Annotated in this window: 88 protein-coding genes, 7 tRNA genes, 3 pseudogenes and 1 riboswitch (1 of these 99 running past the window's edge); of the genes and pseudogenes, 35 read left to right on the top strand and 63 right to left on the bottom strand. The window is 38.2% G+C overall.

What is annotated here, in order from left to right; all coding sequences use genetic code 11:
• Nucleotides 1-240: 240 nt before the first annotated feature.
• Nucleotides 241-1,986, bottom strand: coding sequence for a DUF6600 domain-containing protein (locus tag O0931_RS14340; protein WP_269416254.1), 1,746 nt, complete (start codon nucleotides 1,984-1,986; stop codon nucleotides 241-243).
• A gap of 280 nt (nucleotides 1,987-2,266) precedes the next feature.
• On the opposite strand from O0931_RS14340, the gene O0931_RS14335 reads away from it, so the two are divergent.
• Nucleotides 2,267-2,968: an SAM-dependent methyltransferase gene (locus O0931_RS14335; RefSeq protein ID WP_269416253.1), complete on the top strand. Its 702-nt coding sequence runs from the start codon at nucleotides 2,267-2,269 to the stop codon at nucleotides 2,966-2,968.
• Nucleotides 2,969-2,989: 21 nt separating this feature from the next.
• Here O0931_RS14335 and nadD read toward each other — a convergent pair whose 3' ends face one another.
• The 9 genes from nadD to O0931_RS14290 all read right to left on the bottom strand — a co-directional run bounded on the left by nadD (nucleotide 2,990) and on the right by O0931_RS14290 (nucleotide 12,602).
• Nucleotides 2,990-3,583: a nicotinate (nicotinamide) nucleotide adenylyltransferase gene (gene nadD / locus O0931_RS14330; RefSeq protein ID WP_269416252.1), complete on the bottom strand. Its 594-nt coding sequence runs from the start codon at nucleotides 3,581-3,583 to the stop codon at nucleotides 2,990-2,992.
• Between the two features lie 88 nt (nucleotides 3,584-3,671).
• Nucleotides 3,672-4,040 (bottom strand): four helix bundle protein, encoded by a 369-nt coding sequence (locus tag O0931_RS14325; RefSeq protein WP_269416251.1) that lies wholly within the window; start codon nucleotides 4,038-4,040, stop codon nucleotides 3,672-3,674.
• A 103-nt stretch (nucleotides 4,041-4,143) separates the two neighbouring features.
• Nucleotides 4,144-4,713 (bottom strand): guanylate kinase, encoded by a 570-nt coding sequence (gene gmk / locus O0931_RS14320; protein ID WP_269416250.1) that lies wholly within the window; start codon nucleotides 4,711-4,713, stop codon nucleotides 4,144-4,146.
• A 69-nt stretch (nucleotides 4,714-4,782) separates the two neighbouring features.
• Nucleotides 4,783-5,646, bottom strand: a complete 864-nt coding sequence (locus O0931_RS14315) for a YicC/YloC family endoribonuclease (RefSeq protein WP_269416249.1) — start codon at nucleotides 5,644-5,646, stop codon at nucleotides 4,783-4,785.
• A gap of 98 nt (nucleotides 5,647-5,744) precedes the next feature.
• Nucleotides 5,745-6,602: a cupin-like domain-containing protein gene (locus O0931_RS14310; RefSeq protein ID WP_269416248.1), complete on the bottom strand. Its 858-nt coding sequence runs from the start codon at nucleotides 6,600-6,602 to the stop codon at nucleotides 5,745-5,747.
• A gap of 122 nt (nucleotides 6,603-6,724) precedes the next feature.
• A complete protein-coding gene (thrC, locus tag O0931_RS14305; protein ID WP_269416247.1) occupies nucleotides 6,725-8,035 on the bottom strand; it encodes a threonine synthase in 1,311 nt (436 codons plus the stop codon).
• A gap of 68 nt (nucleotides 8,036-8,103) precedes the next feature.
• Nucleotides 8,104-9,036, bottom strand: a complete 933-nt coding sequence (locus tag O0931_RS14300) for a homoserine kinase (protein WP_269416246.1) — start codon at nucleotides 9,034-9,036, stop codon at nucleotides 8,104-8,106.
• A gap of 101 nt (nucleotides 9,037-9,137) precedes the next feature.
• Nucleotides 9,138-11,588: a bifunctional aspartate kinase/homoserine dehydrogenase I gene (thrA, locus tag O0931_RS14295; RefSeq protein WP_269416245.1), complete on the bottom strand. Its 2,451-nt coding sequence runs from the start codon at nucleotides 11,586-11,588 to the stop codon at nucleotides 9,138-9,140.
• A 780-nt stretch (nucleotides 11,589-12,368) separates the two neighbouring features.
• Nucleotides 12,369-12,602, bottom strand: coding sequence for a hypothetical protein (locus O0931_RS14290; RefSeq protein WP_269416244.1), 234 nt, complete (start codon nucleotides 12,600-12,602; stop codon nucleotides 12,369-12,371).
• A gap of 120 nt (nucleotides 12,603-12,722) precedes the next feature.
• Between O0931_RS14290 and O0931_RS14285 the strand changes: the two genes are divergently transcribed.
• The gene (locus O0931_RS14285) at nucleotides 12,723-13,073 is read left to right on the top strand and encodes a TonB-dependent receptor plug domain-containing protein (RefSeq protein ID WP_269416243.1); all 351 of its coding nucleotides are present in this window, start codon (nucleotides 12,723-12,725) and stop codon (nucleotides 13,071-13,073) included.
• Between the two features lie 2 nt (nucleotides 13,074-13,075).
• Here the strand turns inward: O0931_RS14285 and O0931_RS14280 are convergent, their stop codons facing one another.
• A complete protein-coding gene (locus O0931_RS14280) occupies nucleotides 13,076-13,525 on the bottom strand; it encodes a GyrI-like domain-containing protein (protein WP_269416242.1) in 450 nt (149 codons plus the stop codon).
• A gap of 202 nt (nucleotides 13,526-13,727) precedes the next feature.
• Here O0931_RS14280 and O0931_RS14275 point away from each other — a divergent pair, with 202 nt between their 5' ends.
• Nucleotides 13,728-14,486: a M57 family metalloprotease gene (locus O0931_RS14275; RefSeq protein WP_269416241.1), complete on the top strand. Its 759-nt coding sequence runs from the start codon at nucleotides 13,728-13,730 to the stop codon at nucleotides 14,484-14,486.
• A 109-nt stretch (nucleotides 14,487-14,595) separates the two neighbouring features.
• Here the strand turns inward: O0931_RS14275 and O0931_RS14270 are convergent, their stop codons facing one another.
• The 5 genes from O0931_RS14270 to O0931_RS14250 all read right to left on the bottom strand — a co-directional run bounded on the left by O0931_RS14270 (nucleotide 14,596) and on the right by O0931_RS14250 (nucleotide 21,859).
• Complete coding sequence (locus O0931_RS14270; RefSeq protein WP_269416240.1) at nucleotides 14,596-15,957, bottom strand: alkaline phosphatase family protein; 1,362 nt, start codon at nucleotides 15,955-15,957, stop codon at nucleotides 14,596-14,598.
• Nucleotides 15,958-15,969: 12 nt separating this feature from the next.
• Complete coding sequence (locus O0931_RS14265) at nucleotides 15,970-19,146, bottom strand: TonB-dependent receptor (protein ID WP_269416239.1); 3,177 nt, start codon at nucleotides 19,144-19,146, stop codon at nucleotides 15,970-15,972.
• Nucleotides 19,147-19,496: 350 nt separating this feature from the next.
• Nucleotides 19,497-19,581, bottom strand: a tRNA-Ser gene (locus O0931_RS14260).
• 278 nt (nucleotides 19,582-19,859) lie between these two features.
• Nucleotides 19,860-21,290: a pyruvate kinase gene (pyk, locus tag O0931_RS14255; RefSeq protein ID WP_269416238.1), complete on the bottom strand. Its 1,431-nt coding sequence runs from the start codon at nucleotides 21,288-21,290 to the stop codon at nucleotides 19,860-19,862.
• Nucleotides 21,291-21,439: 149 nt separating this feature from the next.
• On the bottom strand, nucleotides 21,440-21,859 hold the full coding sequence (locus tag O0931_RS14250; protein WP_269416237.1) for an IPExxxVDY family protein: 420 nt from the start codon (nucleotides 21,857-21,859) through the stop codon (nucleotides 21,440-21,442).
• Nucleotides 21,860-22,016: 157 nt separating this feature from the next.
• Here O0931_RS14250 and O0931_RS14245 point away from each other — a divergent pair, with 157 nt between their 5' ends.
• From O0931_RS14245 to rnc, 3 genes are all read left to right on the top strand, one after another.
• Nucleotides 22,017-22,253: an acyl carrier protein gene (locus O0931_RS14245; RefSeq protein ID WP_008508386.1), complete on the top strand. Its 237-nt coding sequence runs from the start codon at nucleotides 22,017-22,019 to the stop codon at nucleotides 22,251-22,253.
• Nucleotides 22,254-22,274: 21 nt separating this feature from the next.
• Nucleotides 22,275-23,528, top strand: coding sequence for a beta-ketoacyl-ACP synthase II (gene fabF, locus O0931_RS14240; RefSeq protein ID WP_269416236.1), 1,254 nt, complete (start codon nucleotides 22,275-22,277; stop codon nucleotides 23,526-23,528).
• 92 nt (nucleotides 23,529-23,620) lie between these two features.
• Nucleotides 23,621-24,349 (top strand): ribonuclease III, encoded by a 729-nt coding sequence (gene rnc / locus O0931_RS14235; protein WP_269416235.1) that lies wholly within the window; start codon nucleotides 23,621-23,623, stop codon nucleotides 24,347-24,349.
• A gap of 211 nt (nucleotides 24,350-24,560) precedes the next feature.
• Here rnc and O0931_RS14230 read toward each other — a convergent pair whose 3' ends face one another.
• The 12 genes and pseudogenes from O0931_RS14230 to murQ all read right to left on the bottom strand — a co-directional run bounded on the left by O0931_RS14230 (nucleotide 24,561) and on the right by murQ (nucleotide 36,086).
• Complete coding sequence (locus O0931_RS14230; protein ID WP_269416234.1) at nucleotides 24,561-25,274, bottom strand: peptidase associated/transthyretin-like domain-containing protein; 714 nt, start codon at nucleotides 25,272-25,274, stop codon at nucleotides 24,561-24,563.
• Between the two features lie 194 nt (nucleotides 25,275-25,468).
• A complete protein-coding gene (locus O0931_RS14225; protein WP_269416233.1) occupies nucleotides 25,469-25,888 on the bottom strand; it encodes a tail fiber domain-containing protein in 420 nt (139 codons plus the stop codon).
• 78 nt (nucleotides 25,889-25,966) lie between these two features.
• Nucleotides 25,967-26,275 carry a hypothetical protein gene (locus O0931_RS14220; RefSeq protein ID WP_269416232.1) on the bottom strand — a complete coding sequence of 103 codons (309 nt, stop codon included), beginning with the start codon at nucleotides 26,273-26,275 and terminating at the stop codon, nucleotides 25,967-25,969.
• A gap of 46 nt (nucleotides 26,276-26,321) precedes the next feature.
• Nucleotides 26,322-27,713, bottom strand: a complete 1,392-nt coding sequence (locus tag O0931_RS14215; RefSeq protein ID WP_269416231.1) for a pyridoxal phosphate-dependent decarboxylase family protein — start codon at nucleotides 27,711-27,713, stop codon at nucleotides 26,322-26,324.
• Nucleotides 27,714-27,806: 93 nt separating this feature from the next.
• Entirely contained in the window at nucleotides 27,807-28,760 is a 954-nt protein-coding gene (gene metF, locus O0931_RS14210; RefSeq protein WP_269416230.1) for a methylenetetrahydrofolate reductase [NAD(P)H], read from the bottom strand.
• A 59-nt stretch (nucleotides 28,761-28,819) separates the two neighbouring features.
• Entirely contained in the window at nucleotides 28,820-29,194 is a 375-nt protein-coding gene (locus tag O0931_RS14205; protein WP_269416229.1) for a four helix bundle protein, read from the bottom strand.
• A 74-nt stretch (nucleotides 29,195-29,268) separates the two neighbouring features.
• Nucleotides 29,269-32,970: a methionine synthase gene (gene metH, locus O0931_RS14200; protein ID WP_269416228.1), complete on the bottom strand. Its 3,702-nt coding sequence runs from the start codon at nucleotides 32,968-32,970 to the stop codon at nucleotides 29,269-29,271.
• A gap of 171 nt (nucleotides 32,971-33,141) precedes the next feature.
• Nucleotides 33,142-33,246: riboswitch (SAM riboswitch) on the bottom strand.
• Between the two features lie 115 nt (nucleotides 33,247-33,361).
• A complete protein-coding gene (locus O0931_RS14195) occupies nucleotides 33,362-34,117 on the bottom strand; it encodes a Bax inhibitor-1/YccA family protein (RefSeq protein ID WP_269416227.1) in 756 nt (251 codons plus the stop codon).
• Nucleotides 34,118-34,141: 24 nt separating this feature from the next.
• Nucleotides 34,142-34,357 (bottom strand): DUF2442 domain-containing protein, encoded by a 216-nt coding sequence (locus O0931_RS14190; protein ID WP_269416226.1) that lies wholly within the window; start codon nucleotides 34,355-34,357, stop codon nucleotides 34,142-34,144.
• Nucleotides 34,347-34,567, bottom strand: a pseudogene (locus O0931_RS20170) (DUF4160 domain-containing protein). Before O0931_RS20170 ends, O0931_RS14190 begins: the two are co-directional and overlap by 11 nt.
• A 35-nt stretch (nucleotides 34,568-34,602) precedes the next feature.
• A complete protein-coding gene (locus O0931_RS14185; protein WP_269416225.1) occupies nucleotides 34,603-35,169 on the bottom strand; it encodes a hypothetical protein in 567 nt (188 codons plus the stop codon).
• A gap of 101 nt (nucleotides 35,170-35,270) precedes the next feature.
• A complete protein-coding gene (murQ, locus tag O0931_RS14180) occupies nucleotides 35,271-36,086 on the bottom strand; it encodes an N-acetylmuramic acid 6-phosphate etherase (RefSeq protein ID WP_269416224.1) in 816 nt (271 codons plus the stop codon).
• Nucleotides 36,087-36,263: 177 nt separating this feature from the next.
• Between murQ and O0931_RS14175 the strand changes: the two genes are divergently transcribed.
• Complete coding sequence (locus O0931_RS14175) at nucleotides 36,264-37,871, top strand: S41 family peptidase (RefSeq protein ID WP_269416223.1); 1,608 nt, start codon at nucleotides 36,264-36,266, stop codon at nucleotides 37,869-37,871.
• A gap of 113 nt (nucleotides 37,872-37,984) precedes the next feature.
• Nucleotides 37,985-38,491 carry a GNAT family N-acetyltransferase gene (locus tag O0931_RS14170; RefSeq protein ID WP_269416222.1) on the top strand — a complete coding sequence of 169 codons (507 nt, stop codon included), beginning with the start codon at nucleotides 37,985-37,987 and terminating at the stop codon, nucleotides 38,489-38,491.
• A gap of 1 nt (nucleotide 38,492) precedes the next feature.
• Here the strand turns inward: O0931_RS14170 and O0931_RS14165 are convergent, their stop codons facing one another.
• The 4 genes from O0931_RS14165 to era all read right to left on the bottom strand — a co-directional run bounded on the left by O0931_RS14165 (nucleotide 38,493) and on the right by era (nucleotide 42,167).
• On the bottom strand, nucleotides 38,493-39,002 hold the full coding sequence (locus O0931_RS14165; RefSeq protein ID WP_269416221.1) for a GNAT family N-acetyltransferase: 510 nt from the start codon (nucleotides 39,000-39,002) through the stop codon (nucleotides 38,493-38,495).
• A gap of 268 nt (nucleotides 39,003-39,270) precedes the next feature.
• Nucleotides 39,271-40,572, bottom strand: a complete 1,302-nt coding sequence (der, locus tag O0931_RS14160; protein WP_269416220.1) for a ribosome biogenesis GTPase Der — start codon at nucleotides 40,570-40,572, stop codon at nucleotides 39,271-39,273.
• A gap of 157 nt (nucleotides 40,573-40,729) precedes the next feature.
• Nucleotides 40,730-41,236 (bottom strand): TlpA family protein disulfide reductase, encoded by a 507-nt coding sequence (locus O0931_RS14155; protein ID WP_269416219.1) that lies wholly within the window; start codon nucleotides 41,234-41,236, stop codon nucleotides 40,730-40,732.
• Nucleotides 41,237-41,270: 34 nt separating this feature from the next.
• On the bottom strand, nucleotides 41,271-42,167 hold the full coding sequence (gene era / locus O0931_RS14150; RefSeq protein WP_269416218.1) for a GTPase Era: 897 nt from the start codon (nucleotides 42,165-42,167) through the stop codon (nucleotides 41,271-41,273).
• A gap of 114 nt (nucleotides 42,168-42,281) precedes the next feature.
• Here era and O0931_RS14145 point away from each other — a divergent pair.
• The 5 genes and pseudogenes from O0931_RS14145 to O0931_RS20210 all read left to right on the top strand — a co-directional run.
• Nucleotides 42,282-42,354 (top strand) — tRNA-Met (locus O0931_RS14145).
• Between the two features lie 58 nt (nucleotides 42,355-42,412).
• Nucleotides 42,413-42,484, top strand: a tRNA-Glu gene (locus tag O0931_RS14140).
• 79 nt (nucleotides 42,485-42,563) lie between these two features.
• A tRNA-Met gene (locus tag O0931_RS14135) sits at nucleotides 42,564-42,636 on the top strand.
• Between the two features lie 65 nt (nucleotides 42,637-42,701).
• A tRNA-Glu gene (locus tag O0931_RS14130) sits at nucleotides 42,702-42,773 on the top strand.
• A gap of 272 nt (nucleotides 42,774-43,045) precedes the next feature.
• Nucleotides 43,046-43,192: pseudogene (locus tag O0931_RS20210) on the top strand (hypothetical protein); the annotation flags it as partial.
• Nucleotides 43,193-43,654: 462 nt separating this feature from the next.
• On the opposite strand, the gene O0931_RS14125 reads toward O0931_RS20210, so the two are convergent.
• From O0931_RS14125 to O0931_RS14105, 5 genes are all read right to left on the bottom strand, one after another.
• The gene (locus O0931_RS14125) at nucleotides 43,655-44,941 is read right to left on the bottom strand and encodes an HlyD family secretion protein (protein WP_269416217.1); all 1,287 of its coding nucleotides are present in this window, start codon (nucleotides 44,939-44,941) and stop codon (nucleotides 43,655-43,657) included.
• 11 nt (nucleotides 44,942-44,952) lie between these two features.
• The gene (locus O0931_RS14120) at nucleotides 44,953-47,139 is read right to left on the bottom strand and encodes a peptidase domain-containing ABC transporter (RefSeq protein WP_269416216.1); all 2,187 of its coding nucleotides are present in this window, start codon (nucleotides 47,137-47,139) and stop codon (nucleotides 44,953-44,955) included.
• Nucleotides 47,140-47,301: 162 nt separating this feature from the next.
• The gene (locus O0931_RS14115) at nucleotides 47,302-48,312 is read right to left on the bottom strand and encodes a hypothetical protein (RefSeq protein ID WP_269416215.1); all 1,011 of its coding nucleotides are present in this window, start codon (nucleotides 48,310-48,312) and stop codon (nucleotides 47,302-47,304) included.
• Between the two features lie 73 nt (nucleotides 48,313-48,385).
• Entirely contained in the window at nucleotides 48,386-48,628 is a 243-nt protein-coding gene (locus O0931_RS14110) for a hypothetical protein (protein WP_269416214.1), read from the bottom strand.
• Nucleotides 48,629-48,804: 176 nt separating this feature from the next.
• Complete coding sequence (locus tag O0931_RS14105; RefSeq protein WP_269416213.1) at nucleotides 48,805-50,304, bottom strand: vitamin K epoxide reductase family protein; 1,500 nt, start codon at nucleotides 50,302-50,304, stop codon at nucleotides 48,805-48,807.
• 683 nt (nucleotides 50,305-50,987) lie between these two features.
• Here O0931_RS14105 and O0931_RS14100 point away from each other — a divergent pair.
• The 4 genes from O0931_RS14100 to O0931_RS14085 are packed head-to-tail and all read left to right on the top strand — an operon-like array spanning nucleotide 50,988 to nucleotide 54,486.
• A complete protein-coding gene (locus O0931_RS14100; protein ID WP_269416212.1) occupies nucleotides 50,988-51,170 on the top strand; it encodes a hypothetical protein in 183 nt (60 codons plus the stop codon).
• Between the two features lie 35 nt (nucleotides 51,171-51,205).
• Nucleotides 51,206-52,624 carry a S41 family peptidase gene (locus O0931_RS14095; protein WP_269416211.1) on the top strand — a complete coding sequence of 473 codons (1,419 nt, stop codon included), beginning with the start codon at nucleotides 51,206-51,208 and terminating at the stop codon, nucleotides 52,622-52,624.
• 6 nt (nucleotides 52,625-52,630) lie between these two features.
• Entirely contained in the window at nucleotides 52,631-53,764 is a 1,134-nt protein-coding gene (locus O0931_RS14090; protein ID WP_269416210.1) for a sensor histidine kinase, read from the top strand.
• Nucleotides 53,761-54,486 carry a LytR/AlgR family response regulator transcription factor gene (locus O0931_RS14085; protein WP_269416209.1) on the top strand — a complete coding sequence of 242 codons (726 nt, stop codon included), beginning with the start codon at nucleotides 53,761-53,763 and terminating at the stop codon, nucleotides 54,484-54,486. Before O0931_RS14090 ends, O0931_RS14085 begins: the two co-directional genes overlap by 4 nt.
• Before the next feature lie 423 nt (nucleotides 54,487-54,909).
• Here O0931_RS14085 and O0931_RS14080 read toward each other — a convergent pair whose 3' ends face one another.
• Nucleotides 54,910-55,293 (bottom strand): TetR-like C-terminal domain-containing protein, encoded by a 384-nt coding sequence (locus O0931_RS14080; protein ID WP_269416208.1) that lies wholly within the window; start codon nucleotides 55,291-55,293, stop codon nucleotides 54,910-54,912.
• Between the two features lie 37 nt (nucleotides 55,294-55,330).
• On the opposite strand from O0931_RS14080, the gene O0931_RS14075 reads away from it, so the two are divergent.
• The 8 genes and pseudogenes from O0931_RS14075 to O0931_RS14045 all read left to right on the top strand — a co-directional run bounded on the left by O0931_RS14075 (nucleotide 55,331) and on the right by O0931_RS14045 (nucleotide 61,103).
• Entirely contained in the window at nucleotides 55,331-55,609 is a 279-nt protein-coding gene (locus tag O0931_RS14075) for a DUF2147 domain-containing protein (RefSeq protein WP_331283631.1), read from the top strand.
• Between the two features lie 160 nt (nucleotides 55,610-55,769).
• Nucleotides 55,770-56,249 carry a hypothetical protein gene (locus tag O0931_RS14070; RefSeq protein ID WP_269416207.1) on the top strand — a complete coding sequence of 160 codons (480 nt, stop codon included), beginning with the start codon at nucleotides 55,770-55,772 and terminating at the stop codon, nucleotides 56,247-56,249.
• An 82-nt stretch (nucleotides 56,250-56,331) separates the two neighbouring features.
• Nucleotides 56,332-56,733, top strand: a complete 402-nt coding sequence (locus O0931_RS14065; protein ID WP_269416206.1) for a GMC family oxidoreductase N-terminal domain-containing protein — start codon at nucleotides 56,332-56,334, stop codon at nucleotides 56,731-56,733.
• A gap of 18 nt (nucleotides 56,734-56,751) precedes the next feature.
• A pseudogene (locus O0931_RS20165) lies at nucleotides 56,752-57,024 on the top strand (hypothetical protein); the annotation flags it as partial.
• A gap of 33 nt (nucleotides 57,025-57,057) precedes the next feature.
• Entirely contained in the window at nucleotides 57,058-57,255 is a 198-nt protein-coding gene (locus O0931_RS20160; protein ID WP_428982695.1) for a GMC oxidoreductase, read from the top strand.
• A 106-nt stretch (nucleotides 57,256-57,361) separates the two neighbouring features.
• Nucleotides 57,362-59,503: a S9 family peptidase gene (locus O0931_RS14055; RefSeq protein WP_269416204.1), complete on the top strand. Its 2,142-nt coding sequence runs from the start codon at nucleotides 57,362-57,364 to the stop codon at nucleotides 59,501-59,503.
• A 134-nt stretch (nucleotides 59,504-59,637) separates the two neighbouring features.
• Complete coding sequence (locus O0931_RS14050; RefSeq protein WP_269416203.1) at nucleotides 59,638-60,390, top strand: hypothetical protein; 753 nt, start codon at nucleotides 59,638-59,640, stop codon at nucleotides 60,388-60,390.
• 35 nt (nucleotides 60,391-60,425) lie between these two features.
• The gene (locus O0931_RS14045; RefSeq protein ID WP_269416202.1) at nucleotides 60,426-61,103 is read left to right on the top strand and encodes a Rossmann-fold NAD(P)-binding domain-containing protein; all 678 of its coding nucleotides are present in this window, start codon (nucleotides 60,426-60,428) and stop codon (nucleotides 61,101-61,103) included.
• A 77-nt stretch (nucleotides 61,104-61,180) separates the two neighbouring features.
• Here O0931_RS14045 and O0931_RS14040 read toward each other — a convergent pair whose 3' ends face one another.
• Nucleotides 61,181-61,360 carry a hypothetical protein gene (locus O0931_RS14040; protein WP_269416201.1) on the bottom strand — a complete coding sequence of 60 codons (180 nt, stop codon included), beginning with the start codon at nucleotides 61,358-61,360 and terminating at the stop codon, nucleotides 61,181-61,183.
• Between the two features lie 253 nt (nucleotides 61,361-61,613).
• On the opposite strand from O0931_RS14040, the gene O0931_RS14035 reads away from it, so the two are divergent.
• Complete coding sequence (locus O0931_RS14035; RefSeq protein ID WP_269416200.1) at nucleotides 61,614-63,905, top strand: Tex family protein; 2,292 nt, start codon at nucleotides 61,614-61,616, stop codon at nucleotides 63,903-63,905.
• Nucleotides 63,906-64,011: 106 nt separating this feature from the next.
• On the opposite strand, the gene O0931_RS14030 is transcribed toward O0931_RS14035, so the two are convergent.
• The gene (locus O0931_RS14030) at nucleotides 64,012-65,091 is read right to left on the bottom strand and encodes a mechanosensitive ion channel family protein (RefSeq protein WP_269416199.1); all 1,080 of its coding nucleotides are present in this window, start codon (nucleotides 65,089-65,091) and stop codon (nucleotides 64,012-64,014) included.
• Between the two features lie 122 nt (nucleotides 65,092-65,213).
• On the opposite strand from O0931_RS14030, the gene O0931_RS14025 reads away from it, so the two are divergent.
• The 8 genes from O0931_RS14025 to frr all read left to right on the top strand — a co-directional run bounded on the left by O0931_RS14025 (nucleotide 65,214) and on the right by frr (nucleotide 71,410).
• Complete coding sequence (locus tag O0931_RS14025; protein ID WP_269416198.1) at nucleotides 65,214-65,753, top strand: ORF6N domain-containing protein; 540 nt, start codon at nucleotides 65,214-65,216, stop codon at nucleotides 65,751-65,753.
• A 394-nt stretch (nucleotides 65,754-66,147) separates the two neighbouring features.
• Nucleotides 66,148-66,591 carry a 50S ribosomal protein L13 gene (rplM, locus tag O0931_RS14020; protein WP_029287677.1) on the top strand — a complete coding sequence of 148 codons (444 nt, stop codon included), beginning with the start codon at nucleotides 66,148-66,150 and terminating at the stop codon, nucleotides 66,589-66,591.
• 3 nt (nucleotides 66,592-66,594) lie between these two features.
• Nucleotides 66,595-66,981: a 30S ribosomal protein S9 gene (rpsI, locus tag O0931_RS14015; protein ID WP_269416197.1), complete on the top strand. Its 387-nt coding sequence runs from the start codon at nucleotides 66,595-66,597 to the stop codon at nucleotides 66,979-66,981.
• An 18-nt stretch (nucleotides 66,982-66,999) separates the two neighbouring features.
• Nucleotides 67,000-67,860: a 30S ribosomal protein S2 gene (gene rpsB / locus O0931_RS14010; RefSeq protein ID WP_269416196.1), complete on the top strand. Its 861-nt coding sequence runs from the start codon at nucleotides 67,000-67,002 to the stop codon at nucleotides 67,858-67,860.
• 106 nt (nucleotides 67,861-67,966) lie between these two features.
• Nucleotides 67,967-68,812, top strand: a complete 846-nt coding sequence (gene tsf / locus O0931_RS14005) for a translation elongation factor Ts (RefSeq protein WP_269416195.1) — start codon at nucleotides 67,967-67,969, stop codon at nucleotides 68,810-68,812.
• 129 nt (nucleotides 68,813-68,941) lie between these two features.
• Nucleotides 68,942-70,036, top strand: a complete 1,095-nt coding sequence (gene nagA / locus O0931_RS14000) for an N-acetylglucosamine-6-phosphate deacetylase (protein WP_269416194.1) — start codon at nucleotides 68,942-68,944, stop codon at nucleotides 70,034-70,036.
• Between the two features lie 64 nt (nucleotides 70,037-70,100).
• A complete protein-coding gene (gene pyrH / locus O0931_RS13995; protein WP_269416193.1) occupies nucleotides 70,101-70,805 on the top strand; it encodes a UMP kinase in 705 nt (234 codons plus the stop codon).
• A 41-nt stretch (nucleotides 70,806-70,846) separates the two neighbouring features.
• The gene (frr, locus tag O0931_RS13990; protein WP_269416192.1) at nucleotides 70,847-71,410 is read left to right on the top strand and encodes a ribosome recycling factor; all 564 of its coding nucleotides are present in this window, start codon (nucleotides 70,847-70,849) and stop codon (nucleotides 71,408-71,410) included.
• Between the two features lie 145 nt (nucleotides 71,411-71,555).
• On the opposite strand, the gene O0931_RS13985 is transcribed toward frr, so the two are convergent.
• Nucleotides 71,556-71,699 (bottom strand) — tRNA-Asp (locus tag O0931_RS13985).
• Between the two features lie 70 nt (nucleotides 71,700-71,769).
• Nucleotides 71,770-71,880 (bottom strand) — tRNA-Asp (locus O0931_RS13980).
• 156 nt (nucleotides 71,881-72,036) lie between these two features.
• Here O0931_RS13980 and O0931_RS13975 point away from each other — a divergent pair.
• Entirely contained in the window at nucleotides 72,037-72,513 is a 477-nt protein-coding gene (locus tag O0931_RS13975) for an Lrp/AsnC ligand binding domain-containing protein (protein WP_056087275.1), read from the top strand.
• A 166-nt stretch (nucleotides 72,514-72,679) separates the two neighbouring features.
• On the opposite strand, the gene feoB is transcribed toward O0931_RS13975, so the two are convergent.
• From feoB to O0931_RS13870, 21 genes are all read right to left on the bottom strand, one after another.
• On the bottom strand, nucleotides 72,680-74,794 hold the full coding sequence (gene feoB, locus O0931_RS13970) for a ferrous iron transport protein B (RefSeq protein ID WP_269416191.1): 2,115 nt from the start codon (nucleotides 74,792-74,794) through the stop codon (nucleotides 72,680-72,682).
• A gap of 5 nt (nucleotides 74,795-74,799) precedes the next feature.
• Nucleotides 74,800-75,015, bottom strand: coding sequence for a FeoA family protein (locus O0931_RS13965; protein ID WP_269416190.1), 216 nt, complete (start codon nucleotides 75,013-75,015; stop codon nucleotides 74,800-74,802).
• An 83-nt stretch (nucleotides 75,016-75,098) separates the two neighbouring features.
• A complete protein-coding gene (locus O0931_RS13960; RefSeq protein WP_269416189.1) occupies nucleotides 75,099-77,861 on the bottom strand; it encodes an outer membrane beta-barrel family protein in 2,763 nt (920 codons plus the stop codon).
• Between the two features lie 150 nt (nucleotides 77,862-78,011).
• Nucleotides 78,012-80,825: an outer membrane beta-barrel protein gene (locus tag O0931_RS13955; protein ID WP_269416188.1), complete on the bottom strand. Its 2,814-nt coding sequence runs from the start codon at nucleotides 80,823-80,825 to the stop codon at nucleotides 78,012-78,014.
• Between the two features lie 255 nt (nucleotides 80,826-81,080).
• Nucleotides 81,081-81,479, bottom strand: a complete 399-nt coding sequence (locus tag O0931_RS13950; RefSeq protein WP_269416187.1) for a VanZ family protein — start codon at nucleotides 81,477-81,479, stop codon at nucleotides 81,081-81,083.
• A gap of 10 nt (nucleotides 81,480-81,489) precedes the next feature.
• Nucleotides 81,490-81,870, bottom strand: a complete 381-nt coding sequence (gene gcvH / locus O0931_RS13945) for a glycine cleavage system protein GcvH (RefSeq protein ID WP_269416186.1) — start codon at nucleotides 81,868-81,870, stop codon at nucleotides 81,490-81,492.
• 942 nt (nucleotides 81,871-82,812) lie between these two features.
• Nucleotides 82,813-83,241, bottom strand: a complete 429-nt coding sequence (locus tag O0931_RS13940; RefSeq protein WP_269416185.1) for a hypothetical protein — start codon at nucleotides 83,239-83,241, stop codon at nucleotides 82,813-82,815.
• A 1,054-nt stretch (nucleotides 83,242-84,295) separates the two neighbouring features.
• Nucleotides 84,296-84,532: a hypothetical protein gene (locus O0931_RS13935; protein WP_269416184.1), complete on the bottom strand. Its 237-nt coding sequence runs from the start codon at nucleotides 84,530-84,532 to the stop codon at nucleotides 84,296-84,298.
• 11 nt (nucleotides 84,533-84,543) lie between these two features.
• The gene (locus O0931_RS13930; RefSeq protein WP_269416183.1) at nucleotides 84,544-84,807 is read right to left on the bottom strand and encodes a hypothetical protein; all 264 of its coding nucleotides are present in this window, start codon (nucleotides 84,805-84,807) and stop codon (nucleotides 84,544-84,546) included.
• A gap of 332 nt (nucleotides 84,808-85,139) precedes the next feature.
• On the bottom strand, nucleotides 85,140-92,318 hold the full coding sequence (sov, locus tag O0931_RS13925; RefSeq protein WP_269416182.1) for a T9SS outer membrane translocon Sov/SprA: 7,179 nt from the start codon (nucleotides 92,316-92,318) through the stop codon (nucleotides 85,140-85,142).
• Nucleotides 92,319-92,330: 12 nt separating this feature from the next.
• A complete protein-coding gene (gene ruvA / locus O0931_RS13920; protein ID WP_269416181.1) occupies nucleotides 92,331-92,915 on the bottom strand; it encodes a Holliday junction branch migration protein RuvA in 585 nt (194 codons plus the stop codon).
• Nucleotides 92,916-93,014: 99 nt separating this feature from the next.
• Entirely contained in the window at nucleotides 93,015-95,339 is a 2,325-nt protein-coding gene (locus O0931_RS13915) for an NADP-dependent malic enzyme (protein ID WP_269416180.1), read from the bottom strand.
• Between the two features lie 106 nt (nucleotides 95,340-95,445).
• Entirely contained in the window at nucleotides 95,446-96,849 is a 1,404-nt protein-coding gene (locus O0931_RS13910) for a lytic transglycosylase domain-containing protein (protein WP_269416179.1), read from the bottom strand.
• Nucleotides 96,850-97,025: 176 nt separating this feature from the next.
• The gene (gene gatA, locus O0931_RS13905) at nucleotides 97,026-98,444 is read right to left on the bottom strand and encodes an Asp-tRNA(Asn)/Glu-tRNA(Gln) amidotransferase subunit GatA (RefSeq protein ID WP_269416178.1); all 1,419 of its coding nucleotides are present in this window, start codon (nucleotides 98,442-98,444) and stop codon (nucleotides 97,026-97,028) included.
• A 17-nt stretch (nucleotides 98,445-98,461) separates the two neighbouring features.
• Complete coding sequence (locus O0931_RS13900; RefSeq protein ID WP_200926302.1) at nucleotides 98,462-98,662, bottom strand: Sec-independent protein translocase subunit TatA/TatB; 201 nt, start codon at nucleotides 98,660-98,662, stop codon at nucleotides 98,462-98,464.
• Nucleotides 98,663-98,673: 11 nt separating this feature from the next.
• Entirely contained in the window at nucleotides 98,674-99,009 is a 336-nt protein-coding gene (locus O0931_RS13895) for a Sec-independent protein translocase subunit TatA/TatB (protein WP_269416177.1), read from the bottom strand.
• Nucleotides 99,010-99,086: 77 nt separating this feature from the next.
• The gene (locus tag O0931_RS13890; protein ID WP_269416176.1) at nucleotides 99,087-100,385 is read right to left on the bottom strand and encodes a murein hydrolase activator EnvC family protein; all 1,299 of its coding nucleotides are present in this window, start codon (nucleotides 100,383-100,385) and stop codon (nucleotides 99,087-99,089) included.
• 111 nt (nucleotides 100,386-100,496) lie between these two features.
• Complete coding sequence (gene lolB1 / locus O0931_RS13885; protein ID WP_269416175.1) at nucleotides 100,497-101,291, bottom strand: lipoprotein insertase outer membrane protein LolB1; 795 nt, start codon at nucleotides 101,289-101,291, stop codon at nucleotides 100,497-100,499.
• Nucleotides 101,269-102,957 carry a tetratricopeptide repeat protein gene (locus O0931_RS13880; RefSeq protein WP_269416174.1) on the bottom strand — a complete coding sequence of 563 codons (1,689 nt, stop codon included), beginning with the start codon at nucleotides 102,955-102,957 and terminating at the stop codon, nucleotides 101,269-101,271. The genes lolB1 and O0931_RS13880 overlap by 23 nt, the downstream gene beginning before the upstream one ends.
• A gap of 88 nt (nucleotides 102,958-103,045) precedes the next feature.
• Nucleotides 103,046-103,480, bottom strand: a complete 435-nt coding sequence (gene dut, locus O0931_RS13875; RefSeq protein ID WP_269416173.1) for a dUTP diphosphatase — start codon at nucleotides 103,478-103,480, stop codon at nucleotides 103,046-103,048.
• An 87-nt stretch (nucleotides 103,481-103,567) separates the two neighbouring features.
• Nucleotides 103,568-104,771, bottom strand: the 3' portion of a protein-coding gene (locus tag O0931_RS13870) for a lipopolysaccharide biosynthesis protein (RefSeq protein WP_269416172.1). The gene runs 284 nt beyond the window's last position; the window shows 1,204 of its 1,488 coding nt (coding positions 285-1,488); its start codon lies off the right edge, out of view; the stop codon is at nucleotides 103,568-103,570.

Below are 104,771 nucleotides of genomic sequence, written 5' to 3'. Positions count from 1 at the left end.
GGAAAGAGGTAGTATCTATCGGTCAATATACTTCATGAGTTATTTAGCCATCGGTCTACTCTCAATCCTTTTCACTTTATATTTACTAAATTAATAATTGTAAACATAGGAGCTATCGGATGAAGCGAAGCGGAACACCTGCCTTTAGTCGCAGGGAGAAATCTTTGAACCTTGCTTGCTAACTAAATACAAAGATTTCTCGACTGCGCTCGAAATGACGACTTTATAATTTCTATAGGGTTAACCTCTTCCGCCTCGTGTAGGTCTTCCGCTTTCTGAACTTCTTTCGCCTCCACGGCTTTGTTGTTGAGGTTGTGCTTGTTGCTGCTGACGTTGTTGTTGCATCTGCTCGTTACGCTGTTGCATTTGCTGGCGTTGCTGATCAGCCTGCTGAGCACGTTGTTGTTGAGCCTGCTGATCGCGTTGAGCTCTTTGCTGCTCTGCTTGTTGCGAGCGTTGTTGCTGCATCTGCTCATTACGTTGTTGCATTTGCTGACGTTGTTGATCTGCTTGTTGCGCACGTTGTTGTTGAGCCTGCTGATCGCGTTGAGCCCTTTGCTGTTCTGCTTGTTGCGAGCGTTGCTGCATCATTTGCTCATTACGTTGTTGCATTTGCTGACGTTGCTGATCAGCCTGCTGAGCACGTTGTTGTTGAGCCTGCTGATCGCGTTGAGCTCTTTGCTGTTCTGCTTGTTGCGAGCGTTGCTGCATCATTTGCTCATTACGTTGTTGCATTTGCTGACGTTGCTGATCGGCCTGCTGAGCACGCTGTTGTTGAGCTTGTACATCACGTTGACCGCGTTGCTGATCCTGACTCATCCTATCCTGCTGATTTCTTTGCTGCATCTGCTGGATACGCTGCTGATCACGATTGGCTTGTTCTTGTGTACGCTCGGTTGCCTGTCGGTTTCTTTGCTCCGCATCGCCAAAATTTTGATTGGCCCTCTCCGTTCTGCCATTCGCATTGCGGTTATAAACATCGCCCCTGCTATTTGGCTGATTATTGTTATCTCTGCGATTATCTATATTGCCGTTGTTGCCCCGGTTAGGCTGAGCCATTCTGTTATCATTACGCTGACCAAACCTGTTATCATTATTGTTTCCATCCCTTTGATCACGATTGTTAGAATAACTGTTATCACCCCTTCCGTTTCTGTTAAAGCCGGCATTACCTTGTTCAAATTTTCTCGGTGCAGCATTACGGTTATCCACCGTACCACGCTCAGGTCTAGGTCTGTAAATAGAAACCGCCCTGCTGTCAATTCTACCTGCACCTGGCCGGTTACTTTGTTCAAAACGATAAACCCTTACATCTCTATTAGTTGCCCTTCTAATGTCTTCTACCCTCGGACCACCATAATAACTTCTCCTGTTGTAAACATAAGTGTTATTTATAATTGTGGTATTTCGGATATAAATATTATTTCTGCCATAATCATATCTGGGAAACCTGTTGATGTAAATATTAGTTTGCGGAATAAAGTTCCAGCAAAACTCAGGAACAACATAGCGACGGCCAAAACTCAGGTTAATGCTGATACTAGGCGCCATTGGTGCCCAACCGTAATAACCATCGCCACTTCGCCAATCAACCCATGCCGGTCCCCAGTTTGTATCGGGCAACCATATCCACTGTCTGTAACTGTTAATTACCCAGCGGCCATAGTGAAAAGGTGCCCATCCCCAGTCGTAATTAGAAACCCATGTGTTGCCATATTCCGTCATAACCCAACGCCCATTGGTGTAGTACGGACGAAATTCCTGCTGATCTACATCCGGACGCCATACGTAGCCATATTGCGGATCCTGAATCCAGGTTCCATAAGGTGAAAGTTCATCATAAAAAGTTTGTAGAGAAATATTGCCGGTGTTGTAACCATCATCCTGGTAATTTTCTTCGTAGCCTTGTGCCCTGGCCAGGGTTGTGGTTCCGGCAAGGAGCGCAAATAGCCCCAGCACAAGTGCCGTAGTTTTCAGTGTTTTCATTTGTGTGTTTATATTTTAATAACCTAATGTGTGTGTATCAATTAGAGAACCAAAATTATGGATGGTTTAATATGCTTGCATAGTTTTTTCGTTTTCCGCGAAATAATGAGCTATGAACCACATTTAACTAATATTTAACGTTTTAAGGCTGATATAATTGTGCAGAAAAGAAGTCAATTAGAAATAAAATTTGCTACACCATTGTTTGCAAAATAGATTATATCGAAACGGCAGGAAATTTTAAAACTTAAATTCTATTTATAGTGCGTATTTTTGCGCTATGCAAAATGGCACTTTATACCTGATTCCTGTTCCGCTGGCCGAAGAGGCAGCTCACAAAACCTTTACACCTTATTTGGTTGATACCATTAATCAGATAAGTACCTACATTGTTGAAAATAGTAAAACTGCCCGCAGGTTTCTAAAGGACGCCGGTTTAAAGACAGCACAAAAAGACTTAATTGTTCATGATTATGGCAAACACAACAGGACGGATTTAGGCCAGTTTTTTACGGAGTTAAAGGCGGGTAAAGATGTTGGTTTGATGAGCGAAGCCGGTTGTCCGGGTATAGCAGATCCTGGTGCTGATATTGTTGCGGAAGCGCATAAACGCAATATAAAAGTTGTTCCATTGGTTGGTCCAAGCTCAATTCTCCTAGCTTTAATGGCTTCAGGTTTTAACGGACAAAGTTTTGCTTTCTGGGGTTATTTGCCTATTGATAAGGAACAACGTACTAAACGCATTAAGGATTTAGATTTATCAGCAAGCCGTTATAAACAAACACAGATTTTTATTGAAACGCCTTTCCGAAATAACCAGATGCTGGAAGAAGTTTTAAAAAGTTGTAAGCCTAATACACAACTTTGCATTGCCTGCAATTTAACTGGTGAGGATGAGTTTATCAAAACACAAAGCATTTATAACTGGCGTAAAGAAGAAATAGATTTGCATAAAAAACCAGCAATATTTTTGCTTTATTAAAAAACCCGCTGGTAAAGCTAATTAACGATACATTCCTTTACCTTCAATAAAATCTACAACTTTATCCGGCAGGAAAAACTGAACATTCTTTTTTTCCTTTATCGCCTTTCGTATAAAAGTTGAAGAGATTTCCATTAATGGGGTTTGTGTAAATGTTATTGCAGGATGATTTTCCCATTCCGAAACGTTTGCACCTGGCCGCGGATAAACATAAATCTGATAATTTTTTAAGAGTACTTCGTAGTTTTTCCACTTCTTGAAGGAAACCAGATTATCAGCACCCATTATTAATATAAATTCCTTTTCAGGATATTTTTCGTGCAAATAGGTTAGGGTATCAATGGTATAAGAAGGTTGCGGAAGTGCAAATTCTACATCACTTACCCGTATGTGCTCGGCATTTTCCGTAGCAAGTTTCGCCATCTCCAACCTGTCATACATATTGGTTAAACCACTTTTATCTTTTAAAGGATTATGAGGAGAAACAACCAGCCAAACTTCATCAAGTTCGGTGTGATTGGCCATGTAATTGGCAATAATTAAATGCCCGGTATGAATTGGGTTATATGAACCAAAGAAAAGGCCGGTTTTCAGTTTACGGTTTTCAGTTGACATTGTTCAGTTTTCAGTTCTCAGTTTGCAATTTTTAGTTATGTCCCTTCAACTCGCAGTTCTCAATTAGATATCACTAATTAATAAATAATTAAACAACATCGTATTTTTCAGGGTTGTTCATCATGTGATTCAATAATTTTCCAACCTCGTCACTTTGCAATGTTAATTTATTGTATTGTTCTTCAACATGATATTTACACTCAAGCGCAAATTTTAGCCAGGCTTTGGTCTCGCTATTTTCCATATCACTATCAGAAAGTTTACTTATAAAGTGTGCTTTATATCTTCGTTTCCTGTAAGCCTCAACCAGGCAAATATTTGTTGAGCGGGAAGATCTTCGTATCTGATCCGTTAAAGAGTACATTTCTTCTTTTGGGAAAAACTTACTCACTTCAAAAATAGATATTGCCAAATCAAAAGATTTTTTATAAACCAATAAATCTGAAAAATCGCCCACGTAACTAATATAAATATTAAATAGATGTTAAAATTTGTATTCGAAAATCGCTACTTATTGACGGATTATGCATCCAAAACTGAAAATTGCGAATTAATAACCACTAACTTTGAAGAAAATCTCCAACCAGCTTTTCAGCTTCAGCACACGCGGTTGCCAAATCATAGTTCTTCAAAATCACATCAAATTTATCCGCATAAAGCAATTCTTTTTCCGCTTTAACAAAACGCTCCTGCAATTTTTCAGGGCTATCTGTTCCGCGACCGCTTAAACGTTCTTTTAAAACTTCCAGTGATGGTGGCTGAACAAAAATGGCCAATGCATCTTCTTCATATTTTCGTTTTAACCGTATTCCGCCTTCTACATCAATATCAAAAATCACATGTTTACCTTCATTCCAGATGCGTTCAATTTCTGAGCGCAACGTACCATAAAAAGTGCCGTTGTAAACTTCTTCGAACTCCACAAATTCCTGACGGGCAACTTTATGCAAAAACTCTTCTTTGGATATAAAATAGTAGTCGTTTTCGTGTTGTTCTGCGCCTCTTAATTCGCGTGTTGTCGCAGAAATCGAAAAGCTTAATTCAGGAAACTTTTTTAATAAATGGTGAACAATGGTTGTTTTACCGGCTCCGGAGGGTGCTGAAAATATGATTAATTTGCCTTGTTTCATCTCTTTAAGCTAAAAGACTAAAGCAAAAAGTCCAAAGCTTTAGTCTTTGAGCTTTAAGCTTTGAACTTCTTATAATACGTTTAATAACTGTTCTTTTATCTTTTCTAATTCTTCTTTCATACCCACAACAAATTGCTGCATCTGCGCATCATTTGCTTTTGCACCCATAGTATTTATTTCCCGACCGATTTCCTGAGAAATGAAGCCCAGTTTCTTACCATTTGCTTCTTTACTGGTTAAAGTTTGAACAAAATAATCACAATGACTTTTTAAACGGGTTTTTTCTTCCGTAATGTCAATTTTATCAATATAATAAATCAACTCCTGCTCAAAGCGGTTCTGATCGATATTTACCTTACCCACCGCATCATCTAAAAACTGGGTGAATTTATCGCGAATGGCAGAAATTCTTTTAGGCTCCAATTCTTCAACAGATTTAAAATAGGAAAGTATATTTTTAATTCTCAACTCTAAATCAGCTTTTAAAACAGCACCTTCATCTTCCCTGAATGTGTTAAAATTAGCCAATGCTTCAGTAAAAATCTGGTATAACTGATTCCATTCATCTTCACTGATGCTTTCCTCTTTATAACTGATAACTTCGGGAAAAGTTAAGGCTGTTTGCAACAAATTATTGCTGTTTGCATTCAACTCCTCATTTACAGCAACCAGTTGATTATAATAATGGGCCAGTAAAGCTGTATTTATTGTTGCACCGGTAACCTCAGCCGAACTACGTTCAATGGTAATGCTCAAACTAACTTTTCCACGTTCGATGTCTTTACTACACACATTGCGCAGGATTAACTCTTTATCAGAAAAAGCTTTAGGATATTTTAAATTAAGTTCAAGAAACTTACTGTTAAGCGATTTGATTTCTACACTATACTTTGCATTCGCATAATCGGCTGTAGCCAGGCCGTATCCTGTCATGGATTTAATCATGCGCAAAGGTAAGAAAAATTTAAAGACTTCCTTAAGCGTATATCTTGTTTAGTTTTGGCGAAAAAAAATAAAAACCATTTATTTTTTTAATTAATTATCAGGTCAGCTAAATCCCCAATCTTGCAGATTGCCCCAATAACGCTTGCAGCAATGTAATCCAAAACAGCTCTCTTTTTATTATAAAAAGCTTTATATGAGTAAACATCGTTACGCCAGGCCTTAAAATTCGAACTGTTCATTTGATCGATAATGGTCGAAATGTTTTGCCCGTAAGCCTTCGTTGTATGCCAAACGCCGCTGGGAATATAAAACACCTCACCTGCTTTAACTGTCGCTTTTATAGGTGTAGCATTTCTGAATTTCGGATACTTTTCATAATCCGGGTTCATAATGTTAATTGGTGATCTGGAAGCCAATAAACCACCTTTTCCCGGGTACATTAATTCTTCCTGGTCTTTTGGAAAAACAATAACCTCTTTTTCGCCATAAAGCTGAACCAGCCAGGCATGAACATGATAAGTATCTTTGTGAACCTCATAGGCATTTCCAATACCACCAATATGCAAATCCATCACATTTGAAAGCTTATTCTTAAGCATTTTTGTATTCAGCCAATTTGGCTTACATAAATTCATGTGTAACGGTTGCATGTATGCTATTAACTCAGGCAGCTGCTCCATAATTTTAAACTTGACCGGATAAGGGGCTGGATTTTCCAATGTCCCCTTCTCTGTTAAATCAAGAACCTGAGAAACAGTATATTTTTCTGTAGCAAAAGTTGTTGTTCTGTCGCCAAAGTGTTTTCTAAAAAACTCCGGTGTAAAAATTTTATTTTCGCCCCAGACTTCTGTAGCGTTTTCAAGAATTACAGGCGTTCCTGTTTTTTGATACTTCTCAATAAATTCTTTGTACGAAAGATCAGATCTTCTATCAATTGTTGTCATTTTTAGAGCGGTTAGGAATAATTTGAACACTGATTCCAAGTAAATTTTTACTCCGGATAGCTATCAAATATATCTTTTTTTCTCCAATAAAAATCAAAAATTTTCAACTAAAACACTAACAGCTAGGCTTTATCAAACAAGTAACTTTTAAATTCTTCAAAATCTATACCCAGTTTATCTGCATGTCGCGGAAGGCTTTCCAAGGCTGTAACCTGATCGGGGATTTCGATCTTAGCCGCAATAGCTTCCGGGAAAATATCAGGGAATTTGCAGGCATGCGCCGTTGATAAAAATACAGACGCACTTTCGTCTTCCGGATTTTCTTTTCTGAATTTCTCAATAGCCAAATAAGCAATTGCCGTATGCGGACAAGCAACATAATCAAATTTGTTATCGATTTCTTTAATGCCAGCTAAGGTTTCTTCATCATTGAAACGGTAAGAAGTAACCACTTTCTTCAGGGCGCTTATATCATTGTTGAACAAATCCATAATACGAATCCAGTTGCTTGGTGCGCCAACATCCATTGCGTTTGAATAGGTTTGGGTAGATGGTTTGGTTTCGTAAACACCTGTTTCCAAGAAGCGGGGAACAGTATCGTTTATGTTTGTAGCAGCAATAAACTGTTTTACAGGTAAACCTAATTTATAAGCCAATAAACCTGCTCCGATATTACCGAAATTCCCGCTTGGTACGGAAAAAATTACATCGTTTAAACCATGTTTCTTTAACTGCGCATAAGTGTTAAAATAATAAAACGTCTGCGGGATTAACCTCGAAATATTAATCGAATTAGCAGAAGTCAGGCGAAATTTTGCATTCAGTTCACCGTCGGCAAAAGCCTGTTTCACTAAAGCCTGGCAATCGTCAAAAGTGCCTTTAATTTCGATGGCCCTTATATTCTGACCGTTAGTAGTTAACTGCAGCTCTTGTATCGGGCTCACTTTTCCTTCAGGATAAAGAATGGTAACCCGGGTATTGGGTACGCCCAAAAAACCTAAGGCCACAGCTCCTCCGGTATCACCTGAAGTAGCGACTAAAACATCCAATAATTGTTCGCCATCTTTCAGGAAATATGCCATTACACGGCTCATAAAACGAGCCCCAAAATCCTTAAAAGCTAATGATGGCCCGTGGAAAAGCTCCAATACAAAAGTTTTGTCACCGAGCTTTACAGCGGGTGCTTCAAAGTTAATCGCATCTTCAATCAATGCTTTTAAATCTTCAGCAGGAATTTCATCCTTTAATAAGGCTGATGCTACCTTAGTGGCAATTTCCGGCAAGGAATAGCGCTCTATATTTTTGATAAAATCAGCATCCAATTGAGGAATTTCCACAGGCATATATAATCCTTTATCCTGAGGCATACTATTAAAAACGGCTTCTTTAAAGGAAATACGCAGGTCTTTATTGTTGGTTGAATATAAATTCATTGTTCAATTGCTTTATTGTTCGATCGTTTGTTAAGCCAATCTTGATACTTGATACTCGCTACTTGGTTCTATAGCACTCTTGGTCCTTCAGCGTTAACCGAAGAAACGTAAGCTTTGCTGTTAATATTAATTTTTTGTAAGTATAGTTGCTGTGCTTTGGTTATTTTCTTCGCAGTTTCCTCATCTTTTGTTAAGGCGAAAACCGATGGACCGGAGCCTGAAATCCCAAAACCAATGGCCCCGTTTTCCATGGCGATGGCCCTCATTTCTTCAAAGCCCGGTATTAAGATGGAACGTGTTGGCTCCACCAGAACATCTTTCATACTACGGCCGATTAAATCGAAATCGTTCATGAATAATCCGCTTACAAGGCCCGCAACATTCCCCCATTGCGTAACCGCATCTTTTAAAAACACCTTACTGCGGATCATCTGGCGGGCATCCTTAGTTGGTACATCAACTTCTGGATAAACAATTGCAGCGTACATTCCGGCAGGCGTTGGCAAAGAAATTACATCCAATGGCTCGTAACTTCTAACCAGAACAAAACCGCCTAAAATGGCAGGTGCAACATTATCTGCATGACCGTAACCGCAAGCCAGTTCTTCGCCTTTCATAGCGAAAGGAACCAATTCTTTAGCCGTTAATAAATCGCCCATCAGTTTGTTGATGGCAAATAAACCCGCTACAGTACTGGCTGAGCTCGAACCCAGCCCACTGCCGATTGGCATTTTTTTATGCAGTTCAATTTCAACACCAATAGCTAACCGGTTAATGTGCTGCAAATAATGCTGAACACTTGCGCTCACGGTATTTTTAGTCGAATCCAGGGGTAAACGCCCATCGTCGCCGGTAATTTTTCTGATAACCACGCCAGGCGTGTTGGTTAAACGCATTTCGACTTCATCGCCGGGTTCGTTTACGGCGAAACCCAATACATCGAAACCACAGACGACGTTAGCAACGGTTGCCGGAGCGAAAACTTTTATACTATCTTTCATTTTTTAGCATTGAGTAGTGAGTATCAAGTATCAAGACCAGAGTCCAGGCTTGTAAATCACTATCTTTTATAATTATTTTAATTTGCTTAGTCTTTCTGCTTTTAGCTCAGAGAACCAACATTTATAATATCAGCAAAAACACCGGCGGCTGTAACCTCTGCGCCTGCGCCAGGGCCCTTTACCACTAAAGGCCGGGATTTATACCGGTCTGTTGTAAACGAAATAATGTTATCACTTCCCGAAAGCATATAAAAAGGATGACTATCATCAACCATTTGCAGGCTGATTTCTACATTGCCATCTTCCAACTTACCGATGTAACGTAAAACTTTTCCGCCATTTGCAGCCTGATGTTTCAAATCTTCAAAATAAGCTGCATTTCTCTGTAATTCTGAATAGAAATCCTCAACGGATGTTGCTTTTAAACAAGCTTCAGGAAGAATATTATCGATTTTCACATCAGCGGCCTCTAAGGGATAACCTGCATCGCGAGCCAGGATTAACATTTTACGCATGAAATCCTTACCGTTTAAATCATCACGAGGGTCGGGTTCTGTATAACCTAATTCCTGTGCCTCTTTAACAGTTTCATAGAAACCGGCTTCGCCTTTAAAGTTGTTAAAGATATAAGAAATGGTTCCCGACAAAATCGCCTCAATGCGGGCAACTTTATCACCACTCATCATCAATTCTCTTAAAGTGCGGATAATCGGTAAGCCTGCACCAACATTGGTTTCGTAATAGAAATCTACACCAAATTTACGGGCTGTATCTTTGAAAGATTTATACTGCGCAAAATCTGCAGAATTTCCTTTTTTGTTGCAGGTAACTACGGAGATACTGCTTTCGAAAATACCCTGGTAAAACTCAATCGGTGATTCTGCTGCGGTATTATCTACAAAAACACAATTTGGTAAGTTAAGCGCTTTCATGCGCGCCACAAAACCAGCCAAATCAGCTTGTTCGCCGTTGGTGTTTAGTTCAGTTTCCCAATCGTCAAGCGATAAACCCTCCGCATTAAAAATCATTTTGCGGGTATTGCTGATTCCGGCAACCTTAACCTGCAAATCGTTATTCGCCGCAAGGAAAGGCATTTGCTCTCTCAACTGGTTGAATAAAGTTTTACCGATATTTCCCGTTCCCAAACAGAAAATGTTTAGTGTACGTTTCAAATCAGTAAAGAATGCATCGTGAACCGCATTTACAGCCTTTGACAAATCAGATGCGCTGATGATTACGGAGATGTTATATTCCGACGAACCCTGTGCGATCGCCCGTACATTGATACCATTTCTACCCAAAGCGTTGAATAATCTTCCGCTCATCCCAGGGGTACGCTTCATGTTCTCGCCTACAATTGCCAGAACAGCCAAATTATTTTCAACCTCTGGTAAAGCCAGTTTGTTGGCATCCAGTTCGAGTTCGAACTCTTTTTTAATTAAAGCGATCGCCTGACCGGCATCGGTTGGTTTTACCGCAAAAGTAATGCTGTGCTCTGATGAAGATTGTGTAATCAACACCACGTTAATCTGCTCGCGGGAAAGCAAGGAAAACAATCTTCCGCTGAAACCGGCTTTCCCCACCATACCGCTTCCGGTCAGGTTAATGATGCTGATGTGGTCAATTGATGATATGCCTTTTATTGGTAAGCTGGATGCTTTCACATCGCTTTTTATATAAGTTCCCGAAAAATCAGGTTCAAAAGTATTCTTAATTACAATCGGAATTTTCTTCATGAAAGCCGGAATCATCGTTGGCGGATAAATCACTTTCGCCCCAAAATAGCTTAACTCCATTGCTTCTGTATAGCTTAATTCAGGCAGAGAAAAAGCCTTTTTTACGATGCGTGGATCGGCCGTCATCATACCATTAACATCCGTCCAGATTTCTATTTCTTCGGCATTTAAAGCTGCGCCCCAAACGGCTGCGGTGTAGTCAGAACCCCCTCGGCCTAAAGTAGTTACGCGGCCCGCTGCATTGCTCGCAATGAAACCCGTAACAAATAAAACTTTGCTTTTATTCGCCTGGTAGAAATCATTAATCAAAATTTCTGTTAGTTCGGTATCAACCTTTGCCTGTCCGAAATTGCTGTCGGTTTTTATCAGTTCTGAACCATTTACATATAATGCTTCGGCAAATTGTTGCGAGGCGATATGTGCAATCATGAAAGAGGAACAACGTTCGCCGTAACTTAAAATCTGGTCTTTGGTTTGCAAACTCAATTCACGGAGGTTCGTTACCGCCTGTAATAAATCTTCCAGCTCGTTAAAGAAGATTTTTAAGCGGGTAAACACCGGATTTTGTGCCGCTGCCGGTAAAAGCGAACGGATAACTGCAAAGTGTTTTGCCTCAATTTCTTTTAAACTCGCGTCGTAATCTTCCCCGCGTTCGGCCCTTTCGGCCATATCGGTTAGCAAATTGGTTACGCCACTCATTGCCGATAATACAACTACCGGGTTGCTCTTTAATTTTTCTTTGGCCACTATGCTCAGCAGCGTTTTAATGTTCTCGGCCGAACCTACGGATGTGCCGCCGAATTTTAATACATTCATTAGTTTATTGGTTTTAACTAAAATTTTCAAGGCTTTTAATTTTAATCTGTTTTGCGCCTGTTATTCATTTAGTTTGGGTTAAAAAAAAAGCGCCCCGATTTGTGTCGGGACGCTTTCTGTGTTTTTTATGTTAATTCAATTTACAACAAATTAGCCCCGCTGGTTTATCCCGGTGGTCATAATAATCGTTGTAATAATTGAAGTGTTAAAAGTCATTGCTCTTGGTGTATTTTGTACACCGTAAAGTAGCAGATTATTTTTCTTAAATGCAAACAATTTTGAAATTTATTTGAAAATTTTTTAATAAAACGTTTAATCAAATGAAATAGCCGCATTTTATGAACCGAAAACTAATTCGGCCAATTCGCTATAAAAGATAAGCCGTCATCCGACAGTTATCGAATGCAAAAAGAAATGATGAAGCAATCTTAAGCGGTGGGTTTTTAAATCCCCTCCTTTTTTAAGGAGAGGTGATTGTACGGCGGGGGTAGTTAATCAGTAAGCTTTTTATTACCAGAAAAGGTACAGCAGCAATTCTTCGGTTAGAGCAGTCCTGCCATTTGCTGCAATCTTTTTGGATGCTGTAGTCTTTCCTAATTCCGTCATTGCGAGGAGGAACGACGAAGCAATCTATTAATATTAGTACGCCAAAAAGTATTTCCGCGTCTGTCAGGTTTAATTAAACTCGGGTTGCGGTACTATTTGAGTTTGTTGCTGTACTGCGGTTTAGGTATTTTGTAATTCCCCAATTGAGGGATGCCAGCAGGGCGGGGTTGGTTATTATTGAATCAAATGAATATAAATTTGATTTGGAAAAAATGCTGCAACTCCTAAAATAATAACAGTTAAATATTTCTTGCGAAAAAACAGTATAAAGGCTGCAATAACCGCCATAAATAAAACAACGCTTATACAAATAAATGGGTTAGCCACTTCGTAAAAAATACTTGCAGGAATAAAATCACTAACCAGTTGAAATTTAATCTGAATTATTGGAATAATATTGTAAGCCAATAAAATAATAGAATTAATATTGTTAAAGATATAATGGCAAAGGTTTTAAGGTTCTTATTTGCTGTCATTCATTTAAAACTAATGAAAATTTATGGAATCCCTGCCTTTTCAGAATCATAAATGAAAATCAACTTCATGAAATCGCTTTACATCATTTTATTACTCTCCATTTCTGGTTTCAATTCTTACGCGCAAGCAGAACCTACAATACGGTTAAGGTGTTCCGCGACAATTTCAGATAACCAACCCCTTTGGATAATGGTGTTTAAAAAGAAAAACTACGTCTTGAAAAATGAATTTACCAATGCAATTAACCCAAACACCATTGAAAAATTAGATGTATTAAAAGATGCTGCGGCAACAGCACTATATGGAGTTCGGGCAGCAAATGGTGTTATTGTCGTTACGATTAAGAAAACTGAATCCGTAAAAGAATATAAACGACTGAAACTTTATTTAACGAAAGTGTGATTCTATTTCCTTACCCCGATATAAATCTCCACTTCTGAATCTGCGCCCTGCTGAGATTTTTCTCCGTAAACTTCAAAATCTGCATTATAGGTTCTATATAAGGCGATATCGTTTGCCCAGATTTCCTGCCAGGTTTTAATTACAGCATCAGGCATCTCTCCTTTTGCTATATATTTAAAAAGCTTTTCATTTTTAATTTCCCTGCCAACTAAGCCTTCCGGAATATCATCCAACGTGCTCACCCGATGCCCGATAATGGTCGTGTATTTTCCCGTGTAGTCACTTTCGTAGTCGGTGTACACGGCATAAACTTCTTCGCGCTCTTTATTAGGCGTTCTATTGAAAATTTCTTCACGGTAAAAACGCTGCCAGAGCTTGCTTAAATCAGTTGTGGCCTGATTATTTTGATTAGTGGTTTCAACGGAGATGCCGATAATTTTGAAGTTTTCCATGGGTTAGCTTTTAAACAAAGATACGATGCAAAGTAGCAAAAAGGCGTTTCGTGTAAAATTCAGGCCGCCATGTATGTTTAAATTATTTTTAATGTAGTTTTAATTATGTTTTATGTAAAGAATTTATAAGCCCACAAAAGTAATATATACGTTACATTATATTTGTTTTAAATCAGACATCAGGGACTAATCTTACTAAACCATGAAACAAAACTTAAAAAAAATTGCATTGATTGCAGCCATTGCTGTTGTAATCGCATCCTGTAGTAAAAAAAATGAAACGCTAACTCCTGAAGCACCATTGGCTAAAAACGGAGACCGGGTATTACAGCACATTAAAAATCTTGGATTCCCAGCGAGCAGTATTATAGAAGGTGGAAACGAGTATATTGTGGAAGAAGATATTATTTTTCCTAAAAATATGGTCGTTCCTGCTAGTTTTACCGGTGCAAATACAGAACAATATTATACCGGAAGTATTGTCAACAGTACAAACAAATTAAACATCAGGGTTTTTGTAGACCCTTCGATGACTTCTATGAGTAGTGAAATAAACAACGCCATTGCTCAATGGAATGGTGTATCCGGCTCTACTCTTCGCTTAAATATCGTAACTGCTGCGCCATATGATATCCTGATTAAAGATGAAAACCTGGGTAACGGCGTTTGTGGTCAGGGGCAATTCCCATCCAACGGACAGGCAGGTGCACTGATTAAAATCAATAAGGCATACATTGCCGGAAATTCATTTGCTCAGCGTGCAAGAACCATATGCCATGAATTCGGTCACTGTATTTCATTCAGGCATACCAACTGGGCTGCCCAAGGTGAATCAACAGCTACAAACGTACCTGGTGTACCGGGAACAGATGCATCATCGCTAATGAATGGCGGGCAGTGTGGTTCTGGTGCAACGGTATTATCACAAAAAGATAAAGATGCAACTGCATCGCTGTATTAAATCAACCCGATAGTATAACCAAAATTAACTAACCTCGTCCCTAATGTATTGAGGAATAAAAAAAGAGCCTGTATCATTACAGGCTCTTTTTTTATTTGATTGTTGGTAATCATTTAAAAAGTTCGGGATATATTTTCCCATCCATTGCAGGCATATCAATACCTGTAAGTTTGGTTATAAACGGGGCTACATCCACCATATTCATAACCGGGATAACCACACCTTTTTTTAGGCCGGGGCCGAAAGCGACAAAACCTGTTTGAATTTGTTTATGATCCGGATAAAAACCATGGGTACCTTTTACCCGTGCAAATTTTTCAACTTCAACATCACTTTTATTATTAAAAGTGGTACCGTTGATGCCGCTAAGCGCAAGCAGCACATTTGGGTCGGCACCAATTTCGGCAAGTTTTGTTTTAGTTATCACCTGGTAGTAGTGTTTAACGGAATCGGGCTGTTCGGCCAATATCGTTTCAACTTTACTTAATGTAGCCTTATCGTTCCTGTTTTTTAATTGCAGGAACGATGACCCGCCCGACGAGTGGAATTGCGCTTTCCAGTTACCTGTTTTAATATCTGTCATCAAACCGGCCTGCTTCAACAGGTAATTGGGGCTAAAACTTTGATAGATATTCTCGAAACCATGGTCGCCCAAAATTATAATTGCGGTTTCATCGGCTATATTCGCACGCTTTAAACTTTCAGTTAATGTTTTAACCGCCCTGTCGGCTCCGGCGACAGCTGCCTTAACCATATAGTGCTCACGACCATTTTCATGCTCATAATGATCGGTACAGGCCAGGTGAAGCGCTAAAAAATTAGGCTTATACTTCTTGATGATATAGCCGGCCATACGGGCTACGCTTTCATCCTGTACCAACTCGTCGTTAGTTGCATTCAAATCATCGGCTTCCAGTATGCCTGTGGCATTTTCCTGCACTTCTTTCCATAATGATGCCGGTTGAGTTGCGGCAGCCGTATATTCCCTGGCATCGTTCATGTCCTTATAATTCCAGTATTCGGGTATCCTGTAATCTATCGGGGCATTAACGGTTACCGGCCAACGCACGCAAGCGGTGGTTTTGCCTGCTTTGTGCATGGCATCCCAAAGTGTAGGTGTCTTTATTAAACTATAATCCCAGTACCATTTTCCGGTTGCGCCTTCGGGTTCAAATGGTGTGTTATAATAAATGCCATGTTTTGCCGGTGTAACGCCTGTTATCATGGTGGTATGATCCGGGTAGGTAACCGAAGGAAAAACCGGGTTTAAGCCTTGGGCAGAAACACCGTTCTTCATCAATTCTCTTACCGTAGGCATCGCATAAGTACTATCGAGGTAAAACTCGGGCCTGAAACCATCTATTGTAACCAGTATAACATATTTTGCGGGTGTGGTTTGTGCCTTTGTGCTTTGTGTAAAGCTTAAAGCAATATATAAGGTTGTAAGCAGGCCGTATATAGTCGTTTTCATTATTTTGTCTGATTAAAATCCATATCTTAAACCTACCTGGAACTGGTAAGGATTTCCACTTAAGCCTGATACACCGGCGTTTGTATTAACTGTGTATATATATTGTTTATTAGTCGCATCAAAGCTTTTAATATTATATAAAGAGGTTGCGCCAAGGTTATGGTTTACGCCCTTATTTTTATTTAATAAATTGCTTACGTTAAACAAATCGACTGATATTTCAAGGTATTGTTTTTTAACAATCTCAAGCTTTTTAATCAGCCTTAAATCAATAACACCATAAAACGGGTTAATACCACCATTACGTTCAGCAATCTTACCAAAGCTTCTTGTGATGTAATCTTTCATACTTTGCTCAACCTTAGGGTTGTTTAGGATAGCATTTATACCATCTTTAAGATATTGCGGGGTAGAAGCAGCATTAGGATCATAAACATATGCCAGGTCGTTACTTGCAACAAAATCGCCGTTTACGTTACCGTTAACATTCAAAGAATACCTTGTGCCGCTTATGCCCGAAAACCTTACACCCAAACTAAACCCGTAAAATGTAGGCGAACTGCCATAGGCAACAATCTTGTTTCTGAACTGGTTATCAGAATAATTAATATCGCTCAGGTTGCGGGGATCATCTTTTGTATATTGTACCAGCGTAGCGGTGTTGGCAACGTTGCCATTGTAAGATGTATTGTCTTTGGCCTGGTTCCATGTGTAGGATACTGAGATTTCACCTTGTTTATAGTATCTGTAGTCTGCATCAAACACAAAAGCCATCTGGTTATTTTTACCTACACTTTGCAGTTCCAACACACGGCCAACCTCCGTGGTTTTTCTTCCCTGTGTCCAATCTGCTGTACCATTTGTCGCATTGATGGTGCCAGCCGGTACATAAACACCACGGTTATCTTCAGCAGCGATGCGGAAGTAAGGCTGTTCCGCCATGTTCCTGTCCAGGTAGGTGTAGTTATTGCGACCAAGACTTAAATAAGCGCTTGCCGTAACCCTGAAATTTTGTGCAAAGAAGTGCGAATAGGAGAAGTTCGCTTTATACACAACCGGTACTTTAGCATCTTTACCATTCATATTAATGGTTGCCAGCTTGGGTACTGAAGGGTTATTAAGCAGATCGATACCCGGAGCGGTTGTAGGATCCTGCCTGTATCCGGGAAAGTTTGGTTTAGGTATTAAGGCAGCCGTTGTAATATCGACACCAACCAGATGAGAACCATCAAACAGCATATTATTAATCATAGAATACGGGTTAAGCGCAGAGCCTAAAATACCTCCGCCGAGTCTGATGATATCTTTACCTTTCTGGCCCACATCCCAGGTGGCCTGCACCCTTGGCTGTATTTGAAAGGTTGCCAGCTTATTAGATGTATTTAATCCAAGTGTCCGAAAAACCACTTCATTAAAATTTGCCCGGTCCAAATAGTTCGTATAATCGACGCGGATACCGGCGGTAAGGTCAAATCCCGGGAATATAGCAGTTTGCACCTGCGCATATAAGTTTGGCGCAAGTATGTTAAACTTTATATTCTTATCCGAAGAAGTATAGATGTCTCTTGCATAACGATATGCATTAAGGTTTTCAAAATTGGTTAAACCGGTAATGAAGAATCGGCCGTTTGTTTCACTGCCGTAAATGGAGTTCTGGTTGGTAAAAGTTAAGCCGCCACCAAATGTAAAGTTATATTTTCCTTTTGTCCAGTAGATGTTATCCGTAAGCTGCACCACATTATTGTTAAAATAATCGTTGCCATAGCGCTGCCCGCCTAATTGTATAGATGTGTTGTACGTTGTACCATCTGATGCTACTGAAGGTATATTTTGTATGATGGCACGTGGGATATTATCTGAAGGTAGCTGGCTGTTTGCAAATAGTTTATTGTACTCCCAGTAATGCTGAATTTTTAGTTCATTGGTTAAATCAGGATTAAGGATACTGCGCAATGAGGCCATTATGCTGTTATTCATACTTTTGCGGGTACTATATACCTCATAAATATTAATGGCGGTATTATCACCATCTGATTGGTTGTCCAGATCGTAAATAAAGTTATCGCGTATGGTGAACAGGTTTTTAGCATTGATCTGCCAGTCGATACGGGCAAAACCTGCATGCGTATTTTTAAATTTATCAAACTGCCCTACCTGCGGCGAATTTGCCACACCATACTTGCTTCTTGCAATATCCAAAAATTTATCCAGGGTAGCCTGGGTTACATTATACCGTTTTTCATCATCGGCAGATTGGATGTTGGCAATGTAAAGCGGCCTCGAATCGGCCTGATGATCCCAGGCAACAAAAAACTGCGCCTTATCCTTAACAATAGGCCCGCCCAATGAAAATCCGTATTGATAGGTAGAAAAAGATTGGTTACGCTTTACACCATTTAACCCATAGGGACTTGATAACCAGTTGGTACGGGCGTAGCTGAAGGCGCTTCCCGAAAGCACGTTGGTACCCGATTTGGTTACGCTGCTTATTGTACCGCCACCGGCATTACCATAAGTTACATCGTACTGGTTGGTCACCACCTGAAACTCCCTTACTGCTTCGAGCGATATCGAGTAGGCACCGGTTGGCTGCCCGCCAGAAATAGTACCCCTGGCTGCCATACCATCAATAGTATAGTTAGTCGCCGAAGCCAGCTGCCCGCTTAAACTGCTGCCCGTGCTGAGTGGCGACAGATCGGCAAGGCTTGTAAAGTTTCGGCCGTTTACAGGTAACTTTGCGATATCCTTCGCCGTTACCGCTGTGGAAGATCCTATATTCTCTATTTTATTACGGGTTGTAGAAGCTTTTATCTCAACAGCATTTAACTCCTGAGCTTTTTGCTCCATTACAAACGATACCTGTAGCAAATCGCCCTGGTTTAAGGCGAAACCCGTTTGTTTTTGTGTTGCCAGACCCATTACTTCTATCGTAATACTGTAAGGTGAACCCAGTGGCAACTCCTTAAGCAAAAACGTACCTTTAGAATTAGAGGTCGTTTTGATTACAAATCCTGTAGATTCGTTTTTGACCGTAATGGTGGCATCAGATAGCAAGGCACCATTTGTGTCGGAGATTTTGCCGGAAATGCCGGCCAAATTGGTTTGTGCCATACTTGCGGCCACAAACAGTAAGTTAAACAAGCATACGATCCATGCCGTTCTGAGGAATTCTTTTTTTACACTTAACATTTTGCAGGGTTTTTAGTTAAGCGCAAAGGTGTACCGGATAGATTAAGGGGATATTGGCTAAAAATTAACCTTATGTAGTGATTTGTTTAATTAATAATTAAGGAATTAATAAGCCTTCTGCACGGAAGCATCGTTAAATTGGCATGCCGGGATTATAACCTATACATTGACTTACCTTCATATACTAACACGAATAAAAATCAAAAGAAGACTTGTCGGATTGATTGTGTAGCCGTATGAACCCTTAAGTAGTTTGCGGAAACCGGATCCCGAAATGCCAGGCAACGTGTTTTCTGCCCGTTATTGTGATTTACTTTTTAAAGTTAACTTTTCAGGTAGGGCTTTTATTGCGGAGAGGGCGGGATTCGAACCCGCGGTACCTTGCAGTACACACGCTTTCCAAGCGTGCTCGATCGACCACTCTGACACCTCTCCGAGTAGGATTGCAAAAGTAAATTTTTTATTGATATCTCATCAAATTAATATCAAAATAATGCGTAGAAAATTTTTGATTGAAACGGAGTTTCTTCGGACGTCCTTCGGATATCAGACGGAACTGTGACAAATATGCCCGACCAAAGTCTGTATTAACTGCGATGATTTTACGATAAAAATTTGTCGACTGTCGGTAGCGGTTAATATTTTAAACAGAAAACAGCACATAAAAAAAGCGCCTCATTTTCATGAAGCGCTTCGCAGTAATGTTATGTAAATTAATCTATAACCGTAATCTTTAACATATTGGTTTTACCCTTTGCTTCCATCGGAATGGCAGCGGTATTGATGATAATATCACCTTGTTTAACCAGTTTTTTGCTTTTTAAGAATTCATTAACCTCAATAATGGTATTATCGGTACTTTCAAATTTATCATAGTAAAAACCCCTAACGCCCCAAAGTAAGCTTACGGCATTTAATAATGCCCTGTTGCTGGTAAAGATGAACGTTAAAGCTTCCGGCCTGTGGCTCGAAATTTCAAATGCAGTGTAACCACTCAAAGTCATCGAAACAATACCAACCGCATTGGTCTGCTTCGCTAAGAAACAAGCAGAATCGCAAATTGCATCACTTAGGAAAGATGGTGATTTTGGTTTTAAGAACTTATCCGGATTGAAAGGGTAATTATTCTGCTCAATGTTCTGGATAATTTTCTGCATCGTTTCAATAACGATTAACGGAAACTCACCAACTGAGGTTTCACCACTTAACATAACCGCATCAGCACCATCAAGTACTGAGTTCGCCACGTCATTTACCTCGGCACGGGTAGGACGAGGCGTTGTGATCATACTTTCAAGCATTTGCGTTGCAACGATAACAGGCTTTGAAGCTGCCCTGCATTTGGCAACAATCATTTTTTGTAATAACGGAACTTCTTCCATCGGACATTCAACACCCAAATCGCCGCGGGCAACCATAATACCGTCAGTAACAGCGATAATTTCATCGATGTTCGCAATAGCTTCCGGTTTTTCTATCTTAGCAATTACACGGGCGGTTTTACCGCGCTCCGCAATTATTTTTTTAAGTTCGATAATATCTTCAGCCTTACGAACAAAAGATAATCCAATCCATTCCACATCATTTTCAAGAACAAACTCTAAATTTTCACGATCTTCCGGCGTTAAAGACGGAATGGAAACTTTGGTATTCGGAAGGTTTACACCTTTTCTGGAAGTTAAAATACCACCATGAACAATTTCGCAGACTACTTCATCTTTCAAATTGGTAGAAATCACCTTCATCTGAAGTTTTCCATCATCCAATAAGATGATTTCACCGGCCTGAACATCCTGGGGAAAGTTCTGATAAGTGATGTAAATGCGTTCTTCATTACCTATGCATTCGTTGGTGGTAATTACGGTTTTTGAACCGTTAATCAGGTTAATACCACCTTCTTTAACCAGTCCGATTCGGATTTTTGGGCCCTGTAAATCGGCAAGAATGCCAACATTATAATCGTATTTTTTGTTCAGATCGCGAATGGTATCTAAAACCGCCTGATGATCTGCCTGAGAACCGTGAGAGAAATTTAAACGACAAACATCTAAACCGGCATTAAACATACTATATAATACATCTGGTTTAGCTGAAGCGGGGCCGAGTGTGGCTACAATTTTTGTTCTGGAATGAAAAGGTTTCATTTAATAATTGATTTAGCAATGCTGTATGTTGTTCTAATTAACTACCTAAAATTAATTAATTACCGCATTAAATTTTATATATATATTGTTTTGTACAGTTTTTTATAACCCTCAAATATAGTGTATTTAATACACCATGTATATAATTTTTATATTACCAAATTTTCTTTCGATTTTAATTTGGCAGGATCAATTTTCGCAGCCACCTGTATATCAGGTAGTTTATTTAATCCGTTTATCAAATAATTTAAGTCTTCCTTATCAATAAATTGTTTTATTATGATAAAAAAATCCACATTACTCATTTCCGGGACCAGCACACCGTCGCTGCTTTTATTACTGATTAAATAATATTCCACCTCCCCCTGTTCTACAAAAAAGTAATATTTAGAGAAAAACCATGCCGGTTCATCAATGTTAAAAAATATTTCATGATCTTCCACTTTTGCAAACTGCGTGTTTAAACGCGTATTAATTTTGTGGCATAAAATATAATCTTTAAGCGGTGCCGTTATCGCAATGAGTATGAAATCAAGGTCTAAGGTTAATTTCAGATAAGTTTTATTCAAGTCGAAATAAATTATTTACAGAACGAAATTAAAAAACTAATTCTATATTCGCTTGTTATTTGAGAGCCAAATTTAGGTGTCGAAATAAAAACATTTGAAAATTGTAAGAATTTATTTTTCTTTGCACAGAATTATTTAACCATTAAATTATAAAATTATGTCTGATATTGCTTCAAGAGTTAAGGCTATTATCGTAGAAAAACTAGGTGTTGACGAAAGCGAAGTTACGCCAGAGGCTTCATTCACCAACGATTTGGGTGCAGATTCTTTAGATACCGTAGAATTAATTATGGAATTTGAAAAAGAATTTAATGTAGCTATTCCTGATGATCAGGCTGAAACCATCGGTACAGTTGGTCAAGCGATTGCTTATTTGGAAAAAAACGTTAAATAGAATTACGCTTTTTCAGTATAAATGGAATTAAAAAGAGTAGTAGTAACAGGGTTGGGTGCGCTCACTCCTATAGGCAATAATGTTCCAGATTTCTGGGAAGGATTGACTAACGGGGTGAGTGGCGCTGCTCCTATTGTGGGTTTTGACACTGAAAAGTTCAAAACCAAATTCGCTTGTGAAGTAAAAAACTTTAATCCGGAAGATTTTTTGGAGAAAAAGGAAGCCCGCAAGCTTGATCCGTTTGTACAATATGCTTTAGTAGCAACAGATGAGGCTGTAAAAGATGGTGGTTTTGATTTTGAAAAATTAGATACCAATCGAATCGGCGTAATCTGGGGTGCTGGCATAGGTGGATTGAAAACTTTTTTAGATGAAATTTCGAATTTCGCTAAAGGAGATGGTACACCAAGATACAATCCATTTTTTATTCCTAAAATGATTATAGATATTGCCCCGGGGCATATCTCTATCAAATATGGCTTGCGCGGGCCAAATTTTGCAACTGTTTCAGCATGTGCTTCTTCTACAAACGCAATGATTGATGCATTTAACTATATCCGTTTGGGTATGGCAGATGTAATCATCAGCGGTGGTTCCGAAGCCATTATTAACGAAGCAGGAATGGGTGGCTTTAATGCCATGCATGCATTATCTACACGTAACGACGATCCGACAACAGCTTCCCGTCCTTTCGATAAGGATAGAGACGGTTTTGTGGCAGGTGAAGGCGCAGGTACAATTATTCTGGAAGAACTTGAACATGCGAAGGCAAGGGGTGCGAAAATTTATGCAGAACTTGTTGGCGGTGGTATGAGTGCTGATGCAAATCACATTACAGCACCACATCCCGAAGGTTTAGGTGCCAGAATGGTTATGACCAATGCCCTGAAAGACGCTGGTTTAACAACAGCCGATATCGATTACATTAATGTGCACGGAACGTCTACACCACTTGGTGATATCAGCGAAACCAAAGCCATTGCAGATCTTTTCGGTGAAGATGCCTACCGTTTAAACATCAGTTCAACAAAATCGATGACCGGCCACCTTTTGGGTGCTGCAGGTGCTATTGAAGCGATTGCCGCAATTCTTGCTGTTCAAAATGATGTGGTACCACCCACAATCAATCATTTTACAGATGATCCGGCATTTGATCCTAAACTAAACTTTACATTTAATAAAGCACAAAAACGTGAAGTTAGGGCAGCTTTAAGTAATACTTTTGGTTTCGGTGGTCACAACGCATCTGTAATTTTTAAAAAATACGAAGATTAACAAAAAGCCACGCTATATAATTTTGTATGCTAATTAAAAATAGATAACTTAGTTAAATATGCTGATTAGCCATTAATTGTGTTATTTATTTAATGCCGATATTAAAATTATATAAACTTTATCTTTCTCCTGAAAAGGAGTTCGTTAAAAAGCTAAAAAATATTCTTGGTTTTATCCCGGGGAATGTAACGCTGTATGAAATGGCGTTCAGACATCGTTCTGTAGCTAAAGTTTTAAAAAACGGCACGCGCAGTAGCAATGAACGCCTGGAGTTTTTAGGTGACGCTGTATTAGGATCCGTAATCGCCGAATTGCTTTTTAAACACTATCCTTACAAAGAAGAAGGTTTTTTAACCGAAATGCGGTCTAAAATTGTAAATCGGGCGAACCTGAATCAGCTGGCAAAAAAAATGGGTTTTGACAGGTTAATTCAATTCGATCAGCGCTCTGTCAGCATTCAAACCAAACACAATTCTATGCTGGGCGATGCTTTTGAAGCCATTATCGGAGCCATTTATATGGATAAGGGTTATAATTTTACAAAAGAGTTTCTATTACGCAGAATTGTAAAACCCCACATAGACATCCATACGCTTGAACTTACTGAAACGAATTTTAAAAGTAAGCTGATTGAATGGTGCCAGCGCCATGGTAAAGATGTACTCTTCGAACTTGCCGAAAACGGAGAAGGTGAAAGTGCAAAATTGTTTACCATAAGTGCAATGGTTGAAGGTGAAAAAGTGGGTACCGGCCGGGATTATAATAAGAAAAATGCAGAGAAGCTTGCCGCTGAAAAGGCTTGTGAAACACTAGCTATTTAGGGGTAACTGTTTAAATTGCTAAATTGTTTTATTGTTGAATGGTCACGCAAAACGCTATTTCGTTGTTCGTTTATTCGTTGTTTTTTAGAACTATCTGATTGAAAACGAAAAATGCTATTTGGTTATTCGTCGTTCGTTTATCGTTTATTCGTTTAGAACTATTTACTGAAAATGCAAAACGCCGAACGAAAAACTAATCATTTATAACCTCTTACCTCCCTTTACCTAAGGTATCGGTAAATTTCTTCGACGATTCTTTAATATACTTAATGTAATCATAGCTATTCCAATACTGTGCTTTTTGATACTCCGGGCGATAATCCAACATATACTTTTCTAAAGTGTCGCCTCTTAACGTCGTATTATTTTTAATAATGGTCTGATTAAAATAGGTATCTATTTGAGATTGTTTGATTTCATTGTCTGCATACCTGCTAAATCTTCTGGCATTTTTGGGTTCTTTTCCAACCAGGTTGTAAAGACCATTTAAAGGATTGAAAATTGCAGATAGAAACGATGATTTGCCGCCATTATACACCCCCTTATTTTTGAATTCCCTCTTAATATCAGCTAAATCCTGTTTTTTAGTACTACCGATAACAGTTACTTCATTCAGCATGGTGCTGGCCCGGATTAAATAAATCAGGATATCCTGTTGCGCTTTTATCACAATCCTTTGATCATTCAGATAGGTTTTTGTAATTAATAGCGTATCGCCAACGGCAACTTTTATCTGAAACATACCCAAATCATTACTGGTTACGCCAGTCTTTGTACGCTGATTTGAAATGTTGGCTAAGGCTACTCTTACGTTTGCACCTTTTTCAAAAACCACTCCTTTAACAATAAATTCCTGGGCTTTTGCAGATCTAGACAAGCTGAACAAGCAAAAGATAATCAAGAAAAGAAAGTAACGGAATTTCATCTATACAGTGTTTTTTGTAAAATTAACAATTGTTAATCAGGTAAACTGTTAAAAAAACGTTAATAAGCTGCTAAAGTTTTAAGGATGTCCCATTTGGTTTTATTATACATTGCCATTCCGGACTTGCTGTGTTTCTTTATCAGATAAAAAAAGCCGGAATATGATATCCCGGCCCAACTAAAAAAAACTAAAATTTACTTTGTATTTCTAGATTTCAAACTATCAAGCTCACGCCTCAACTGCTCAATCTGTTGCTGCTGTTCTTTTATGCTACCAACTAAAAGCGGAATCAAACTTTCATAATCTATTTTAGATAGGGTTGCCGTTCTGGACGCATTTTTCCCGGTAGGATAATCTTTGGCAGTTATTTTGACCAGTTCCGGCAAAACTTTTTGAACATCGGCAGTTACAAATCCCAGTTGGGTTTTGCCCGATATCTTCAACTTTTGCGCCCATTTAGCATCATAGTTAAAGCTAACCGGTTGTAATTGCGATATTAAAGAAACTGAATTGTTTAAGGGTTGAATATTGGTTTGCGCAACTTCCTGTGCGCTAACTTTTAATGCTGTGGAAATGAAAAGTACCACAAACATCATTGAAATTGAAGTTTTCATTTTATTTTACTATTTAAATACGAATAGATATCCTCCCGAATTAAGTTTCGAAAAGAGGAATGAATTAAAAGCTAAGTGTTATGCTTTTAAAGATGGTGGAGGTGTTAAAACCTCAGGAAAATAAGTCGAGAAAAAGCTGTTTTGAGGCCGTAAAACTTTCCCCTTTAATTGTACAGGAGCTTCCAAATCCCGGAGAATGGAAACATTGGCTTCGAAATATTCAGTTTCGACTTTCTTCTCTTCTTTCTCTGTTGAGTTCTGATTGTCGAAATTGTACTCGATATTTTTGAGTGGTTCAATGAAAACAGATACAAGCCCGCTTGTTTTGAACAATAAAGCTATTGCAAAAAAATAAACTAGGAAATATTTTAAACGACCTGATTTCATTACGGCAAATATAAGCGCCCCGTTCAAATGAAACAGCAAACATTCGTTAAAGTTCTGTCAGAATTCTAAGCATTTCTGCAGTAACCACTTCAATATCTTTTAATGCTGTTCTCCAATTTACAAAAGCCGCTCTTATTCCTTTCTTTCCGTTATAAAAGGTTGGTGTCATAAAAACTTTGCCTGTGGTGTTTAATTTATTCAGAAAATCTGCAACCAAATTTTCCTCAGCTAAAGAAAAACAAACGGTATTTAACCTAACAGGGGCAAGTAATTCAAAACTGGAATTTGTTTTTATGAAACCCGCAAAAAGTTGAGCCAACTCTACATTGCCATTTACAATTTCTTCATAACCGGATTTCCCATAACTCATTAGCGTAAACCAGGCAGGCAATGCTTTTAACCGGCGGGAGTTTTCAGGCAGAAAATTCAGGTAACTAAAATTCTCCATAGGATTACCCAGGTAGGCTGCATTAGAATTCTGAAAAGTTTCGACTTGTAAAACCTGATGTTGTTCTTTTACCAAAAACACAGCACTTTCATAGGGAACATTTAACCACTTATGACAATCTATCGCAATACTATCAGCATTTTCCCAGCCCTTAACCAAATGGTTATACTTTGGAGAACAAGCTGCAAAACCACCGAAAGCAGCATCAATATGCCACCAGAAACTGTACTTATCTCTTAATTTATTTATGGCTTCAAAATCATCAAAATCTACCGTATTTACAGTACCCGCACTTGATATTAAGATGAAAGGTTCTCCATTCAGTGCCTTTAGTTTCAATTCTAAATCGTCCACATCAAGTGCTTCACGATTTCCCTGAAGTACATTAACCTGAATAAAATTACTGCTGCCCAGGCCCAGCATTGCTAAAGATTTTATTGCTGATGAATGTGGTGTTGCCGATAAAACAGGTACATTTCCTGAAACACCTTCCCTGGCAAAATCTTTTCCAAATTGTTTACCAATCCATTGTCTGGCAACGGCTAAACAAGTAAAATTTGATAAAGTTGCACCGGTTACAAAACCACCTAAAAAATTTTTTGGCAAATTAAATAATGATAATAATAGCTGAATGGTTTCCAGCTCTATCAACGCAGATACGTCACCATTTCCATTTGCAGACTGGGTACTCTGGTCATAGATGGTCGATAACCAGTCGCCAGCTATTGCAGCAGGTGTGGTTCCGCCAGTAACAAAACCCCAGTAACGCGGGCCTGAAGAAGCAACCATTACAGGCTCAAAGCGCTCATTAAATTGCTTCAAAGTATCAATTGTTCCTAAACCCTGAATAGCTAAATCTGTATTAATCTGAACCTCAGTTTTGCCGGAAGTGGACCTTTCATGAATATGCTTTAAATAAGTAACACCCTGTTGTTTTACTTCATTAAGTATCTGCTCGAGAGTTTGATTATCATTGTTTAGATGATTCATAATAGTTAGGTTCAGAATATATTATTCAAGCGTAGCATTAAAACGAGTGATATAAATCCCGCTATAAAGAGCGGTTCATGCTTTGCAATAGGATTAAAATATCGCCTTTGCAATTTTCTTGGTTTGCTCTGGTTTACCCATAGTATAAAAATGCAATACGGGTACTCCAAAATCCATTAGTTCTTTACATTGTTTAATCATGGCCTCCGTACCGATTTCCTTCGCTTCAGCGTTGCTTTTCGCATGAGATAAGGCATCTGTTAACTCCTCTGGCAAATCAATATGAAAGATTTTCGGCAAAACATTTAGCTGCGTAAGCGTACTGATTGGTTTTAACCCAGGGATAATTGGCACATTGATATCATTCTCCCTGCATTTTCTAACAAAATCAAAGTATTTCTGATTATCGAAAAACATTTGCGTAACAATAAATTCTGCACCCATCTCAACTTTCTTTTTCAAATATTTGAAATCAGTATTCAAGTTTGGTGCTTCGAAATGCTTTTCCGGATATCCGGCAACACCGATACAGAAATCGCTTTTAAAAGTTTCAATATCCTCGTGCAAAAATTTCCCTTCGTTATGGTTTTTAATGTGCTCGATTAAATCTGTCGCGTAGCAATGGCCACCTTTTGTCGGGATGAAAGCCGTATCTGCAGAACGGGCATCGCCACGCAAAGCCAAAACATTATCAATACCTAAAAACTGTAAATCGATTAAGGCATTTTCAGTTTCTTCTTTGGTAAAGCCACCGCAAATTAAATGCGGCACGGCATCAATTTTATATTTATGGATAATCGCCGCACAAATGGCAATTGTACCAGGCCGTTTTCGGTACGAAACCTTTTGCAATAAACCGTTTTCCTGTTCTTTATAAATATAATCTTCCCTTAAAGAAGTTACATCAATAAATGGCGGATTAAACTCCAGCAACGGGTCGATAGCATCGTAAATCCACTGAATACTCTGACCTTTTATTGGTGGTAAAAGTTCAAAAGAGAATAAGGTTTTACCCTTTGCGTTTTTTATATGATCTGTAATTTTCATTTCTGTGTTGCGTGTTGTTTGTTGTGGGTTGCCTGTCTGTGCGCGAAATAAAAAAATGATTATCTGGAAAGTTGTTGATAATATTTAATGAAACCACTTAATAACTTCCTTGTGATTTCTAATTTCGCTAATAAAGTACTCAGCAATGCATCATTTATATAATTTTGGTCTGCTGCTATGTAAATCTGAGTTTCTAATTCATATAATGATCCTCGGGAAATAAAAAAAAATTGAATGCTATCTTTAGAATGATTTCTTCCACAGCCTTCTGCAATATTCGAAGCAATAGATACAGCACATCTTCTCATTTGACTTATTAAACCGAACATTTCATCTTTAGGAAATAATTTAGTGGCGTTGTAAATTTCATTCGCCAAAACTCTCGCTTCCTTCCAAACATCCAAGTCTGTATATGCTTTTTTTTCCTTTTCCATTTTACCTCAACAATATCCTAATAATATTTTTTAAGCACCCAAACGAGCAACAGATAACAGGTAACTGGCAACAATTAATAAGCAAGGTTAGGCGAAAGCCACCGCTCCGCTTCTTCAACCGACATCCCCTTCCTGCTTGCATAATCTTCTACCTGGTCTTTAGTAATTTTGCCTAAACCGAAATACCTTGATTCAGGATGTGCAAAATAAAAACCACTTACTGCGGCCGTTGGGTACATGGCGTAACTCTCTGTTAAATGTAAGCCGATTTGATTTTCAGCATCAAGCAGGTTAAATAAAGTGCCTTTTTCGGTATGTTCCGGACAAGCAGGATAACCTGGTGCAGGGCGAATACCAGCATACTCTTCTTTAATTAACTCCTGGTTACTCAGGTTTTCATCTTTGGCATAACCCCAGTATTCTTTACGCACACGTTCGTGCATCCGCTCGGCAAAAGCTTCGGCCAACCTATCGGCTAAGGCTTTCGCCATAATACTGTTGTAATCATCGTGGTTATCTTCGAATTCCTTAACAAGTTCATCAATACCAATACCGGTTGTTACGGCAAAGCCTCCAAAATAATCCTGAATTCCGGATGCTGCCGGAGCAATAAAATCTGACAAGGCATAATAAGGTTGCCCATCTACTTTTTCTGCCTGCTGGCGAAGGGTATGTATAGTTACCAGTTTAGAGTTATCAGTTTCCGGTTTGGTGTCATCTGACAACTGATCAATGGCAACTGTTAACTGAATATCGTCTCCAACGGCGTTCGCCGGCCAAAAACCGATAACGCCCCTGGCCGTTAGTAATTTTTCGTCTAAAATCCGTTTCAACAAAACCTGCGCGTCATCGAAAAGCTTTTTAGCCTCATCGCCTACATTTTTATCATCAAATATTTTAGGATAACTTCCGCGAAGTTCCCAGGTATGGAAAAATGGTGTCCAATCGATATAAGGAACCAATTCTTCCAAAGGATAATTATCAAAAACCCTTGTTCCCGTAAATTCCGGAACCGGAAGATTTTGCTTAAAATCTATTTTAAATTTATTTGCCCTTGCCTCTTCAAGTGTTTTGAAACGTTTATCAGAACGTTTATTCAAATGTGCTTCACGGGCTTTTTCGTACTCCGCTTTAATACCGGCTACATAGTCGGCTTTCGTTTCCGGATTCATTAAAGTGCTGCAAACCGTAACGCTACGCGATGCATCTAAAACATGAATTGCCGGACCTGAATAATTCGGAGCAACCTTTACAGCCGCGTGAATACGGGAAGTTGTCGCACCACCAATAATCAAGGGAATAGTGAATCCTTCACGCTCCATTTCTTTGGCAAAGTGCACCATTTCATCAAGCGATGGAGTAATCAGGCCACTTAAACCAATGATATCGGCCTCAATTTCTTTGGCTTTTTTAATGATTTCCTGTGCAGGAACCATCACGCCCATATCTACAATTTCGAAGTTATTACAAGCTAAAACCACACCCACGATATTTTTTCCAATATCGTGGACATCGCCCTTAACAGTGGCCATTAACACTCTTCCGGCGGATGAATTCTGGTCCTGATCCGGATTATCCAACTTCTCCTGCTCAATAAATGGAAGCAAGTAAGCCACTGCTTTCTTCATTACCCTGGCCGATTTTACCACCTGTGGCAAAAACATTTTTCCGGCACCGAATAAATCCCCAACAATATTCATTCCGTCCATTAACGGGCCTTCGATAACCTGAATCGGGCGGGCATATTTCTGGCGGGCTTCTTCAACATCATCATCGAGATATTCTACGATACCTTTTACCAGAGAATGTGAAAGTCGTTCTTCAACAGAACCTTTTCGCCATTCTTCATCCTTAACAATTTCTTTCCCTTTTGATTTTACGGTATCGGCATATTCCACCAAGCGTTCGGTTGCATCCTCCCTACGGTTTAAAAGTACATCTTCAACACGTTCTAAAAGTTCCGGCGGAATTTCCTGGTAAACCTCCAGCATACCTGCATTTACAATGCCCATATCCAAACCTGCCTGAATGGCATGGTAAAGAAATGCCGAGTGCATCGCTTCGCGGACAACATTATTTCCTCTAAAAGAGAATGAAATATTCGAAACCCCGCCACTTACTTTTGCATAGGGCAGGTTTTCTTTAATCCATCGGGTAGCATTAATAAAATCTACAGCGTAGTTGTTGTGTTCTTCTAATCCTGTCGCTACCGTTAGTATATTCGGGTCGAAAATAATATCTTCTGCCGGAAAACCGATTTCATGAACCAGGATATCATAACTTCTTTTGCAGATTTCTTTTCTGCGTTCGTAATTATCTGCCTGGCCTTGCTCATCAAATGCCATTACAACAACCGCAGCGCCATATTGCATAATTTTTCGGGCACTTTCGCGGAATTTATCTTCGCCTTCCTTTAAAGAAATTGAATTCACAATGCCTTTTCCCTGCAAGCATTTCAAGCCATTTTCAATAACCGACCATTTAGATGAATCGACCATGATAGGCAGTTTTGCGATATCGGGTTCGGAAGCAATAAGATTTAAGAACTTAGTCATTGCAGCTTCTGAATCGAGCATACCCTCATCCATGTTTACGTCGATAACCTGTGCGCCACCCTCAACCTGTTGCAAGGCAACGGCAAGTGCAGCTTCGTAATCGCCACCTAAAATCAATTTAGAGAACTTTGGAGAACCGGTAATATTTGTTCTTTCGCCAATATTTACGAAAATGCTTTCTGGCGTAATGGTTACGGGCTCTAATCCGCTTAAGCGCATGTAGGGCTCAATCTTCGGGATTTTTCTAGGCGCCGCCTTACGGGCATTTTTGGCAATACAACCAATGTGTTCCGGTGTAGTGCCGCAGCAACCGCCAACAATATTTACAAAGCCTGATTCGATAAAATCATCAACCAGGTGTGCTGTTTCATGTGGCTGCTCATCGTAAGCGCCAAATTCATTCGGCAAGCCTGCGTTCGGATAAGCGGAAACATAACAACCCGCTTTTGCGGCCAGTTCTTCAATATGCGGACGCATTTCTTTTGCACCCAATGCACAGTTAAAACCAATACTTAGCGGTTTTGCATGCATCACAGAATTTAAGAAAGCTTCAGCCGTTTGGCCGGAAAGTGTTCTTCCTGAAGCATCGGTAATGGTTCCCGAAATCATGATTTCGAGTTTACGACCAATTACTTCCTCATATTTCTTAATGGCAACAATAGCCACCTTTGCATTTAAGGTATCAAAAATGGTTTCGATTAAAAGCACATCTGAACCACCATCAACTAAACCGCGAACCTGTTCGTAATAAGCAGCCTCTAATTCATCGAAATAAACAGCCCTAAAGCCCGGGTCGTTTACATTTGGCGACATGGAAAGGGTACGGTTTGTTGGACCAATAGCACCTGCAACGAAGCATTTCCTATCGGGGTTAGCTGCCATAAATTCGTTCACAGCTTCTTTAGCTACACGGGCGCCTTCAAAACTCATTTCATAAGAAAGGTCTTCCATCTGGTAATCGGCCATGGAAATGCGCTGTGTACTGAAGGTATTGGTTTCAATAATATCTGCGCCAGAATTGAGGTATTCTAAATGTATGGCTTTTATAATGTCAGGGCGCGTGATGTTCAGCAAATCATTATTGCCCTTTACATCACAGGGGTGATTTTTAAAACGTTCCCCTCTAAAATCTTCTTCCGTTAAAGTATAGCGCTGAATCATGGTGCCCATCGCGCCGTCAATCACCAATATACGTTTTTCTAATTCTTCTCTTATGCTCATTTGTTGTTTTAGTAGCAAGTAGTTAGTATCGAGTATCAAGATTTCTGATAATACGACGTAACTGCAGATAATGAGCAAAAAATATAAGACAAATCTGTCTCGATACTTGATACTTTATATCTGATACTTAAAAAGCTTATTTAAAAAGTTGGCACGTGATAGTACTTCCTAAACTTATCTGTTTCACCGTATTCCGGCAAATAGAATTTAGCACCTTGTTGGCACAGGTTGCTAAGACTTCGTTGGGTCTAATCCCTCCGTCTTTCTTAATAAGCATACAAAAATGCAACAAAGCAACATCAATTCCAAAAATTATCGCTTTGCGGCCAAATAAAATTACAAAGGCCACGCAAAACTGCATGGCCTTAAGAATATTGTTCTGTTTTAATTCTTATTTTCGGCTTCCGAAAATTCGAAGTAAGAAAAGGAAGATATTTAAGAAATCAAGGTATAAAGATAATGCAGCAACAATGGCCATTTTCTTTGATTCTACCTGTAAAACCTGTTCCCCACTTGCTTCGATGCCTTCGCCAATTCGTTTGATTTTCTGCACGTCGTATGCGGTTAGGGCTGTAAAAATTGCAATACCTATGTATGCCATAAATAAGCTAAAACCTTCACTTTGAATAAACATATTAATTACCGTTGCGATAACCAATCCAATTACCCCAACCATCAAAATTGGCCCAAATTTACTTAAATCGATATTCGTGGTATAACCCATAAACGCCATGATTCCGAAGATACCCGCAGCACCTGCAAAACAGCTAACGATGGAACCTGATGTATAGGTCAATAAAATAAAACTCAAGCTGATTCCTGTAAGTACCGAATAAAGTACAAACACCCCTATTAAAGCCGGCAATGATAATCTGCTAAGTCCAAATCCCATCAATAAAACTAAACCCAGCGGGGCAAACATGGCTATATAGCCAAATATCGACATGCTAACTTTTCCGGTTTCAGGATTAATATTCAATAAATACTGCATCAGTTGTTCATTTGTTCCGAACAAATATGCCGCAACAGTTGATAAACTCAATGCGACAAACATCCATAAGAAAACGTTTGCGAAGAATTTTTTGGAAACAGATTTTTCCTGTACAAAAACACTGTTATCCTGATATTGATAATTTTGTTGTTCCATTTTATTTTGTGTATTTAAATAATTTTACTTTTTAAAAGACGAGAAGCCTTCAAAGCTTAAATCCTCATCTATTTTTTGCCAATGTATGCCAAACGGCGAAATACTGAAATCAATTCTTTCTTCATCACTTGCATTCAATAATTTTGGAAACCAACTTAGTGGGTGGTTTTTCTGTTCACCTGAAGGCATTTTAATAAAGATATGATTTTTTTCAAACCAAACTTTTATTTTATTTTCCATGATATTCATACCATTTTGCAATAATAATTTCCTTGTTTTCTTCTATCAAAGATTGTGCAAGATTAATATCCTTGTTTTTGAGCCCTTTGTTACTGACAAGTTTAACTTCATCTACCTCAAATACGCCTTTCCATCTGCATTTCTGACATGAATATGAATCGACAGATGCTCATTTGAATAAAAGAAGAACCGAAGTCCAAAAATTATCAAATAGTGTAAGCATATTCTACTTAAAAATAAATATTTTAATTCAATCTTTTTGTCAGCAGTTCTTCAACTTTTTTAAAGAATTGAAGCGGTTTCAACGTACGCCAGGGCATATTATCAAAAGCGCCTCCAAAGTTAATGTAATAATCAATACTGTTATCTTTAAATTCGCTGATAACATGTTCCTGAAAATTAACCCCAACTATCCAGCCATCTTCTACCTCCTGAAACCACTCTTCATAATAGCTATCGTCAGAAGCATGAAAATTTAGCACATTTTCACCGATAAGAATAAATTTATTAATGCCTTCATCCATCATCAGTTCTAAAATATCACGCTTTAGCAACATGATATCATTATTTATGGCATCATTCCATTCTCCGATAAATTCAATAACGGCATAACTTCTGTCGTAATCAGCGAAAAGCACTTTCATGTAAAGTGTATTCGAACCGAATTCATCCCATTGCGGGTGAAGTAAAAAATTGTATATCTGTTTATCGAAATATAATTCAGAGTATTCGGTATTGTAAAAAGGTGAACGTTCGTCTTCTGCCGAAATATATTCATCTCTCCACTGGTAATAAGGCTCTATTTCGTGCATCAGGTAAATTTTAGATTTAAAGATTTACGATTTTTAGATTGAGTAATCGCAAATGTATTTATTTAATACTTGGCTGTTACAGATCGTAATTCGTAAATCTACTATCGTAAATTCAAATGTCCTGCTTCTACTGCTTTTCGAACGCTTCCATAACGATTCAATAAATCTGCAGCTTCATCGTAATTAATGTTTAATTCATTAGCCACCATTTGCGTTCCGCGGTCAACCAGTTTATTATTGGTTAACTGCATATCAACCATTTTATTGCCAACCACACGCCCCAGCTGAACCATAACCGTAGTACTTAACATGTTCAAAACCAGTTTTTGTGCAGTGCCCGATTTCATTCTCGTAGAACCGGTAATAAATTCAGGGCCTACAACCACTTCTACCGGAAAATCAGATTCAGCAGCAATCGGCCCGCCGGTATTACAAACAATGCAGCCCGTTAAAACGCCAATTTTACGAGCCGTATTTAAGCCCCCGATTACATAAGGTGTTGTACCGGAAGCGGCCAAACCAACCAAACAATCTTTTTCGTTGATGTTAAATTCCTGCAAATCTTTCCAGGCCTGCTCCACATCGTCTTCAGCAAACTCTACTGCCTTTCTAATCGCTGTATCGCCGCCTGCGATTATACCAACAACCCAATCGAATGGGACACCATAAGTTGGCGGACATTCGGATGCATCTACAACGCCTAAACGCCCACTGGTACCCGCACCAATATAAAAAAGGCGACCGCCCTTTTTCATTCTTTCGGCAACCGCCGAAGTCAATTTTTCTATTTGAGGCAAAGACTTTTCAACTGCAAAGGCTACAGTTTTATCTTCATTATTAATGCCCTGGAGCACTTCCATTACCGACATTTGTTCGATGTGGTTGTAATTAGATTCGTGCTCGGTAACTCTATCCATAAATTTAATTTTGATAAAATTCGGTAAATTCTTTCTAAAAACTAGCCTAAAAATCCAAAAATATATGTCTTTGTATTTTGTGGCGTTAATTATTGTTAAATATTAGAAACAAAAGACGATAAAATGCCGTTAAAAAAATAATCAACCCGCTAATTTTCATAAATTTGCATGACGCCAATGAAAAAGAATACCCGTAATAACATCCTAATCGCTTTAAGCTATTCTGTAATTTTAATAGTAGGGATGTTTTTGGGTATAAAATTTATCAAAGACCAGGGATATGGCGTTCAAAAAAGTCCTGCTTTAACGGCTAAAAATTCTGAAAAGCTTGATGAAATTCTCCACATCATTAATGGAAATTACGTAGATGACATTAATACGGATTCTTTACAAAACCTGCCTATCGACAGTGTTTTACACCAATTAGATCCACATAGCGTTTACCTTCCTCCAGCTAATGCACAAAATATGCAGGATGATCTGGAAGGAAATTTTGAAGGTGTCGGTATTGAATATTATATGTTGAATGATACCATGATGGTTACCGGCGTTATAAAAGATGGGCCGGCATACCAGTCAGGCATAAAATTAGGAGACAAAATTTTAGCCATTGATACTGTAACAGTCAGCGGCCGAAATTTACCTAAAGATCAATTAGCAGGTCGTTTCAGGGGTAAAGCCGGAAGTGGCGTAAATGTTCTTTTGATGCATAGCGGCAGCCAATTACCCAATCGTGTAATGGTGACCCGTGGAAAGGTTAACATCAGCAGTATTGATGCCGCATATATGATTAACAACGAAACCGGTTATGTCAGAATCAGTAAATTTGGCGCCAATACGGATGGCGATTTCTCTGCCACTGCAGCCAGCCTGAAAGCTAAAGGTATGAAAAAACTGATTCTGGATTTAAGAGATAATGGCGGTGGTTATTTCAGCGCCGCAACCGGCTTAGCCGATCAGTTTTTGCCGGAAAATAAATTAATTGTTTACACACAAGGCAAGCATGAGCCCCGAACCGATTATTTTTCTACCGGAACAGGTGCTTTTCAACAAGGCAAATTAGCCATTCTAATTAATGAAAATACGGCTTCGGCAAGTGAGATTGTGGCTGGTGCCATTCAGGATTTAGGCCGTGGTATAATTATTGGCCGCCGCTCTTTCGGCAAAGGATTGGTACAGGAACAATTTGCTTTTGAAGATGGCTCAGCTTTGAATTTAACAATAGCCAGGTACTATACACCTTCGGGCAGAAGTATTCAGAAATCGTACAAAAAAGGTTATGATGCTTACAAGCACGAGCTGGATGAACGCATGAACGATGGCGAATTAACCGGAGATTTAACTTCATTCAGAGATTCTATAGAAAAGAACGGAGGTATAAATTTAGCTCAGCCAAGAAAACCAAAAACCAGTGGTGGTATACAACCTGATGTTTTTGTAAAGTTAGATACTACGGGTTACAATAAATTTTACAGTTCATTGGTTAGTAAAAAAGTATTATCAGATTATGTTTTTAACGTTTTAACAAATAAATACAGCGCTACTTATATCGATCAGAATATAAATACCTTTAATTTAAATGATCTGGATTTTAAAGATTTTATCGGCTTTTTGCAACGGAAAAATGTAACAATAGACCGTTTTCAATTATATAATTCGAAAACTGTTATCCTTAACGATTTGAAAGCGCTTCTTTGCCGTTATTACCTGGGCGATGTTGGTTATTACAAAGCCGCCAATCAGAATGATAATGCGGTGAAACAGGCATTAGCCAATCTTCAGTAAATAAGTTAATTGATTGCAATGGCTTCTTTTGGAGTGTAGTTAATGAAAAATTAATCTAAAATCTGCGTCGCTAAACACTCAAACATATATATTCGCGTAGCTGAGATTCCATTATGATAGAAACCGAAAGACTCATCCTTCATCCGCTTACGCATAATCAACTTTTAAAATATATTAAGAACGACAGTTCGCTTGAAGAAGAATTAAAGCTTAATCCAACCAGTAAGGAAATATCACCTGAACTTAGAGAAGCTTTAGAACAAACTATTTTGCCTAACGTACATAATAAGGACAAAAATTACCTCTATAATACGCTGTGGACATTAATTTCAAAAACAGATAACAAAATGATTGGTGATTTATGTTTCGTTGGTGAACCTGATGCCAATGGAGAAATTGAAATTGGTTATGGTACTTACGAAGAATTCAGAGGCAGGGGCTTTATGACCGAAGCGGTTGCCAGAACAATTGAATGGGCGAAAGGACAGGATGGCTTAAATACAATTACTGCATCAACAGAAATAGATAATGTGGCTTCTTATTCTATACTGGAAAAAAATAACTTCATAAAAATTGCCGAAGGCGAAGGCATGTTTACCTGGAAATTAAAACTCCATTGAATTAAACTTTAATCTCAAAAAGGCTTAAACTAATACCTTCATAATGTTTCGGTAAACCTTCCGTTTTTTCCATATTGACTACGCCGACATAATCAAAACCGCAACCTGTATAGTATTTCAATAATTTTTCGTTATCCGCCCAGGTATCCATTCTGATAAATTTGATGCCCCGTTTAAGCGCAAATGCGCTTGCCCATTTGATAATCTCTTTTACAAATGAATAACCCCTGTATTCTGGATGAGTTACAATTCGATGTATATAAATTGAATCTTTATCCCTATCGCCCCATATTAACTTATCATTAAAAGTTACCGCGAAAACACAGGCTACCGCACCATCTGCCAATATTTTAAACTGCCTGTTTTCTGCAACCTCCGTTTCGATTAGCTCCCTGCTGAAACCCTGCCAATGTTTATTGAAAACTTTTTTCTGATGGGCAATGGCCATATCATAAAACTGAAATATGATATCAATATCGGAGATTTGGCTGTTTAAAACCTGGATTTGCATGGGAATAAAGGTAGCATGTTTCTGGAAAAATCAAATTGAGTTCCGATTAATAATAATTTAAAAAAGATCTTTTATTTGCTGAAGATGATCAATTCGTCATCGCGAGGCACGAAGCAATCTTTTTTGCAGGATAGATTGCTTCGTACCTCGAAATGACGGTTTTAATAAAAAAGCAGGACTGCTTTTCCCATCGGAATGCGAACCCTGCCTTTCTAATAATTATTACTTGTAAAACCTGAGCTTTTGGCTTTAGTCTTTAAGCTTTATATTACTTCTGTCTGAAATAAATCTGAATCGGCGCCCCGGAAAAATCGAAGTTTTCTCTTAATTTATTCTCAATGAAACGTTTATATGGGTCTTTAATGTACTGTGGCAGGTTGCAGAAAAATGCAAACATTGGCGAGGTAGCATTAATTTGAGTGATGTATTTAATCTTTATGTGTTTACCTTTTAATGCCGGTGGCGGGAATTTCTCAATCAAAGGCAACATTACATCATTTAATTTTGATGTAGGAATTTTCTTGCTACGGTTTTTATAAACTTCCAGCGCAGCCTCAATTGCTTTGAAAATACGCTGTTTGTTTAAAACAGAGGTAAATACAATCGGCACATCAGTAAAGGGACGAATGCGTTCGTGAATTTCTTCTTCGAAAGCCTTCATGGTTTGGGTATTTTTTTCAATCAAATCCCACTTGTTAACCAAAATCACGATACCTTTTTTATTTTTCTCAGCAAGGTGAAAAATATTTATATCCTGGCTTTCGATACCTTCCTGTGCATCAATCATTAATACCACAACATCTGCTTCTTCCAAAGCCTTTATGGTACGCATAACCGAATAAAACTCCAGGTTTTCTTTAACCTTGGTTTTCTTCCGCAAACCTGCGGTATCGATCAACATAAATTCATGACCGAACTGGTTGTAATGGATTTTTATGGAATCGCGGGTGGTGCCTGCATTTGCCGTAACAATATTACGTTCTTTACCAATTAACGCATTTACTAATGATGATTTACCAACATTCGGGCGACCGGCAATTGTAATTTTTGGCAATTGGTTTTCTTCTTCCGGGATATCTTCGAAGTGTTTGATTACTTCATCTAATAATTCACCTGTTCCGGAACCAGTCATTGATGAAAGTGGAAAAACCTCACCTAAACCAAAGCCATAAAAAGTACTGATCTCGCTATGAAGTGCTGTATTATCAACTTTATTAGCAGTTACAAAGACAGGTTTATTACTACGACGTAAAACTTGCGCGATATCATCATCAAGATCGGTAATGCCTGTGGTTACATCAACCATAAAGATAAGCACACTTGCTTCTTCAATGGCAATCATTACCTGTTCGCGAATGGCAGCTTCGTAAACATCTTCAGAATTTGCAACATAACCACCGGTATCAATAACAGTGAATTGTCTGTTGGTCCATTCCGCAGTACCGTAATGTCTATCGCGGGTTACGCCACTTAAATCATCTACAATTGCTTTTCGGCTTTCAGTTAACCGGTTAAAAAGTGTGCTTTTGCCTACGTTTGGCCTGCCTACGATGGCTATAATGTTACTCATGTTGTGTCTCTAATTGATAGTTAATGGCTTATAGTTAATGGTCTATGTGTTTAGCAAGCTGCTTAAACGATTTGGCTATCAGCCATTGACTATCAACTACTAACCGATTTATTTCGGGCTGCAAAGGTACGGTTAATTATCGTAACCTCAATCAATATTAAATTTTATACTTTTCCAGAAGTGCTTTTACAATCTCTTCTGTTAATTGGGCACCATCTAATAAGGGGAAACCTTCCCACCTTACAATTCCATTCGGATCGATAAGAATTGCGTGAGGAATACCTTTAACCTGAATTGAATTTTTCACAGTTCCTTTTGTATCTATAGCTTCGAAATAATTGATTTTCGGATTATTAAAAGCTTCCACTTTCTCCGCGGATTCATCAGAAACCCCAATTATTACAATTTTATCCGCATATTTCGCCTGGACATCATTTAATGTTGGAATATAAGCCCTGCATGGTCCGCACCAGGTTGCCCAAAAATCAATCAATACAAATTTTCCCCTGGTATCAGGTTGCTTTGAAATCCACTTTTCGACCACCAGTTCTGGTGCTTTTTCATTCAGGATTGATTTCGCCCATAATTTTTTACCATTATTTGATTCCTGGGCGAAAACAACCGTACTTAAGAGTAAAAGGAGAAACGTTAAACTTTTTTTCATTTTGATTTCTTTATTTATCTGATAAAAATCGATTTTAATTATCGTAACCAAAACTTTTCAGGTAGTTCTTTTTACTTCTCCAATCCGGAATTACTTTTACAAACATTTCGAGGAATACTTTGGTATCAAGAAATTTCTCTATTTCGATACGTGCTTCGGTACCAACTTTTTTAAGCATGCTGCCACCCGTACCGATTAAAATATTTTTTTGGGAATCTCTTTCCACCACTATTTCTGCGGTAATGCGAACCATTGCACCCTTGCCGTTTTTCATCTCTTCTTCCTTGAAACTTTTAACGATAACTTCGGTACTGTAAGGAATTTCTTTCTGGTAATTCAGGAAGATTTTTTCGCGGATAATTTCTGAAACGAAGAAACGTTCGGAGCGATCGGTTAAATCTTCTTTATCGTAATATGGCGGATGCTCAGGTAACATTTCCAAAACCCGGTCTAATAATCCGTCGACATTATGATTATGTAAAGCCGAAATCGCATAAATAGCCACCGGATTTAATTTTTCCTGCCAGTAAACTATCTTCTCATCAACCTGCTCTTGCAAGGCTTTATCAATTTTATTTATCAGCACAATTGTCGGGATGTTTTTGTTCAGGATTTTTTCCAGAACATCTTCCTCATCGTGTGCTTCATCAATGTCGGTTACAAATAAAAGTACGTCTGCATCGGTTAAAGATCCGTTCACAAAGCTCATCATACTCTCCTGCAAACTGTATTTTGGCTTGATAATACCGGGCGTATCGGAGAAAACTATCTGGTATTCTTCTTCATTTACGATACCTAAAATTCGGTGCCTTGTGGTTTGCGCTTTAGGTGTAATAATGCTAAGTCGCTCGCCTACAAGCACATTCATGAGGGTTGATTTACCTACATTTGGTTTACCTATTATACTAACAAAACCTGCTTTATGCGCCATTAAAATATTTTTTAAAAAAAATTTGCAGTACAAAGAAACGAATTATATCTTTGCATTCCAATTCGGAAACAGAGTTAAGGATTTAATTCACTGGAAAAAACGAGTTGTATAGAGTGCGGGGTGGAGCAGTTGGTAGCTCGTCGGGCTCATAACCCGAAGGTCGCACGTTCGAGTCGTGTCCCCGCTACTATTTAAGCCGAAAGCATAAAGCTAAAAGCTTTATCCTTTTTGCTTTAAGCTTAAGAGGCCCGTTCGTCTAGGGGTGAGGACGCCAGATTTTCATTCTGGAAACAGGGGTTCGATTCCCCTACGGGCTACTAAACCGCTTTACAAAATGTTGAGCGGTTTTTTTATCCAAAAAATAAAGGTTGGTATATCCTTAAAAATACAATAAAATGCGGGGTGGAGCAGTTGGTAGCTCGTCGGGCTCATAACCCGAAGGTCGCACGTTCGAGTCGTGTCCCCGCTACTATTCATGCCGAAAGAATAAAGCCTAAAGCTAAAAGCTTTATCCTTTTTGCTTTGAGCTTAAGAGGCCCGTTCGTCTAGGGGTGAGGACGCCAGATTTTCATTCTGGAAACAGGGGTTCGATTCCCCTACGGGCTACGCAAATCAATATCAATGATGTTAAAACCATGCAAATCAAACATTTGCATGGTTTTTTGTTAATATCAAAAACCTAAAATTTGCATCAAACCGCAAAAAAAGTGTGCAATTCGGTGCGTATCTCTATTGGGAATCACTATGCACCGAATTGAATATCAATGTTTTAAGCAAAAAAGCACCTTAATAAAGGAGACCTTTTGTTTCATTCCAAGTGAGTAATTGCGAAAGGTAATTTCTATCTGATTTTTATTTAAGAAAGCAAAAAGTTTACAAAGGAGGCCCAAAGGCCATTTTATCTGCGCATCACTATGGATATTAAACGGGCTGAAATGTCTATAGACTGTGAATGTGAAGCCGCGAAATGGAATAGCTCTGCTGAGCGCGAGTCGTCGACACAAAAGAAGATGCCGAAACCTTAAATAGTCATCTTGAATCCTGCGGAGCAAGATGAGAGCCGCTCACTAATAGTTACCAGATGCAGGCCAAAAGATTACCGCACTTAGTTTACAAGGGCAGTTTACAGGCAAATCCCAAAAAATTCTTTATTTGATGAAACTCTTTGGAGAACACAATTTAAGGATAAAGCAATTAATTGGCAATGGCTTTGAAGTTAATACACTAATGAGGTACATCACATCCGAAAGGCACTTAATAGATTTCCTTCAAAAAAAGTACTTTCAAGGTGACATCTAAATCAATTCACTGAATTATACTTTTATCAACGATTTTGAACATTATCTACGGGGAGATTGTAAACTATTGCCTTGCAATTGGTTAACTAAAAAACGCACCATTTATCGGCTACAAATCAACAGCAGCCGCCAAAGAACGCACTTATTTAATCTAATGTGTAAAAGTCTGTTAATGCATACCATTCATTCTCAGCCTCTACTGTTCATCATCTTGGTAATATTTCTAAAGAACCGCTGTAATAAAGAACTCTCTTCCGTTATAATTTCGGCATCCGCCAGCATTCCATTTTTTAAAATAATTTTATGGTTGGCATCTTTATTTTCAAACTGTTCAAAACTAACTTTGGCTATAAACACACTGTCCCGATAGGCGACATCTGAAATGTAAGTTAACTTCCCTCTGATCATTCCATACTGTTCATAAGGGTAGCTCCGCATCTTGATGAGCGTACTTGCGCCTTTATATATCTTACCCATATTATACTGCGGAATCTGTATCTCCCCGAAGAAATCGGTATTTCCCGGATTGATAACAAACACTTCCTGTCCTGACTGTATATTTTGATTTTGCTGAACTATCCCTGCAAAGCCGACCTTTCCGGAAACGGGTGCAATCAGGATATGCTGCATAATCCAGTTATCGCTTTCGGTAATACATTGGTTAAGCGCCTGAACAAATTTGGCCTGTTCCTCAGCAATGGTGTGTCTGAGATCTAATAATTCTTTTTCTTTTGCACTGTAAGCACTCAAATTATTTAGGACAGAAGTTTCGCTTTGCTGTAACGGATATTTTGAAGCCAAGTATTTATTCTCCTGCTGGGTAAATTCGCTTCGCGATATAACCTTGTTTTTATATAGTTTCTGATAGGCTTTATATTCTGCCTCCTGATTGGCATATTCCAACCTTTGCACCTTTTGCTGTTTATGTATCTGGTTGCCTAGTGCCCTAATATCTTTCAGATCCTTTTCTAAAAAGGCCATGCGGTTGAGATAATATCCGTTTCTAAGTGTAGACCTGTATTGCAAATACTGCTGATAGAAACTTTGATAGCTTCCCTGTATTTCTCCAAGGTTCAGCCCTTCGGGTAAATTATTATGCTCATTTTTGTTTTTAAGCACACTTGCCTGCATTGCCTTCAGGCTTTTGTTTAACGTCATTATATCCTGTGGCGCAGCAGTGGTTTCTAAATAAGCCAGGGCTATTCCCTGTTTAACGATTTGCCCGTCAGCTACCAATAGGGCTGTTAATTTTCCTGCCTGTCTGGCAAGGACTGTTTTGGGGGCATTAAGTGAATTTACCTTAAGGCTGGTGGTCACAATATCGGGATAGTCAATAAATGCGGACAGCAAAATTATTCCTCCCAAGATGGTAAAAACCATCGTAATTCCCCATTTTAAGATCCATGACGGTACTGCTGTTATAATTTCGTGCACCTCCTCACTGTGGGTCGGCTGCTGTGAGATATTTTCTGGCATAGCTATAGCATTTAATTTCCAAGTTGAAGCTGGTTTTTCACCAGGTTGAAATAGACACCATTACTGCGCGTAAGTTCCGAATGTGTTCCCTGCTCAATAATACGCCCTTTCTCAAGGACCACAATATTATCTGCGTGTATGACCGTGCTCAGGCGGTGTGCAACCACAACAACAGTACGGCCTTTAAAGAATTCTTCCAGGTTCTGCATAATTATCTTTTCATTCTGGGAATCCAGCGAATTGGTAGCCTCGTCGAACAAAATGTATTCAGGGTTTTTGTACACCGCCCTTGCTATAAGGATACGCTGGCGCTGTCCCTGGCTCACACCATTGCCTTCGGCACCAATTTTTGTATTAAGGCCCAGTGGCAGGTTCTCAATAAAATCATGGATATTGGCAATATGGACGGCCTGCTTCAATCGTGACATATCCGGATAATCATCTCCCACAGCTATATTGCGGGCTATGGTATCCGAAAAAATGAAACCGTCCTGCATCACTACCCCACAAAGGCCCCGCCAGTATCTGAAGCTAACCTGGGCAAGGTATCCACCGCCTATTTTGATCTCACCTTTTTGCGGCTCATAAAAACGGAGGATCAGTTTAAGTATAGTTGTTTTCCCACTACCGCTCATGCCCACTATGGCAGTTGTTTTTCCCGCCGGGATATCTAGGCTCACATCCGATAGAACCGGGTCATTTCCTGCGCCCGGATAAGTGAAGGAAATATTTTGTAATGAGAGGCTTTTATCGGCCGGAAGCTGCTTGATAAAAGTTTTTTCAATGGGTTCTTCATCATCCATCTCACGGATATCATTGAGCCTTTCGAGTGATATTTTTGCATCCTGCAACTGCTGGATAAACGTTAGCATTTGTTCAATCGGGCTGTTAAGCTGCCCCATGATATACTGTACAGCCATCATAGCGCCGAATGTAAGGTGGCCGTCGATTACAGATTTGGCAACAAGGAACGTTATAAGGATGTTTTTTCCTTCATTAATAAAAAATGCCCCTGCCTGTTGATATTGCCCCAGCTTTAGGCTCTTGATATTAAAGCGGAAAAGGCCTGCCTGCAAGTGCTCCCATTCCCATCTCTTCTGTTGCTCACAGTTATTGAGCTTTATTTCCTGCATACCACCTATCAGCTGCACAACGGCACTTTGATTCTTAGCGGAAAGGTCAAAGCGTTTAAAGTCAAGGTTACGGCGTCTTTTGAGAAATAGTATGACCCATAAACTGTATAATACGGTGCTGGTAATGAAGATCAGGAAAATGCCTGTGTTATAATAAACCAGGACAAAGCTGAAAACAATCAGGTTGAAAACAGAAAAAATAACGCTTAGTGTTGATCCTGTCAAAAATGATTCAATCCTTTTCTGGTCAGTCATACGCTGCATGATATCGCCGGTCATTTTTGTATCGAAATAACTGATAGGCAGTTTCATCAGCTTGATTAAAAAATCAGTTAATATAGAAATGTTGATCCTTGTACTGATATGCAGCAATATCCAGGAGCGGATAAATTCAACACTGATCCTTCCGACAAAAAGCATGGTCTGGGCAATCAGAATGACATATATAAAATTAAGGTTTCGTGTATTGATCCCTACATCAACTACTGATTGGGTTAAAAAAGGCAATATAAGCTGAAGAAGGCTGCCAACCCCCAGGCCAATGAAAAGCTGGATTACGAGCGACTTATAACGGTAAAGATATATCAGAAGATAAGACAGGTTCAGGCCGTTGCTTGTATCGCCCTCTTGTTGGTAGAAGTCCGGAGTTGGCTCCAGAATAAGCGATATCCCTTCCGATTTCTCATCTTTGAGTCCATAAAGCCAGTGTTTTGTAAATTCACTTTCAGTATAAGTAATCAGTGCTTTTGCCGGGTCCGCAATATAATACCTGTTATTTTTGATCTTATACAATACTACAAAATGGTTTTGGTCCCAATGCAGTATTACAGGAAGGTCGGTCTCTGCAAGTTCTTTCAGGTAGAGCCTTGCCGCACTGGTTCTGAATCCTATTTTTTCGGCCGCTTCACTAATGCCCAGCAGCGATACACCCTCTCGGTTAATACCCGAAATATCCCTTAACTTTTGAAGGCTGATATTCTTACCATAATATTTCGCAATCATGCGCAGGCAGGTAGGGCCACAGTCCATCTGATCGGGCTGTTTGTAAAAAACAATTTTTTTCAAATCGGAAATATTGTTATACAGAAAAATTAAGGAACTTATTTTCCATTGTTCTGAGGGTGGCTATCATTTAAAATTTTCGAAATGGCTGACCTTTCCATACAGGGATAGCATAAATTATCATGATCAAAAACCGTATAGACCGGTAAAGTACAGAAGTCTTTTTTATAAGTTTAATTTTTTAAGCCCATTCAAAATCTGTGCGTTGGAGATATCTTTTTTCAGGGCTGCAACCGCTTCAGGGTCGTAATTCTTGATGGTATCGGAATAGTTGGCAACTAAAAAATAGATAAAGTATTCTTTGACAAAAGGGTTTGGGTAGGCCTGGATAAAACTCTTGAAGGCAAAGTAATCGTCCTTGCTTGCAAGCTCGTTGTATCTAAGCCCGGTTAATCTTTTAAAATACCGCTTAAACAGGTTTTCCATTCCAAAACTTAATAAGGAATCAGCCGCGACAAATTTGGTCTTATTGAAGGATTCTTCAAGTATATCACCAACCGCCTTCGCATCAGCCAGCTTCTTTTGTGCCTTGAAATCAGATTCATACCTTATCAGGTTAAACAGGTAGGTTTCCTGGTTTTTACGATGGAGATAGGCTATAAGATTGGGATCGCATAGCTTTAAACCAGCAACAGAACTATAATACAGATCATAGTCAGCGTAATATTTTTTAAGATCTGTACAAAAGCTCAGGATCTTACCCTGATACTTGGCCGAAGTTACCTTTGGATAGCTTCCCTCTAATTTTTTTGACTTTAAAAAATATGAAAACTCATAATTACATTTAAGTTTTCCCTCTGCTATAATGGTATCCTGTCTTGTATCAAAAGTGCGCAGCAACTCTTTAAATGTAATTTTCACACTGTCGCCAGGAACAATATAGATTGGCTTATAGTTGAGGTACACCATTTCAGGCTGCGCTGATTTAATTTTTAGCAGATAAGAGTCGTTACCGACTTTTTTAACGTTAAAATCTTCTCCTTCAGGTAATGTCTTGCCTTTGTTGAACTGAAAGGAAAGCTGCGAATCTGTTTTATCTGCGATGCTGTAATTACCTTCCTGGTCAAAGAAGCGCCTTTTTTCAATATTCAGGTCTGGTGAATTAGCCAGTTTAATGTAAACTCTGGACTCCTGTTGGGCAATAGCTGCCTGACCGAGTAGTAGTAATAGTAACATTGTTTTGATTTTCATAGGATATAGATTGGATATATAAAAACTTACAGTGCGACAATGCACTGTAAGTAAGGGTTTAGCACCAAAAATTAGGCTGGCCCGGAGCACTGCAATAGTTGTGGCAACCAGCAGCACCCTGACAGTTTCCTGCACCGTAATCACCGTTATCCATTGCATATGCAACTGTTCCCCCAGCTGCATCGCATGCACCGCCAGAAGCGCATGGATTACCATTGTTTCCGCCTGGTGTACCAACTGGATAAAGACCGCCCATTACATTTTTCATCTCAGCTCTGCTGAGTAAATTTACTTTTTTCATTTTTAAAAGTTTAATTTTGCTTTTATAGGTTTGTTCTCCTTTCACGCAAGGAAAACTTAAGCGATGCCGGTAAACGCCTGCATTCGTTCCTTGGGGCAGTTTCGTTGCAACCTGCTGCCCCTTTTTTTGCAAAAGTCTTTCGGAATTCTAAAATTTCCCTTAACTGTTTTATGTTGCTATAAAAGATACTTCAGGTCCTCCAGTTGATAGCCTGTGGGTATTTTATAGCCATTGATAAAAATAGTCGGAGTAAATGCTATATCCGCCATACTGCACCACTGACGCTGCTTTTCTATTGCTATATGATCCTGCTCACCTAAAGTAGCAGGATATTGTAAAGCCCATGCCTCATAGGTATCCCTTTTTTCATACCATTGCGTTAATGCATTGCCTGCAGTGATATTATCCTCAGCCAATGTTAAGGCAATCAGGTGTCTGGCAACCTTGGTTCGGAAATCATGCGCGCTTCCATTTGTAGTGAACACAACCTTACCCTGAATATCATCCCTATCAACCATCCACCTTTTCAGAAATTCATGAGCTTTCGCACAGGGGTTGCAATAGGGATTACTGACCATTGTAATGGTTATCGGCGCATTTGGATTGCCCAGACTAATAGGTATCAGATCATCATTCACCGCATATCTGGGCTGGCTGAAAAGCCGCTGCATAAAAAGGTCGGTATCAAACTTGAAATTTTTCAAGTCCTGCTTTAGTGGCTGCACCTGCACCGACAGGTAAAGCAATGGCTTGAGGAGGAACCATCCTATAACAGGCGTAAAAAAAAGGATGGGTACAAAATAAAAAGCATAGGCACCGCTGCTTTGTTTAAAAGCATTAAAACTGATATTAACTACAAATTCTGACCATAGTATAAACTGTACCGCACAACATAAGACGCACCAGTTTTTATGCCTGTATTGATAACTGATCGAATATAGGGTGTAGGGTAACGCCGCTAAGTTGAGCCATGCGATCAGATTAACTGACGTAGGTTGCACCAGAAGGAGCAATAATGAACCTGTAAAATAAAAAAAACCGATTTCACTCCAGCTTAACCAGGAGGTTATCTGTGCAGCATCCGACTTCAGTATATTGTTACAATCACTTTTTCCAGCCAGGCCACACAAGTTCCTTATAAAGGGATTTTGAGAATTGATACTTTGGGTCAGCAATAGGATACTTATGCCAGCTCCGATAAGTTTTACAGTGCAGAGTAGAAGGTAGGAAAGCGAAAATGGATGGGCAGCAATAGCAAGCCCCAGGATTGTAATACAAAAGATGGCACCAAGGGGAAGAAGCATTTTCTGCAAAATACCTTTTAGGTAGTTTAACCTGTAACTTTTCTCCCCGCTTGTGGTTCTGCCTTCGGCATGGAAAGCTATTCCGTCCCAGCGTTTCAAAAACTCTTCCTCCGTCATTATTCCATTTCTCTCACCTTCATCTGTATAATAAACGTTCCCTTTTTCAATACCCTGTACGAGGACAAATCTTCCCCCTTTTTCTGTAAAATGTGCCGCAAATGGAAATAACAAGTCCCCTGTCTCGAAATCTGCTTTATCAATTCTATACGTGTAATTATCTACATTCCACTCCCGCAGGCAGTCGCTTAATGCCAGTATACTTGGGTATCCGGGATGTTCTTTTAGACAGGTGTCAGCTGCTGATGTAGTCACCTTAACTTTTAAGATCTTTAGGAGAGCCGATAATATGGCTTCCAAATTGGGGCGCTTTAATGTGAAAATATCCATTCTTAGATTAGTCTTCGGGACGTCCGTGCAGACCGGAATTCCCTCGTATATCGTTTTGTTTTACTAATCTTCGAACTTTTTATTGTTAATCAAAGTATGAATATAGGGAAATACACCAAAGCCTATTTTCAAAGGACACAAAGTTCCTGAGGAATGACAAATGCGGCAAAAAAACATGTGTTTTATTTCGTTATCATGCTCAAATGCTTTAGAATAATGGAGGTTCAACTTAGTTAAAACTCCTTAAAGCACTAATTTTCTTGAGGTAGCTGAAGCAAATTTTAAAAATAGCGCAAAAGTCAGTTGGAGAGATTAGGTCTTTTTGTAGATAAAAATTTACATTAACCGGCCTGCATTAGCTGTTTTTATAATGAGTTGAGTTCAGTAATCGGCGCCAACGGGTCGCACCCGAAATTCGCTATATCTTTTATTATACAAATAGCCTGCCTGCGGACTAAGGAATTTAGCGATTTCTGCTTACCTACTTATAGTGGACATATAATTAATAAGGTAGTTTCGTCCTTCAGAAGGTACGTTTGGTGTATTATATTTTGAAGCGATGTAAAGAAATAATACATTTAAAAATACAATATATCATTCATACCATTATGAAAACAAACAAATTAGAAAAAAAAGTACAGTTCATCTTTAAAAGAAGACCTGCCGGGAATTTAAGCAAACAGCAAATGCAGACAGTTAAAGGTGGGAACGGACCTCAGAAACCAACAGAGGGACCTTCTGTCGATCCCGGCTGTACAATCGTACAGATTCCAACACAGACGGATATTTAATACTTATTCCTTATAATTGAGAAATAAGTAATCCTATGCTGAAAAATTATCTGTTTGCCCTTATCCTTTTCACCTTTATCATCAAAGCTAAAGCAGATGACTGTTCCTGCGCTGTCAACTTTAACTTTATGGTGGAAAAGGTTAAAAAAAATTATGTCGGCTTCTACGATAAAGTTACACCCGCCAACAGAAAAAAATTTGAACTTTTTACGGACAGCTTATCATCGGTAGCTAAAGTATCGGACAGGTATCGGTGTTCTTTCGTAATGAGAGAATGGCTGGCCTTTTTCAAGGACAAGCATATGACCGCAGGAATAGACGCCACTGGCTTTCCAGCAGATTCGATCCGCAAATTTTACGTAGACGACAAAAAAGTCTCGTGGGGCGAAACGGATTTCAATAATTACCTCTCTTCCAACAAAGGAAAAACCGATAGCATTGAAGGAATCTGGGGCAACACTGCAGGCGGTTACCGTGTCGGTATTATAAGGGATGCTAAAAATAAAAATTCATTTCTTGCCTTTACCATTACAGCAGACAATATATACTGGATGCCGCAGCAGGTTAAATTTGAGGTACAAAAGAAGAAGGCGGCCTATCAAACAAAATATTTTCGTTCAAAAGACCATTCCTATGTCTATCCTACGCTTTACAAAAATGGGGATACGCTCGATTTTGGAACTTATGGCAAATGGGTTAAAAATCCTGCCGAAGTACCAGCGCAGGCCATCAACAAGAAAACTCCTGACCTGTCTCCCAAATTTAAAGTTGTAGATGAGAAAACCGCCCTGATTTCACTGCCTTCATTTGCTTCATTGGAATACGTTAAGGTTATGGATACCCTGCTTAAGCAAAATGAGCAAGTGCTTAAAACCACAAAGCATCTCATTATAGATCTGCGTAACAATGCAGGGGGATCGGTTTTGGTCTATGAAAAACTTATACCCTATATCTATACAGGGCCAATCCTCAAAGAGGGCGGAACGGTACTAGCTACAAAGGACAATATTAAGGGAGGCTATTCAAACCTTCATCCCGAACTGTCAGATAGCCTCCAAAAGTATTTTATAGAGCGATTGGCAAAGTTGAAGGCCCATCAAGATCACCTTTATACAATTTACCCTGTTGATACGCTCAAACTTCCTTCGGTAGAAAAATATCCCGAGCGCATTTCCTTTTTAGTGAACAGGAATACGGGAAGTGCTGCCGAGCTTTTTTTATTAGAGGCAAAACAAAGCACAAAGGTTAAGCTTTTTGGGGAAAACAGTGGGGGTGCTATAGATTATACAGAGTTCATCAGGACAAAAATGCCATGTCCCTTTTTCGTCCTTTACTATCCCGCCTGTAAGTCATTGCGATTACCGAATTACCCATTGGATAACATTGGTATCGCTCCCGATGTAAAGATTCCCACCGGAATTTCTGACTGGATTGATTATGTACAAAAAAATTAAAAGTAAATGGGTTATAGCGTAAAAAACAAAAAAATTATAGCTTCCCATATCCTGTTCTGGCTGTCGTATATGGTTTTAGGGGCGCTCATGGATTTTGGCAGGAATCCAAAGCATTTTTCCATCAACATACTGGATATGTTTTTTACGCATTTCCCAAACATGGTCGTCTTTTATGCCTGCTTTTTCGCTTACACAAGATTCCTTCATCCGACAAGAGCGCTTTACCTTTCCCTTTCACTGTTAATCATATATGGCCTTGCCATTGGACTATGGCTTTCGAATAAATTTATTATTGCCCCACTGATCCACCCCAATAAGATCGGGTCATCGGCCGCCCCTTTTGCTACATTTAGGTTTTGCATTGAAGTTTTTTGGCTCTTCCTGATGTATGCCTTTTTCTCGTTCGGTTATTATTATATGAGGAAAAGTATAAGGTTTGAAAGAAAACAGCGCTTGATAGAAAAGGAAAAGCACGAGGCAGAGTATGCATTCCTGAGATCACAGATAAATCCCCACTTCCTGAACAATACCTTAAACTTCTTCTACGCCAAATCAATTCCTTTATCAGAAGAACTTTCGGAGGGAATTATGTTATTGAGTGAAATTATGAGGTATTCACTGGAGATTGAAAAGGATGACAAGACGACCCTGATCAGCCGCGAAATAGAGCATATTAAAAACGTCATTAAAATAAACCAGCTTCGGTTCAACAACAAACTCCAAATAGAATTTAAGGTAAACGGGCCAACAGATCAAGTACGGATAATCCCTCTGATCCTGATAACTGTCGTTGAGAATATTCTAAAACACGGCAACTGTACAGACGCGGCAAATCCGGCTAAAGTTATTTTGAATATCGGAGAGGATGGAAGCATTAGCCTGAATACATTTAATACCAGAAAAAAGGCACCTAAAGAACTTTCCAGCGGCATCGGAATGGATAACATTAAGAAGAGGCTGCTCCATTTTTATGAAAAAGGGTTTAGCCTCGATATCCACGATACCGAAGTGGACTACGCTATAACGCTAAAAATAGAGCAGCCCGCTACTGCCAGCCGCTTTGAAAACACTATTTACACAAAAAACCATCCCATAATAAACCGGAACGAAAATTTCACACCCCCTTATCCAATAGTATGATAAACTGCATTATTGTTGATGATGAAGACCATGCAATTGATGTTATCAAGCACTATCTTAAATCCGTTAGCCAGCTGAACCTGATTGCCTGTTTTACCAACCCTGCCAAAGCAATCACCTATCTTGAAGGTCATAATGTCGATCTGATATTCCTCGATATCAATATGCCCGAGTTATCGGGTATCGAATTTATACAGACGGTCCGCCATTCAAATTACCATTTCGTCCTGACCACCGCATACCGGGAATTTGCAACAGAAGGTTTCGATCTTGATGTTGTTGACTACCTGGTTAAACCCATTCCTTTGGCACGTTTCTTACAGGCCGTTACGAAAGTGCAAAAACTTATTGGGAAGCAAAGTGCCGATAACATACTAGGCGCAGGCGAAAACGATTATTTTATCGTAACGGCACAGTCCAAAAGCAAGATGGTCAAAATCAACATCGAAGATATTGATTATATCGAAGGCATGAAAAACTACGTTGCTTTCCATCATAACGGTACACGGACACTATCACTTATAACACTGAAGGATGTAGAGGAAAAGTTGGCAACTAAACGCTTTATGAGGGTGCAGAAATCATTTATTATAGCCCTTGATAAGGTGGTGGCAATTAATGGCAACCATGTTCTTCTTAAAGGAGTTTCTTCAGAAATTATGATTGGGGACACCTACAAGAAGCTTTTTTTGGATATAATAAAGAAGAATCTGATTATCTAACTTAACAGTTAATGGTTATCATCCAAATAGATCTGATGGGAAAAAAGAATCAAAAGAAAAGTAGCTTTTCCTAATCAAATGGTCAAAGAAGGAATTGAAGAGATAAAAATATATTGGTGGTTAACTTCAGAACCTAATAATTTTAATTTCCAACTTTCGTTGAAAGCCAACTAAGAGAACTTTACCTACCTTTTTTATCTTTTGTGATTAATATACATTTACTACATGAATAATTTGGGTAATTGAAGCTTTAACATCTTTGCAGGTTGGACAAACCTACCGTATTAAGTCTTTTAGTGGTCTCATCGTTTTTGTTGAATTAGAATTGATGTGGCTGATAACAGTAATTTCGTTCAATTTAAGTTAACAATATACACTCAGATTATATTATTTAAAAGCTTTTCACCGGCATAGGCTTTTCATTCACTTGCCATAGCTCTTTATAGATTCGTTTATATTTTGAACCAGAAAAGAAATGATCTCTGCTATTAATTCGGCAGGTTCTTTAAAGCCGCCCAAAACCCAATCCTGGATAATTGCGATTGTTCCCTTCTCTCCAAACAGATATGCTTTATCCACCAATAAGTTTTGTTTATTCGGTTCGCCATTTTTAGTTGTTGGCAATTCCCGGTTCCTGAAAGAAGCTAATGTTTTGAAAAGCACACTGCTTGCATCAATTTCCGAAAAAATAACCTCACTCATTTTCTTATCTCGCGCCAAAGTCTTGCAGGCCGCCAATATCAGACCATCTACATTGTCAATATCTTTTATGGAATCCATTAATGCATTAAACATTTCATCTTCCATCTCCCGTAATATTTCATACGGCGTATTATAGTGCAAAATTCAAATTCACAGAGAAAAGGATGGTTTGTATTATGGGAAACTGGTTTGGACAAAAGACCAAAGTGCAAAAGCCAGGAAATTCTACGGCGCTATGATTATGACCGGGTTAAAAAAAGAAAGTGAAAGCATATATAAAGGGAAAGTTCATGATCCTGAAAAGGATAAAACATACAGTTGTAACCTCACCATGCAAAACGCTGATGCACTCGATTTACGCGGTTACATCGGCATCTCCCTTATCGGAAGAACAGAACACTGGACAAGGGTTTTCAGATAGATATAATACGGATTAACCAATTATAAAAATTTCCACATCGAAGTTTAGAGCAACAAGAAAAATATGAACAGAAAAAAATTTATTACATCCGGTATTTTAGCCGTAAGTGGCTTATGCTTTGCAAGTGCAAAATTTCCTTATCTTTCAAAAACTTCAAAAGTTGAAAAACCAAAGGAAACTGAAGTACCGATCGTTATTATCGGTTCTGGATATGGTGGTTGCGGTTGCTGCTCTACGACTTTGTGAAGCCGGAAAGAAAGTATTAATGCTGGAAATGGGGTTAAACTGGGGTAAATCGGGGATTCCCTATTCCAGTTTGTTAAAACCTGGAAAAAGTGCTGCCTGGTTAAAAAATAAAACCATTGCTCCATTTATGAATATTTTCCCATTAACACCTTTTACCGGCGCTTTAGATCGTTTGGATTTTAAAAATATAAATGTTTGGGTAGGCAGAGGCGTTGGTGGTGGTTCCATAGTAAACGGAGGAATGGCAGTAACACCCAAAAAAGCGTATTTTAAAGAAGTTTTTCCTGAACTCGATGCTGAAAAATTTTACAATTTTTATTTTCCATTGGCGAATAAAGAACTCAAAGCAAATGTAATTGATGAACAGTTTCTAAACGACTGCCCCATATTATAAATTTACAAGAGTAGGAGAAGCTGAAGCACATAAGGCCGGCTTTAAAACAGTAAGGGTTCCTAACGTATATGATTTTAAGTATATGGAAAAGGAATTTAAAAATGAGGTACCTCGTTCTGCTTTAAATACAGAAGTAATTTATGGCAACAATCATGGCAAGAATAGCTTAGATAAGACTTACCTTAAAAAAGCATTGGACACCGGCAACCTCGAAATTCTCGATCTTCACTGTGTGGAACAAATGGAGCTGAATAACGATAAAACCTATAGTTTGACCGCGAAACAAATCGATACTTCAGGGAATACCTTAGCCAATAAAATTTTTCATTGCAAAAAATTAATTATAGCAGCTGGCACTATGGGCACTTTAAAACTGCTGCTAAATGCGCAGTCAACTAAAAACTTCCCTGTTGTTGAGGAAGTTGGAAAAAACTGGGGAAACAATGGAAACTTTATGACCGGAAGAAACTGGGTTAAATTCTAATCCGGCGGTACCGGTGCGCAGCAATCCACTATTCCGGTAGCTAGTATTGATCATTGGGATGATAAAGAACATGCTTTTTTCACGGAAATTGCGCCCTTTCCCATGGGCATGGATGTCGCCACGGCATTATATTTACTCATCAACAAAGTAGATAAGAAAGGAACGGTATCTTTTGATAAGGTAAATAAACAACTGGAATTAGATTGGGATGAAAGCAATACCAGAAAAATGAAAGAAAATGCGAAATATTTTGTTCGCAAAATGAATCAGGCCAATGGCGGAACCAGAAGTCATTTACTATTTAAAAATGGTTTTGGTGCTAATATCTGTTATCATCCTTTAGGGGGCTGTGTTTTAGGAGAATCCACTAATGCCTATGGCAAACTGAAGGCACATGAAAATCTCTATGTTTTAGACGAATCCTTAATTCCTGGAACAATTGGTGTAAATCCATTTATAACCATTGTTGCGATTGCCGACTATTGTATGGAAAACCTGATTAAACAGAACGAATTTGCCTAGGTTTTTATTGAAATTAATCCCTTAACCCATTATTTTGTATTATTCTTGATAAAATAATCACAAATGCTAAAACAGTATTAATTTTATCACAAAGAATAAATACGATATGAATAGATATTTACTGGCTGTAGCGGCATGTACTTGTGCAGTTACAGTTAATGCGCAGCAAAGCGCTTCATTAAGATCAAAAGATTATGAACATGCCGAAAGTTTTTTAAGTTACAACACGGCAAAATATATCGACCATACGTTTTCGCAACCAAACTGGCTGGAGGGTGATAAATTCTGGTATACGACGAGAACTGCCGATGGCGAACAAAGTTTCTTAGTAGACCCGCTAAAAAAGACTAAAACCTTAACAACTGAATATAAGAGTAATGGCGGTGGCGCACAAAACTTCCGCCGGGGTGCCCGCGGAGAAGTTGTTTCTCCGGATGGTAAAAAATCAATACTGATTAAAGATTACAACCTTTATGTAAAAGATATCGCTTCCGGCAAATTAACCCAGTTAACAACCGATGGCATTAAAGATTATGGCTATGCAACCGATAACGCAGGCTGGAAACACAGTGATGGCGCAATTTTACGCTGGTCGCCGGATTCGAAAAAGATAGCTACTTTTCAGCAAGACCAGCGTAATTCAAAAGATATGTACCTGGTAAGCACCAATGTGGGTGCCCCAAAACTCAGCGCATGGAAATATCCATTGCCCGGCGATAAAGAGATCGCAACCATCAGAAGAGTTGTTATTGATGTGGAAAACCCAAAAGTGATTTCGCTAAATATACCGCCCGATCCACACCGTGCAACCCTTAGTGATGACATCTCGAGCAGCGGAACTTTTGATGATATCGACTGGAAAGCCGATGGTTCTGAAGTCGCTTTCGTATCCACCTCACGTGACCATAAAAATGAAAAGTTCCGTATTGCAAATGCAGAAACCGGCGCCGTTCGCGAAGTATTTGAAGAAACCGTAAAAACGCAATACGAATCCGGACAAGGCGCCATCAACTGGCGGTATCTACCGGCAACAAAAGAAATTCTTTGGTATTCGGAAAGGGATAACTGGGGTCATTTATATTTATATGATGCAACAACAGGTAAGGTAAAAAACCAAATTACGAAAGGCAATTGGGTGGTTACCCGCTTGCTAAAGGTTGATGAAAACACAAGAACCTTATATTTCATTGCGAACGGACAAGACAAGACAAACCCTTATTTCGGCCATTTTTACAAAATTGGTTTTGATGGGAAAAAATTAGTTGATTTAACGCCCGAAGCGGGAAATCATACGGTTACCATATCACCATCTGGCAAATATTTTATAGATACCTATTCTCAACCCAATGTGCCTGCTGTGAGTGTATTCCGCAGTATGGATGGCAAATTAATTTCTGAATTGGAGAAAACAGATGTTTCGAGACTAACGGCTACTGGATGGAAAGCGCCTACACCGGTTTCTGTTAAAGCGGCAGACGGAAAAACCGATATTTATGGTTTGGTTTTTACCCCAACCAAAATGGATGCCGGCAAAAAATATCCGGTTATCGATTATATTTACCCCGGTCCACAAGGCGGCAGTGTGGGCAGCTGGTCATTTGCGGCTTCCCGTGGCGACAACCAATGTTTAGCTGAATTAGGTTTTATCGTTGTCGTAATGGAAGGAACCAGTAACCCCAACCGCTCTAAAAGTTTCCACGATATGAGTTATGGCAACATGGCTGAAAATACCTTACCTGATCAGATTACAGCAATTAAACAACTTGCTGAAAAATACCCGATAGATACCGCAAAAGTTGGTATCTGGGGCCACTCAGGCGGTGGTTTCGCAACTGCAGCAGCGATGTTCCGTTACCCTGATTTCTTTAAAGTTGGTATTTCTGAATCCGGAAACCATGAAAACAGGAACTATGAAGATGATTGGGGCGAACGCTATAATGGCTTAGTTGAAAATGCCGACTATGATGCTCAGGCCAATCAGAATTATGCCAAAAATTTAAAAGGAAAGTTAATGCTCGTTCATGGAATGATGGATGACAACGTACCGCCTTACAATACTTTATTGGTTGTTGAGGCTTTGGAAAAAGCAAATAAATCTTTCGATTTAGTAATTTTCCCGAATAGTGCACATGGCTATGGTGCCTATTCGCCATATATGATGAGAAGAAGATGGGATTACTTCGTACAAAATTTATTGGGTGCTCAACCGCCTTATGATTATCAAATGAAACCACCGACAATGCGGTAGACAAGAATATACGAGCAAGGTTCCGATTAAAATCGGAACCTTTTTTGTAAAAAGAAAAAAATGAACGTTAAGTTCTGTTAAAGTTTTAACTGCCTAATTATTATATTCTATTTTAGCTAAAAGCTAATCGGAAAATGAGAATCTTTTTCATCCTGACATTAATTCTTATATCTGGTAAAATCTCTGCGCAGCAGATTAACGGGCAGGTATTGGACTACACTTCGAAATTACCTGTAGACAATGTCGTGATAATTTACGGCACGCAAACCATAATTACCACAGGCAGCGGAAAATTCTCGTTTCAAAAAAAATCTTCACCAGATATTATAAAGGTTAAAAAATTAGGCTACCAGGATTACGACTTGAATTTAAGCAACAATTTTAAAGACATTACAATTTACCTAAAACAATCATCCATAAACCTGAATGATGTACTCATTTTACCTAAACGCGATTACCTTGCCGACTCTCTAAAATTGCGGAAAGACTACGCAACCATTTTCGCCTACAAAGCGCCGGGTGTAAAAGATATGCTTGTAGAAAAAGGATGGCGCTATCCAACATTTGGCTCTAATTTAGTTTCAAATTCCACCTCCTCTATTATTAGTCTTGATGTTTTAAAAACGATTGGTTTACTCACAAAAAATAAATCTTCAATATCCAAATTGCAAAAAGTACAGCTGAAAGATGAAGAAAGCAATTACATTAATCATCGTTTTGATGTAGAAAAAATAGCATCAATCACCAAACTTGAGGGTGATTCTTTACAAAGTTTTATTCAAAAATATCGGCCGTCAGCTACGGAAATCCGAAAAATGAACGATTATCAGCTGCTTATGTATGTAAAGAAAAGTTACACCGAGTTTATTAAGCCAAACAAAGATTAACTTTAACAGTTAAATCAACTTTAACATTTTATTTTATGGGAAAAACAAGAGCAGAAAATCATGTAATTATTACCGGATCAACCGGGATGGTTGGTGAAGGTGTTTTGATTCAGTGCTTAAATAGCCCTGAAATTGATTCGGTTTTAGTGATTAACCGTAAATCGTGCGGCTATGTACATCCAAAGTTAAAAGAAATTATCCATCAGAATTTTTTTGATTTTTCTCCGATTGAAAACGAGCTTAGCGGATATAATGCCTGTTTCTTTTGCCTTGGAATTACATCTGTCGGCGCAAGTGAGGCTACTTATTTTGAAATGACTTATACCCTTACCATGCATGTTGCCGAAATACTGAGCAGGCTCAATAATAAGATGACCTTTTGCTATGTTTCCGGAAGCGGAACAAATGTGAATGGCAGGTTAAACTGGCAAAAGGTAAAGGGGAAAACGGAAAATGACCTGATGAAATTACCATTCGAACAGGTTTTTAACCTCAGGCCGGGATTTATAAAACCGATTAAAGGCCAGAAATTTGCCCACAAATTTTATAAATATGTTAACTGGATGTTTCCGGTTGGCCGACGCTTTTTTCCGAATGGATTTTGCAAAATGACTGAACTTGGCGATGCCATGATTAATACCTTAAGCCACAATAATGAAAGAAAAGTTTTAGAAGGAAGAGATATTATTGAACTGGCTGGAGAACCCTTGTAAGGATGGAAAATGTAATATGGAAAACGTAAAAGGGAAAGTTTAATTTAACATCTTACATTTTCCATCTTACCTCTAAACTATTTCTTGTTATCGTATTTGCGTTGGTTATCTTTATTCGATGTCTGATCTGAACGTTGTCCGCCGCCATTTGTAATTCCCTGAATTTTCTTATCCACTTTAACATCGTGATTTGCCCTGTCAGCTATTGAACTTCCTTGTGTGGTCGGATTGTTTTTTGGTGTGTTTGCACTTTTCATAATTATAAAATTTAGTTATACATTTTGCAGAGCGCTGTTATATAAACCGATAGCAACCGGTTATGTTTTATTTTTTAGTCATCAATAGCTTTTGTCTTATGACAGCTTTTAACTATTCAGTTTAAAATACCTGAATAGGTAAAGCAATACAACACAGATTTAAACAATATTAATTAGTTGTTCTGTCGTAAAATCCTAACATCGTAAAGATCTTAGCAAAATCCTGATTAGCTTTGCCTCTTTAATCTTGAATATGTTAGCTCACCATAAAATAATTGCTGCAGAATTAAAAGTTGCAGAAAAACAAGTAAGCGCTACCCTCAACTTATTAGATGAAGGCGCAACGGTGCCATTTATTTCGCGTTACCGTAAAGAATTAACAGGAAGTTTGGATGAAGTTCAGGTTGCGGCAATACGCGACCGGATTTTGCAATTACGCGATTTAGATAAACGCCGCGAAGCGATTCTAAAATCGATGACAGAGCTTGGGAAACTAACACCTGAGCTTGAAAAACAAATTAATGAAGCCGAAACCATTTCGCTTTTAGAAGATATTTATCTGCCTTACAAACCTAAACGTAAAACCCGTGCTTCGGTTGCAAAGGAAAAAGGTTTAGAACCCTTGGCTTTACAGATTTTCGATCAGAAAAATTTCGATTTAGAAGCTTCTGCCAATAATTTTATTGATCCGGAAAAAGGTGTAAATACGGTAGATGAAGCACTTGCCGGCGCTCGTGACATCATCGCAGAAATGATTTCTGAAAATGCCGAAACACGCACTAAAATGCGCATCTACTTCCAGGAAAAAGCAGTTTTTAAATCAGAAGTCATTAAAGGTAAAGAAGAAGAAGGCATAAAATATAAAGATTATTTCGAGTGGAGTGAACCCGTAAAAACAGCGGCCTCACACCGGGTTCTGGCCATGCGCCGTGGCGAAAAAGAATTGATTTTGCGCTTAGATGCCCTGCCCCCTGCGGAAGAGGCGCTGGCGATTTTAGAAAATCAATTTATTGCAGCCAACAACGACGCTTCGAAACAAGTTCAGCAGGCATTGGAAGATGGCTATAAACGCTTGCTTGAACCTGCAATGGAAACTGAACTCCGCGTGTTAACCAAGCAAAAAGCGGATGAGGAAGCGATTAGGGTTTTCGCAGAAAATGCCCGTCAGCTGCTATTAGCAGCACCAATGGGGCAAAAAAACGTATTGGCAATCGATCCGGGCTTCCGTACGGGCTGTAAGGTGGTGTGTTTAGATAAACAAGGTCAATTGCTGGAAAACACGGCAATTTACCCACATACAGGCCAAGGAAATATAAAAAATGCTGAATTCACTATTCAGCAGCTTTGTGAGAAGTATGATATTGAAGCCATTGCCATTGGCAACGGAACTGCGGGAAGAGAAACCGAAGCGTTTGTTCGCGGATTAAATTTACCGCATATTACCATTGTAATGGTCAATGAAAGTGGTGCATCTATTTATTCAGCTTCGGAAGTGGCCCGTGAAGAATTTCCAACACAGGATATTACGGTTCGTGGTGCGGTTTCCATTGGCCGCAGGTTAATGGATCCACTGGCAGAACTGGTCAAAATAGACCCGAAATCTATTGGCGTTGGCCAATACCAGCACGATGTCGACCAAAATAAATTGAAGGCAAGCCTGGATGACACTGTAATTAGTGCGGTGAATGCGGTTGGCGTAGAGTTAAATACAGCTTCGAAACAGATTTTAGCTTACGTTTCGGGCTTAGGCCCTACTTTGGCTCAAAACATTGTTGATTACAGAAATACCAATGGTGCTTTTAAAAACCGTGAAAGCCTGAAAAAAGTGCCTCGCCTGGGTGATAAAGCTTATGAGCAAGCTGCAGGTTTCCTACGCATCCGCAATGCTGAAAATGTTTTAGATACGAGTGGCGTTCACCCGGAACGTTATGCTGTGGTAGATAAAATGGCCAGCGATTTAGGCACAACGGTTTCGGCTTTAATGAAAGATACACAGCTTCAGAAACAAATTAAATTGCAGCAGTATGTTACGGATGAAATTGGTTTACCAACACTGACCGACATTTTAAAAGAACTCGCAAAACCCGGGCGTGATCCTCGTGAACAATTCGAGGCTTTCAGTTTTATCGATGGCGTAAATGAAATTGCAGATTTAAGGATTGGGATGAAACTGCCAGGTATCGTAACGAACATTACCAATTTTGGTGCCTTTGTGGATATCGGCGTTCACCAGGATGGTTTGGTACACACCAGTCAGTTGGCCAATCGTTTTGTAGCCAATCCGAATGATGTTGTTAAAGTTCATCAGAAAGTCGAGGTTACGGTAATGGAAGTTGATGCTGCCCGCAAAAGAATTTCGTTGTCGATGAAGACGGAAGAAAGCGCTAAGCAAAAAGGTCAAAGCAGAAATCCGAGCGCAGATAGACCTAAACAAGATTTCAAGCCGAATAACAACAAACCTAATTTTAAACCAAAGCAAGAATCAAAAAATGCCGATGGTGATTTGCAGGAAAAGTTAGCGAAGCTAAAAAGCATGTTCAAATAAGGTCTCAGGCCGTCATTTCGACCGCAGTGGAGAAATCTTTGAATTAGTTTTTAGATTACAAAGATTTCTCCATTTCGCTATGCTCCAGTCGAAATGAAACCAACAACTAGATATTATCAAACTTATCCTTAAACTCCAGCCTTTTCTTTGGTAAGCTTTCTGGGTAATTGGTTTGGATAAAAGCAATCATCGCTTCGCGGATGTTACAACGCAAATCGAAAGCTCTTGATGAATTTGAGGCGCTCATTAAAAAACGGACTTCTATCGAGCCATCTTTAGTACTATCCGTAACCTGGACAACATTTACACGTTTATCCCAAAGTGGATTTGAGTTCAATAGCCTTGTCATTTCCTGTCTCAATGGTTCGATTGGAATGGTGTAATCAAGGTATAGAAAAACTGTTCCCAGTAAATCTGCCGAAACCCTCGTCCAGTTTTGGAATGGCTTTTCGATGAAATAAGTAATTGGAAGAATCAGCCGGCGTTGGTCCCAGATGTTTACAACAACATAGGTTAAGGTAATTTCTTCTACCTTTCCCCATTCGCCCTCCACAATTAAAACATCATCAATTCTTATTGGCTGGGTAAAAGCAATCTGGAAACCGGCCAGTAAATTTCCGAGCGATTTCTGCGCTGCAAAACCGATAATAATTCCACCGATTCCAACACCTGTTAGCAGCCCAGCTCCTATTTTGCGCATGCTTTCGAAGCTTAACAATATAATTGCAGCCGTAATTAGTATGATTAATGAAACAATAAACTTCCTTACAAATTGAAGTTGCGTTCTGATTTTCCTTTCTTTTAAATTATCCTCTTTATTTAAATCGTATTTAAGGTAAAAATAATCCTCCAGTACATTTATTAGCCTAATTAAAATAAGTGCAAAAGTTATAGTAAGTGCAATTTCAAGAGCTTTATCAAGTGGCAATCGAATTGCAGATGGCATCACCATCAAATCCAACGAAAAGTTAAGTAGCAATAAAGGGATAAAAACCGCAACCGGTCTGCGTAAATGTTTAATAGTTGATTTTATGATGATAAAATCCCACCAACGGGATAATAATATAAAGGTTTTATGAATGATGAATTTAATTAAAATTCCCAGCAATACTGCGGCAAGACCAATAATCAGATTTTTTAAAAATAAAGGAACAGGATAACCGAAAATAGTATCAAGGTATTGCATAATAAATTTGTTGGTTAAGGAATAACTATTTAACAATGGGTAGTGCCTATTGTTTTAGGCTAACAGTTGTGATTTAAAAATCAAATTAGTTTTTGTATCTTCAATTTAAATCCAATAATGATATGACAGCTAAACAAACGCTATCTATCATCCCTGAAAATATTTTAGTAAACAAGATTTATGAGATTCGTGGCCACAAGGTTATGCTGGATAGCGATTTAGCAGAACTTTATGGGGTTGAGACAAAAGTATTAAATCAAAGTATTCGTAGAAATCCCGGAAGATTTCCGGAAGATTTTATGTTTCAACTCACGGATAGCGAATGGGAATCTTTGAGGTCACAATTTGTGACCTCAAAGATTGGAAGGGGCGGAAGAACCTATCTGCCAAATGTTTTCACTGAACACGGCGTGCTTATGCTTTCCAGCGTTTTAAATAGTCAGCAGGCCATTCAAGTAAATATTCAGATTGTAAGAATATTTACAAGATTAAGGCAATGGGTTAGTGAAAATGGTGAACTAAAATATGAGATTGAGGATATTAAGCGGAAACTGAATAACCAGGATAAAAATATTGAGTTGGTTTTTAGTTACCTGGATAAATTAATTGATAAAAAAATCGGGCCCAGGAAAAGGATTGGCTATATGCCCGATGATTTGTAGGCTTTTGGACCTAGCCGATAACAGGTAAACAAAATAAAGTTTCCTAAACCGGATTGCAGCGATATCCTTTTAAATTTGCAGGAACATCGTTCATATTGTCATTCTGAGGAACGAAGAATCTGCAACGAATAAAACGGATGCTTCGTTCCTCAGCATTGCGGAAGTAATTTAAAAGATTTAGCGAAAAGCCCGATTGAAACCAACCAAAGAATTACTGTAATTGCTTTTCAAAAAATCAGTTAATTGGATTGCCATCTCGCTGCGCGCTTCGCAATGACGATTAATCATCAAACTTTTTTCCATCAACTATTTGATAATAAAAGTTTTCTATCTATCTTTGCAGTCCCAAATTTATTGGGAATAAATAATTGTTTAATAAATTAAATACAAGCAAGTGAATACGTTAAGTTACAAAACTGTCTCTGCCAATGCGAAAACTGTTAATAAACAGTGGATTGTTGTTGATGCACAAGGCGAGATTTTGGGGCGCTTGTCATCGAAGATCGCTATGATCATCCGTGGTAAAAACAAGCCTGAGTACACCCCACACGTAGATTGCGGCGATAATGTTATTGTTATCAATGCAGACAAGGTTAAATTGACAGGAAACAAATTCAGCGAAAAGCAATATGTTTCTTACACTGGTTATCCAGGTGGTCAACGTTTTATTTCTCCTAAGGAGTTAATGGCGAAACACCCTCAACGTGTAATCGAGAAAGCGGTACGTGGTATGTTACCGAAAACTAAATTGGGCAAAAAATTATACACTAATCTTTTTGTGTATGCCGGTGAAAACCACCCTCATTCAGCTCAATCTCCAAAAACCATTAAACTTTAAGAAATGTCAGTTACTAACACTTCAGGAAGAAGAAAAACAGCTGTTGCACGCATCTACTTAAAAGATGGTGCTGGCGCAATTACCGTTAACGGTAAAGATCACAAAGTATATTTTCCAACTTTACCTTTGCAATATATCGTAAACCAAAGTTTAGAAGTTTCTGAACTTACCGGTCGTTATGATATTACTGTAAATGTTCAAGGTGGTGGTATCAAAGGACAAGCAGAAGCTGTTCGTTTAGCTATTGCTAAAGCGATTGTTGAACTAGATGCGGAGAAAAAACCTGCATTACGTGCTAAAGGCCTGATGACGCGTGATATGCGTATGGTTGAGCGTAAAAAACCAGGACGTGCTAAAGCTCGTAAGAAATTCCAATTCAGTAAACGTTAATCACAGGAGGCAAGAACAATGGCAAGAACAACTTATCAAGACTTATTGGATGCAGGTGTACACTTTGGTCACCTTACCCGTAAATGGAATCCAAAAATGGCTCCTTACATTTTCATGGAGCGTAATGGAATTCACATTATAGATTTAAATAAAACTTTAACTAAAACTGAAGAAGCTGCGGCTGCGATTAAACAAATCGTAAAATCAGGACGTAAAGTATTATTTGTTTCAACAAAAAAACAAGCAAAAGGAATCGTAGCTGAGCAAGCTAAAAAAGTTAATATGCCTTTCGTAACCGAGCGTTGGTTAGGTGGTATGTTAACTAACTTCGCTACAGTGCGTAAGTCAATTAAAAAGATGGTTACCATCGATAAAATGACTAAAGACGGTACTTATGCGATTTTATCTAAAAAAGAGCGTTTAATGATTCAGCGTGAGCGTATTAAATTAGAATCACTTTTAGGCGGTATTGCTGATTTAAACCGTTTACCTGCAGCTTTATTCTTAATTGATGTTAAGAAAGAGCACATTGCAGTAACTGAAGCGTTAAAATTAAACATCCCAACTTTTGCGATGGTTGATACAAACTCTGACCCTTCTAACATCGATTTCCCTATCCCGGCGAATGATGATGCTACAAAATCAATCTCTTTAATTACTGATGTAATTATCAAAGCTATTGAAGAAGGTTTAGATGAGCGTAAACGCGAAAAAGATGATGAAGCTGAAAAAGAGGCAGTAGCAGCGAAAGTTGCAGCTGATGCACCTGAAGTTGCAGCACCTAGAGCAGCTGGTGAAAAAAGACCAACAACTAAAAAGGTAACTGCAGAAGCAGAAGTTGAAGCGCCTTCATCAGAAGAAACTAAAACAGAAGAATAACCCCCAACCCCTAAAGGGGAGCAAAAGGTTACAAATTCAAAATTCATAAAATTATTTAATCACTCGCAAGCCCCCTTCAGGGGGTTTGGGGTAAAAAGGAAATAAAATGTCTACAGTACAAATTACTGCCGCAGATGTAAATAAATTACGCCAACAAACTGGCGCTGGTATGATGGATTGCAAAAAAGCTTTAGTTGAAGCTAACGGCGATTTTGAAGCTGCTGTCGATTTATTGCGCAAAAAAGGTCAAAAAGTATCGGCCGCTCGTTCTGGTAATGCAACTTCTGAAGGTCTGGTATCAATCGCTGTTTCAGCGGATGGCACAAACGGCAAATTAGTTGCTTTAGCTTGCGAAACGGAACCGGTTTCTAAAGTTGAAGATTTCCGTAACCTTGCTCAGGCTATTTTAGCTGCAGCAGTTGCCAACAATCCGGCTAACACTGAAGAATTATCAGCAATTACTTTGGAAGATGGACGTACAGTTGCAGAAACCATAACTGAACTAACCGGTAAAATCGGAGAGAAAATCGTTATTCAGGAGTACGCAAATATATCAGGTGAGAAAATTGTTTCTTATATCCACTCTAATGGTAAAATGGGCGTTCTAGTCGTATTTGAAGGCATTAATGGCGCAGATATTACTGAGGCTGGTAAAGATGTTGCAATGCAGATTGCTGCAATGAATCCGGTTGCTGTTGATAAAGATGGTGTTGATCCTGCTACCATTCAACGTGAAATCGAAATTGCTAAAGATGTTATCCGTGCTGAAGGTAAACCAGAAGAAATGGTTGAGAAAATCGCTGCAGGTAAATTAAACAAATTCTACAAAGACAGCACTTTATTAAACCAGGAGTTTGTTAAAGACAGTTCAGTAGATGTTCGTAAATTTTTAGATAACACATCTAAAGGTTTAACTGTATCAGCTTTCAAACGTGTACAATTAGGTGCATAAGCGTTTATAAATAATATTGAAATCCCGATTTTCATCGGGATTTTTTTTTGCCTTTTTTTTATGCCAGCATCAAATTAACTGAGTTTGCCGCTATAACTTTGTAATTTAGCCATACCTAATTCTTTAAAGATGTTAACTATTGAGCAATCCAGGTTCTATCAAAATGATATTTTAGTCGAAAAACAGGACATTCAGATTGATAAGGGTAAGATTTTAACCATTACGCCATCTTCATCAAATCATGAAACTAACGATCTGATTGTTCCAGGTTTTATCGATCTGCAGATTTATGGTGCTGGAGGGCGTTTATTTTCAGCAGAACCGACCGTTGAATCTTTAACCATTATGGAAGATGATTTACTGAAAAAAGGTACCACAGGATTTTTAGCCTGCATGGCAACAAATACCCCCGGAGTTTTTAGCGAATGCATAAAGGCCGCAAAAGCACACCGTTCATCAGCAAGAAACTGTTTAGGATTACATCTTGAGGGACCATTTTTGAATCCAAAGCGTTTAGGCGCGCACATTCCGGAGTTTGTTCGAAAGGCATCGCTTGATGAAATTAAAGAATTATTGGATTTCGGCGATGGTATAATTAAAATGATGACCATCGCACCGGAATGCCAGGATGATGAAGTTATTCGATATTTATTAGATAATGGTGTTGTCGTTTCTTTAGGCCATAGTAACGCTACGTTTGAAGAAGCAACAAAAGCCTACAATCAGGGCATTCAAGCCACCACGCATCTTTTTAATGCCATGAGCCCGATTCATCATCGCAACCCCGGAATACCTACAGCTGTTTTTAACCACGATAAAGCCGTGGCAAGTATTATTGTTGATGGCAAACACCTCGATTTTGAAGTTGTAAAATTTTCGCAGAAACTTTTAAAGGAACGTTTATTCTTAATTACGGATGCCGTTACTGAATGTTCTGCAGGCCCATATCAGCATATTAACGAAGGTGATAAATTTGTAATGCCTGATGGTACGCTTTCAGGCTCATCGCTAACCATGCTGCAAGCGGTTAAAAATTGTGTAGAACATTGTGATATCAGTTTACCGGATGCCTTGAAAATGGCTACGCTTTACCCTGCAAAATTAATTGACCAAAACAATTTAATAGGTTCGCTTAAGCAGGGAAACCTGGCTAACATACTTATCCTTGATAGCGACCTGAATTTAAAAAAGGTAATATTTAAAGGCGAAACGCTATCAATCTAAATAATTACATCATTTGTTAAAAACCATAGCGGGGTATTAAAAAATTGTTAATATTTTTGAGGTCATGAAATACAAACGCATCCTACTAAAGCTTAGCGGCGAATCGCTAATGGGCGACAAACAATACGGTATTGATAATGAACGTGTTAAACAATATGCTGAAGATATTAAGGCCGTACATGATAAAGGCCTGGAAATAGCAATCGTAATTGGTGGGGGAAATATTTTCAGAGGTTTAAGTGCCGAAAAAAGCGGGATGGACAGAGCACAAGCCGATTATATGGGTATGTTGGCCACGGTAATTAACTCAATGGCTTTGCAAGATGCATTGGAAAAGGTTGGTCTGAAAACCCGTTTACTTACCGCAATTAAAATGGAACAAATCTGCGAACCGTTTATTCGCAGAAGAGCTGTTCGTCACTTAGAAAAAGGCCGCGTTGTGATATTTGGAGCCGGAACAGGTAATCCATACTTTACGACCGATTCTGCGGCGGCATTACGTGCTATTGAAATCAAAGCTGATGCGGTGCTGAAGGGAACAAGAGTAGATGGAATTTATACCGCCGATCCTGAAAAAGACCCATTAGCAACTAAATACGAAGAAATCTCTTTCAAAGAAGTTTATGCAAAAGGTTTAAATGTGATGGATATGACTGCATTTACTTTATGCGAAGAAAACCAGGTGCCTATTATTGTGTTTGACATGAATAAACATGGTAACTTCATGAAAATTGCCAATGGCGAAGCGATTGGTACATTAGTAAAATAGCATTTAAAAAAATTATTATTATTGTAGAAATACACACAACTATGAATGATCTCATACAATTACAATTAATGGATGCTCAATCTGCAATGGATAGAGCTATCGATCATTGTGAGTCTGAATTAACGAAAATCAGAGCAGGAAAAGCATCGGCTGGCATGTTAGATGGTATTTTTGTTGATTATTATGGAGCCTCTACAGCTTTATCTCAAGTAGCAAGTATCAATACGCCCGATGCAAGAACAATTGTGATTCAGCCTTGGGAAAAATCGCTTTTAACCGTTATAGAAAAAGCAATTCAAGTGGCTAATATTGGCATCAATCCTCAAAATGATGGTATTGTTATTCGCTTGGTTGTACCGCCATTAACTGAAGAAAGAAGAAAAGACTTAGTTAAAAAGGTAAAAGAAGAAGCAGAACGCGGTCGTATTACAGTTCGTAATATCCGTAAAGATGCCAATACCAAAATTCAAAAATTAAAAGGTGAAGGTGTTTCTGATGATGAAATTAAAACAGGTGAAGGCGAAGTACAAAAGTTAACTGATGCGTACATTATTAAAGTTGATAAGCACGCTGAAGCAAAAGAAAAAGATGTGATGACAGTTTAATCTTCACAATTAAATATTATTAAGAGGAACAAAGAGATTTGTTCCTTTTTTTGTTTCTTGGATTTTCGAAGGAAGGCTTTTAAAAAGAAAAAGAGCAACCCATCCGGGATTGCTCGATTAACTAACTTATTATTCATAAAAAATGCTGTTGGGGAAGGAGTCGAACCTTCAAGGGGTAGTTAGCTACAGTTCAAAAAATTAATTGTGGTCAACCCAATAAACTGCGTTTGTCCCATTATTCCCCACCACCGAGACAAGGAGGCGTGTCTGCCAATTTCACCACCCAACATTTCAAAAGTTAACAGTTGTCAATTTATAGTTTTCAGTTTTAACTGCCTACTGAAAATTGTAAACTGAACTGGCTGTAGGGGAAGGAATCGAACCTTCAAGGAGTGGTTAGCCGTTGCCGGTTTCCCATATTCTCCACCACCGAGACAAGGAGGTGTGTCTGCCTGTTTCACCACCCTACAGTATGTTAAGCAAATTTGTTTAAGAACATTCCTTTTTGTTATTGCTTGATACAAATGTAAAAGAACCATCAATACCTTGCAAATATTTTAATCATTTAATTTTATTTTTATAATATTGATAATTTTTATTAAATTTGCTTATCAATATTAGAAAATATGCTTAAAAAAGATAATTCCAATTTAGAAATTGACAACCTCGACATCGATATATTAAAACAATTAATGCATGATGCGACTAAACCGTATACAGAAATTGCTAAAGATTTAATTGTTTCTGGAGGTACCATCCACGTCAGGATGAAGAAACTACAGGAAATGGGTATTATTAAAGGCTCTCATTTAATTATCGACCCACAAAAGGCAGGTTATGACATCTGCGCGTTTTTAGGTATTTACCTTGAAAAAGGGATTCAATATAAAGATGCAGTTGCTCAGTTAAGCAAGATTAAAGAAGTTGTCGAGTTGCATTATACAACCGGCGCCTACAGCATGTTTGCCAAAATTATCTGCAGGGATACGAATCATCTGAGGCACGTATTAAATGAGGAAATTCAGGCAGTAAACGGTATCCAGCGCACCGAAACTTTAATCTCTTTAGAGGAAAGTATCAAAAGGCAGATCGAGCTGGGCTAAGAAAGGTTGAAGGCAAAAGGTTATAAGGATTAAGGTTTTAGAGCAGAAAGCCAAATCAAAAAATCGATTTAAGTAAAAAATATATGTATCCCAACAAAAAAATAATTTAGTTGTTAAATGCATCACAGCTTGATACTTGATTCTCCCTACTTGATACTCTATTATACTACTTTAATAACTGATAAGCAATAAGCGCAGCAAAATAGGCCATTGCAGTCATATAAACCAATTGAATAACCGGCCATTTCCAGCCTTTTGTTTCACGGTATACAATAGCAACTGTACTCATACACTGCATGGCAAAGGCATAAAATAACATTAGTGATATGCCAGTAGCAAAAGAATACACAGGCAGGCCAGTTCTATTATTAACTGATGCGGCCATTCTTTCTCTTATGGTTGAGGTATCTTCATCGCCGCCGTCTACACTATAAATGGTTGCCATTGTACCTACAAATGCCTCACGTGCCGCAAACGAGGTAATTAAACCGATACCTATTTTCCAATCGTAACCTAAGGGCCTGATAGCCGGTTCAATCCAATGACCTAATATACCAACGTAAGAATTTTCGAGTTTTTCTGTTGCAATAAGGGTTGCAGTATGATTTGTATTTTTAGTAGTATCGGCCAAGGCAGGTGCATATTTTTTATCGATTTTTTCGAAGCGGTTTCCTGGTCCGAAAGAGGCCATCACCCAAAGAATGATAGAAATTGCAATAATAACCTTACCGGCTTCAAATACAAAGGTCTTAGATTTTTCATACATCGTGTAAAGCACATTCTTCCACCTTGGCATACGGTAAACCGGTAGCTCCATTATAAAATATGCCCGTTCTTTGGTTTTAATAATAAACTTCATAACCCAGGCAACAAGTACCGCAGCAGTAACACCAACCAGATACATAACCATTAAGGCAAGCCCTTGTAAGTTAAAAATACCTAGAACTGTTTTTGAGGGGATAATCAGGGAAATTATTAAAATATAAACAGGAAGTCTTGCCGAACAGCTTACCAGAGGTGTTACCATAATGGTTATCATCCGGTCTTTCCAGTTTTCGATATTTCTGGCAGCCATAATAGAGGGGACTGCACAAGCAAGACCGCCAATCATTGGTACAACAGATTTACCATTCAGGCCAACTTTACTCATGATTTTATCCATCATAAAGGTAACACGGGCCATATAACCGGTATCTTCAAGAATCGATATAAAGGCAAATAAAATGGCGATTTGAGGTATAAAAACAAAGATTCCGCCCAACCCCGCAATTACGCCATCCAGTATCAAATCGGTAAGCATACCGGCTGGAAGATATTTATGCCCAATTTCAGTAATAAATCCAAAACCACTTTCGATCCAGTCCATTGGGTAAGATGACCAGGCAAAAATTGCGTTGAAAATTACGAAAAGAATTAAAAGGAAAATGGCAAAACCCCAGATTTTATGTGTTAAAATCGAATCGAGTTTATCGCTCAACGAAAATTTTTCTGCCGTTCCTTTATCAATTACAACATCGGCCAAAATCGTACTAAGATGCTTATAACGGGCGATGGTTTCGGCAGCTTGTATTTTGGATGATTCAAAATGATTAGATTTTTCAATCGCTTCTATTTCGGATTGTTCTTTCTCTGTGAAAAAAGTTAAATGCTCATGCTGATGCAAAATCTGCAACGCATAATAATCGTTATCCGAATTAATTTTATGTTTTATCGCGTTGATTGCTTCGGGTGCTAAATAATTTACTTCAACTGCATTAACCTGAGTAGCTATTTTATTCGTGTAAGCAACAGCAGCTTTTAATTTATCTATACCGATATTATTTCTTGCCGATATGGGAATCACCTGAACCCCAAGCTTTGTGGCCAATTTATCAACATGAATGTAAATTCCCTGTTTATCAGATAAATCAGTCATATTTAAAGCCAAAACCATCGGAATGCCTAAATCTGCAACCTGAGAAAACAAAAGCATGTTTCGTTTCAGATTAGAGGCATCAACAATTAAAACGATTACATCAGGATGGCTATTATTTTTTTTATCGGCAAGAACCTGGAAAACAATACTTTCATCTTTACTTTTCGGATAAAGGCTATATGTACCAGGTAAATCAATTATTTCAGCATCCTTACCATCAACGAGTTTAGTGTAACCCGTTTTTTTATCAACCGTAATTCCGGGAAAATTTCCTATTTTTTGATTTAAACCGGTTAAGCGGTTAAACAAGGTCGATTTACCTGTATTGGGATTACCAACTAATGCAACTTTAATATCCAAACCCAAACTACTTATTGAATAATGATAACTGCAGCTTCACTTTTACGTAAACAAAGCTGGTAGCCTGCAACCCGAATGGCCATTGGATCGCCAAATGGCGCAAAACGTTCAACTTCGACAACTTCGCCGGGTAAGCAACCCATCTCCATTAACTTTACAGATAAATCTAAATCTGTAAAAGCTACTATTGTTCCGGTTTCTCCAACTTTTAACTGCGAAAGTTTCATTTGTTAAATTTGGCGCAAGTTACCCTTTCTTTAGATTTATTCCAAATAACAAAGTTCATATTCTTAATTATTTAACCAGGATTTTAATTCCTTCGCCCTCCTCCAAAGCCGCCAGCTCTGTTTCCTTCGCCCATTCCTTCGTTACGCATGTTATTTCTATTTTTGCCACCCATTCTGTTCAATGTATAGGTAAATGAAAACATAAAATAACGTTTCAAAACATTGTAACTTACATCCTGTATGGTATTGTTATTAGCCGTTCGGGTAATTCCTTGGTTTTCATTCAGTAAATCATTTATGGCCGCTTTGAATGTTCCTCTGTTTTTGAAAAATTGTTTACTGATGTAAGAGTTGATCAATGTGAACTGTGTGTCAAAGCCTTCACCCCTTCCGGTATTCTGGTTGTAATCTGCATCTACCGACCAACGAATTTCACCAGGGAACAGGTAACTCACGCTAATATTAGGACTAAAAGTGTAATACCTGGTGTTAGAATTGGGTTGAACGGAATAAGTAGAGCGATTGATTGAGCCGTTTATACCGGCAGTTAAATCAAGCTTATTAAGATTTGAAACCAATCTGTACCCGTTAGTTACCGACCAGCTATTGGTTATATTTTTAAGGGAATTGGTAAAATTGACATCTCTGTCGTAACTACCATTTACATTAATATGAAAGTTTAATTTATTTTCCGGCATCAGCGGCAGACTAAGCGATGATGAAACAGAACCGGCGTACGTTCCATTTACATTAACCGGAAGAATGGCCAATTTCCCCTGATTTATGCCACTTTGTATCAAACTACTGCTATTCGCAATTTTATTTGATGTTTGTGTTAAATTAAGGTTGATAAATAAAGAACGGTTTTTGCCCACCGTAAAAGTATTATACGCAACCCTCAAAGTATTGTTAAACTCGGGCTTTAAATCCGGGTTTCCGACAGGAATGCTCTGCGTATTTGTATTGTTTGGAATTGGCTGCAATTGCTGTATTGTCGGTTGGTTTGTACTGCCGCGGTAATTGAATACTAAACGCTTGCTGTTACTGAAATTATAGCGATACATTGCTGAAGGGGTATAATTAAACACGTTTTGTTTCAATACGTAATTCTGTGTTAAATTGTTGTTTGTCCTATCTGTGTTCTGTACCGCAAAGCCTAAATTCCAATTGTATTTTTTTCCATTTCCATTAAAGCTAAAACCTGCTGTATTGGTTAAAATTGTGTTCTCATACGAATTGCTGTAAGTTAAATCAAGTAAATCGTATTGCAATGTAGCCGGATTAAAATTATAAGTAAACCTATCGGATGTATTATGATTATATCCGTTCTGATAATTAAATTCCAGGCTTAATGTTTTTGATATTGGTTCGGTATAAACCAAACGCGAAACTTGATTAACAGATTCGGATTGTTGATCGTTAAACTGATTGGTAATTTTCTGAGTTGTAACCCCGCCATTTACCGTATTATCTGTAATGTTATTATAATTATCTGCATCGTTATTATTTATACTCGTATTGAAATTTAAAGACAAGGTCCTGCCTCTGCGCATAAATTTCCTTCGAAATAAAATATTGTTGCTTATTGATGGCGCGGTATTATGGTTATTTAACGCCTGTGTTCCATTTGTTGTATAGGTACTGTAATCTCTTGTGTAAATACTATTGTTTTGACTTTCGTTATCCGTATAACTTAAGGTTGGCTGAATACGCAAAGAAGTTAAGGAGTCAATTTTGGTATCAACCATAAAGTTTAAGCGATGGTTTAATCTATCAGAAGTATTGTTTTGGTTGTTATTAAAAACGGTTGTTATATCGCCAAGCAAATTCTGAGTTACACTATTTCTTAAAATTAGATTTTCGGTTTTATTAAAAAAGTAACTTGCACTTATCTGCGTTTGATCGGAATATGTATCAGAGAAATTAAATCCGAAGGCATTGGTATTGGTAATGCCCGTGCTTCGACCGCCAGAGCCGCTATTAACACCCAGGCCACCGCCAAAGTTTTGTTTATTTACGTTGTTAAACTGTGCAACAACGCTCATTTGCTGATCCTTGTTGAAACGATTTACATTTGCATTAACATCATACCGATCATCAGAACCATAACCGATGCTGCTATTGCCGAAGTAACCATGTTTTTTATCTTTTCTTGTGGTAATGTTTATGATTTTTGTTCTTGTTCCATCATCAATTCCCGTAAATTGTGCCTGATCAGATAACTCATCAATAATCTGAATTTTATCCACCATATCTGCAGGAAGGTTCTTTGTTGCCAGTAAAGGATCATTGCCAAAAAACTCTTTACCATCAATCTTAACTTTTGTAATGGTTTCACCCTGTGCCTTTACAGTGCCAGCCTTGTCTACCTCTACACCAGGTAATTTTTTAAGTAAATCTTCAACAGCAGCATTTTCTATTGTTTTAAAAGAACTTGCATTAAATTCAAGCGTATCTTTTTTCACTACAATCGGCGGTACCTCTGCTTTAATTTCGACGGTTTGTAAATCGATTGTGCCGGCTTCTAGAACGATATCTCCCAGGTTAACCTCCGTTTTTTCTGCAGTAATGGTAAAATCCTTATTCGCATTTTTTAACCCCAAAAAGGCAGCATACAAACGATATGAACCAGGCTTTAAATTTTTAAAAACAAACTTACCATCGGCAACTGTCGTTGTTGCACCAACCACACTCGAATCGTTAAGGTTTTTTATTGCAACGGATGCATAGTCTACAGGTTTTTTATCTTTCGATTGAAGAACACGTCCGCTAACCGAACCCGTTTTTTGCTGCGCATAAATAAAGGAAAAAGAAAAGAGTAAAAAGGTGGTAAAGGTTATTTTCATTTGGTTGATGATGTCGTGTGTATTTATTGACTACCAACCTAAAAAAAGGTTTGTTTTAATCCAGGTAACAATTGAAATACAAATTGGTTAAAATAAAGCAGGCCTGTTTGAATACAAACAAGCCTGTTAAATTATTTATAAGGGGGAAAATTAAAATCTCATACGTGGCGCACCCTGGCCGCCCATACCCGGCATTGGTACATCATTACCAATGTTACGGCCGCCAATGCGGGTTAACGAATAAGTAAACGAGAACATGTAATAACGTTTCAATACATTGTAATTTAAATCGGTAATTGTGTTGGCTGTAGCGGTACGGCTAATACCCTGATTTTGGTTCAATGCATCGTTTACCGCAATTTTAAAGGTACCTCTGTTTTTAAAGAACTGTCTGCTGATGTAAGAATTAACTAAAGTATACTGCGTGTTGTAATCGGCACCTCGCCCAGTATTACTTACATAATCTAAATCAACGGCTAAACGGATATTTCCAGGAAATAAGTAAGAAATATCAAAGCTGGGGTTAACGGTATAAAACCTGGTGTTCGAATTTGGTGTGGCTGAATAGGTTGCCCTGGTAATAGAACCCGATACACCAGCAGTTAAGTCGAGTTTATCCAAATTGGTCACAAATTTATATGTGTTGGTTAAGCTCCAGTTATTGGTTATGTTTTCAAGACCACTGGTAACATTTGTTCCTTTGGAATAGGTTCCGTTTAACGAAGCATTTAGATTAAGTTTATTATTCGGGATAATTGGCTGACCTAAAATGATATTTGCATTACCGCTGTAATTGCCATCAACATTTATATATTGCGATGCAATTTTACCATAGTTGATATCAGCTGGATTTGTTATAGCCGATTGGCTTGATGCAAAAGCATTAAATGTTTGTGTTAAATTTAAGAACACGGCAAAGAAGCGCATTTTAGCAAAGGCAAAATTATTATACCTGACACTTAAAGTATTGTTAAACGCCGGTTTCAAATTCGGGTTACCAATAATTACCGATTGTGTATTCGTATTATCAGGGATTGGTTGAATCTGATCGATAGTTGGTTGTTGGGTTGTACCTCTATAGTTAATGTTCAGGCGCTTGCTATTGCTAAAATTATATCTGAACTGCGCAGATGGTGTCAGGTTTACAAAGTTTTGCGTAAACACAACGCCTGTCGTCAGGTTCGTATTTTCTCTATGGGTTTGTTGCGCAGCCACACCAATATTCCAGTTGTATTTCTTTTGATTAACCGTATAACTTAAACCACCAGCGTTTGTAAGCGTTTGATTTTCGTAATGGTTTGAATAGGTATTGTCAACAATATCGAAATTACCGGTTAGGGTATTAAAGTTTAAAACATTGCGATCGGAAGTACTGTTATTGATTCCATTTTGATAGTTCAGTTCTAAACTTGTCGTTTTCGATAAAGGTTCGGTATAAACCACTCTGGTTGTATTCGTGATGTTATGTGTATTTAAATCATTTAACTGGTTGGTCAGCTTTTGAGAATTTACACCATTAATTGTACTATTTTCTAAAATATAGTTAATGTTATCAGAATTACTATCGTTTATCGCGGTATTAACATTCAATGATAATGTACGTCCTCTGCGTTTGAATTTTTTACGAACTAAAATGTTATTATTGATTACCGGGGTAGAATTATTTGTGGTATAATTTTGATTACCAATGGTATTTGATGTACCTGTGGCAATCACATTATTTCTAACATAATTGTTTAAACTCAATCCACTGTTCTCCGTATATGCAATATTCGGTTGTATTTTAATACTTGTAGACGAGTCCAGTTTGGTATCAATCATAAAATTCAATCTATGATTTGTTTTATCGCTATTGCTGTTTAAATAATTGTTTACATTTTGCGATGTGTTGCCCAGCAGTGTTTGCGTATTACTGGTTTGCTCATTAAATACAGATGATTTATTGAAGAAATAACTACCCTGAATTTGAGTTCCGTCTTTATAAGTATCGCCAAAGTTTAAACCGGCCGCATTGGTTGTTGTGATACCGCCGCCAGCAGCTGAAGTACCACCGCCGCCGCCACGACCTCCATTACCACCGCCACCAAAACCATTTCCCTGACCGTTACCACCACCAAAGTTTTGTTTATTCACATTATTAAACTGACCGATAAAACTGAATTGTTGGTCGTTGTCAAATTTATTTACATTTAAACTGGCATCATAACGATCATTTGTTCCATAACCAACAGTACTATTTCCAAAATAGCCTTTCTTCATTCCGGCTTTAGTGGTAATGTTCAGAATTTTATTCCTTGTTCCATCATCAATTCCGGTAAACTGCGCTTGTTCTGATAATTCATCTATAACCTGAATTTTATCGACCATGTCGGCAGGCAGATTTTTTGTCGCTAATAATGGGTCGCTACCGAAAAATTCTTTACCATCTACTTTAACTTTTGTAACGGTTTCGCCACCGGCTTTTATGCTACCATCTTTAGCGACTTCAACACCCGGAAGTTTCTTTAATACATCTTCAACGACGGCGTTTTCACGAACCTTAACCGATTTTGCATCGTATTCTAAAGTATCTTTCTTAACAACAACCGTTGGCACTTGCCCCGTAACATTTACCGTATTCAGATCTAAACCATCATCGGCCATAGAAATATCACCAACGTTTACAGCGGCTTTGGCAACAGTTACGTTTTTACTGGTTGTTTTTAAACCTAAAAAAGCAGCAATAATTCTATAATTACCGGCGGGGATGTTTTTAAAAGAAAAAGTTCCGTCAGGATTAGACTGACCAGAGGCAACCACACTGGAATCTTTTAAACTTTTAACTGCTATTGTAGCATAATCAACAGGTTTTTTGTCTTTAGCATTGATTACACGGCCATTAACTGCGCCTGTGTTTTGAGCTTGTGCGAAGTATCCACAAAAAATAAGAACAAGAAATATTGCTCTCTGAACGTAAATTTTCATCAAAATATAAATATAAGTATTACAAAACTATGCTATCAGACTATCAGAATGCGGAAAGGTTTGTTAAGGTGTGTTAAAAGTTAGGTAACATTTTAAATACAGCGTCAAAATCCATTGATATGCTGTAAATCAAATGGTTAAAAAGCTTATTTGCGGCTTTCAGGATAGGTTTTATAATAAACCTTAGGGCAATTGCAGTTCTTTTTAAAAATACTGCAACCGCTTAAAGCGATAAGTGTAATTAAACCAATTAAACTAATTTTTCTTTTCATTGAATTTCAATTTATGCAATAAAACATAGCTGAATACGGCCATCAAACAACCCAGCATATCGCAGGCAAAATCCCACCATTCTGCTGATCGGTAAGTAAAAACTTTCCATTGCAATAACTCAATACCGCCACCAATTATTACACTTATGAGGATAATTTTGAAAATAGTTAATGTCCTGAATCCAAAATTATGCTGATATTTTATTTTGCCATAAAACAGCAAAACTGATAAGATAAAAAAGAAACCCAAATGGGTCATTTTATCAAAACCTTCAAAGAAAAAGCCTCCGCCTTCAGTTTGAGGCATTTTAATGTTACAAAGCACTAAAATTACTAAGGTCCAGAAGATGGCCCATTTTTGATGTTTTAGTGCTTTGAACAAAATATAAGAATTAGGCGCCAACTAAAGATTGATAAGCATCTGCCGATAATAAATCTTCTACCTCTGCTAAATCAGACAAAGAAACTTTTACCATCCAGCCTTTACCGTATGGATCAGAATTGACCAATTCAGGGTTATCATTTAATTCTGCATTAATTTCTAACACCGTTCCTGTTACCGGCATAAATAAATCAGAAACTGTTTTAACGGCTTCAACAGTACCAAAAACTTCTTCTTTTGCAACTTCCGAACCAACACTGTTTATATCAACATAAACAATATCACCTAATTCGCGTTGTGCAAAATCTGTAATGCCAATAAATGCTTCACTGCCTTCTACTTTAACCCATTCGTGGTCTTTAGTATATTTTAATTCTGATGGAAAATTCATTTGTTTGTAATTATCTATTTGTCAATAAAAAAACTTAGTTGTTTTTGTTAGCTCGTATACTGATTTGCAACATTTAATCGTTCTATCGTTCGAAGGTTCAAAAATACGATTTAGTTTTGCTTTTAGCAATTGAAGTTGAGTTAACATTTATTATTCGTTGATATAACCATATTAAACCAACACGTTTCTTCGAATAAAGTTTAACATGATTCTTGAATTAAGCTATTTAATTCATACACGATGATTTGTAAAGAAACTTCTTTTGCATTTAATAGTCTGGCAGTTTTAAATAATATAAGCAGTAAGGATTAAAAGATCATTTTTAATTTTAGCCAAAATTTACCAATCTCATTTAGACATTTAACTCATAAACTTATACCAGATTGTTAAATTGGACGGTAATAATTATCGTTTTAAGTTGGAATAGGTGTTGACAACTATATCCGGAAAGTTTTTAACCTATTATGTGATGCAAAATCAATATTGCATAATATAATGACAATCGAAATAAAAACGAGCTAAATGGTATTTACTTCGGACAATGTTAATGGTTTGTCTCGATTCATTCCATATGTATTAGAAAAAAGAGCTTTTTTTCTTGAAAAAGCTGATAAATGTGACAGGAGCTACTTGTATTGTCAAACAAACGTTTTCAATAATTATATCAAGGATAGTCAGTTGGCAATTTTTTAATGCCATAACCATATTTGATACTAAAAAGTATTAAGTACAGATAACGTAAATCCTTATTTTGATAAAATTCTACGATAGACTCTGTTTAAGTTGATTAAGTGCAAAAAAAAATGACCTATACCTTTTGGGCTTGGAACAGGATTAAATAGAGATATCCAAGCATACATTGGAACCGTTCAACATTAATTAGACTGCAAGCCCTCTTATAGCAAAACTACCCTTTTAGGGGTAGTTCGATGCCATTTAGTTCTATTGTTCAGGAATCGCTCCGCCCCCCAGGCTGTAAAGCCTATAATATAGGGCGGTTGCTCCAGCAATTTTCCCTTCATTATAGTCAACATCTAATCCTGATGCAATAGCTGCTTGACATCCGGGAATATAAATATTATTTATATATTCATTTGCCCAATTCTGTCCTCCTGGATTCCATGCCCATGCATTGCCTGCATAGAATACATTCCATGTCGCACTCCAGGGAATTCCATTATCATCGGTACCAGCACGGTATATTACCTGCATGTTTGTAACTACAGTAGTCCAATGACCTGTGTTAGCGGTTTGTACTTTTGCATCATTGAATCCGAGTTCAACACCATTTTCCCAGGTTCTGTCTTGAGCTTTGAGGCTTGTTGCTCCAATTGCCAGAATTACAACGAGCATTAAAATTATTTTTTTCATTGAATTAAAATTTGTTTTAGTAATAATAAACATATTTAATTATTAATACAATAAAATTTATTTAGAATTTATAAATCACCTTTTAGGGATAATTATCTGATACCTACCTTTCTTAACGCATTTGCTCCCATCATTTAGAAGCTTTATTCATTGAACTAACTGAAAATTATTTTTATTGGCACCTATTCTTTTAACAAGGGCTTTGAAAGATCTACAATATTCTGTTAGTTAAACTAACAACTATTTTCTACACTACAATTTGGATATGATTATACCTATTATAATTCACAATGATGTAAACCTCCTCTCTATCGATGATGTCGGTCAGCGAGACGCCAGATTAACAACAACATAGCTTTTAATTCAAGTCCTTATGGATTTAGTCCTTCTAGGCTTAAATGACCTTTTTTGATAATAGAATGCAAGAACCGGAAATATCAGTTTTATCATACTTAAATAGCTAAACATAAAAATGTCTTCGCAAAGCCTCTACTTTGGTTTTCGGCTCTAAATTTCACGAAATTTGCATTGCCTTACTGCTTTGTGATATATCTATCTTAACCGAAAGGTAAGAGGGCTTGTTTAGCTCATGTAGGCAATAGCGAATTAAATATATCTTCATTTAACCATCATAATACTGTGGTAGAGTATTTTGCCTCCACCCTTCTTTTTGATTTCAGCTCAATCTTGAAACCTCTTTACTCCATCTGGTGTAAACAAATTAATAGAAAAGAAAATATCCTGTAAATGGCATCTATATAAATAGCTACCATCAAATTTTACTTTGGTAAATGCTTGCATTTGAGAATTTAAGGATCCCGCAGACTAATCAACCCCTCATATTGTAAATTGATCAGATCAAACCGGTCACTATTTCCATAAAAGTAAAATATTAATTAAAATTGGAAAAAATAAGAAATACTAAAGATGTAAGTGTAAATTTCCTTCTGTTAGAAATTAATTTATTTACAAACAGATTATTAATCCTTAAATATTAATTTCTAGTTAGAATAATATGGAACAATAACCATATTATTATTGTATAACGATTGCATTATAATAAAATATCACTCAAACCCTCATTACCCAATGAATTTCCAAACGGCGATGTTTCATTATAAGACAACTGAAGATTTTGTAAATATGCCTTTAAATTTTCTATTTTGTCATTTACCTTTTTAGTTTCTTCCGGATTATGATGTGGGGCGCCGTCTAAAGCATTCATTAACTCCATTGAATAGTCTACATAATCTTTAAGATTATCAGAAAGATGTTCTTTTTTTTCTATCATAATAAACTTAATTAATTACAGATTTTTTTGGTTTGCGAAGTAATCAAATCATAAATTTCTTTGGCCAGGGCTGATTCTGTAACCATTTCTATAATGGCATATACCGGATTAACGAAAACAGACACCAGGCTTTGGTTTTCAGCTTCGATACGCAACGATTTTTTATCCATATCAAATATAGTGTCGACTTTAAACTGAATCGTAGACAGGGTCTGTATTTCTTTTAAATAATCTTTATTTACTTTATTAAACGGGATGTAAATATATTCTCTCATACCAGTATAACATTAGCCAAAGTAAAAGGTTCTGTAAAATATAATACAAAAATTAAGAACCTGTTTAAAGCTATCTAATCCCTTTATATGTCAGTCTGATAGAATTTTATCTTATAAAATCAATAGAAATGACGTTAATTAAGAAACTTCTTTTCGATTGCTAACGGATGAAGTGCAGCGTAATGCCTGCCTGTGGCAAGCAGGGAAAATCTTAACCGGAAATGTAATTCCAAAGATTTCTCCACTGCGGTCGACATGACGAGTTAACTTAAACGTTGATAAATAAATTTATACCGTTTATAAATCAGCGTTCTTCTAACCTAAAGGATTATTTAATTAAGGGTAAACCTTAAACTAAATCCAAAATTGCTGAACGAAGTATTAAAGGTTTGCGATGTATAGGGTTTAGTTATGTTAGAATCGTAAAACAATTTGATATTGAACTTCTGGTTCAGCACATAATCAACACTTGGCCTTAAAGTTATATTTTTTGCACCTGATGAAACTTCGGCTTCTGCTACATCAGCTCTGTAGATAACGGTTTTATTATCCCGTATAGCTACGTCCATTTTAAAATCCATATTGTTATCCATCTTTAAGCTTTTAAATAAGCCAAAAGGAAAGCGGAATTTATTTGTACGATAACCAAAACCCAAAACGACATTGTTCTCTGATAACTGCGCCAGCTGACTGTTCGATAAACTCAAGCCCAATAAACGCGAACGGTTTAATTCAAAGGTAGCCGTCAGGTTATTTTTTAATCTTGTATCTATCCCAACCAAAGGCGAAAAATATTCGGAGACGGTAACTTGAGCAAATTGATATTGAGGCAGAAAGTTATTATTAGCATCTCTGGCACTGGAAAACCCATTATTTTCCTGATAACGAAGCAGTGAATTGAATCCGTTTATATTATAAGCGGAACGATAACCATGTTTAATATCAACAGAAGAGAATCTATCGGCAATAAAAGGAATACTTGTTAGGCCGCTATAAGTTAAGCTCCAGTTTGGCAAAGGAATTCTCGGAAAAGAATTCATTGATGAACTTCCGGCATCTTTACCCGAATAAGCGGCAAGGAAAGCAGAAATAATTACATCCTGACTTTCTTTACCATAACCATCGGCATATCCGTTAGTCAAACCCGCTGAATTAGGATTTCTTGCACCTAACCTTTGAGAGATGATTAATCTATTAGACATAAATGTGTTGTATAAGGTAGAGACCGTATTTGCATTACTTTCTTTAAATGCTGTACCCAGTGTAATGTAAGAAATACTGTAATCGCCCGTTGTTATAGCACTTAAATTTTCGAAAGAAGAAACACTGGCCACATACCTGAAATTGGTGGAGAAGTTCCTGGTTTGTGCCCGGTTTGCCCGTAAAGTGATTCGTAAATCTTTAATCGGTTCTAATTGTCCGGTTAACTGAAAATCTTCACGCAGGGTATTTACATACATTTGCGATTGTAAAGTGTCAGTCGTTAACCAGCCATTATTTAGAGCCATATCACGAATATCGCGCTGGCTACCAAAAACAAAACCTAATCCCGGAGCGCCGCTAACATTATCAATACCAAAATATTTGGTTTTTGGCAGATAGCCGGGTAAAAATATACCTTTTGTTTGTACATAATTTATGTTGACATTTTTTAAACTGGTTACCAGATTGATGAAGAAATTCTTAGCTTTCCCCCCTTCCTGATTATTCGAGGCATTTCTTATAAAGCCAAATTTATTATAAAGCGTAGTTAAATTTAGTGTTGGATTGACTTGAATATTTCTGCTGTTTTGAATCGTATTACCCAGGTTGATTGTTGGATCTACCAGCGTAGATAATGGTTCCGTTTGCCAGTTAAAGTTTGTTCCATATTTAGTTAATAAAGTAATCCAGTTTAAACCAGGAATTTTATTAATCGGTACGGCATAGGTTACATTCAAATTGTGGTTATAATCGGTCGTGCGCCCTAAACGTTTTAAATTTTCCCAAACGGTATCGCGTTTTAAGCCTTCAATTCTTCCATCCGGCTCATCAATAATCGAATAATTAGTCGCATTAAAATCCAATTGCAGCGATTTGGTTAAATTCCAGGCAATTCCATAAACCCGGCTCATCCTAAAATTCTTATTGAACGTGGTTGCGTAGCCACTCTGCAGCAGTGGAATGGAATTATTCGGATCGTTATTCCTCAAGGTATTTTCTGAGTAAATACGATCTACGTCAATCCTGAAATTAATTGCGCTGGGTAAAATACTGAAGTTAAAATCCCTCAGAATGGCCAGCATATTTGATTTTATAATTTTTTCAAAAGGCGCATAACTCTTTGCTTCTTTAGAATAGCTGTATTGCAGCGAACCTCTGTAGTTATTCTGAATACTACTTTGGTTGATAAAATCGCGATGGTTATACTGGGTATAGGCATAACTCGCAGAGAAATTCTCAATATCCCAGAGCCTCACCGGCTTACTGCTATTTGTACGTTCTTTACGAACATTGGTAAAGTTAATCCCCCTTCTAACCGTATAATCTTGTGCAAAATTTAAAATGGAATCTTTTTGTTCTTTTGTAGCTTGTTTTAAAGCGTTTTTAAGTTCTATATCAGGCGTTTTCGGATTATATTGCGGCGTTGCTACCTGTTTAGAATAATTTACATACATCGGTATTTTCACGCCTGATTTCTGAGGAAGGAATTTTCCCAGTTCAACTGAAGAAGAAACATCCAAAAGCGTATTATCCGAACGGTTGCGTTCGCTTACTTTCGAATCGATGGAACCAAAACCAATGGTAGATTTGCTTCCTGAGATATTTACATCTGCAAAATCTGCAAGCTTCAGGTTTAATCTTCCGGTAGCTGCCCAGCCCCCACTTTCATCAAATTCAGTTAACCTCAGTTCGTTAAACCAAACCAATACGTTTTTGTCGAGTCCATCATCTCCCTCCGGATTTACCTGGCTTCTCAGTGGGTTTTTAACACCAAGCATATAAACCCTCACTTTACTCATATCCGGTTGTCCTTTAACAACAATTGTTCTTACACCATCTGAATAGGTAAAGGGAATATTTATAGGCCATGGCTGACCGTTTGCCAGTTTAGCCGAATTACGGGCAAGTTTAGCATTCTGAAATAAAAGCAGGTCGATATCCATCCGGTTTGCTTCAGGCCAAATGGCATCAGGATCTGTGGTACCGGGTGAGGTTACCTTAAGCGGCATCACATATTCATAATAATTATCCTGGTTGTCTGTACCGATTCTCAGAAATGCCGCAACATCTCCATCGTTCAAAATTTGATTATTAACGGCTTCTGCATGGACAAACATTTCTAAATGTTTGTAAGATCGGAAATCGCTATACGACGTTTTAAATGCGGCTCTTCCATAACCGTCTCTCAGGGTTTTTACAGTTACTGAAAGAGATTGCTCATTTAAGCGTGTATCTCCCCTGTAATTACTATAATCTCTTTCACGAATAATACCCGGTGGGGTAACATAAGGAATCGGTGAACGCTTTCCATTTTCTTCAATATTTACGGTTGATACCTCTATTGTCGAATTATCCGGGGTTAGCAACGGCAAAGAAGGATCGACAATAACCTGATCTGAGGCATTATTAGCATTAAATTCTCTCCACTCGCCTCTTATCAGTTGCAGTTTTGCAAATCGCATTACTGCCGTATCCGCAAAATTTGTCATAAACATTCTGAAGAAACGGATGGATTTAAAATCCTGAATGCCCCCAACTTTTTGCTGATAGTCGCCAATTGGAATTCTTACCTGATACCACGAAACGGCCTGCGTATTTCCATTAGCCAATTTAACCTGCGATGTTACCTTATCCGTAATAAAATTTTGTCCAACAACCAGGTCTGCCGGGCGCATCGAAAATTTGTACTGGAAATATTCATCGCTTTGCGTCATATTATTATCGCGATTAATATCTTCGCCATCAGGTAAGGAGGTTGAAGCAGAATTCTCGATTCCTAATGCATCCTGGGATTGTTGAGCAGTTTTGGAATTTCCTTCCGGGCCGTTATATTTTTCGTACCGTTTTAAAATCCCTGCATTAATTTGGTCAAGTGCAGGGCCTCTGAAATAAGTATAATCATCTGACGACGGATCGGCATCTATTAAAGTAGCGGCAGCAGAACTTAACTGGCTTTTAATGGTGTTGATGGCAGCGGCAAACTTCGCCCTTTCATTTTCATTAGATAGTCCGTCTAAACCAACATCCTGCGCTTTACGGGCATCCGGACTATTATCAAAAGCCTGAACAACAGGCTGCAATTTTGGCACACGCCCCCAGGCTGTTTCATCGTATTTTGTTGGGTCATCGTTTGCCGGAAGTCCGTTTTCTAAAGATTTTCTCCCGTCTTTCAAAATATCTTCGGAAATGTTTCCAAGGTTAAAATAGAGATCGCCACCGGCAGAATTTGGCTTATAAATAAATGGGTCCATCACCCAAAATTCGATAAAGCCGATATTTAATGCCTCAAAATCGTTCGTTTCTATTTTGCGCTGAAAGCCGGCCCAATTATTTCGCGGATTTAACAAGGTACCATCTCTGTTAAAACCAGTTGTTCTGAAATTATATGGCCCCCGAACGGTTGGATAATAGGCAACATCAAGTGTTGTAATATTTAAAGCCTGGCCGGTTGCGGTTTGTTTAAAAGGAAAAACCTCTTGTTCAATAACCTCTCTTACATAGTGGTTAGAAAGTTCATTTCGATTGTTCCGAATATTAGCCGGTGTCGTTGTTGCTGAAGAATTGTAAAAAGTCGGATCGATATTATAAAATGCCACTCTTGCGCGATTATATCCGTAAGCCAAATCATTAATTAACTGCGACTCTGAAAATAACTGGGGCGTACCGGATAATTGCCACGAAATAGCGCTTTTTAAATCAATAACTGACCTGGAGGCTTCAAAATCATCAAGATAGCTGACACCGTTTTTACTTCCCGCAAAATTTAACGCGCTCGGATGGCCAGGGATTAATTGTGCAAATTCGCCATAAAAGGTAACACTCGATGGAACTTTAGTAGAAATGAGTGGAATTTTATCAACCAGTTTTGTTAAAAATCTGGATGGAGAACTATAATTTATATCGGCACCCCAGATGGTATTTGAAATTGGTTCTTCACCTAGATTTACTTTTTGAGTTAAAGGCTTCTCCGTAAGGTTCATGATTGTACCACCGAGATTCAGTTTGTTGTTTACACGATAATCTAACCTCGTTCCAAATAGCGAGCGTTGCTGTAAGCCAAAAAGTTCGTTATTTTCAGTCGTAATCCTAATTGGCTGGCCGGAAGTTAAAAGTGCCTGGTTAATAATGCTAACTCGTCCGCCCTGATAATCTACTGTAAAATCCACTCCTTCGGTTAAAGGCATCGTACCGGCAAAAACCTTAACCGATCCTTCAGGTACATTAATGGCATTTAAGCTGAATTCTGATGATACATCCGATTGATAGTTCCCTTTAATGATGTACCTGTTTTTATTTTGAAATAATTGTTTGGCAATGTTTTGAGTTGAATCGTATAAGGCCGTGAACGTATATTTATCAATCAACGTCTGTTCAGACGGTAAAAACTTATTCGCTAAATCTTTACCAAAAGGCTCGATAATCGGAAAAATAATACGCCCGTTTGCGGGATCGATTGTGATATAACCTGTATTGGTATTGGTGATTAAAGATGCTAGCCCAGCACCTGAAAGATTAGAACCAAAGGTACTCGAACTATTTGCCGTGTAGGCATTTGTAGCTGAACCAAAGGCATTATTTGCCGGAACAAAGTCAAAAACGCCATCCGATTTTCTTTCATTCTGTTGATTTAACCTGTCGAATTCGACCAGGTTTATCCATTGTTTATTCGCGGTATTCTGACCTTCGGTCATTACCGGGTTCTCTACACCGGTTTCATTGTCGATTCTGTAAATATCTAACCTGAAGTTCTGGCTGCTGATCTGATAACCACCGATGGAGTAAATGTTTTTCATCATCAAATCCCAGGTTGGCAGATTGATCTTTGTGGTTTCGTTCTTCAATAACTTTGCATACAAAACCTTTGGATTTGCAGCATCGAAAGTTACATCTGTAGAAAATTCACCAACCTGATATTCTACGCCATTGTACGTATATCGATAAGCAACGGCTAAAACCTCATCAGAATTTAATGCATTATTTAAAGAGACATAACCCAGCTGCGGTTGAAATGTAAATTCCCTTTCAGTTAATTTTCTGGCATAAGTAAGTTTGGCAAAGTTATCCGTAGCGCCGTTTGCCTGAAAATAAGAAATGATATCGTTAGAATTTGTAAATCTCCCACCGGGAGGTAAATTCTGTAATAAATTATTCGACTGTTGCGGAAAGCCTGTAGCAGTTGTTCCGGCCGGTAAGGCTGAGCCACCACCGGTAATTTGAGCAGTATTGTAGGGTACATTCTCTCCTAAATCGAGAAACCCAAGTACATCTCTCGAATCGACTGTGCTGCCTGATTTATTGGTTATCCAGACTTCAATTTTTGTAATTTGAATTGGTGAGGTGATAACCGGTGCATTCGCCAGGTTTTTGTTATAGTTATTGCGAAAATACTGCGATAAAAAATAATGCCGGTTTGCTTCATAATTATCGGCACTTAAACGAAACTCGTTTGATTGAGCGCCATTTGTAATTTTTATTTCCCGCGATTGAGATTTCTGCTGCGTATAAACACTGGTTACGTTCAGTTTTCCGAATTGCAATTGTGTTTTTAAGCCAAAGAGGGCTTGTGTTCCCGTAATCAGACTTGTATTAAGTGGCAGACTTACGTTACCGGCTTCTATTTTTTTTATGATGTCATCTGGTCCGCCGGTATAATCCAACTTAATCTGATTTTCGAAATCGAATTGGGCTTCCGTATTATAGTTAGTCTTTATTTTTAACTTCGTACCGATGTTACCCACCAAATCCATCTGAATCCGCTGGTTAAAGTCAAAATTGGTTTGAACCCTTTGCCTTTCATTAAAAAGAGGATTTTCATTTTTATTAACACGCCCTAAAAAAGTTAGTTCGGCTTCACCACGCGGTTGAATGTCAATGGTTGTACCACCAAATAATTTTTCGAAAGCCTTACTGTTTATCTGTATCTGCGGAATAATTCCGGTGTTACGAAAATCGCTTACTTCGGCATTGGAAATGCTGCGCCAATTGCCTCTTTTAATTTCGCTGTTGACCAGGCGTTGATATTCTTCAACCGTTAAATATTGGGTATTGGTTACATATTTATCGCCAATAAGATCTTTTACAATATAACGCTTATTTTTTGCGTCATATTCTACAACTCTTTTTATACCATTTGGTAGTGGGTAAAAGGGGTTGGTGGTCGGGCTTAATCCAAGAAGTTGTTTTTCGCGCAGGCTGAAGTTATTTTTAGACACAGCAGTATCTGCTTTGCCTGTAACCACCTGTGATGAGGCGTTTTTAGCAGCAAATAAAATTAAGATGAGAATCAGTAGGGTAGATATTCTCTTCAAAGGCGGTTAGATCTATAAATTTTTCAAAGCTTGTTTAATTAGCTGCTCTACCGATAGCGTTCCTTCTGTTACTTTTAAAATCTGATCGATAGTTTTTTCGGCTGTTTGTTTGGCGAAACCGAGCATTACTAATGCTGATAACGCTTCATCTTTAACGGTATTGTGTTGAGGCATATAAATTAATGAGTCTGCCCCTTCCTTTTTTAATTTATCCTGCAATTCTAAAACCAATCGTTGTGCAGTTTTTAAACCCAGTCCCTTAATCCGCTGTATTAAAGGATAATCGGCTTTAACAATTGCAGTTTGTATTTCTACAGGTGTGATAGAAGATAATATCATTCGCCCGGTATTAGGCCCGATACCCGACACAGAAATTAAGTGTAAAAATAAACGGCGCTCGCCCTCATCAGCAAAGCCATATAAGGTATGTGCATCTTCCTTAACATGCAGCCAGGTATACAATTTGCACCTTTCGGCATCGCCAAGACTGCTATATGTATTTAAGGAAATATTAATATGATAGCCTATACCTCCGGCTTCAACCACAACGTATGCCGGGTTTTTAAATGTTAATTTACCATCAATATAGGCGTACATTTGAGTTACGGTTTTAGATCCGATAGCTATCGGATTACAATTTTAGAATAATTCCATGATTTACAACTTCAGATTTATCAATTTAAACCTAAAATCAATTTACTTTTTTGCTACGGTTTTTCCAAATAGACCTTTTCGTTTCGACGTGCTGGCCAGTTCTTCTTTAGCCTGAACATCTACCACTGCAATCGTTACCATATTTACAATTTCACGAACAGAACTACCCAACTGTACGATATGAACAGGCTTATTTAAGCCCAGTAAAATCGGCCCTACAGCTTCAGCGCCGCCCAATTCCTGCAACAATTTATAAGCAATATTACCAGATTCCAAGTTAGGAAAAATTAACGTATTTGCAGGTGCATTCACTAAGGTACTGAATGGAAAATTATCTTTAAGCAATTCGTTATTGATGGCAAAGTTTCCCTGCATTTCGCCATCTACCACAATTTCGGGGTGTTGCTTGTGCAGGATGTTTACCGCTTTTCTAACTTTTTCGGGTACGATACCATCATTCGAACCAAAGTTGGAATAAGAAAGGATTGCAACACGAGGTTTGATATTAAATTGTTTTACAGATTTTTCAACTAATAGAGTAATATCAACCAATTCTTCTGCTGTCGGATCAACGTTAACAGTCGTATCACCAAAAAAGACCGGGCCTTTTTTAGTCATCATCATATACATACCCGCAACACGTTTAACCATTGGGTCGGCCCCGATAACATGTAAAGCCGGTTTTATGGTTGTTCCGTAATCCTTGGTTAAACCAGAAATCATCGCATCAGCTTCACCAAATTCGACCATAGAGGCACCAAAGTAGTTGCGATCTCTTAATAGTTTTATGGCATCTCTTTCTGAAATGCCTTTACGCTGGCGTTTTTTGTATAAGGCATTTGCATATTTTTTGGTCTTTTCAGGTTCCTGCATCTGATCGATAATCTGAACACCTTCTAATTCTAATGCATGCCCATCAATAATGGCCTGAATTTTTTCCTTGTTTCCTAGAAGGATAGGGATGGCAATTTTTTCATCGCGAACGATTTGTGCCGCCTTTAAAATTTTGTAATTATCTGCCTCAGCAAAAACCACCCTTTTAGGATTGGATTTAGCTTTGTTGGTAATTGCCCGCATTATGGCGTCATCCAAACCTAATCGTTTTCTAAGTTCTTCGCTGTAAGCATCCCAATCCGTGATGGCTTTGCGTGCAACACCACTTTCGATAGCTGCTTTTGCAACGGCAATAGAAACTTCGGTAATTAACCTGAAATCGACCGGTTTAGGAATAATATAATCGCGACCGAATTTTAAATTACGGGCATTATATGCAAGATTAACCGCTTCAGGAACAGATTTTTTCGCCAGTTCCGCTATTGCTTTAACCGCAGCAATTTTCATTGCCTCGTTAATGGTTGTTGCACGAACATCCAAAGCGCCGCGAAAAATATAAGGGAAGCCTAAAACATTATTTACCTGGTTAGGATAATCGGAACGGCCGGTTGCCATAATTAAATCCTTACGGGTTTTTATGGCCAGTTCATAAGCAATTTCCGGATTAGGGTTTGCCATTGCAAATACTATCGGGTTTTTCGCCATGCCAACCAGCATTTCCGGCTGGATAACATTGCCTGCCGATAAGCCGATAAATACGTCGGCACCCTTCATGGCATCGCCAATGGTTTTAATATCCGTTCTGAAGGTTGCGAAACTCATCCGCATTTCGTCTAAATCAGTACGGTGATTATCGATTAGTCCGTTAATATCGAACATCACCAGGTTTTCGCGCTTAACGCCAAGTGATAAGTACATTTTCGAGCATGATACCGCAGCCGCACCTGCCCCGCTTACCACCACCTTAATTCTATCGATTTTTTTCTTCTGGATTTCGCAGGCATTAAGTAATGCTGCACCCGAAATAATTGCGGTTCCATGCTGGTCGTCGTGCATCACAGGAATATTCATTTCCTGCTTTAAGCGACGCTCAATTTCGAAGCATTCCGGGGCTTTAATATCTTCTAAGTTAACACCGCCAAATGTTGGCTCCAAAGCTTTAACGATTTTTACAAAATCATCAACATTTTTGGTGTCTAATTCCAAATCGAAAACATCGATATCGGCAAAGATTTTAAAGAGCAAACCTTTACCTTCCATGACGGGTTTACCGGCTTCGGGACCAATATCGCCCAAGCCTAAAACGGCAGTTCCATTGCTGATGACCGCAACCAGGTTACCCTTTGCTGTGTATTTATAAACGTCGTCTTTATTCTCTGCTATTCTTAAACAAGGCTCTGCAACCCCTGGCGAGTAAGCCAGTGTTAAATCACGTTGTGAAGTTGTGGGTTTGGTTGGGACTACCTGTATCTTTCCGGGCCGCCCTTGCGAGTGGTAATCAAGCGCATCTTGCTTTCTGTTCGTATTACTCATTAATTGTAAAAAACTAGTGACGCCACAAAGGTACTATTCTTTTACGGAGGGTTGAAATAAATAAGAAAGCAAATGGTAAAATGAATAAACTAGGGATATTGAATTATCACCCCTTACTAATCTTCAATACCATACCAACCTGCAAACCTGCTTTGGCTAATTTATTATCTCTTTTGATGTTCTGAACCGTAGCGCCATCAAATTTTTCGGCGATTCCTGAAAGTGTATCACCATGCTTAACTTTATAGCTTAAGTAAGCTGCCGGGGCTTTTAGTATCGTTCGTTTACTCGTATAAATTTTCAGTTTTTGCCCAGGAACTATCGTTTTACTTTTAAGATTGTTCCAGACTTTTAAATCCTGCACTTCGATACCATATTTATTGGCAACTGTATTTAAATTCTGCCCTGCGGCTACTTTATGATAAATAATAGCTGTAGACGTAATGGTTGAAGGCTTTCTTTTTCTAAGCTCACGAACATCATCGGTATTCGCCTGGATAACCTGCATTTTATTATCCAGTTCTTCATTGTTCAGCACATCGTACATTGCCGCCAAATCGGCGCCTTTAATTTTCGGCAGCACCAATCGCTTTGGTAAATCGGAAGTACCATTGACAATCTTTTTCTTGTACGATGGGTTTAGAGCAAAGAGCGATTCATCTTCAATATTTAAAACTTTAGCAAGTGCAGATAAGGATACAAAATGATTGACCTGCATGGTATCTGTTTTTAGAAATAAATTGCAGGCCTGCTCGGTAATCTGGTGTTTATTCGAATAATTCATTACATAAACTGCAGCAATAAAAGCCGGAACATAGTTTCTTGTTTCCTTTGGCAAATATGGCCTGATTACCCAAAAATCTCTTGAACCTGCTTTATCCATTGCCCTGGTTACATTTCCTTTGCCACAATTATAAGCGGCAATAGCAAGTAACCAATCGCCTAATTCTTCAAAAGCATCGCGAAAATAAGCTGCAGCCGCATAACTTGCCTGAACCGGGTCTTTGCGCTCATCAACAAAATTATCCATTTTTAGACCATAGGCTTTTCCGGTACCAAACATAAACTGCCAGATACCCGTTGCACCAACCCGCGAAACCGCATGTGGATTCATCTGCGATTCTACAATGGTTAAATATTTTATCTCCTGCGGAATATTATAATCCTTCAAAGCCTTTTCGAAAATCGGAAAGTAGTAGTTCGATAAACCCAGCATTTTGCCGAACATATCTTTACGTTTCGCATAAATATCTATGTATTGTTGCACGTATTCGTTATGTGGCAATGGTACCGATTTCGTTATGGAATCTAAACGGAGCTTGTAAATGTAGTTCTGGCTAAGCAACAATGGATTTTCGATGGCAAGCGGCACGGTTACGGTGTCGTTATTAATGAAAATATTATTTGATTTTTTGTAGAGGCTATCGACCTTTAGAATTTGCTGCGCAGAGGTAAAGGAAATGAATCCGGTTAAAGCACAAATAGTAGTGAAAAGTAATTTTTTAATCATGGGCCATTTGGTTTTTATTCGTTACCGCCATGGTTTGTGTCCCCACAAACCATTATAAATTCATTTTCGTTTCGTGAGGACACGAACCGAGGCAAGGGAGAATACGAATTCAATCTCGGTTTGCGGTAAAGATTGCTTCATACCTCAACTGCCTACCGCAGGCAGGCAATGACGACTTATGATAAAAATGCCTGAGAAAAAGCTAACAATTGTTTTTCCTCAAAATGTTTGGCTATAAACTGAATACTTAACGGCAAACCCGTGCTATTATTGCCTAATGGCAAGGCGATAGCCGGATGGCCACTTAATGATGGTAAAACAGTAAAAATATCGGCCATATACATCACCAATGGATCCTGCATATTATCGCCAATTTTAAACGGAGGTGTTGGTGCCACAGGCGATAAAATCAAATCATAATCCTGGAATAAAACATCAAGTTTTTCCCTGATTAACCGTCTTACCTGCTGTGCTTTTTGATAATAAGCATCATAATATCCGGCACTTAAAACAAATGTACCCAAAAGGATTCTCCGTTTAACCTCTTCACCAAATCCTTCAGCACGTGAAAATTTATACAGCTCGGTTAAGGATTTCGCTTCCATATTACGATGGCCATAATGTACACCATCATAACGCGAAAGATTTGATGATGCTTCTGCGGTTGTTAAAATATAATAAGCCGGAACCAGGTAATCCAGCAAATCGAAAGAAACGTATTCAACGGTATGCCCTTGAGCTTTTAAATCCGCTATCGATTTTAATATTGCCGATTTAATTTCCGGGTCGAGTGCTTCGCTCTCCATTGTTTCTTTTAAAACAGCTATTTTTAGAGGTTCAACCTCATTCAAATGAGCAGAATAATTCGGAACTTTTAATGGCGAAACCGTAGAATCATTTTCATCTGCGCCGGCTAAAACTTCTAAAAGTAAAGCAGCATCTTCTACGGATGAGGTAATAGGCCCAACCTGGTCGAAAGAGGAAGCATAGGCAATTACGCCATATCTTGAAATTCGTCCATAAGTTGGTTTCAAACCAATTTGCCCGCAAAATGCAGCGGGCTGGCGTACAGAACCACCTGTATCCGTACCTAAAGCAGCTAAACACATATCTGCCTGAACGGCCACAGCTGAACCACCTGAAGAGCCTCCAGGAACGAGCTCAGGGTTTACCGCATTTTTTACAGCACCAAAATATGAAGTTTCATTAGAGCCGCCCATTGCAAATTCATCGCAGTTTAAACGACCGATAATTACGGCATCTTCCTGCAATAAACGCTGCACAACAGTTGATGAATAGGGCGATACGAAGCCATCGAGCATTTTAGATGATGCGGTTACGATATGATTTTTATAGCAAATGTTATCTTTAATGCCGATAACCATTCCGGCAAGCTTGCCGGCTGTTCCGTTTTCTATCTTTTGCTGTACTGCTTTCGCCTGAACTTCTGCCGAATAAAAAAACACCTCGTTGAATGCATTGAGGTGTTCGTTTGCTGTAATTTGCTTAAAATAATAAGCCAATAAATCGGGTAAGGTTAATTGCTTTTGCGAAATGAGCGCTTGTATCCCTTTAAGAGAACTGTATTTCTTCAAAACTAAAAAAATTGATATTAAATGGTTTTATCGCGGTTCGAAGGATCTACTTGCTCTCCATCAACACCATCTTTACCATCTTTAAATTCTTTCACACCTTTACCTAAACCACGCATAAGCTCAGGAATTTTTTTACCACCAAATAATAATAATACCACTACTGCAATAATGATAATTTCAGGTGTACCAAGCATTGCTGCTATTGTTGTATTTAACATAACTTTTTTGTTTAAACTTTTTGACTGTCCGTTACTATTTTTTCGTCGATAGGCGTGCTTGAAGGATATGGGACGTCTGCACCATTATTTGTTGCCGCCGTTTCCGCTGTTACGGTTTCCGTTTCAGTAGGGTGATGACGTTCGTTGTTACTGGCAACAACTTGTTCCTCTTCCTTATCTAAATCCATAGCGTTTATATTTCTATGAATTTCACGTTTTACGCCGTCAGAGGCATCTTTAAATTCTCTTATTCCCTTACCTAGTCCTCTCGCCAATTCAGGTAATTTTTTACCTCCAAATAACAAAAGTACAACCACCAAAATGAGCACGATCTCTGATCCACCCATGTTTAAAAATTCTAATAACGTGCCTTGATACATCACTAATCTATTTTATACAAATATAAACATTTAATTGCCTAATGTTATTTACTAATCCAAGCTTCAGGGTTTAAAATTGCATTACCCCTCCATATTTGGAATTTAAGGATTGCGTCGTCACCTGTAGTAGCAACGGCTCCTAAAACTTGTTTTGTTTCTACTGTACTTCCTGTAGAAACTTTTACATCTCTCAAATTTTGATAGATGGTAAAATAATCGCCGTGCATTATAATAACGACTGCCCTACCCTGAATATAATCGACTTTAATTACCTTACCGGCAAAAACGGCTCTAACCGGTGTGCCCGGGGCAGTTGTAATATCAACCCCATTATTTGTATACGACGCCTGGTCAACCTTGTGCATGCCAAATCTTTCGGTGATTTGACCGGTTGCAACCGGCCATGGCAATTTACCACGGTTATTTTCAAAGCCGTCAGACAACCTGGCGGTTTCAGGTGTAGCAGTTAGTGTTTCACTAGTCGTTTTTGCTTTGGCAACAGGTGGTGCTGCAGGGGCAGGTTTATTTTCTGCTTTCGCTTTAGCTGCAGCCGCTTTTGCTTCTGCGGCTAATCTTGCTTCCTCTGCTGCTCTTTTTCTGGCTTCTTCTCTTCTGGCTTCTTCAATCGCCCGCTGAATTGCTGCCTTTATTAATCTGTCGTACTGTGCCTGTTGTTTTTTCTTGGAAGCAATATCTTGCTTAAAAGTTTTTTCCTGCTTACTCAGGTTATTTAAAACTGCAGATTGCTGATTTTTATCCTGACCTAAACGCGCTCTTTCACGCTCCTGCTCTTTTAACAAATCACTTTTCGCCTTCAATGTCCTATCCAGAACTTTGATTTTTCCATTCAGATCTTGCTGGGTATTCTCAATGTAGCCAGCCTGTTTTTTACGGTATTGACTAAACTGCTGTAAATATTTTATTCTTTTATAAGCCTGATTAAAATCTTTTGCAGCAAAAATAAACATCATTTTATCATATGAGTTCCTGTTGCGCTGCGCAAAGCGAATCATGCCTGCATATTCTTTTTTAAGATCGCCTAACTGACCTTGTAATGTATGTACGGTATTTGTGTTCTGAGAGATTTGGTTATCTAGGTTTTTTATTTCAGAATTAATGGTTCCGATTTTATCCTGGCGCAATCTGATTTGAGCATTTATAACATTAATTTGCTGCAACGTCAGTTTTTTACCATTTGCTGTTTTGTTCAGGCTTTTTTGAAGTTGCTCAATATCACGTTCGATAGCCTCTTTCTTTCTTCTGAGTTCGTTTGCTGTCTGAGCCGAAACCGACAAGGTAAACACACTTAAAAACAGAATAAATACAAGTTTATGTAGCTTCATTAAGCCAAAAGTATAAAAATTTTGTAGTAAAAAATATTAAAATTGATATACCAAAGGCATCAGGGCCAAAAGAAAATTGTTCTTCACCCAAACTTCATGAAGAACGGGGAGTTACTTATTTACCAGGGTATACCTCTTTGGTACAGTAAACGGAAAATCGACAGGAACATTGCCATCTATTTTTACATACTGCAAATCGATATTAATTTTCTTAGCACCAGAAAGTGTATTGATTTTTAAAGCGCCCGGGAATAAGAATTCGTTGAGTTTCTGATAATCGGAGTAAGTTACCTTTAAAGCCTGTCCGCTTTTAGCATCATTAAGATTGGTTTCTGCAACCCTGAGTAAGGTATTAAATAACAATTTATAAGCCAAATTTTCTTGAGTGCCAGAAACTACCCACATGCCATTTTCTTGTTTTACATCCGATTTATCGGTAAGAAACTCGCCCATGGCATTACCCGTTAATACCGCTTGAAGCGTATTAAAGTTAACTTGTTTATTCGTGAAATTATAAATATAACTAAAAGGTTTTTTAAGGTATTCGCTCTTCAGCTTATTTTGAATTTTGATGCTATCGGGTGTAATCAGTGCCCTTGCAACTTCCGCCAAACCACCCAATGCGGTAATGCTAACCCAAATGGTTTCCTTATCTTTCATACGGAAATTCATGGTAACCTCATTCGCTTCACCATTTATATCAAGTGTTGCTTTTGCTTTTAATGATAAGGTATTAAATTTTAATTGTTTATTATTTAATAAGGTTAAGGCTTCTGCTTTAGAATTATCAGTTTTTGTTTCCGGTGTTTTTGCAGGCGCAACTACAATTTCCTTTTTAGGTTTGCATGCGGTTACCAAAAATACAGCTGCTAAAATAAACAGGCTATTTAAAATATTTTTTTTCATTTATCTTTTTATTTAATAGGTCAGACCCATTGCCGGCGTCTTTTGCTTTTTGCCATTGGATTAGGGCAGCTTCTTTATCACCTTTCATGAACAGAATATCACCATAACGTTCCAGGTAAACACCATTCTTATTGCTATTGTTTTGCAGGGCTTTTTCAATCCAGGTTTTTGCTAAATCATACTTTTGCTGTTTAAATAAAATATACGCATAGGTATCTGCTACAGAAGAATTTTCGGGCATTGCATTCGCTGCAATTTCTGCATACCTGGCTGCTTTTACCAAATCATCATTTTTTAATGCCAGGTAATAAGCATAATTATTCATGATGAGGTAGTTATCTGGCTCGGTTACAATCGCTTTTTCGAAGGCAGTTTTAGCCAATGCGAAGTTATTCTGATTGATGTATATATCACCCTGTAATGCGTACACCTGCGCCTGCAAACTTTTATTATCCACATCTAACTGAAGTGCGTTTTTTAAATTACTCTGGGCAACATCATATTTTCCGGTTTTGTATAAAGCATAGGCCATATAATAATATAAACTGGCCTGATTTGGATAAACAGCCAGCGCTTCATCGCCAATTTTTACCGCGTCTGCATAATGACCGAGTAAAGTTTGAATATTGATAACCTGTTCCCAAACTGCATATACCTGTTCATTAAGTTTGAGCGCAGATTGATACTGAACCAATGCCTCTTTCAATTTATTTTGCTGATATAAAACATCGCCGTAAAGTGCCAGGGCTTTTGCATCAGCAGGATTTTTTTCTGCAACAAGTTTACTTAATTCGGTTACATTTTTTGCAACGATAGGCTGGTTAAGGTTCGGGAACAGTGCTGCAATTATCTTTACCTTTTCACTTAAAGGCATTTCACCATCTTCAAAAGCCAGTTTTAATGCTGCAAAAGCGGCATCATCATTTTTTTGCTTACGATAAACATCGGCTAAACCTAAGTTTACCTCAAAGTTATTTGGCGCTAAATCCTTCGCTTTTTGCAAAACTTTTAAAGCTTCTGCTTCATTATTCTTCTGCAGCAGTAAACCGGCGGCATATAGATAATTTTTTACATCGGCCTGATTGCCTTCCAACAACTTTACAATGTCACTGTCACTCGCCTGGCCATTTTGCTGAAAACGTCTCTTTGCATTCGTTAATGCAGCCGACTCGCCAAATTTTTTCTCGATAATACCATAGGTTTTTTGGGCCTCCTCAGGCTCGTTAGCGAGAAATTGTGCATTCGCTTTATCAAAATAATAAGCATCGTTACCCGGATCGATTTGAATTAACTGATTAAAAACAGCAATCAATTCGGACATTTTATTGCTGCGCTTGTAAACTTCGCCCTGTAATCGTAAATACCATTTATTATCCGGATTTAATTTAACGGCTTGTTTAATGTTCAGTTCGGCCTCGGCCAGTTTATCCTGGCGGAGATTTGCACTCGCCAATTCGAAATAGGCTGCATGATTAGCAGGATCCATGCTTAAAACCTTATTGAAGTTACTTGTTGCGCCAACATAGTTATCAGCCATTTTTTCTTTCAAACCAGCAAAAAATAATTGCTTTACCATGTTACTATCACGATTTGAAGCAGAATTCATTTGTCCGTTAGCTTTAAGGCTAAAGGTAATAATGGCAAGAAAAATATATCCTCTAATCATAAAATTGAAATTTGAATGAATTAAATTCGAATGAGTGAATATTTGGCGAAGTTTTATTCCCTCAATCAATCATTCTCTAATGCTATCATTAACCTTTTCCTGTATGCCCGTAGCCACCTTCGCCTCTATTTGTTTCGCTAAGTACCTCAACAGCTTGCCAGGTTACTGTTTCATGTTTAGCCACCACCATCTGCGCAATTCTATCACCATTAACGATTTTGAAATCGGTATCTGATAAATTGACCAATAAAACTTTTAGCTCTCCGCGGTAATCTGCATCAATCGTTCCGGGAGAATTTACAATACTAATTCCATGCTTATAAGCCAAACCACTTCTTGGCCTGATTTGCGCTTCGTAACCAATAGGTAATTCGATAAACAAACCAGTTGGAATGAGTAATCGTTGTAAAGGTTTAAGTGTAATTTCTGCCGTAATAAATGCTTTTAAATCCATCCCCGCAGCATGGGTGGTTTCATATTGCGGCAAAGGATGCTCAGATTTGTTGATAATTTTGATATTCATTTTTCACAGTTAAGGTTGATAGTTAATGGTCAATAGCCAAAATTTCAGAAAGCCACCTTTATCAACAATAAAACAACTCAGCAAGTACTATCTTTTCAGCATTTTCATCAAATCTTTCTTTTCGAAATAAGCGATACCCGCAACGAAAGCAATAAGCATGGCATTACCGATGTAAATATTCCTGTTAAAGATAAAAAATGAAGCGAAAACTATTACAGTTGAAACGGTGATGTAAGCTAAAATCTTTTTTAGGTTATAAGGAATGGGGTAATATTTCTGTCCGAGGATGTAAGATATAAGCGTCATGGTGGCATAGGCCGCCATCGAAACCCAGGCAGAACCCATATAGCCATATTTTGGGATAAGCAAAATATTGAATACGATTGTGATAAAAGCTCCAACAAGTGAAATATATAACCCAAATCGAGTTTGGTCTGAAAGACGATACCAGACCGATAAATTCATGTAAATACCCAAACAAACATACCCTAGTAATAGATAAGGAACAGCTGGTAAACCAACCCAATATTCAGCTCTATGCGCTTCATCCCTGCTGATGAAATACTTTAATACTTCAATATTGGCAACCAGAGCAACAAATAAAAGTGTGAGCGCAATGACAAAATACTGCAGGATTGCTGCATAAGTTTGTTTAGCATTCGCATTTTTTGCATGACTGAAAAAGAATGGTTCTGCGCCCAATCGAAATGCAGTATTAAAAATGCTCATGAAAATTGCGATTTTGCATACCGCTCCATAAATACCCACCTGAACTTCTGTAGAATATTTATCAAGCAAAATTTTATCGAGATTCTCATTAATGATAAATGATAAATTCGCGACCAATACCGGCCAGCTGTACGAAAGCATGGTCATAAATAATGCTTTATCGAATTTCAACTGGAGTTTTAAAAACTCGGGAATAAGTAAAATAAAAGTAAGGGCACTTGCAATAAGATTTGCGATAAATACATAACCAATCCATTTCGCTCTAAAAAAGTCCTTGAAAAAATTTGCGCCGGGTAAATCGTGTTTAATTATCGCCGGAATACCATAAATGAAAAACAAACAAACAGAAACATAGGTTAAAATATTTAGAAATTTCAGTAAGCTATACCGAAATGGTTTTCCATCGGCCCTCAGCTTAGCAAAAGGAATAACACAGATTGCATCGGAAAACAATAACCACAAAAAATATTGTACATAGCGCCGCTGGTCTTGAAATTGCGACATGTTATTATTTAACAGCCATTTTGTAATTGAATCGGTGAAAATCAGGCCGGTAATTAAA

The sequence above is a fragment of the Pedobacter rhodius genome (genome assembly GCF_027213645.1).
GTDB classification, from domain to species: domain Bacteria; phylum Bacteroidota; class Bacteroidia; order Sphingobacteriales; family Sphingobacteriaceae; genus Pedobacter; species Pedobacter rhodius.
This window is presented reverse-complemented; position numbering and strand designations above follow the sequence as displayed.

Coding starts and splice junctions, on each gene's coding strand:
- O0931_RS14340 (WP_269416254.1), bottom strand. CDS start 1,986: ATGAAAACACTGAAAACTACGGCACTTGTGCTGGGGCTATTTGCGCTC.
- O0931_RS14335 (WP_269416253.1), top strand. CDS start 2,267: ATGCAAAATGGCACTTTATACCTGATTCCTGTTCCGCTGGCCGAAGAG.
- nadD (WP_269416252.1), bottom strand. CDS start 3,583: ATGTCAACTGAAAACCGTAAACTGAAAACCGGCCTTTTCTTTGGTTCA.
- gmk (WP_269416250.1), bottom strand. CDS start 4,713: ATGAAACAAGGCAAATTAATCATATTTTCAGCACCCTCCGGAGCCGGT.
- O0931_RS14315 (WP_269416249.1), bottom strand. CDS start 5,646: ATGACAGGATACGGCCTGGCTACAGCCGATTATGCGAATGCAAAGTAT.
- O0931_RS14310 (WP_269416248.1), bottom strand. CDS start 6,602: ATGACAACAATTGATAGAAGATCTGATCTTTCGTACAAAGAATTTATT.
- thrC (WP_269416247.1), bottom strand. CDS start 8,035: ATGAATTTATATTCAACCAACAATAAAGACCTGCGTATTTCCTTTAAA.
- O0931_RS14300 (WP_269416246.1), bottom strand. CDS start 9,036: ATGAAAGATAGTATAAAAGTTTTCGCTCCGGCAACCGTTGCTAACGTC.
- thrA (WP_269416245.1), bottom strand. CDS start 11,588: ATGAATGTATTAAAATTCGGCGGCACATCCGTAGGTTCGGCCGAGAAC.
- O0931_RS14285 (WP_269416243.1), top strand. CDS start 12,723: ATGAAAATCAACTTCATGAAATCGCTTTACATCATTTTATTACTCTCC.
- O0931_RS14280 (WP_269416242.1), bottom strand. CDS start 13,525: ATGGAAAACTTCAAAATTATCGGCATCTCCGTTGAAACCACTAATCAA.
- O0931_RS14275 (WP_269416241.1), top strand. CDS start 13,728: ATGAAACAAAACTTAAAAAAAATTGCATTGATTGCAGCCATTGCTGTT.
- O0931_RS14270 (WP_269416240.1), bottom strand. CDS start 15,957: ATGAAAACGACTATATACGGCCTGCTTACAACCTTATATATTGCTTTA.
- O0931_RS14265 (WP_269416239.1), bottom strand. CDS start 19,146: ATGTTAAGTGTAAAAAAAGAATTCCTCAGAACGGCATGGATCGTATGC.
- pyk (WP_269416238.1), bottom strand. CDS start 21,290: ATGAAACCTTTTCATTCCAGAACAAAAATTGTAGCCACACTCGGCCCC.
- O0931_RS14245 (WP_008508386.1), top strand. CDS start 22,017: ATGTCTGATATTGCTTCAAGAGTTAAGGCTATTATCGTAGAAAAACTA.
- fabF (WP_269416236.1), top strand. CDS start 22,275: ATGGAATTAAAAAGAGTAGTAGTAACAGGGTTGGGTGCGCTCACTCCT.
- rnc (WP_269416235.1), top strand. CDS start 23,621: ATGCCGATATTAAAATTATATAAACTTTATCTTTCTCCTGAAAAGGAG.
- O0931_RS14230 (WP_269416234.1), bottom strand. CDS start 25,274: ATGAAATTCCGTTACTTTCTTTTCTTGATTATCTTTTGCTTGTTCAGC.
- O0931_RS14225 (WP_269416233.1), bottom strand. CDS start 25,888: ATGAAAACTTCAATTTCAATGATGTTTGTGGTACTTTTCATTTCCACA.
- O0931_RS14220 (WP_269416232.1), bottom strand. CDS start 26,275: ATGAAATCAGGTCGTTTAAAATATTTCCTAGTTTATTTTTTTGCAATA.
- O0931_RS14215 (WP_269416231.1), bottom strand. CDS start 27,713: ATGAATCATCTAAACAATGATAATCAAACTCTCGAGCAGATACTTAAT.
- metF (WP_269416230.1), bottom strand. CDS start 28,760: ATGAAAATTACAGATCATATAAAAAACGCAAAGGGTAAAACCTTATTC.
- O0931_RS14205 (WP_269416229.1), bottom strand. CDS start 29,194: ATGGAAAAGGAAAAAAAAGCATATACAGACTTGGATGTTTGGAAGGAA.
- metH (WP_269416228.1), bottom strand. CDS start 32,970: ATGAGCATAAGAGAAGAATTAGAAAAACGTATATTGGTGATTGACGGC.
- O0931_RS14195 (WP_269416227.1), bottom strand. CDS start 34,117: ATGGAACAACAAAATTATCAATATCAGGATAACAGTGTTTTTGTACAG.
- O0931_RS14190 (WP_269416226.1), bottom strand. CDS start 34,357: ATGGAAAATAAAATAAAAGTTTGGTTTGAAAAAAATCATATCTTTATT.
- O0931_RS14185 (WP_269416225.1), bottom strand. CDS start 35,169: ATGCACGAAATAGAGCCTTATTACCAGTGGAGAGATGAATATATTTCG.
- murQ (WP_269416224.1), bottom strand. CDS start 36,086: ATGGATAGAGTTACCGAGCACGAATCTAATTACAACCACATCGAACAA.
- O0931_RS14175 (WP_269416223.1), top strand. CDS start 36,264: ATGAAAAAGAATACCCGTAATAACATCCTAATCGCTTTAAGCTATTCT.
- O0931_RS14170 (WP_269416222.1), top strand. CDS start 37,985: ATGATAGAAACCGAAAGACTCATCCTTCATCCGCTTACGCATAATCAA.
- O0931_RS14165 (WP_269416221.1), bottom strand. CDS start 39,002: ATGCAAATCCAGGTTTTAAACAGCCAAATCTCCGATATTGATATCATA.
- der (WP_269416220.1), bottom strand. CDS start 40,572: ATGAGTAACATTATAGCCATCGTAGGCAGGCCAAACGTAGGCAAAAGC.
- O0931_RS14155 (WP_269416219.1), bottom strand. CDS start 41,236: ATGAAAAAAAGTTTAACGTTTCTCCTTTTACTCTTAAGTACGGTTGTT.
- era (WP_269416218.1), bottom strand. CDS start 42,167: ATGGCGCATAAAGCAGGTTTTGTTAGTATAATAGGTAAACCAAATGTA.
- O0931_RS14125 (WP_269416217.1), bottom strand. CDS start 44,941: ATGCCAGAAAATATCTCACAGCAGCCGACCCACAGTGAGGAGGTGCAC.
- O0931_RS14115 (WP_269416215.1), bottom strand. CDS start 48,312: ATGTTACTATTACTACTACTCGGTCAGGCAGCTATTGCCCAACAGGAG.
- O0931_RS14110 (WP_269416214.1), bottom strand. CDS start 48,628: ATGAAAAAAGTAAATTTACTCAGCAGAGCTGAGATGAAAAATGTAATG.
- O0931_RS14100 (WP_269416212.1), top strand. CDS start 50,988: ATGAAAACAAACAAATTAGAAAAAAAAGTACAGTTCATCTTTAAAAGA.
- O0931_RS14095 (WP_269416211.1), top strand. CDS start 51,206: ATGCTGAAAAATTATCTGTTTGCCCTTATCCTTTTCACCTTTATCATC.
- O0931_RS14090 (WP_269416210.1), top strand. CDS start 52,631: ATGGGTTATAGCGTAAAAAACAAAAAAATTATAGCTTCCCATATCCTG.
- O0931_RS14085 (WP_269416209.1), top strand. CDS start 53,761: ATGATAAACTGCATTATTGTTGATGATGAAGACCATGCAATTGATGTT.
- O0931_RS14080 (WP_269416208.1), bottom strand. CDS start 55,293: ATGGAAGATGAAATGTTTAATGCATTAATGGATTCCATAAAAGATATT.
- O0931_RS14065 (WP_269416206.1), top strand. CDS start 56,332: ATGGAAAAGGAATTTAAAAATGAGGTACCTCGTTCTGCTTTAAATACA.
- O0931_RS14055 (WP_269416204.1), top strand. CDS start 57,362: ATGAATAGATATTTACTGGCTGTAGCGGCATGTACTTGTGCAGTTACA.
- O0931_RS14050 (WP_269416203.1), top strand. CDS start 59,638: ATGAGAATCTTTTTCATCCTGACATTAATTCTTATATCTGGTAAAATC.
- O0931_RS14045 (WP_269416202.1), top strand. CDS start 60,426: ATGGGAAAAACAAGAGCAGAAAATCATGTAATTATTACCGGATCAACC.
- O0931_RS14040 (WP_269416201.1), bottom strand. CDS start 61,360: ATGAAAAGTGCAAACACACCAAAAAACAATCCGACCACACAAGGAAGT.
- O0931_RS14035 (WP_269416200.1), top strand. CDS start 61,614: ATGTTAGCTCACCATAAAATAATTGCTGCAGAATTAAAAGTTGCAGAA.
- O0931_RS14030 (WP_269416199.1), bottom strand. CDS start 65,091: ATGCAATACCTTGATACTATTTTCGGTTATCCTGTTCCTTTATTTTTA.
- O0931_RS14025 (WP_269416198.1), top strand. CDS start 65,214: ATGACAGCTAAACAAACGCTATCTATCATCCCTGAAAATATTTTAGTA.
- rpsI (WP_269416197.1), top strand. CDS start 66,595: ATGTCAGTTACTAACACTTCAGGAAGAAGAAAAACAGCTGTTGCACGC.
- rpsB (WP_269416196.1), top strand. CDS start 67,000: ATGGCAAGAACAACTTATCAAGACTTATTGGATGCAGGTGTACACTTT.
- tsf (WP_269416195.1), top strand. CDS start 67,967: ATGTCTACAGTACAAATTACTGCCGCAGATGTAAATAAATTACGCCAA.
- nagA (WP_269416194.1), top strand. CDS start 68,942: ATGTTAACTATTGAGCAATCCAGGTTCTATCAAAATGATATTTTAGTC.
- pyrH (WP_269416193.1), top strand. CDS start 70,101: ATGAAATACAAACGCATCCTACTAAAGCTTAGCGGCGAATCGCTAATG.
- frr (WP_269416192.1), top strand. CDS start 70,847: ATGAATGATCTCATACAATTACAATTAATGGATGCTCAATCTGCAATG.
- O0931_RS13975 (WP_056087275.1), top strand. CDS start 72,037: ATGCTTAAAAAAGATAATTCCAATTTAGAAATTGACAACCTCGACATC.
- O0931_RS13965 (WP_269416190.1), bottom strand. CDS start 75,015: ATGAAACTTTCGCAGTTAAAAGTTGGAGAAACCGGAACAATAGTAGCT.
- O0931_RS13960 (WP_269416189.1), bottom strand. CDS start 77,861: ATGAAAATAACCTTTACCACCTTTTTACTCTTTTCTTTTTCCTTTATT.
- O0931_RS13955 (WP_269416188.1), bottom strand. CDS start 80,825: ATGAAAATTTACGTTCAGAGAGCAATATTTCTTGTTCTTATTTTTTGT.
- gcvH (WP_269416186.1), bottom strand. CDS start 81,870: ATGAATTTTCCATCAGAATTAAAATATACTAAAGACCACGAATGGGTT.
- O0931_RS13940 (WP_269416185.1), bottom strand. CDS start 83,241: ATGAAAAAAATAATTTTAATGCTCGTTGTAATTCTGGCAATTGGAGCA.
- O0931_RS13935 (WP_269416184.1), bottom strand. CDS start 84,532: ATGATAGAAAAAAAAGAACATCTTTCTGATAATCTTAAAGATTATGTA.
- O0931_RS13930 (WP_269416183.1), bottom strand. CDS start 84,807: ATGAGAGAATATATTTACATCCCGTTTAATAAAGTAAATAAAGATTAT.
- ruvA (WP_269416181.1), bottom strand. CDS start 92,915: ATGTACGCCTATATTGATGGTAAATTAACATTTAAAAACCCGGCATAC.
- O0931_RS13915 (WP_269416180.1), bottom strand. CDS start 95,339: ATGAGTAATACGAACAGAAAGCAAGATGCGCTTGATTACCACTCGCAA.
- O0931_RS13910 (WP_269416179.1), bottom strand. CDS start 96,849: ATGATTAAAAAATTACTTTTCACTACTATTTGTGCTTTAACCGGATTC.
- O0931_RS13900 (WP_200926302.1), bottom strand. CDS start 98,662: ATGTTAAATACAACAATAGCAGCAATGCTTGGTACACCTGAAATTATC.
- O0931_RS13895 (WP_269416177.1), bottom strand. CDS start 99,009: ATGGGTGGATCAGAGATCGTGCTCATTTTGGTGGTTGTACTTTTGTTA.
- O0931_RS13890 (WP_269416176.1), bottom strand. CDS start 100,385: ATGAAGCTACATAAACTTGTATTTATTCTGTTTTTAAGTGTGTTTACC.
- lolB1 (WP_269416175.1), bottom strand. CDS start 101,291: ATGAAAAAAAATATTTTAAATAGCCTGTTTATTTTAGCAGCTGTATTT.
- O0931_RS13880 (WP_269416174.1), bottom strand. CDS start 102,957: ATGATTAGAGGATATATTTTTCTTGCCATTATTACCTTTAGCCTTAAA.
- dut (WP_269416173.1), bottom strand. CDS start 103,480: ATGAATATCAAAATTATCAACAAATCTGAGCATCCTTTGCCGCAATAT.